105 protein-coding genes, 1 other RNA gene and 2 pseudogenes (2 of these 108 cut by a window edge) are annotated in these 113,514 nt (G+C 60.9%); 55 read left to right on the top strand and 53 right to left on the bottom strand.

Translation table 11 applies throughout. The annotated features are described in order from the left end of the window. Positions 1-251, bottom strand: a pseudogene (rlmE, locus tag ABVN19_RS26545) (23S rRNA (uridine(2552)-2'-O)-methyltransferase RlmE); it reaches 372 nt to the left of the window's first position. Between the two features lie 101 nt (positions 252-352). Between rlmE and yhbY the strand changes: the two are divergent. Next, entirely contained in the window at positions 353-661 is a 309-nt protein-coding gene (gene yhbY, locus ABVN19_RS26540; protein WP_010222973.1) for a ribosome assembly RNA-binding protein YhbY, read from the top strand. A gap of 12 nt (positions 662-673) precedes the next feature. On the opposite strand, the gene ABVN19_RS26535 is transcribed toward yhbY, so the two are convergent. From ABVN19_RS26535 to grpE, 8 genes are all read right to left on the bottom strand, one after another. Continuing rightward, entirely contained in the window at positions 674-1,069 is a 396-nt protein-coding gene (locus ABVN19_RS26535) for a hypothetical protein (RefSeq protein ID WP_028944532.1), read from the bottom strand. 28 nt (positions 1,070-1,097) lie between these two features. Next, on the bottom strand, positions 1,098-1,580 hold the full coding sequence (gene greA / locus ABVN19_RS26530) for a transcription elongation factor GreA (RefSeq protein ID WP_084167971.1): 483 nt from the start codon (positions 1,578-1,580) through the stop codon (positions 1,098-1,100). Next, positions 1,577-4,798 (bottom strand): carbamoyl-phosphate synthase large subunit, encoded by a 3,222-nt coding sequence (gene carB, locus ABVN19_RS26525; protein ID WP_028944534.1) that lies wholly within the window; start codon positions 4,796-4,798, stop codon positions 1,577-1,579. Before carB ends, greA begins: the two co-directional genes overlap by 4 nt. A 106-nt stretch (positions 4,799-4,904) precedes the next feature. After that, positions 4,905-6,041, bottom strand: a complete 1,137-nt coding sequence (gene carA / locus ABVN19_RS26520; protein WP_028944535.1) for a glutamine-hydrolyzing carbamoyl-phosphate synthase small subunit — start codon at positions 6,039-6,041, stop codon at positions 4,905-4,907. A gap of 203 nt (positions 6,042-6,244) precedes the next feature. After that, entirely contained in the window at positions 6,245-7,048 is an 804-nt protein-coding gene (gene dapB / locus ABVN19_RS26515; protein ID WP_028944536.1) for a 4-hydroxy-tetrahydrodipicolinate reductase, read from the bottom strand. A gap of 13 nt (positions 7,049-7,061) precedes the next feature. Beyond that, positions 7,062-8,186, bottom strand: coding sequence for a molecular chaperone DnaJ (gene dnaJ / locus ABVN19_RS26510; protein WP_028944537.1), 1,125 nt, complete (start codon positions 8,184-8,186; stop codon positions 7,062-7,064). 209 nt (positions 8,187-8,395) lie between these two features. Then, the gene (gene dnaK, locus ABVN19_RS26505; RefSeq protein WP_028944538.1) at positions 8,396-10,312 is read right to left on the bottom strand and encodes a molecular chaperone DnaK; all 1,917 of its coding nucleotides are present in this window, start codon (positions 10,310-10,312) and stop codon (positions 8,396-8,398) included. 101 nt (positions 10,313-10,413) lie between these two features. Then, entirely contained in the window at positions 10,414-10,968 is a 555-nt protein-coding gene (grpE, locus tag ABVN19_RS26500) for a nucleotide exchange factor GrpE (RefSeq protein ID WP_028944539.1), read from the bottom strand. A gap of 232 nt (positions 10,969-11,200) precedes the next feature. Between grpE and recN the strand changes: the two genes are divergently transcribed. After that, positions 11,201-12,874, top strand: coding sequence for a DNA repair protein RecN (recN, locus tag ABVN19_RS26495; RefSeq protein ID WP_105642711.1), 1,674 nt, complete (start codon positions 11,201-11,203; stop codon positions 12,872-12,874). 70 nt (positions 12,875-12,944) lie between these two features. Here the strand turns inward: recN and fur are convergent, their stop codons facing one another. After that, complete coding sequence (gene fur, locus ABVN19_RS26490; RefSeq protein WP_028944541.1) at positions 12,945-13,349, bottom strand: ferric iron uptake transcriptional regulator; 405 nt, start codon at positions 13,347-13,349, stop codon at positions 12,945-12,947. Positions 13,350-13,446: 97 nt separating this feature from the next. Here fur and ABVN19_RS26485 point away from each other — a divergent pair, with 97 nt between their 5' ends. Further along, positions 13,447-13,986, top strand: coding sequence for an outer membrane protein assembly factor BamE (locus tag ABVN19_RS26485; protein WP_028944542.1), 540 nt, complete (start codon positions 13,447-13,449; stop codon positions 13,984-13,986). A gap of 60 nt (positions 13,987-14,046) precedes the next feature. Here ABVN19_RS26485 and ABVN19_RS26480 read toward each other — a convergent pair whose 3' ends face one another. The 3 genes from ABVN19_RS26480 to ABVN19_RS26470 are packed head-to-tail and all read right to left on the bottom strand — an operon-like array spanning position 14,047 to position 16,199. Next, positions 14,047-14,352 (bottom strand): RnfH family protein, encoded by a 306-nt coding sequence (locus ABVN19_RS26480; RefSeq protein WP_028944543.1) that lies wholly within the window; start codon positions 14,350-14,352, stop codon positions 14,047-14,049. A 1-nt stretch (position 14,353) separates the two neighbouring features. Beyond that, a complete protein-coding gene (locus tag ABVN19_RS26475; RefSeq protein WP_028944544.1) occupies positions 14,354-14,788 on the bottom strand; it encodes a type II toxin-antitoxin system RatA family toxin in 435 nt (144 codons plus the stop codon). Between the two features lie 7 nt (positions 14,789-14,795). Then, positions 14,796-16,199 carry a sodium-dependent transporter gene (locus ABVN19_RS26470; RefSeq protein ID WP_028944545.1) on the bottom strand — a complete coding sequence of 468 codons (1,404 nt, stop codon included), beginning with the start codon at positions 16,197-16,199 and terminating at the stop codon, positions 14,796-14,798. Between the two features lie 116 nt (positions 16,200-16,315). Between ABVN19_RS26470 and smpB the strand changes: the two genes are divergently transcribed. Further along, positions 16,316-16,798: an SsrA-binding protein SmpB gene (smpB, locus tag ABVN19_RS26465; RefSeq protein ID WP_028944546.1), complete on the top strand. Its 483-nt coding sequence runs from the start codon at positions 16,316-16,318 to the stop codon at positions 16,796-16,798. Between the two features lie 75 nt (positions 16,799-16,873). Here smpB and ABVN19_RS26460 read toward each other — a convergent pair whose 3' ends face one another. Further along, a complete protein-coding gene (locus tag ABVN19_RS26460) occupies positions 16,874-17,641 on the bottom strand; it encodes an FCD domain-containing protein (RefSeq protein WP_028944547.1) in 768 nt (255 codons plus the stop codon). A gap of 252 nt (positions 17,642-17,893) precedes the next feature. Between ABVN19_RS26460 and ABVN19_RS26455 the strand changes: the two genes are divergently transcribed. The 5 genes from ABVN19_RS26455 to ssrA all read left to right on the top strand — a co-directional run bounded on the left by ABVN19_RS26455 (position 17,894) and on the right by ssrA (position 24,698). Next, positions 17,894-19,561 carry a lactate permease LctP family transporter gene (locus tag ABVN19_RS26455; protein ID WP_105642712.1) on the top strand — a complete coding sequence of 556 codons (1,668 nt, stop codon included), beginning with the start codon at positions 17,894-17,896 and terminating at the stop codon, positions 19,559-19,561. A 69-nt stretch (positions 19,562-19,630) separates the two neighbouring features. Further along, positions 19,631-20,776 (top strand): FMN-dependent L-lactate dehydrogenase LldD, encoded by a 1,146-nt coding sequence (lldD, locus tag ABVN19_RS26450; protein WP_105642713.1) that lies wholly within the window; start codon positions 19,631-19,633, stop codon positions 20,774-20,776. A gap of 80 nt (positions 20,777-20,856) precedes the next feature. Then, positions 20,857-23,667, top strand: a complete 2,811-nt coding sequence (locus ABVN19_RS26445) for an FAD-binding and (Fe-S)-binding domain-containing protein (protein ID WP_105642714.1) — start codon at positions 20,857-20,859, stop codon at positions 23,665-23,667. A 265-nt stretch (positions 23,668-23,932) separates the two neighbouring features. Beyond that, positions 23,933-24,211, top strand: a complete 279-nt coding sequence (locus ABVN19_RS26440) for a hypothetical protein (protein WP_028944551.1) — start codon at positions 23,933-23,935, stop codon at positions 24,209-24,211. Positions 24,212-24,306: 95 nt separating this feature from the next. Next, positions 24,307-24,698: a transfer-messenger RNA gene (gene ssrA / locus ABVN19_RS26435) on the top strand. A 127-nt stretch (positions 24,699-24,825) separates the two neighbouring features. On the opposite strand, the gene ABVN19_RS26430 is transcribed toward ssrA, so the two are convergent. Together ABVN19_RS26430 and ABVN19_RS26425 are read right to left on the bottom strand one after the other, a co-directional pair. Then, positions 24,826-25,431: a TetR/AcrR family transcriptional regulator gene (locus tag ABVN19_RS26430; protein WP_105642715.1), complete on the bottom strand. Its 606-nt coding sequence runs from the start codon at positions 25,429-25,431 to the stop codon at positions 24,826-24,828. 12 nt (positions 25,432-25,443) lie between these two features. Continuing rightward, a complete protein-coding gene (locus ABVN19_RS26425; RefSeq protein WP_105642716.1) occupies positions 25,444-26,664 on the bottom strand; it encodes a multidrug effflux MFS transporter in 1,221 nt (406 codons plus the stop codon). 197 nt (positions 26,665-26,861) lie between these two features. Here ABVN19_RS26425 and ABVN19_RS26420 point away from each other — a divergent pair, with 197 nt between their 5' ends. Further along, the gene (locus ABVN19_RS26420; RefSeq protein ID WP_105642717.1) at positions 26,862-28,121 is read left to right on the top strand and encodes a molybdopterin-dependent oxidoreductase; all 1,260 of its coding nucleotides are present in this window, start codon (positions 26,862-26,864) and stop codon (positions 28,119-28,121) included. Positions 28,122-28,131: 10 nt separating this feature from the next. After that, the gene (locus tag ABVN19_RS26415) at positions 28,132-28,758 is read left to right on the top strand and encodes a c-type cytochrome (RefSeq protein ID WP_028944565.1); all 627 of its coding nucleotides are present in this window, start codon (positions 28,132-28,134) and stop codon (positions 28,756-28,758) included. A gap of 19 nt (positions 28,759-28,777) precedes the next feature. On the opposite strand, the gene ABVN19_RS26410 is transcribed toward ABVN19_RS26415, so the two are convergent. The 8 genes from ABVN19_RS26410 to ABVN19_RS26375 form a co-directional block, all read right to left on the bottom strand. After that, complete coding sequence (locus tag ABVN19_RS26410; protein ID WP_028944566.1) at positions 28,778-29,551, bottom strand: TSUP family transporter; 774 nt, start codon at positions 29,549-29,551, stop codon at positions 28,778-28,780. Between the two features lie 104 nt (positions 29,552-29,655). Beyond that, on the bottom strand, positions 29,656-30,657 hold the full coding sequence (locus tag ABVN19_RS26405) for a putative sulfate exporter family transporter (protein ID WP_209420948.1): 1,002 nt from the start codon (positions 30,655-30,657) through the stop codon (positions 29,656-29,658). Between the two features lie 335 nt (positions 30,658-30,992). Beyond that, the gene (locus tag ABVN19_RS26400) at positions 30,993-31,292 is read right to left on the bottom strand and encodes a DUF6506 family protein (RefSeq protein ID WP_105642718.1); all 300 of its coding nucleotides are present in this window, start codon (positions 31,290-31,292) and stop codon (positions 30,993-30,995) included. 28 nt (positions 31,293-31,320) lie between these two features. Further along, on the bottom strand, positions 31,321-32,274 hold the full coding sequence (locus ABVN19_RS26395) for a bifunctional enoyl-CoA hydratase/phosphate acetyltransferase (protein ID WP_028944569.1): 954 nt from the start codon (positions 32,272-32,274) through the stop codon (positions 31,321-31,323). A 99-nt stretch (positions 32,275-32,373) separates the two neighbouring features. Further along, positions 32,374-34,134 carry a sulfoacetaldehyde acetyltransferase gene (gene xsc, locus ABVN19_RS26390; protein ID WP_051270569.1) on the bottom strand — a complete coding sequence of 587 codons (1,761 nt, stop codon included), beginning with the start codon at positions 34,132-34,134 and terminating at the stop codon, positions 32,374-32,376. A gap of 57 nt (positions 34,135-34,191) precedes the next feature. After that, positions 34,192-34,332: a hypothetical protein gene (locus tag ABVN19_RS26385; protein ID WP_156905617.1), complete on the bottom strand. Its 141-nt coding sequence runs from the start codon at positions 34,330-34,332 to the stop codon at positions 34,192-34,194. 280 nt (positions 34,333-34,612) lie between these two features. After that, positions 34,613-36,079, bottom strand: a complete 1,467-nt coding sequence (locus ABVN19_RS26380; protein ID WP_105642720.1) for a PLP-dependent aminotransferase family protein — start codon at positions 36,077-36,079, stop codon at positions 34,613-34,615. Positions 36,080-36,299: 220 nt separating this feature from the next. Beyond that, positions 36,300-37,688: an aminotransferase class III-fold pyridoxal phosphate-dependent enzyme gene (locus tag ABVN19_RS26375; RefSeq protein WP_028944573.1), complete on the bottom strand. Its 1,389-nt coding sequence runs from the start codon at positions 37,686-37,688 to the stop codon at positions 36,300-36,302. Positions 37,689-37,986: 298 nt separating this feature from the next. Here ABVN19_RS26375 and thiS point away from each other — a divergent pair, with 298 nt between their 5' ends. Continuing rightward, positions 37,987-38,187 (top strand): sulfur carrier protein ThiS, encoded by a 201-nt coding sequence (gene thiS, locus ABVN19_RS26370; protein WP_028944574.1) that lies wholly within the window; start codon positions 37,987-37,989, stop codon positions 38,185-38,187. Positions 38,188-38,228: 41 nt separating this feature from the next. Beyond that, positions 38,229-39,026: a thiazole synthase gene (locus tag ABVN19_RS26365; protein ID WP_028944575.1), complete on the top strand. Its 798-nt coding sequence runs from the start codon at positions 38,229-38,231 to the stop codon at positions 39,024-39,026. Between the two features lie 33 nt (positions 39,027-39,059). On the opposite strand, the gene ABVN19_RS26360 is transcribed toward ABVN19_RS26365, so the two are convergent. Then, positions 39,060-39,878 carry an IclR family transcriptional regulator gene (locus ABVN19_RS26360; protein ID WP_028944576.1) on the bottom strand — a complete coding sequence of 273 codons (819 nt, stop codon included), beginning with the start codon at positions 39,876-39,878 and terminating at the stop codon, positions 39,060-39,062. 188 nt (positions 39,879-40,066) lie between these two features. Between ABVN19_RS26360 and ABVN19_RS26355 the strand changes: the two genes are divergently transcribed. The 3 genes from ABVN19_RS26355 (at position 40,067) to ABVN19_RS26345 (ending at position 44,339) form a co-directional block, all read left to right on the top strand. Next, the gene (locus ABVN19_RS26355; RefSeq protein WP_028944577.1) at positions 40,067-41,731 is read left to right on the top strand and encodes a choline dehydrogenase; all 1,665 of its coding nucleotides are present in this window, start codon (positions 40,067-40,069) and stop codon (positions 41,729-41,731) included. Between the two features lie 67 nt (positions 41,732-41,798). Beyond that, a complete protein-coding gene (locus tag ABVN19_RS26350; protein ID WP_105642721.1) occupies positions 41,799-43,118 on the top strand; it encodes an MFS transporter in 1,320 nt (439 codons plus the stop codon). A gap of 87 nt (positions 43,119-43,205) precedes the next feature. Further along, positions 43,206-44,339, top strand: coding sequence for an aminotransferase class V-fold PLP-dependent enzyme (locus tag ABVN19_RS26345; RefSeq protein WP_028944579.1), 1,134 nt, complete (start codon positions 43,206-43,208; stop codon positions 44,337-44,339). Positions 44,340-44,430: 91 nt separating this feature from the next. Here the strand turns inward: ABVN19_RS26345 and ABVN19_RS26340 are convergent, their stop codons facing one another. Next, the gene (locus tag ABVN19_RS26340) at positions 44,431-44,739 is read right to left on the bottom strand and encodes a hypothetical protein (RefSeq protein ID WP_245219087.1); all 309 of its coding nucleotides are present in this window, start codon (positions 44,737-44,739) and stop codon (positions 44,431-44,433) included. 157 nt (positions 44,740-44,896) lie between these two features. Between ABVN19_RS26340 and ABVN19_RS26335 the strand changes: the two genes are divergently transcribed. Continuing rightward, positions 44,897-45,877, top strand: a complete 981-nt coding sequence (locus tag ABVN19_RS26335) for a MoxR family ATPase (protein WP_028944581.1) — start codon at positions 44,897-44,899, stop codon at positions 45,875-45,877. A 16-nt stretch (positions 45,878-45,893) separates the two neighbouring features. Further along, positions 45,894-47,621: a cobalamin biosynthesis protein CobT gene (locus tag ABVN19_RS26330; RefSeq protein WP_028944582.1), complete on the top strand. Its 1,728-nt coding sequence runs from the start codon at positions 45,894-45,896 to the stop codon at positions 47,619-47,621. A gap of 100 nt (positions 47,622-47,721) precedes the next feature. Here the strand turns inward: ABVN19_RS26330 and ABVN19_RS26325 are convergent, their stop codons facing one another. Continuing rightward, positions 47,722-49,152, bottom strand: coding sequence for an amino acid permease (locus ABVN19_RS26325; RefSeq protein WP_051270571.1), 1,431 nt, complete (start codon positions 49,150-49,152; stop codon positions 47,722-47,724). 376 nt (positions 49,153-49,528) lie between these two features. Here ABVN19_RS26325 and hutC point away from each other — a divergent pair, with 376 nt between their 5' ends. The 6 genes from hutC (at position 49,529) to ABVN19_RS26295 (ending at position 56,784) form a co-directional block, all read left to right on the top strand. Further along, positions 49,529-50,281, top strand: coding sequence for a histidine utilization repressor (gene hutC / locus ABVN19_RS26320; protein ID WP_028944584.1), 753 nt, complete (start codon positions 49,529-49,531; stop codon positions 50,279-50,281). Between the two features lie 388 nt (positions 50,282-50,669). After that, the gene (gene hutU, locus ABVN19_RS26315) at positions 50,670-52,346 is read left to right on the top strand and encodes a urocanate hydratase (RefSeq protein WP_264652471.1); all 1,677 of its coding nucleotides are present in this window, start codon (positions 50,670-50,672) and stop codon (positions 52,344-52,346) included. A 26-nt stretch (positions 52,347-52,372) separates the two neighbouring features. Further along, complete coding sequence (locus ABVN19_RS26310) at positions 52,373-53,539, top strand: CoA transferase (protein WP_028944350.1); 1,167 nt, start codon at positions 52,373-52,375, stop codon at positions 53,537-53,539. Then, positions 53,529-54,671, top strand: coding sequence for an acyl-CoA dehydrogenase family protein (locus tag ABVN19_RS26305; RefSeq protein ID WP_105642193.1), 1,143 nt, complete (start codon positions 53,529-53,531; stop codon positions 54,669-54,671). Before ABVN19_RS26310 ends, ABVN19_RS26305 begins: the two co-directional genes overlap by 11 nt. A 95-nt stretch (positions 54,672-54,766) precedes the next feature. Next, positions 54,767-56,179: a cytosine permease gene (locus ABVN19_RS26300; protein ID WP_028944352.1), complete on the top strand. Its 1,413-nt coding sequence runs from the start codon at positions 54,767-54,769 to the stop codon at positions 56,177-56,179. 11 nt (positions 56,180-56,190) lie between these two features. Continuing rightward, positions 56,191-56,784 (top strand): TetR/AcrR family transcriptional regulator, encoded by a 594-nt coding sequence (locus ABVN19_RS26295; RefSeq protein WP_105642192.1) that lies wholly within the window; start codon positions 56,191-56,193, stop codon positions 56,782-56,784. Between the two features lie 61 nt (positions 56,785-56,845). Here the strand turns inward: ABVN19_RS26295 and ABVN19_RS26290 are convergent, their stop codons facing one another. Further along, positions 56,846-58,099 carry an amino acid permease gene (locus ABVN19_RS26290; protein ID WP_051270555.1) on the bottom strand — a complete coding sequence of 418 codons (1,254 nt, stop codon included), beginning with the start codon at positions 58,097-58,099 and terminating at the stop codon, positions 56,846-56,848. A gap of 263 nt (positions 58,100-58,362) precedes the next feature. Further along, positions 58,363-59,373, bottom strand: coding sequence for an NAD(P)-dependent alcohol dehydrogenase (locus tag ABVN19_RS26285; RefSeq protein WP_028944355.1), 1,011 nt, complete (start codon positions 59,371-59,373; stop codon positions 58,363-58,365). 143 nt (positions 59,374-59,516) lie between these two features. Here ABVN19_RS26285 and ABVN19_RS26280 point away from each other — a divergent pair, with 143 nt between their 5' ends. The 3 genes from ABVN19_RS26280 (at position 59,517) to ABVN19_RS26270 (ending at position 63,543) form a co-directional block, all read left to right on the top strand. Continuing rightward, positions 59,517-60,017: a sigma-70 family RNA polymerase sigma factor gene (locus ABVN19_RS26280; RefSeq protein ID WP_028944356.1), complete on the top strand. Its 501-nt coding sequence runs from the start codon at positions 59,517-59,519 to the stop codon at positions 60,015-60,017. After that, a complete protein-coding gene (locus ABVN19_RS26275) occupies positions 60,018-60,965 on the top strand; it encodes a FecR domain-containing protein (RefSeq protein ID WP_028944357.1) in 948 nt (315 codons plus the stop codon). Positions 60,966-61,071: 106 nt separating this feature from the next. Further along, a complete protein-coding gene (locus ABVN19_RS26270; protein ID WP_105642191.1) occupies positions 61,072-63,543 on the top strand; it encodes a TonB-dependent receptor in 2,472 nt (823 codons plus the stop codon). An 84-nt stretch (positions 63,544-63,627) separates the two neighbouring features. On the opposite strand, the gene ABVN19_RS26265 is transcribed toward ABVN19_RS26270, so the two are convergent. From ABVN19_RS26265 to ABVN19_RS26250, 4 genes are all read right to left on the bottom strand, one after another. Beyond that, positions 63,628-64,221 (bottom strand): HAD family hydrolase, encoded by a 594-nt coding sequence (locus tag ABVN19_RS26265; protein ID WP_105642190.1) that lies wholly within the window; start codon positions 64,219-64,221, stop codon positions 63,628-63,630. Next, positions 64,218-65,087, bottom strand: coding sequence for an acyl-CoA thioesterase II (gene tesB / locus ABVN19_RS26260; protein WP_028944360.1), 870 nt, complete (start codon positions 65,085-65,087; stop codon positions 64,218-64,220). Before tesB ends, ABVN19_RS26265 begins: the two co-directional genes overlap by 4 nt. A gap of 77 nt (positions 65,088-65,164) precedes the next feature. Further along, complete coding sequence (locus ABVN19_RS26255) at positions 65,165-65,734, bottom strand: GNAT family N-acetyltransferase (protein ID WP_028944361.1); 570 nt, start codon at positions 65,732-65,734, stop codon at positions 65,165-65,167. Positions 65,735-65,792: 58 nt separating this feature from the next. Further along, a complete protein-coding gene (locus ABVN19_RS26250; protein WP_028944362.1) occupies positions 65,793-66,218 on the bottom strand; it encodes an EamA family transporter in 426 nt (141 codons plus the stop codon). Positions 66,219-66,446: 228 nt separating this feature from the next. On the opposite strand from ABVN19_RS26250, the gene ABVN19_RS26245 reads away from it, so the two are divergent. From ABVN19_RS26245 to ABVN19_RS26225, 5 genes are all read left to right on the top strand, one after another. Then, entirely contained in the window at positions 66,447-67,955 is a 1,509-nt protein-coding gene (locus tag ABVN19_RS26245; protein WP_105642189.1) for a recombinase family protein, read from the top strand. A gap of 671 nt (positions 67,956-68,626) precedes the next feature. Continuing rightward, positions 68,627-68,998: a hypothetical protein gene (locus ABVN19_RS26240; RefSeq protein WP_105642188.1), complete on the top strand. Its 372-nt coding sequence runs from the start codon at positions 68,627-68,629 to the stop codon at positions 68,996-68,998. Between the two features lie 13 nt (positions 68,999-69,011). After that, positions 69,012-69,533, top strand: coding sequence for a hypothetical protein (locus ABVN19_RS26235; protein ID WP_105642187.1), 522 nt, complete (start codon positions 69,012-69,014; stop codon positions 69,531-69,533). Positions 69,534-70,184: 651 nt separating this feature from the next. Next, a complete protein-coding gene (locus tag ABVN19_RS26230; protein WP_146117334.1) occupies positions 70,185-70,433 on the top strand; it encodes a hypothetical protein in 249 nt (82 codons plus the stop codon). A gap of 640 nt (positions 70,434-71,073) precedes the next feature. Then, positions 71,074-71,802 carry a recombinase family protein gene (locus ABVN19_RS26225; protein ID WP_105642184.1) on the top strand — a complete coding sequence of 243 codons (729 nt, stop codon included), beginning with the start codon at positions 71,074-71,076 and terminating at the stop codon, positions 71,800-71,802. 137 nt (positions 71,803-71,939) lie between these two features. On the opposite strand, the gene ABVN19_RS26220 is transcribed toward ABVN19_RS26225, so the two are convergent. Continuing rightward, a complete protein-coding gene (locus tag ABVN19_RS26220; RefSeq protein WP_105642183.1) occupies positions 71,940-73,274 on the bottom strand; it encodes a HEPN domain-containing protein in 1,335 nt (444 codons plus the stop codon). Positions 73,275-73,362: 88 nt separating this feature from the next. Here ABVN19_RS26220 and ABVN19_RS26215 point away from each other — a divergent pair. Then, positions 73,363-74,205: pseudogene (locus ABVN19_RS26215) on the top strand (histone deacetylase); the annotation flags it as partial. Between the two features lie 149 nt (positions 74,206-74,354). Then, positions 74,355-75,611 carry a TIGR03862 family flavoprotein gene (locus tag ABVN19_RS26210; protein ID WP_105642197.1) on the top strand — a complete coding sequence of 419 codons (1,257 nt, stop codon included), beginning with the start codon at positions 74,355-74,357 and terminating at the stop codon, positions 75,609-75,611. A gap of 112 nt (positions 75,612-75,723) precedes the next feature. Here the strand turns inward: ABVN19_RS26210 and ABVN19_RS26205 are convergent, their stop codons facing one another. Both ABVN19_RS26205 and yedA read right to left on the bottom strand, forming a co-directional pair. Beyond that, positions 75,724-77,055, bottom strand: a complete 1,332-nt coding sequence (locus ABVN19_RS26205; RefSeq protein ID WP_028944365.1) for a DEAD/DEAH box helicase — start codon at positions 77,053-77,055, stop codon at positions 75,724-75,726. A gap of 75 nt (positions 77,056-77,130) precedes the next feature. Beyond that, entirely contained in the window at positions 77,131-78,063 is a 933-nt protein-coding gene (gene yedA, locus ABVN19_RS26200; protein WP_028944366.1) for a drug/metabolite exporter YedA, read from the bottom strand. A 152-nt stretch (positions 78,064-78,215) separates the two neighbouring features. Between yedA and ABVN19_RS26195 the strand changes: the two genes are divergently transcribed. Next, a complete protein-coding gene (locus tag ABVN19_RS26195) occupies positions 78,216-78,674 on the top strand; it encodes an Lrp/AsnC family transcriptional regulator (protein WP_028944367.1) in 459 nt (152 codons plus the stop codon). Here ABVN19_RS26195 and ABVN19_RS26190 read toward each other — a convergent pair. The 3 genes from ABVN19_RS26190 to ABVN19_RS26180 form a co-directional block, all read right to left on the bottom strand. Continuing rightward, the gene (locus ABVN19_RS26190) at positions 78,671-79,273 is read right to left on the bottom strand and encodes a 3'-5' exonuclease (RefSeq protein ID WP_028944368.1); all 603 of its coding nucleotides are present in this window, start codon (positions 79,271-79,273) and stop codon (positions 78,671-78,673) included. The genes ABVN19_RS26195 and ABVN19_RS26190 overlap by 4 nt on opposite strands. A 21-nt stretch (positions 79,274-79,294) precedes the next feature. Further along, positions 79,295-79,774, bottom strand: a complete 480-nt coding sequence (locus ABVN19_RS26185; protein WP_028944369.1) for an NYN domain-containing protein — start codon at positions 79,772-79,774, stop codon at positions 79,295-79,297. 101 nt (positions 79,775-79,875) lie between these two features. Then, positions 79,876-80,607 (bottom strand): DUF2076 domain-containing protein, encoded by a 732-nt coding sequence (locus ABVN19_RS26180; protein WP_028944370.1) that lies wholly within the window; start codon positions 80,605-80,607, stop codon positions 79,876-79,878. A gap of 153 nt (positions 80,608-80,760) precedes the next feature. Here ABVN19_RS26180 and ABVN19_RS26175 point away from each other — a divergent pair, with 153 nt between their 5' ends. Together ABVN19_RS26175 and ABVN19_RS26170 are read left to right on the top strand one after the other, a co-directional pair. Beyond that, positions 80,761-81,417 carry a YciC family protein gene (locus tag ABVN19_RS26175; protein WP_028944371.1) on the top strand — a complete coding sequence of 219 codons (657 nt, stop codon included), beginning with the start codon at positions 80,761-80,763 and terminating at the stop codon, positions 81,415-81,417. A 135-nt stretch (positions 81,418-81,552) separates the two neighbouring features. Then, positions 81,553-82,056, top strand: a complete 504-nt coding sequence (locus ABVN19_RS26170) for a hypothetical protein (RefSeq protein ID WP_036989929.1) — start codon at positions 81,553-81,555, stop codon at positions 82,054-82,056. A gap of 57 nt (positions 82,057-82,113) precedes the next feature. Here the strand turns inward: ABVN19_RS26170 and hrpB are convergent, their stop codons facing one another. Next, positions 82,114-84,642: an ATP-dependent helicase HrpB gene (gene hrpB / locus ABVN19_RS26165; protein WP_105642182.1), complete on the bottom strand. Its 2,529-nt coding sequence runs from the start codon at positions 84,640-84,642 to the stop codon at positions 82,114-82,116. A gap of 118 nt (positions 84,643-84,760) precedes the next feature. Here hrpB and ABVN19_RS26160 point away from each other — a divergent pair, with 118 nt between their 5' ends. After that, complete coding sequence (locus ABVN19_RS26160; RefSeq protein ID WP_028944374.1) at positions 84,761-85,180, top strand: hypothetical protein; 420 nt, start codon at positions 84,761-84,763, stop codon at positions 85,178-85,180. Between the two features lie 25 nt (positions 85,181-85,205). Continuing rightward, complete coding sequence (locus ABVN19_RS26155) at positions 85,206-86,078, top strand: cation diffusion facilitator family transporter (RefSeq protein WP_105642181.1); 873 nt, start codon at positions 85,206-85,208, stop codon at positions 86,076-86,078. A 107-nt stretch (positions 86,079-86,185) separates the two neighbouring features. Here the strand turns inward: ABVN19_RS26155 and ABVN19_RS26150 are convergent, their stop codons facing one another. Then, complete coding sequence (locus ABVN19_RS26150) at positions 86,186-86,470, bottom strand: hypothetical protein (protein ID WP_105642180.1); 285 nt, start codon at positions 86,468-86,470, stop codon at positions 86,186-86,188. Positions 86,471-86,844: 374 nt separating this feature from the next. Here ABVN19_RS26150 and ABVN19_RS26145 point away from each other — a divergent pair, with 374 nt between their 5' ends. Together ABVN19_RS26145 and ABVN19_RS26140 are read left to right on the top strand one after the other, a co-directional pair. Beyond that, positions 86,845-87,321, top strand: a complete 477-nt coding sequence (locus ABVN19_RS26145) for an Lrp/AsnC family transcriptional regulator (protein WP_028944377.1) — start codon at positions 86,845-86,847, stop codon at positions 87,319-87,321. Between the two features lie 55 nt (positions 87,322-87,376). Beyond that, complete coding sequence (locus ABVN19_RS26140) at positions 87,377-87,580, top strand: DUF2788 domain-containing protein (RefSeq protein ID WP_010222926.1); 204 nt, start codon at positions 87,377-87,379, stop codon at positions 87,578-87,580. Here the strand turns inward: ABVN19_RS26140 and ABVN19_RS26135 are convergent. The 4 genes from ABVN19_RS26135 to ABVN19_RS26120 all read right to left on the bottom strand — a co-directional run bounded on the left by ABVN19_RS26135 (position 87,577) and on the right by ABVN19_RS26120 (position 93,471). After that, positions 87,577-88,206, bottom strand: a complete 630-nt coding sequence (locus tag ABVN19_RS26135) for a pseudouridine synthase (RefSeq protein ID WP_105642179.1) — start codon at positions 88,204-88,206, stop codon at positions 87,577-87,579. The genes ABVN19_RS26140 and ABVN19_RS26135 overlap by 4 nt on opposite strands. A gap of 6 nt (positions 88,207-88,212) precedes the next feature. Beyond that, positions 88,213-89,706 (bottom strand): AMP nucleosidase, encoded by a 1,494-nt coding sequence (gene amn, locus ABVN19_RS26130; protein WP_051270557.1) that lies wholly within the window; start codon positions 89,704-89,706, stop codon positions 88,213-88,215. A gap of 44 nt (positions 89,707-89,750) precedes the next feature. Beyond that, positions 89,751-91,403: an acyl-CoA dehydrogenase family protein gene (locus ABVN19_RS26125; protein WP_028944380.1), complete on the bottom strand. Its 1,653-nt coding sequence runs from the start codon at positions 91,401-91,403 to the stop codon at positions 89,751-89,753. A gap of 85 nt (positions 91,404-91,488) precedes the next feature. Then, positions 91,489-93,471, bottom strand: a complete 1,983-nt coding sequence (locus tag ABVN19_RS26120) for a hybrid sensor histidine kinase/response regulator (RefSeq protein WP_105642178.1) — start codon at positions 93,469-93,471, stop codon at positions 91,489-91,491. A gap of 265 nt (positions 93,472-93,736) precedes the next feature. Between ABVN19_RS26120 and ABVN19_RS26115 the strand changes: the two genes are divergently transcribed. The 4 genes from ABVN19_RS26115 (at position 93,737) to ABVN19_RS26100 (ending at position 97,203) form a co-directional block, all read left to right on the top strand. Then, positions 93,737-94,534, top strand: a complete 798-nt coding sequence (locus tag ABVN19_RS26115) for a hydroxymethylpyrimidine/phosphomethylpyrimidine kinase (protein ID WP_028944382.1) — start codon at positions 93,737-93,739, stop codon at positions 94,532-94,534. Positions 94,535-94,549: 15 nt separating this feature from the next. Beyond that, a complete protein-coding gene (thiE, locus tag ABVN19_RS26110; RefSeq protein ID WP_028944383.1) occupies positions 94,550-95,176 on the top strand; it encodes a thiamine phosphate synthase in 627 nt (208 codons plus the stop codon). Between the two features lie 15 nt (positions 95,177-95,191). Further along, positions 95,192-96,472: a glutamate-1-semialdehyde 2,1-aminomutase gene (gene hemL, locus ABVN19_RS26105; protein WP_028944384.1), complete on the top strand. Its 1,281-nt coding sequence runs from the start codon at positions 95,192-95,194 to the stop codon at positions 96,470-96,472. A 182-nt stretch (positions 96,473-96,654) separates the two neighbouring features. Beyond that, positions 96,655-97,203 carry an SEL1-like repeat protein gene (locus ABVN19_RS26100; protein WP_028944385.1) on the top strand — a complete coding sequence of 183 codons (549 nt, stop codon included), beginning with the start codon at positions 96,655-96,657 and terminating at the stop codon, positions 97,201-97,203. Positions 97,204-97,212: 9 nt separating this feature from the next. Here the strand turns inward: ABVN19_RS26100 and ABVN19_RS26095 are convergent, their stop codons facing one another. Then, complete coding sequence (locus ABVN19_RS26095; RefSeq protein WP_028944386.1) at positions 97,213-97,539, bottom strand: DUF1820 family protein; 327 nt, start codon at positions 97,537-97,539, stop codon at positions 97,213-97,215. A 128-nt stretch (positions 97,540-97,667) separates the two neighbouring features. Here ABVN19_RS26095 and miaB point away from each other — a divergent pair, with 128 nt between their 5' ends. From miaB to lnt, 5 genes are all read left to right on the top strand, one after another. Then, positions 97,668-98,996 carry a tRNA (N6-isopentenyl adenosine(37)-C2)-methylthiotransferase MiaB gene (gene miaB / locus ABVN19_RS26090; RefSeq protein WP_028944387.1) on the top strand — a complete coding sequence of 443 codons (1,329 nt, stop codon included), beginning with the start codon at positions 97,668-97,670 and terminating at the stop codon, positions 98,994-98,996. 123 nt (positions 98,997-99,119) lie between these two features. Continuing rightward, entirely contained in the window at positions 99,120-100,118 is a 999-nt protein-coding gene (locus ABVN19_RS26085; protein ID WP_028944388.1) for a PhoH family protein, read from the top strand. Further along, positions 100,111-100,605 (top strand): rRNA maturation RNase YbeY, encoded by a 495-nt coding sequence (gene ybeY, locus ABVN19_RS26080; protein ID WP_028944389.1) that lies wholly within the window; start codon positions 100,111-100,113, stop codon positions 100,603-100,605. Before ABVN19_RS26085 ends, ybeY begins: the two co-directional genes overlap by 8 nt. A 5-nt stretch (positions 100,606-100,610) precedes the next feature. Beyond that, the gene (locus ABVN19_RS26075; RefSeq protein ID WP_028944390.1) at positions 100,611-101,450 is read left to right on the top strand and encodes an HlyC/CorC family transporter; all 840 of its coding nucleotides are present in this window, start codon (positions 100,611-100,613) and stop codon (positions 101,448-101,450) included. Between the two features lie 8 nt (positions 101,451-101,458). Then, positions 101,459-102,976 (top strand): apolipoprotein N-acyltransferase, encoded by a 1,518-nt coding sequence (gene lnt, locus ABVN19_RS26070; RefSeq protein WP_028944391.1) that lies wholly within the window; start codon positions 101,459-101,461, stop codon positions 102,974-102,976. Here lnt and ABVN19_RS26065 read toward each other — a convergent pair. Together ABVN19_RS26065 and ABVN19_RS26060 are read right to left on the bottom strand one after the other, a co-directional pair. Continuing rightward, positions 102,973-103,734 (bottom strand): YdcF family protein, encoded by a 762-nt coding sequence (locus tag ABVN19_RS26065; protein WP_028944392.1) that lies wholly within the window; start codon positions 103,732-103,734, stop codon positions 102,973-102,975. The genes lnt and ABVN19_RS26065 overlap by 4 nt on opposite strands. Before the next feature lie 126 nt (positions 103,735-103,860). Beyond that, positions 103,861-104,178 (bottom strand): hypothetical protein, encoded by a 318-nt coding sequence (locus tag ABVN19_RS26060; RefSeq protein ID WP_028944393.1) that lies wholly within the window; start codon positions 104,176-104,178, stop codon positions 103,861-103,863. 238 nt (positions 104,179-104,416) lie between these two features. On the opposite strand from ABVN19_RS26060, the gene leuS reads away from it, so the two are divergent. The 5 genes from leuS (at position 104,417) to ABVN19_RS26035 (ending at position 110,420) form a co-directional block, all read left to right on the top strand. Next, the gene (gene leuS / locus ABVN19_RS26055; protein WP_105642177.1) at positions 104,417-107,023 is read left to right on the top strand and encodes a leucine--tRNA ligase; all 2,607 of its coding nucleotides are present in this window, start codon (positions 104,417-104,419) and stop codon (positions 107,021-107,023) included. A 65-nt stretch (positions 107,024-107,088) separates the two neighbouring features. After that, positions 107,089-107,697: an LPS assembly lipoprotein LptE gene (lptE, locus tag ABVN19_RS26050; protein WP_028944395.1), complete on the top strand. Its 609-nt coding sequence runs from the start codon at positions 107,089-107,091 to the stop codon at positions 107,695-107,697. 36 nt (positions 107,698-107,733) lie between these two features. Then, on the top strand, positions 107,734-108,771 hold the full coding sequence (holA, locus tag ABVN19_RS26045; protein WP_028944396.1) for a DNA polymerase III subunit delta: 1,038 nt from the start codon (positions 107,734-107,736) through the stop codon (positions 108,769-108,771). A 106-nt stretch (positions 108,772-108,877) separates the two neighbouring features. Beyond that, a complete protein-coding gene (arfA, locus tag ABVN19_RS26040) occupies positions 108,878-109,042 on the top strand; it encodes an alternative ribosome rescue factor ArfA (protein WP_028944397.1) in 165 nt (54 codons plus the stop codon). 61 nt (positions 109,043-109,103) lie between these two features. After that, entirely contained in the window at positions 109,104-110,420 is a 1,317-nt protein-coding gene (locus ABVN19_RS26035; RefSeq protein WP_028944398.1) for a lytic murein transglycosylase, read from the top strand. 30 nt (positions 110,421-110,450) lie between these two features. Here the strand turns inward: ABVN19_RS26035 and ABVN19_RS26030 are convergent, their stop codons facing one another. The 5 genes from ABVN19_RS26030 to ABVN19_RS26010 all read right to left on the bottom strand — a co-directional run. Next, positions 110,451-111,410 (bottom strand): LD-carboxypeptidase, encoded by a 960-nt coding sequence (locus ABVN19_RS26030; RefSeq protein ID WP_105642176.1) that lies wholly within the window; start codon positions 111,408-111,410, stop codon positions 110,451-110,453. An 86-nt stretch (positions 111,411-111,496) separates the two neighbouring features. Then, positions 111,497-112,495: a lipoyl synthase gene (gene lipA, locus ABVN19_RS26025; protein WP_028944400.1), complete on the bottom strand. Its 999-nt coding sequence runs from the start codon at positions 112,493-112,495 to the stop codon at positions 111,497-111,499. A gap of 2 nt (positions 112,496-112,497) precedes the next feature. Next, positions 112,498-113,145, bottom strand: a complete 648-nt coding sequence (gene lipB, locus ABVN19_RS26020) for a lipoyl(octanoyl) transferase LipB (protein ID WP_028944401.1) — start codon at positions 113,143-113,145, stop codon at positions 112,498-112,500. After that, positions 113,145-113,420: a DUF493 domain-containing protein gene (locus ABVN19_RS26015; RefSeq protein WP_028944402.1), complete on the bottom strand. Its 276-nt coding sequence runs from the start codon at positions 113,418-113,420 to the stop codon at positions 113,145-113,147. Before ABVN19_RS26015 ends, lipB begins: the two co-directional genes overlap by 1 nt. Positions 113,421-113,496: 76 nt before the next feature. Next, positions 113,497-113,514, bottom strand: the 3' end of a protein-coding gene (locus ABVN19_RS26010; protein ID WP_028944403.1) for a D-alanyl-D-alanine carboxypeptidase family protein. Its footprint extends 1,143 nt past the window's final position; 18 of the gene's 1,161 nt are visible here — the last part of the coding sequence; its start codon lies off the right edge, out of view; the stop codon is at positions 113,497-113,499.

Below are 113,514 nucleotides of genomic sequence, written 5' to 3'. Positions count from 1 at the left end.
CATCTCCAGGATGTCCGAAGCAATAAGCGGCCCTGGCCACCGATCAGCCGACTGGTCACCTGCGACCAACCACCCGGCGCCGCACCCAGGTCAACTACGCTCATGCCTGGGCGAATGATCCGATACTTTTCCTGGATTTCCAGCAATTTGTAGCTCGCACGCGAGCGATAACCATCCTTTTGCGCCTTTTTGACGTAAGGATCATTGAAATGTTCTTTCAGCCAGCCAAGGCTTGTCTTGGAACGCGCCATTGGGCACCTCGAATCATAAGGGTCGTGATTAACTGGGCGGATCCACGGGCCCTCGGGTAAAATGGCCGCCATTTTTACAGAATCAGACGAAGGGTCAGATTATGCCGCTCAATAACGAGCAGAAGAAACAGTACAAATCCATTGGCCACGATCTGAAACCAGTTCTCATTGTGGCAGGCAATGGCCTGACTGAAGGGGTTATCGCCGAACTCGAACGCGCCCTGGTCGATCATGAACTGATCAAGGTCGAGATTCGCTCGGAAGATCGTGAGGAACGCGCTGCCGCCATCGCCGCACTGTGCAAGGCCGGCCGCGCCGAACTGGTACAGACCATCGGGAAAAAGGCGTTGATCTATCGCCGCAACCCACAGCCGAACAAGCAACTCTCGAACATCCATCGCTACAAGTGATGTTCGCTGCGGTCAGTGGCGCGCCCTGCGCGCCCTGCCCGGCACCGGCTGCATGACCAGCAGCAAGCCGGTCAAACCCAATACCAGGTAACAGAACAACTGCCAGCGCAACTCTTGGGGCAATCCCACGTGCAAGGCGAAATACGCCACACACGCCAATATCGCCATCAACAGCAACTGCCCTCGCATGTCCCGCCACAGACTGGCCAGGCCCTGAGCCTGAACCAGCACCATTACCTGAACCCCTGCGCAAAATGCCGCAAAGGCTACCAGCAAAGATGCCATCAGGCTGCCGATGTCTTCGATCAGAAGCGGAGCCAGGCCAACCTTGCCCAGCGCCGGCAATAAACCGAAATGCAACATCCACAGGCCGCCAACCCAGAACACCTGGGTCAGCTGCCAGATCACCGTAGCCGCAGCAAAGCCGCGGCGCCGGTCAGATGTGTTTGACTTCGACAATCTCGTACTCGACCGTACCACTTGGTGTCTTGATCACCACGGTATCGCCCTCTTCCTTGCCGATGATGGCACGGGCGATCGGGGCACCGACCGAGAGCTTGCCCTGTTTGACGTCTGCCTCGTCTTCACCAACGATCTGGTAGGTCACCTGGTCGCCGGTTTCGGTGTTCTCCAGGTCCACGGTAGTACCGAAGATCACCTTGCCAGTGTGGGCAATGGTAGTGACGTCGATTACCACCGAGTTCTGCAGGCGGCCCTCGATATCGCGGATACGCGCCTCGACCATACCCTGCTCTTCACGGGCAGCGTGGTACTCGGCGTTTTCCTTGAGATCGCCCAGCTCACGGGCTTCACCAATGGCCTGACTCAGGCGCGGACGCTCGGTCTTGCTCAGAAAAAGGTGTTCTTCCTCCAGGGCGCGAGCGCCCTGGACAGTCATCGGGTACTTGGTAATGCTCATACATTCAGTCCTGCATGCAGATCCTGCAAGCGGCGCACGGTCTTTTCCGGACCGAACTTCAGCGCTTCGCAGATGGCTTCACCAGCCGCAATGGTCGTGGTGCAGTAGATCTTGTGCTGCAACGCATTGCGACGAATCGAGTAAGAGTCGGCGATCGACTGACGACCTTCGGTGGTGTTGATGATCAGCGACACTTCGTCGTTCTTGATCATGTCGACCACGTGCGGACGACCTTCAGTCACCTTGTTCACGCGACGCACTTTCAGGCCAGCCGCCTCGATGACCTTGGCGGTACCGACGGTAGCGACCACTTCGAAGCCCAGGGCGATCAGGTCACGGGCAACGCCAGCCACTTGTGGCTTATCGTCGTCACGAACGCTGATGAACGCAGTACCGCCGGTCGGCAACACTTCGCTGGCACCCATCTGGGCCTTGGCAAACGCTTCACCGAAGCTGTCGCCCACACCCATGACTTCACCGGTAGATTTCATCTCAGGGCCGAGGATCGGGTCAACGCCCGGGAACTTGGCAAACGGGAATACCGCTTCCTTGACGCTGTAGAAGTTCGGAATGATTTCCTTGGTGAAGCCGATTTCCTTCAGCGATTTGCCCGCCATTACACGAGCCGCAATCATCGCCAGGGAAGTACCGATGCACTTGGAGACGAACGGTACGGTACGCGAGGCGCGCGGATTGACTTCGATCACATAGATCTTGTCGCCCTGCAGGGCCAGTTGCACGTTCATCAGGCCGACAACGCCAAGCTCCAGGGCCATCTTCTTGACCTGCTCACGGACTTCATCCTGAACATGGGCCGGCAGCGAGTACGGCGGCAGCGAGCACGCCGAGTCACCGGAGTGAACACCGGCCTGTTCGATGTGCTGCATGATTGCGCCGATGACCACGTCGGTACCGTCGCACACCGCATCCACGTCCATCTCGATGGCGCAGTTGAGGAAGTGGTCCAGCAGCACCGGGCTGTCGTTGGACACCTGTACAGCTTCACGCAGGTAGCGCTTGAGCTCGTCCAGCTCGTAGACGATCTCCATCGCACGGCCGCCCAGTACGTAGGACGGGCGCACCACCAGCGGATAGCCGATGACACCGGCAGCACGGATGGCTTCGTCTTCGCTGCGCACGGTGGCGTTTGGCGGCTGCAGCAGGTTCAGGCGCTGAACCATCTGCTGGAAGCGCTCACGGTCTTCAGCACGGTCGATAGCGTCAGGGCTGGTACCGATGATCGGCACACCGGCTTCTTCCAGGGCGCGAGCCAATTTCAGCGGGGTCTGGCCGCCGTAGTGGACAATCACACCTTTCGGCTTCTCGACACGCACCACTTCCAGCACGTCTTCCAGGGTCAGCGGCTCGAAGTACAGGCGGTCGGACGTATCGTAATCGGTGGAGACGGTTTCCGGGTTGCAGTTGACCATGATGGTCTCGTAACCGTCTTCGCGCAGTGCCAGTGCGGCGTGTACGCAGCAGTAGTCGAACTCGATACCTTGGCCGATACGGTTCGGTCCGCCACCCAGGATCATGATCTTGTCGCGGGTCGACGGGTTGGCCTCGCACTCTTCCTCATAGGTCGAGTACAGGTAGGCGGTGTCGGTGGCGAACTCGGCAGCGCAGGTGTCGACGCGCTTGTAGACCGGGAACACTTCGAGCTTGTGACGATGACGACGCAAGTTCTTGTCGGTGATACCCAGCAGCTTGGCCAGACGCTGGTCGGAGAAGCCTTTGCGCTTCAGGCGCAGCATCAGGTCCTTGTCGATAGCCGACAGGGCCAGGGTCTTGACCTTCTCTTCTTCCTTGATCAGGTCTTCCATCTGCACCAGGAACCAGTGGTCGATACCGGTCAGGTCGAAGATTTCGTCGCAGGTCATGCCGGCGCGCATGGCATCGGCCACGTACCAGATACGCTCGGCGCCCGGCACGGTCAGCTCGCGCTTGAGGATGCTCGAGGCTTCAGGACTTGCCAGGTCGACTTTAGGATCCAGACCGCAAACGCCGACTTCCAGGCCCCGCAGAGCCTTCTGCAGGGACTCCTGGAAGGTGCGGCCGATGGCCATGACTTCACCCACGGATTTCATCTGGGTGGTCAGGCGGGCGTCGGCTTTCGGGAATTTTTCGAAGGCAAAGCGCGGCAGCTTGGTGACGACGTAGTCGATCGAAGGCTCGAACGAAGCTGGGGTACGGCCGCCGGTGATATCGTTCTGCAGCTCGTCGAGGGTGTAGCCGACCGCCAGCTTGGCAGCGATCTTGGCAATCGGGAAGCCAGTAGCCTTGGAAGCCAGCGCCGACGAACGCGATACACGCGGGTTCATCTCGATCACGACCATACGGCCAGTGTCCGGGCAAATACCGAACTGCACGTTGGAACCGCCGGTCTCGACACCGATTTCACGCAGCACCGCCAGCGAGGCGTTGCGCATGATCTGGTATTCCTTGTCGGTCAGGGTCTGTGCTGGAGCAACAGTGATCGAGTCACCGGTATGCACTCCCATCGGATCGAAGTTCTCGATCGAGCAGACGATGATGCAGTTGTCCTTTTTGTCGCGGACCACTTCCATCTCGTACTCTTTCCAGCCGATCAGCGATTCGTCGATCAGCAGTTCCTTGGTTGGCGACAGGTCCAGGCCACGGGCGCAGATTTCTTCGAACTCTTCACGGTTGTAGGCAATACCGCCACCGGTGCCGCCCATGGTGAAGGACGGACGGATGATGCACGGGAAGCCCAGCTTCTCGAGCACGGCGTTGGCTTCTTCCATGCTGTGCGCGATGCCGGAGCGCGGGCACTCAAGGCCGATGGCCTTCATGGCGGTATCGAAGCGCGAGCGGTCTTCGGCTTTGTCGATGGTGTCGGCGTTGGCGCCGATCATTTCCACGCCGAACTTTTCCAGGACGCCTTCGCGCTCCAGGTCCAGGGCGCAGTTCAGTGCAGTCTGGCCACCCATGGTTGGCAGCAGTGCATCCGGACGCTCTTTCTCGATGATCTTGGCCACTGTCTGCCATTTGATCGGCTCGATGTAAGTGGCATCGGCCATGGCCGGGTCGGTCATGATGGTGGCTGGGTTGGAGTTCACCAGGATGACGCGATAGCCTTCCTCGCGCAGGGCTTTGCAGGCCTGGGCGCCGGAGTAGTCGAATTCGCAGGCCTGGCCGATCACGATCGGGCCAGCGCCAAGAATCAGGATGCTTTTAATGTCTGTACGTTTTGGCATGGGTTGTCACTCAATTCCGCAGGTCAGTCGGCAAGCCGCATTGAACAATCGTGGGGGCGGCGCCTGAACGCGGCTTGCACCGGTCCAGGGCCTTCTCGCCAGGTGCTCAGCGGCGCTTGGCCATGGCATCGATGAAGCGGTCGAACAGAGGCGCGACATCAGTCGGGCCAGGGCTGGCTTCAGGGTGACCCTGGAAGCTGAAAGCGCTCTTGTCGGTGCGCTCGATACCCTGCAGGGTACCGTCGAACAGCGACTTGTGGATGGCGCGAACGTTGCCTGGCAGCGTCGCTTCGTCTACCGCAAAGCCGTGGTTCTGGCTGGTGATCATGACCACGCCGGTGTCCAGGTCCTGGACCGGGTGGTTGGCACCATGGTGACCATGGCCCATTTTCACGGTCTTGGCACCGGAGGCCAAAGCCAGCAGTTGGTGCCCCAGGCAAATACCGAACACCGGGATCTCGGTCTCGAGGATGTCCTTGATCGCCTGGATCGCGTAGTCGCAAGGCTCCGGATCACCTGGGCCGTTGGACAGGAACACACCATCAGGATTGAGTGCCAGGACTTCGTTGGCCGGGGTCTGCGCCGGCACGACAGTCAGGCGGCAGCCGCGGGCAACCAGCATGCGCAGGATGTTCAGCTTGACGCCGAAATCGTAGGCGACCACGTGGTACGGCAGCTCGGCGGCGTCGATGGTCGCGTGGCTGTCGGTTTTCAGTTCCCAGACGCTGGAGCGCCATTCGTAGCTGCTCTTGGTGCTGACGACTTTTGCCAGGTCCATGCCCTTCAGGCCCGGGAAACCGCGAGCAGCGGCGATTGCAGCCTCTTCGCTGATGTTGTCGCCGGCCAGGATGCAGCCGTTCTGCGCGCCCTTCTCACGCAGGATGCGCGTCAGGCGACGGGTGTCGATCCCGGCGATGGCAACCACGTTGTTGGCTTTGAGGTAATCAGGCAGCGACTGTTTGTTGCGCCAGTTGCTTGCGATCAGAGGCAGGTCACGAATGACCAGGCCGGCCGACCAGACACGGTCGGACTCGGCGTCTTCCGGCGTAGTGCCGGTGTTGCCGATGTGAGGGTAAGTCAGGGTAACGATTTGCTGCGCATAGGAAGGGTCAGTCAGGATTTCCTGATAGCCGGTCATTGCGGTGTTAAACACCACCTCACCAACGGTCTGACCGTCGGCTCCAATGGCTTCACCGCGAAAAATGCTGCCATCGGCAAGGGCGAGTATGGCTGGCTTAGTCAAGAAGACCTCCCGTAAATCAAGCCTGAAGGGGCGATCGCAGGTTGCAAAAAAGCGGAATGACGTATAGACACGTCACCCCGCTTTCTTCGTCGAATTATCTGCGCGCTTTTAGTGGACACACTAAAGCTGTAGCTTACAGAAAAACGCTTTTTTGGTCTACCGCTGAAGTGCCTAAAAACCGCAGGATAGCGACAGGAGGGCGCTTAACGCAGGTCGAGCACGTCTTGCATGTCGTAAAGGCCCGGCTCGCGACCGTCCAACCAGAGAGCAGCACGGACCGCCCCCTTGGCAAAGGTCATGCGACTGGAGGCCTTATGGGTGATCTCCAGGCGCTCACCTTCGGCAGCGAACAGAACGGTGTGATCACCAACCACGTCACCGGCACGCACAGTGGCAAAGCCGATGGTCTGACGATCACGGGTACCGGTCTGGCCTTCACGACCATAGACCGCCACTTCCTGCAGGTCGCGCCCCAGTGCCTGGGCAACCACCTCACCCATGCGCAACGCGGTACCCGACGGTGCATCGACCTTGTGACGATGGTGGGCTTCGATGATCTCGATGTCGACGTCATCACCCAGCACGCGCGCAGCCATGTCCAGCAGCTTCAGGCTGAGGTTCACCCCAACGCTGAAGTTGGCCGCGAAGACAATCGGGATTTCCTTGCCCGCCTCGGCCAGCAACTGCTTTTCTTCGACACTGAAACCGGTGGTCCCGATGATCATGGCCTTGCCTGCCTTGCGGCAGAACGCCAGGTTCTTCAGGGTCACCGACGGATGCGTGAAGTCGATCAGCACGTCGAATTCATCGACTACCTTGGCCAGGTCATCGGACAGCAGCACACCGATTCGACCCAGGGCCGCCAACTCGCCCGCATCCGCGCCAACCAGGGTGCTGTCAGGACGATCAATCGCAGCCGTCAGCCCTGCACCCGGGGTTTGCTGGATAGCTTCGATCAGGGTCTTGCCCATGCGCCCTGCCGCGCCCATTACCGCTATACGTCGCATGCCCTATTCCTTCTTACAAGTCGCCGAAGAAGCGCTTTACGCCTTCAAACCAGCCATTGGCCTTGGGCGAATGGGAACTGTCACCTTCCAGCGAATCGCGCAGCTCTTCGAGCAGCTCGCGCTGGCGACGACTGAGATTGACCGGGGTTTCAACCGCGACCCGACACATCAGGTCACCAGCACCACCACCGCGAACCGGGGCAACGCCCTTGCCACGCAGGCGGAACTGCTTGCCGGTCTGGGTGCCTTCCGGGATCTTCAGCTTTACCCGGCCATCCAGGGTCGGCACTTCAAGCTCGCCACCCAGGGCAGCATCGGTGTAGCTGATCGGTACTTCGCAGTACAGGTGCTTGCCGTCACGCTGGAAAATCGCGTGCTCACGCACATTGATCACGACGTACAGATCACCGGTCGGGCCGCCATGGGAACCCGCCTCGCCTTCGCCCGAAAGACGAATGCGATCACCGGTATCGACACCGGCCGGCACCTTGACCGAGAGGGTCTTGTACTCTTCGATACGGCCTTCGCCGTGGCAGGAGTTGCAAGGATCAGTAATGATCTTGCCCTGACCATGGCAACGCGGGCAGGTCTGCTGGACAGAGAAGAAGCCCTGCTGCATGCGCACCTGGCCAATACCACCACAGGTCGGACAGGTCGAAGGCGACGAGCCTTTCTTGGCACCGGAACCGTCGCACGGCTCGCAGTTGACCAGAGTCGGCACGCGAATGTTGACAGTGGTGCCGCGTACAGCCTCTTCCAGGTTCAGCTCGAGGGTATAACGCAGGTCGCTGCCGCGCTGGGCACCGCCACGCGAACCGCCACGGCCGCCGCCAAAGAAATCGCTGAACACATCACCGAAAATGTCGGAGAAGTTCGCGCCACCAAATCCGGCACCGCCGCCACCCATGCTAGGGTCGACGCCGGCATGACCATACTGGTCGTAGGCCGCGCGCTTGCTGGCGTCGGAGAGCACTTCATAAGCCTCGTTGGCTTCCTTGAATTTCTCTTCCGACTCTTTGTCATCAGGATTACGGTCCGGGTGATGCTTCATCGCCAGGCGGCGATACGCCTTCTTCAGGTCCGCTTCACTGGAGCCGCGCTCAACTCCCAGAACTTCGTAATAGTCACGCTTTGCCATAAGTCTTTGCACTCTTGAGGACGTTCGGCAAACCTCTGCGCATTTCGCGCTGTGCCGCCAGCACCTGCCTCATTCCCTCCAGGAGGCATGACAGATGCTGTAAAAATTCGGGTATTCCAGACACGCCAACGCGGGAGCAAGCCCCCGCGCGGCGACATCCTACCAGCCAACCACTAGAAAGCAGTCAACTGGCCGACAACATGCAGCAATTACTTGTTGTCTTTGACTTCTTCGAACTCAGCGTCGACGACGTCGTCGTGCTTGGGCTCTTCAGCCTGCTGCGCGCCAGCTTGTGGCTGCTCGGCCTGCTGCTCGGCGTACATCTTCTGAGCAACTGGAGCCGACACTTTCGACAGTTCTTCAACCTTGGCATCGATGGCAGCCTTGTCGTCGCCTTTGATAGCGGCTTCCAGGGCAACCACAGCGGCCTCGATCGCAGCCTTCTCTTCGGCAGTGACCTTGTCACCGGCATCAGCGACCATCTTGCGAGTCGAGTGAACCAGTGCATCGCCCTGGTTGCGGGCAGCGGCCAGCTCTTCGAACTTGCGGTCTTCTTCCGAGTTCGCTTCAGCGTCGCGGATCATCTGCTGAATTTCTTCATCAGACAGGCCGGAGTTGGCCTTGATCACGATCGACTGAGTCTTGCCAGTAGCCTTGTCCTTGGCGCCTACGTGCAGAATGCCGTTGGCGTCGATGTCGAAGGTTACTTCGATCTGTGGCACGCCACGTGGTGCAGGTGGGATCTCGGCCAGGTCGAACTTGCCCAGGGATTTGTTCTGAGCAGCCTGCTTACGCTCACCTTGCAGCACGTGAATGGTCACGGCGCTCTGGTTGTCGTCTGCGGTCGAGAACACTTGCGACTTTTTGGTCGGGATAGTGGTGTTCTTCTCGATCAGCGCAGTCATCACGCCACCCATGGTTTCGATACCCAGGGTCAGCGGGCTGACGTCCAGCAGCAGCACGTCTTTCACGTCACCAGCCAGTACCGCACCCTGGATGGCAGCACCCATGGCAACAGCTTCGTCCGGGTTGACGTCCTTGCGTGCTTCTTTACCGAAGAAATCGGTAACCGCTTTCTGTACCAGCGGCATACGGGTCTGACCGCCAACCAGGATCACGTCGTCGATCTTGCTGACGTCGATACCGGCATCCTTCATGGCGATACGGCATGGCTCGATGGTGCGCTGAACCAGGTCTTCCACCAGCGACTCCAGCTTGGCGCGGGAGATCTTCACGTTCAGGTGCTTAGGACCGGTGGCATCTGCAGTGATGTACGGCAGGTTGACGTCGGTCTGCTGGCTCGAGGACAGCTCGATCTTGGCTTTTTCAGCAGCTTCTTTCAGGCGCTGCATGGCCAGCGGGTCACCCTTGAGGTTCATGCCGCTTTCTTTCTTGAACTCGTCGACGAGGTAGTCGATCAGGCGAATGTCGAAGTCTTCACCACCGAGGAAAGTGTCACCGTTGGTGGCCAGAACTTCAAACTGATGCTCGCCATCGACTTCGGCAATTTCGATAACCGAAACGTCGAAGGTACCGCCACCCAGGTCATAAACGATCACGGTGTGATCGCCTTTGGCCTTGTCCATACCGTAAGCCAGCGCAGCTGCGGTTGGTTCGTTGATGATACGTTTTACGTCCAGGCCGGCGATGCGACCGGCATCCTTGGTGGCCTGACGCTGGCTGTCGTTGAAGTAGGCCGGAACGGTGATGACCGCTTCGGTGACAGGCTCGCCGAGGTAGTCTTCGGCGGTCTTCTTCATCTTCTTCAGAATTTCAGCCGAAATCTGAGGCGGTGCCATTTTCTGGCCGTTCACTTCGACCCAGGCGTCGTTGTTGTCAGCCTTGACGATTTTGTACGGAACCATCTGGATGTCTTTTTGCACGACATCTTCGTCAAAGCGACGACCGATCAGACGCTTTACTGCGTACAGGGTGTTGTGCGGATTGGTAACGGCCTGACGCTTGGCCGACTGGCCAACCAGGATTTCGCCGTCATTGGCGTACGCGATGATCGACGGCGTAGTACGCGCGCCTTCAGCGTTTTCAATAACCTTGACGTTGCCGTTTTCCAGAATGGAGACGCAGGAGTTGGTAGTCCCCAGGTCGATACCGATGATTTTGCCCATGTTCACTCTCCCGAAACTTGAATTTTGTTGCCGCAGCAGTGGTGGCTAACTGCGGTAATACTTGAATGCTTGACACCTAAATGGGGGCGCCCGGAACGATTTCAAGCCTGCTCGTCAATCGACGGCGAAACCGCAGCAGGGGCCTTGCTGACCACGACCATCGCAGGGCGCAGCAGGCGGCCATTGAGCTGGTAGCCCTTCTGGAACACCTTGAGCACGCTGTTCGGCTCGACCTCGGCACTTTCCTGCATGGCCATGGCTTGATGGTGCTCGGCGTTGAAGGGTTCGCCGTGCGGATCAATGGCCTCGAGGTTGTAGCGCTTGAGGGTGTCGTGGAACATCTTCAGGGTCAGTTCAATGCCTTCACGCATCGGACGAATGCTCTCGTCCTCGGCACTGGACAGCTCCAGGCCACGTTCCAGGCTGTCGATGACTGGCAGCAGGTCGCCAGCGAATTTCTCCAGGGCGAACTTGTGTGCCTTCTCGACATCCTGCTCGGCGCGACGGCGTACGTTCTGAAGGTCCGCAGCGGTGCGCAGGGATTGATCCTGGGCCGCCGCCAGCTGCTCTTCGAGCACCTGCACGCGGGCGTTCAGCTCTTGCGCGCCGGCTGCCTCGGCGTTCAGATTCTGTTCATCCAGCTGTTCGTCAGCCATAAAATCTCTCCTCTCGAATAGTGTCAGCGAGCTGTACTCGCGCTTCTGCCGGCTATATGGGGTCGTAAAACCCAGGTTCAAGGGGCAAAGGAATACAGCCGACCGTTTCCCTCATAACCCGACGCACTCAGAACGACACCCACGCAACCAAATCGAGCTAAGCACAGCCATTGTCAGCGGATCAAAAAACACTGTATAAATAACCAGACTTAACGCCTGGGAGCCGTCCCCAATGCTGGTGCACCTGTCCGTACACAACTATGCCATCGTCGAACACCTGGACCTCGAACTCGCCCGCGGGATGAGCGTCATCACCGGTGAAACCGGGGCCGGCAAATCGATCATGCTCGACGCCCTGGGCCTGACCCTGGGTGATCGTGCCGACAGCGGCGTGGTACGTCCCGGCGCCGACAAGGCCGACATCCTCGCCACCTTTGATCTCTCGGACATTCCCGAAGCCCGTGCCTGGCTTGCCGAACGCGACCTGGACAGCGACGGCCCGTGCATCCTGCGCCGGGTCATCACCGCCGAGGGCCGCAGCCGCGGCTACATCAATGGCACGCCCTGCCCGCTCGGCGACCTCAAGGCCCTGGGCGAGCTGCTCATCGACATCCATAGCCAGCATGAACACCAGTCGTTGCTGAAAGCCGACACCCATCGTCGCCTGCTCGACGAGTACGCAGGCGCCACCGACCTGGCGCGCCAGGTCCAGCTGGCCGCCCAGCGCTGGCGGCAAACGCGGCAAGAACTGGAGCGACTGTCCAACTCCGGCGACGAACAACGGGCGCAGCATCAGCTGCTCAGCTATCAACTCGAGGAACTCGACAACCTGGGCCTGGGTGAAAACGAGCTGGAGCAACTGGAGCAGGAGCACAAGAACCTGACCAACGCCGAAGCGCTGTTCGGCATCTGCCGCCAGGTCATCGATCATTGCAGCGAGAGCGATTCGGGCAACGTCCTCAATGCCCTCACTGCCAGTCTCAATCGATTGACTGCAGTGCAGAACGCACCCAGGGCACTGGGCGAGGCCGCCAACATGATCGCCAGCGCACAGATCCAGGTGGAGGAAGCCGTCGGCGAGCTCAATCGCTTCCTTGATAACTTCGACGCGGACCCGGCTCGCCTGCAGCAACTCGAAGAGCGCCTGGACAGCATCTATACCCTGGCTCGAAAGCACCGTGTACACCCAACCGAGTTGGCCAAGCTTCAGCAGCGCCTGATGGAAGAGCTCGAAAGCCTTAACGCCAACGACGAATCCATCGAGCGCCTGGGTGACGAACTGGCAGCCTTCGCCCGCCACTACCAGGACAAGGCAGGCGAGCTTAGCGCCCTGCGCCACCAGGCCGCCAACCAGTTGGCCGGCGCGGTCGAGCAAGAGATCCAGCGCCTGGGCATGCCCGGTGGTCGCTTCAGCATCGAGCTGCACAGCCACACCAGTGAAGACCTCTCCCCTCACGGCCGTGAGCATGTAGAGCTACTGGTCAGCGCCAACCCGGGCCAGCCTCTCAAGGCCCTGGCCAAGGTCGCCTCCGGGGGCGAGCTGTCGCGGATCAGCCTCGCAATCCAGGTGATCACTGCGCAAACCTCGCGCATTCCTACCCTGGTGTTCGACGAAGTGGACGTGGGTATCGGTGGCCCGACGGCAGAGATTGTCGGCCAGCTGCTGCGCCGCCTGGGCGAGCGCGGCCAGGTACTGACCGTGACCCACCTGCCGCAGGTTGCAGCGCAAGGCCATCACCATCTGTTTGTGCATAAAGTGCGCAACAGTGACGCTACCCATACTGCCGTTGCCAACCTGGGCAAGCGCGAGCGCATCGAAGAGGTCGCTCGGATGCTGGGCGGTATCGACCTGACCAAGGAGTCCCTGGCCCACGCCCGCAAGATGGTGGTTACCAGCAAGGCCTGATGCCTTATCCCAGAAAGCACAAAGGCGACCCCAGGGTCGCCTTTGATGCTGTGCAACAAGAAACTATTGCTTACTTTTTCTTGCGCACGTACAGGACCAGATTATGGTCAACCAGTTCGAAACCGTGCTCGGCAACGATTTCCTTCTGACGCTTTTCAATCTCGCTGTCGAAGAACTCGATAACCTCGCCCGACTCCACGTTGACCATATGGTCGTGGTGGCCACCGTCGGCCAATTCGAACACGGCGTGACCGCCGTCGAAGTTATGGCGCACAACCAGGCCAGCAGCTTCGAACTGGGTCAGAACACGGTAGACCGTGGCCAGACCGACGTCCTCACCTGCCTCCATCAGCGCCTTGTAAACATCTTCAGCACTCATGTGACGCTGCTCGGTAGAGTCGAGCATCTGTAGAATCTTCACTCGAGGCAGTGTCACCTTGAGACCGGCTTTGCGCAGTTCGCTATTTTCAACCATGGTCAGCTTTCTCGCCGATGCTGCTTCGCAGCTTCTCTGAATACGGGTATGATCGGGGTTTACGTTGTCCAGCCAAGATAGTGGAAGTCGCCCACCGATGCAAAACACCAAGCTCTTGCTAACCAGCCTCACCTTCGTGGGACTGCTCGCACTCGCCGGTTGCTCGTTCCCCGGGGTTTACAAAATCGACATCCAGCAGGGCAATGTCGTCACGCAAGACATGATAGACCAATTGCGCCCCGGAATGACCCGTCGGCAAGTAAGGTTTATCATGGGCAATCCGCTGATCCAGGACACCTTTCACACCAATCGCTGGGATTACCTGTACAGCCTGCAGCCTGGTGGCGGCCAACGCCAGCAAGAGCGCATGAGCATTTTCTTCAACGAAAGCGACCAACTGGTCAGCCTGTCTGGCGATTTCATGCCAGGCGTGAGCCGCGATCAGGAAATTCTCGGCGGCAGCGGCGACACCAGCGTCACGCCCGTCCAGCCAGGTACTACCACCGCGCCAGCTGAACAGGTCAAGGAAACCCCGGCCAAGCCAGGTTCCCTGGAAGAGAAGATCCAGCGCGAAGTCGATACCATCGAAACCATCCCGGTACCGACCCCTGCCCCACTGGAAACCTCGCCACAGTAACTACTGCTGGCAAACAAAAGCCCGGACATTCCGGGCTTTTTTGTGCCTGCGATTTGTGCGCTAGCGCTTGGCCTTCTTGAACACCCGCGCCACTTTGTCAGCGCGCTGCTTGCGGACCTCCTTGGGATCGATCAGCAACGGCCTGTACAACTCGATCCGATCCCCCTCGGCAACCGTCTGCTGCACAGCGTCACTGACAACCTTGCCAAAGATTCCAAGCGGGCAAGCCTCGACATCGAGCCCTGGTACTTGCTCAGCGATCCCTGACAGGCGCACGGCCTCGCGCAAGGTGGCGCCCAAGGGCACCTCGACGGCCAGCAGCCACTGCTGCTCAGCGGTGGCATAGACCACTTCAATCTGCAGCATGTCAGGCATTGAGTTGTTTTGCCCGCTGACAGAAGGCATCGACCAGGGTGTTGGCAGCCTGATTGAACAATGGCCCCAAGGTGGCCCGTACCAACGGCCCGGCATAGTCGAAGGACAAGTCCAGGCTGATCTTGCAGGCCTTCTCACCCAACGGCTTGAAGATCCACAAGCCGTGCAGTTGATTGAACGGCCCCTCCTCCAGGTTCATTTCGATGGACTGCCCGGGCACCAGCACATTACGGGTGACGAACTTCTGGCTCATACCGCCCTTGGCCACTTCCAGGCTGGCACGCATCAGCGTGTCACTGACCTCCAGCACAGTGCTGGATGAGCACCAGGGCAGGAACTCCGGATACCGTGCTACATCGTTGACCAGGTCGTACAGTGCCTGGGCGGGATAAGGCAGCAGGGCCGAACGTTGAATATGGGTAGTCATCCAGGTGTCACTTCCAAAGCTGAGCGGCAAACACAACCAGAATGCCGAGGGGCGCCACATAGCGCATCAAGAAGAAGGTCAGAGCAAACAGCAGCGGGCTGCGCATCGCTAGCTCGTCGCGCACCGCCTCACGCCCCATGATCCAACCTGCGAATATCACAAAGCACAAACCACCCAGCGGCAGCATGATCCGCGAAGTGAAAAAGTCGATCACTCCGAAGAAATCCAGACCGCCTGTTGCGCCCCACTGGTAGAGCTGAAAACCGCTCTCGTCGTTCACGAAAAAGCGTGCCTGCTGCCAGATATTGAACGAAAACACTGTGCCCAGCCCCACCAGCCAGCAACTGAAAGCCAGCCAGGTGGTGATCCAGCCACGCCGCACGCCCGTACGCTCCACCAGGTAAGCGACCATCGGCTCCAGCAAAGAAATCGCCGAACTCCAGGCCGCGACGGCCACTAGAACAAAGAATACGACGCCCATCAACTGGCCAAACGCCACATTGCCAAAAGCAAATGGCAAGGCCACGAACATCAGGCCCGGACCCTCGCTGGGGTTCAGGCCGGCGGCGAACACAATCGGGAACAGGGCCATGCCGGCCAGCAGCGAGACAAAGGTGTCGAGCAGGGCCACGGCGACAATCGTGCCGCCGATGGAGGATTGCTTGGGCATGTAGGCGCCATAGATCAGCAACGAACCCACGCCCACGCTCAGGGAGAAAAACGCATGCCCCATGGCCGGCAACAACCCGTCGAGCAGGCGCGAGGTGTCGAAGTCGAACATGAAATGCAGGCCCTGCATGAAGTGCCCGGTGGTCAGGCTGTAGCCCAACAGGATCACCAGCAGCAGGAACAGCAGCGGCATCATGATACGCAGGCTCTTCTCAAGCCCCGCCACCACGCCACGGGCAATCACCAATGCCGACAGCAGCATGAACAGGCTGTGCCACAGCACCAGGCGCCAGGGGTCGCTGATCACGCCATTGAAGTAGCCGCCGACCTGATCGGCTGTCACGCCCTGGAAGTCACCCTTGCCCATGTTGATGATGTAGTCGAACGACCAGCCGCCGACCACGCTGTAGAACGACAGGATCAACAGCGCCGTGATCATCCCGGCGAAGGCCCACCACGACCAGCGCGGCGAATGCCCCGCCTCCAGGGCGAGGTCGCGCAGGGCATTGGCCGGACTTTGCCGGGTGCGGCGGCCGATCAGCGTCTCGGCAAGCATCACCGGGATACCGATCAAGGCAATGCAGGCCAGGAACACCAGAACAAAGGCACCGCCGCCATAGACGCCGACCATGTAGGGGAATTTCCAGATACTTCCCAACCCCACCGCAGCACCGGTGGCCGCCAGTACGAATACCCAGCGACTGGCCCAGCCACCATGGACAGAAACCTTGTCCGTCGACATCAACACGCTCAACTGTGGAAAAAAAGAGCGCGCATTGTCCGGGATTCACTCCAAGGGCTCAAGCTCACTGCTACCCCGTAGCCGACAGCGCGACGACTGCCTATAATGCCGCCCCTATGGCTAAACAAAAGAAACATCCGACAGGGACAATCGCGCAGAACAAAAAGGCGCGTCACGATTACTTCATCGAACATAAGTTCGAGGCCGGATTGGTCCTGTCCGGTTGGGAAGTAAAAAGTCTGCGTGCCGGCAAGGCGCACCTGACCGACAGTTACGTGGTGCTCAAGGATGGCGAGGCCTGGCTGATGGGCAGCCATATCACGCCGCTGACCGCCGCCAGTACTCACGTCATCGCCGACCCGACACGTACCCGCAAACTGCTGCTCAACCGTCGAGAGTTGGAGCGCCTGCATGCGGCCGTCCAGCAGAAGGGCTACACCTGCGTGGCCTTGTCGATCTATTGGAGCAAGCACCTGATCAAGTGCGAGATCGCACTGGGCAAGGGCAAGAAGGAATACGACAAGCGCGATACCCAGCGCGAACGCGATTCCGATCGCGAGCTGCAGCGCGCAGTTCGCAACAAGGGCAAGGAAGACTGATTCAGTCCCAGAAAGCCTGATTGCGGGGCAAGCCCGCTCCTACGGTGGGAGCGGGCTTGCCCCGCGATTTGTATATCAGTGCCCGCTACGCCGCTCCGCACGCGCCATCCGCTGAACCTCCTGACGCACTTCATCGAGCACTTCCTGCACATACAGAATGTGCCGGCTGGAGACTTCGCGCGCGTCGTCGGCCCGCCCCTCGACAATCGCCAGGTACAGCTCGCGGTGCTGACTGATGAGCATGTCGCGGGTTTCGGAGCGCTGCTTGTACATGCCGCCGATATTGGTCACCACGTTGCGCTTGAGCAAATCGAACAGGCCGCGGATGGTATGGAGCAACACTGCATTGTGACTGGCCTCGGCGATGGCCAGGTGAAAACGCGCATCGGCAGCACCTTCCTCTGCCCGGCTGACTTCATCCTGACGGGTGTAACAGTCCTGCAGAGCATCGAACGCCTCTTTCAGGCGCTGGCGATCAGGCTCTGTCGCACGGGCCGCCGCGTAATAGGCGCAGGACGCCTCCAGCGTATGTCGGAACTCCAGCAGGTCGCGCTGGGCTTCAGGGTTACTTTCGAGCAGTTGCAGCAACGGATCGCTGAAGGTCGCGCCCAGTGACTCGGCCACGTAGTTGCCGCCCCCTTGGCGACTGACCAGCAAGCCCTTGGCCACCAACTTCTGGATCGCTTCACGCAGTGACGGTCGCGACACCCCGAACTGTTCCGACAATGTTCGTTCGGCAGGCAGCCGCTGACCGGCCGTCAAGGTGCCCTCAAGAATCATCCCCTCAAGCCGCTCGACGATATCGTCGGACAAACGGCGTTGGCGGACCTGATCAAAAACCATCACATGCTCTCCACATTCCCGAGTGCGTTCGGGGCTGTCTATTCTGGCGCATCCGCCGCCCGCCGACACCCATCAGTTGGGAAATTTCCTTGCCGCTCAGCCCCTCCTCCCGACTCCCATCCGACGAACGTTTTGCAGGGACAAATTGACACACCCTCAAAGAGGCTTTTAACCTAGCGCCTCGACATTGTAAATTGGTCTTACCAATTATCCAATGCCAGTGCCACCAACAACAATTAGGGGCCACCCCATATGCAAACCTGGCAACAGATCTACAGTCCGCTTGGTAGTCTTGGCCTGTCCGCGCTCGCGGCAGTCATCCCGATCGTATTCTTCTTCCTCGCGCTGGCGGTGTTCCGCCTCAAGGGTCATGTGGCCGGCAGCATCACGCTGGGCCTGTCGATCCTGGTCGCGATCTTCGCCTTCCAGATGCCTGCCGACATGGCGATTGCCGCCGCCGGCTACGGTTTTGCCTACGGCCTGTGGCCTATCGCCTGGATCATCGTTGCCGCGGTGTTCCTCTACAAACTGACGGTCAAGAGCGGCCAGTTCGAAGTCATCCGCAGCTCCGTGCTGTCAATCACCGATGACCAGCGCCTGCAGGTGCTGCTGATCGGTTTCTGCTTCGGTGCGTTCCTCGAAGGTGCAGCCGGTTTCGGCGCCCCCGTGGCCATCACCGCCGCGCTGCTGGTGGGCCTGGGCTTCAATCCGCTGTACGCCGCCGGCCTGTGCCTGATTGCCAACACTGCACCTGTGGCCTTCGGTGCCCTGGGCATCCCGATCATCGTTGCCGGCCAGGTAACCGGCATCGACGCGTTCAAGATCGGCGCCATGACCGGTCGCCAACTGCCGCTGCTGTCGCTGTTCGTGCCGTTCTGGCTGGTGTTCATGATGGACGGCCTGCGCGGCGTCAAAGAGACCTGGCCAGCCGCACTGGTTGCCGGCCTGAGCTTCGCCGTGACCCAGTACTTCACCTCGAACTTCATCGGCCCGGAACTGCCGGACATCACCTCGGCCCTGGCCAGCCTGATTTCCCTGACCCTGTTCCTCAAGGTCTGGCAGCCCAAGCGCTCGTTCACCACCGCCACCGGCAGCGTCGGTGCCGCCGTGGTCAATGCCGGTGGCAGCCAGCCTTCGCCCTACAGCCTCGGCGAGATCTTCAAGGCCTGGTCGCCGTTCCTGATCCTCACCGTGCTGGTCACCATCTGGACCCTCAAGCCATTCAAGGCCGCGTTTGCCGCGGGCGGTTCGATGTACAACTGGGTGTTCAACTTCGCCATCCCGCACCTTGACCAACTGGTGATCAAGACCGCCCCGATCGTTGCCACCCCGACCGCACTGCCGGCCGTGTTCAAGCTCGATCCGATTTCCGCGACCGGTACCGCGATTTTCTTCTCGGCACTGATCTCGATGCTGGTCCTGAAGATCAATTTCAAAACTGGTCTGACCACTTTGAAAGAAACCTTCTTCGAGCTGCGCTGGCCGATCCTGTCCATCGGCATGGTGCTAGCCTTCGCCTTCGTCACCAACTACTCGGGCATGTCCTCGACCATGGCCCTGGTATTGGCCGGCACTGGCGCCGCGTTCCCGTTCTTCTCGCCGTTCCTCGGCTGGCTGGGCGTTTTCCTGACCGGTTCAGACACCTCGTCCAACGCCCTGTTCAGCTCGCTGCAGGCCACCACCGCCCACCAGATCGGGGTCAACGACACCCTGCTGGTCGCGGCCAACACCAGCGGCGGCGTTACCGGCAAAATGATTTCGCCGCAGTCCATCGCCGTTGCCTGTGCGGCCACCGGCCTGGTCGGCAAGGAATCGGACCTGTTCCGCTTCACCCTCAAGCACAGCCTGTTCTTCGCCACCATCGTCGGCCTGATCACCCTGGTCCAGGCTTACTGGCTGACCGGCATGCTGGTTCACTAAAGTGACAGAGGCCGGGCGCGCTGCAACGCGCCCGGCAACCGCCTCTTTCAACTTACGCTGCGAGATCACATGATCATTTCTGCCTCTACCGACTACCGCGCAGCAGCACAACGTAAGCTGCCGCCGTTCCTGTTCCACTATGCCGACGGTGGCGCCTACGCCGAATACACGCTGCGCCGCAACGTCGAAGACCTGGCCGGTATCGCCCTGCGCCAGCGGGTGCTGAAGAACATGTCCGAGCTGAGCCTCGAGACCCGCCTGTTCAATGAAACCTTGAGCATGCCGGTGGCACTGGCCCCGGTAGGCCTGACCGGTATGTACGCGCGGCGCGGCGAAGTGCAGGCAGCCCGTGCGGCAGCCGCCAAAGGCATTCCGTTCACTATGTCGACCGTGTCGGTGTGCCCGATCGAAGAAGTGGCGCCGGCCATCAACCGCCCCATGTGGTTCCAGCTCTACGTGCTCAAGGACCGCGGCTTCATGCGCAACGCCCTGGAGCGCGCCAAGGCCGCCGGCGTCACCACCCTGGTGTTCACCGTGGACATGCCGGTGCCGGGCGCCCGCTACCGTGATGCCCACTCCGGCATGAGCGGCCCGAATGCACCCCTGCGCCGAGTGTGGCAGGCCATGACCCACCCGCAGTGGGCCCTGGATGTCGGTTTGCTGGGCAAGCCCCACGACTTGGGCAACATCTCCACCTACCGTGGCAGCCCCACCGGCCTTGCCGACTACATCGGCTGGCTGGGCAACAACTTCGACCCTTCGATTTCCTGGAAAGACCTGGAGTGGATCCGCGAGTTCTGGGATGGCCCGATGGTGATCAAGGGCATTCTCGACCCCGAGGACGCCAAGGACGCGGTGAAATTCGGTGCCGACGGCATCGTCGTTTCCAACCATGGTGGCCGTCAGCTTGACGGCGTGCTGTCCAGCGCTCGCGCCCTGCCGGCGATTGCCGATGCGGTCAAAGGCGACCTGAAGATCCTCGCCGACTCCGGCATTCGCAGCGGCCTGGACGTGGTGCGCATGATCGCCCTGGGCGCCGACACCGTGCTGATTGGCCGCGCGTTCCTGTATGCCCTGGCCACCGCAGGCGAAGCCGGGGTGAAGAACCTGCTGGACCTGTTCGAGAAAGAAATGCGCGTAGCCATGGTGCTCACCGGCGCCAAGTCCATCAGCGAAATCACCCGCGACTCGCTGGTACGCGAACTGGGCGCCTGATTACCGCGCCCTCACGAATCACCGCCTGATTGACCGGGGCACGTGGCGCAACAGATGCCACGGTCCCGCGAGGAGTTTGCATGAGTCTGCCCGCCGCGTTCCTCGACACGGTTGAACACCTGATCCCTCGCGAGCGGCGCTTCGACGACCCGCTCTCGACCCTGGCCTTCGGTACCGATGCCAGCTTCTACCGCCTGATTCCCAAACTCGTGATCCGCGTCGAGAGCGAAGACGAGGTCGCCACCCTGCTCAAGGCCGCACACGCCCAGCAGGTTGCGGTCACCTTCCGCGCTGCCGGTACCAGTTTGTCTGGCCAGGCCGTGAGCGACTCGGTGCTGTTGGTGCTGGGGGACAACTGGAACGGTCGAGAGATACGCGACGGCGGCACCCAGATCCGCCTGCAACCCGGCGTGATCGGTGCCCAGGCCAACGCCTGGCTTGCCCCCTTCGGCCGCAAGATCGGCCCCGACCCGGCCTCGATCAACGCCTGCAAGATCGGCGGTATCGTTGCCAACAACGCCAGCGGCATGTGCTGCGGTACGGCGCAGAACAGTTACCACACCCTCGCCGGCATGCGCCTGCTGCTGGCCGACGGCACCCTGCTCGACAGCGAAAGCCCGGCGAGCATTGCCGCCTTCCGTGAACATCACGACGCACTGCTCGCAGGCCTTGGCGAACTGGGTCGGCAGACCCGCGCCAATACCGATCTGGCCGCGAAAATCCGCCACAAGTACCGCCTGAAGAACACCACCGGGCTGTCCCTCAATGCGCTCGTCGACTATGACGAGCCGCTGGATATCCTCACCCACCTGATGGTCGGTTCCGAAGGTACCCTGGGCTTTATCAGCGCGGTCACCTACAACACCGTGCCAGACCACCCGCACAAGGCCAGTGCGCTGATCGTCTTCCCGGACGTCGAGACCTGCTGCAACGCCGTACCGGTGCTCAAGCAGCAACCGGTGTCGGCGGTAGAACTGCTCGACCGCCGCAGCCTGCGCTCGGTAGAAAACATGAAAGGCATGCCGGAATGGGTGAAAAGCCTGTCCGACAGTGCCTGTGCGCTACTGATCGAATCCCGCGCGGCCACCCAGTCGCTGCTGCACGAACAACTGGCGCACATCAGTGCCTCCATTGCCGGATTCCCAGTAGAAAAGCAGGTCGACTTCAGCGAAGACCCGGTGGTCTACAACCAGCTCTGGCGCATTCGCAAAGACACCTTCCCCGCCGTCGGTGCCGTGCGCGAGACTGGCACCACGGTGATCATCGAAGACGTCACCTTTCCCGTCGAGAAACTGGCCGAAGGCGTCAATCGCCTGATCGCTCTGTTCGACAAGCACGGCTACGACGAAGCGATCCTGTTCGGCCATGCCCTGGAGGGCAACCTGCACTTCGTCTTCACCCAGGGCTTCGACTCACCGGAACAAGTGGCGCGTTACTCCGCCTTCATGGACGACGTGGCACACCTGGTTGCCGTGGAATACGGCGGCTCGCTCAAGGCCGAACATGGCACGGGCCGCAACATGGCCCCCTTTGTGGAACTGGAATGGGGTCACGACGCCTATCAGCTGATGTGGCAACTCAAGCGCCTGCTCGACCCTGCCGGCATCCTCAATCCCGGGGTGGTGCTGACGGACGATCCACAGCTGCACCTGAAGAACCTCAAGCCGCTGCCAGCCGCCGACGAGATCGTCGACAAATGCATCGAGTGCGGCTTCTGCGAGCCGGTCTGCCCGTCCAAGGGACTGACCCTCAGCCCGCGCCAGCGCATCGTCATGTGGCGCGATATCCAGGCGAAAAAGCGCGCCGGCATTGATACCCGCGAGCTGGAGCGCGACTACCAGTACCAGGGCATCGACACCTGCGCAGCCACCGGCTTGTGCGCCCAGCGCTGCCCGGTGGGCATCAACACCGGCGAACTGGTGAAGAAGCTGCGCGGCCAGGGCGCCGACCACGTGAAAACAGCCGACTGGCTGGCAGACAACTTCCATACCGCACTCAGTGGCGCACGCTTTACCCTGCAAGCGGCCAATGGCGCGCGCCGATTGCTTGGGGCACCGCGCTTGAGCCGCTTCAGCGCCCACCTGTCGAAACTCAGCCACGGCCGGCTGCCGCAGTGGACACCGGCCATGCCGCAACCGCTCAAGGCCATCCAGTTCAACCCGGCGAGCCAGGATGCGCGACCACGGGTGGTGTACCTGGCGGCATGCGTTTCGCGGGTGATGGGCCCAGCTGCGGCCGACCGCGAACAAACGTCATTGCTCGACAAAACCCGCGCCCTGCTGGAAAAGGCCGGTTACCAGGTGGTGTTCCCCGACAACCAGGACAACTTGTGCTGCGGCCAGCCCTTCGCCTCCAAGGGCTACGCCGAACAGGCCGAACACAAGCGCCAGGAACTGATCAACGCCCTGCTTCACGCCAGCCGCGGCGGCCTGGACCCGATCTACTGCGACACCAGCCCCTGCACCCTGCGCCTGGTCCAGGACCTGGCCGAAACCCGCCTGGACCTCTACGACCCGGTGCGCTTCATCCGCACCCACCTGCTCGACAAACTGGAGTTCACCCCCCAGGACGAACCGATCGCCGTACACGTGACCTGCAGTACCCAGCACCTGGGTGAAAGCCAGGCGCTGATCGACGTGGCCCGACTGTGCAGCAAGCAGGTGGTGATTCCCGAGGGCATCCATTGCTGTGGCTTTGCCGGCGACAAGGGCTTCACCACACCGGAGCTCAACGCCCACTCGCTGCGCAGCCTCAAGGAGGCGGTGCAGTACTGCAGCGAAGGGATATCCACCAGCCGCACCTGCGAGATCGGCCTGTCCAACCATGGCGGAATTGACTATCACGGCCTGGTCTACCTGGTCGACCGTGTGACTCGGCCCCGAGTAATCTGAGCCTGCTACAGGGGGTGACGCACGTACACCCCCGTAGCCGCTGGCGCCAGCCTACGATCGACCGCACAAGGGTCGTAACCCAGAAACCCGCGAAGGCATAGATTGCCCTGGCCGTATCGCCAGCAACACCGCGCCACACACATGCAAACGGACTTGCACCCGCCACAAGGCCACCAGCCATCACATCCATCTGAACCCCTGCAAACCCGTACAGTCCATCCAGATAAGCGCCTCATTCGAGGCCTTACCTGCCAAGGAGACTCACATGAAGCGTACTGCGATTTCCGGACTGTTCATTGCCGCCGCACTGCTTGCCTCACCTGTGTTCGCGGCCGACGACCTGTGCAATGCCAACCTGCAGAAAATCAGCGACAACATGGCTACGGCAGGCGCCACCTCCGAAGGCATGGACGATGCCATCGCCAAACATGTCGAAGAAGCCAAGAAAGCCCAGGCGGCGGGCAACGACAAGGAATGCATCGCCATCACCAGCAAAGTGGTCGAACGCATGGAAAAAGCGGAAAAAGGTGGCAACGGCCAGTAATGGCGAATCGGGCGACAGGAACCGTAGTCGACGTCGCCCGACCATTGGCGTATACTCCGACCCAAGCGTTGAAAAACGCTTCTAGAGCTGAAAATGGGGCCGATTAGGATTCGACGCCGGTAGTGAAACTCTAGGTGCATGCCGAGTTGGTAACAGAACTCGTAAATCCACTGTTGCAACTTTCTATAGTTGCCAATGACGAAAACTACGAGGGTTACGCTCTCGCTGCGTAAGCAGCTGAGCCCGCTCTCCTGGTAGCTTCGGCTCCAGCAATCACTAGGGGATGCCTGTAAACCCGAAGTGATTGTCATACAGAACAGGATCGCTGCGTAGTACGTTGTGGACGAAGCAGCTAAAACTTACACAACTCGTCCAAAGCACCCTGCCCGTCGGGCGGCTGCGGATTAACTCAATAGACACGGCTAAGCATGTAGTACCGAAAGCGGAGCACTGGCGGACGGGGGTTCAAATCCCCCCGGTTCCACCAATTCCACACAAAGCCTCGATAATTCGGGGCTTTGTGCTTTCTAGCATTCACAAAAAATCGCCAACAATCGCGACATGCCTGCAAACCGCCCACACCGCGCACGCTCACACTCGATCAGCCAACCTGATTACCCACGGGACACCCCCGTAAGCAAAGGCACTCCCACAACCTTGATCAATTGCCGTAGCGCATCAAGACGACGCAAATACCCCTCATCATTCCCATAGATCAGCTCAACATGCAGGCTGTCAATCAAAGCCAAGTACGCCTCTGCAAGTAGATCGACATTCTGCCCCACAACCGGATAAGCACTCTCAAGCGACGTCTGAAAGCGCGCGCGAATACCCGCCAAATATTCCTCAAAACCCGATTTGACGCTCTGCTCGATCGTCGCCGGTGGATAAAACGCCGCGCGCAGTAAAAAGCGCAACGCGCAACTGTCGCTGTAGCGACGCTGCAGGTTGTCGATGTACCGCTCGCCCGGCGCCTGGCCGTTTGGTGGCACAGCAAATTGTGCGCTTACATAGTCCTGCTCGCTTTTCAACGCATGATTCAGTACAGCGGTGTACAGGTCATCTTTGCTTGCGAAATGCGCGTACAGCGAGGCTTTTTTGATTCCAGCGCTGACGGCGATGTCGTTCAGCGAGGCTGCGTCGTAGCCGCGATCGGCAAAGTGTTGCAGGGCAAGTTGAACGATGCGTCCAGCTGCTGGTGTCAGGGTTGTCGTGGTCATCAATGGCTCTTGTCAGTGGCCGGCAAGGCTGAATGTGGCGTTCCTGCCCTTGGGAAGGCTTATCCAGGTCAGCAGGCACACAAGCAGTGCACTTAGTACCAGGAAGCTCGTCCAGGCAAGTGGTCCGTAGTTTAGAACGACTGCCGATAGGGGGGTGGCACCCGAGGAGATGGACAGTTGAATGGCGCCCAACAAGGCGGCAGTGGAGCCCAGCGCACGTTCCTGGGAGGACATTACCAGCGACATCAGCGTCGATTCGGCGATGCCCAAGCCAAACAGCGCCAAGGCCATGCCCACCGCAATGCCGGGTAACCCGATGTCCGTGGCGGTTGCCAGCAGAGTGATGAGGGCGCCGCTCGCCATGCAGCCGACACCCAGTAAGGTCAGCCGGTTCATGCCCAAGGTGGTGATGAGTCTGCCGGCAAGCATGGCGCCAAACAAGATGGCAAAGCCTGTCACGCCAAACAGGATGCCAAACGACTGCGCGCTCAGCCCATAGGTTTCTTGATAAACCAGCGTTGCGCCGCCGATGTAGGCGAACAGGAAAAAGAACACTGCGGCGACCGCAAGTGCAGGTAACAGGAAGTGCTGATCCTTGGCGATTTTCAGGTAAATACGGCACGCCGAAGTCAGTTTCAGCGGCTCACGCTTTTCCATTGCCAGTGTTTCGGGAAGGTTCAGCCAGCTGTTCAGCAGTACCGCTGTGCCCAGGATTGCAAGGGTCAGCATGACTGCGCGCCAGCCAAACCAGGTGTCGATAAAGCCACCCAGCGCCGGGGCAAGAATGGGTGCCACGCCCTCGATGGTCATCAACAACGCAAACAGTTTGGTCGCTGTCGCTCCCTGGCTAACATCTCGAACCATGCTCATGATCACGACCAATGTCAGCGCAGAGCCCAGGCCTTGTACAAAGCGAAAGCCAATCAAGGTGTGGAGTGTCGGTGCCCACGCCGAGCCAAGTGAGCACAGGATAAACAGCGCAAGGCCAATCAGTAGGGGCCGTCTGCGCCCGTAGGCATCTACGAACGGCCCAAACAACAGCTGTCCTGCGCCCATGGCAAGCAGGAAAAACGTCAGGGTGAGCTGGGCGCCAGCAAAGCTTGCGTGGTAGTCACGGGCAATTTCGGGAAGGCTTGAAAGGTACATGTCGACAGCCGAAGGGCCCAAGGCGCCCACTACTCCCAAGCCAATCGCCAACTTCATTGGCACCTGTTCAGATTGCACGGTGTTCATCAATTTCAATCCGCAAATCAATTGCTACCTACCGGTCGGTAGGTTTCGCGCATCATAGTCGCGCTCACTTCACGGGTCAATGAACGCCGAGGCCCAACAGCCAACCACGAATTGGACCTACCCCTCCCCGCATGGGCGCCTGACCATAGCCTTGCGAGCCATTACTCCTGAACCCAACTTGGCCCAGAGCGTGCAGAATGAAGTTCAGCTTTATAGACAACACCAAGCCAAGCCGTCGACGCGTGTTGCGCGACGCCATCACCCTGGCGTTGGCGGCCTCGCCGTTGGCGAGTCTGGTCAACGCAGCCGGCAAAGCCGGATCAGCCGCCCCCAGTACCGAAGAGGTGACCTTCGCCGCCGGCCCGCGGCCGCTGGTGCAATACCCGCAGAAACGGCCGTTGACCTTGGTGACCACGCGTCCGCCGCATCTGGAAACGCCGTTCGGGGTGTTCAGCGAAGGCCCCATCACGCCCAATGATGCGTTTTTTGTGCGCTATCACTTGGCCAACTTCCCTACCAGCATCGATCCAGACACCTACCGCCTGACGATCAAGGGCTCGGTGGAAACGCCGCTGTCGCTATCTCTCGCTGAGCTCAAATCACTCGCCGAGCCGGTGGAGGTGATAGCCGTTAATCAGTGTTCGGGAAACAGCCGTGGTTTCTCGATGCCTCGTGTGTTCGGCGCGCAGTTGGGTAATGGCTCAATGGGTAATGCCCGTTGGCTGGGAGTTCCACTCAAGGCGGTGCTGGAAAAGGCAGGTGTCAAGGCCGGCGCCAGGCAGGTGACCTTTCGCGGGCTGGATAAACCCGTGCTTGCGAGCACCCCGGAGTTCATCAAGGCCCTGGATATCAGTCATGCCCTGGGCGGTGAGCCGATGATCGCCTGGTCAATGAACGGCACCGACCTGCCCTTCCTCAACGGTTACCCGATCCGTCTGGTGGTGCCCGGCTATTTCGGTACCTACTGGGTCAAGCACCTGAGCGAGATCGAAGTGGTCGATCACACCTATGACGGATTCTTTATGGCCAAAGGTTACCGCGTGCCGGACAACGACTGTTTGTGTATCGCCCCCGGGACCACGGCGGCGCAAACCAAGCCGATTTCGAAGATGCCGGTCCGTAGTTTCATTACCAGCGTAAAGCAAGGCGATGTGTTGCCGCTCAATACAAGCGTGGTGCTCAAGGGCCTCGCCTTTGATGGTGGCGACGGGATCAACAAGGTGCAGCTCTCTGTCGACGGTGGCGAAAGCTGGCGTGAAGCTCAGCTTGGCCAGGACCTGGGCCGTTTTTCCTTTCGTGAATGGACGCTGCCCGTCACCTTCCCCCACAAGGGCGCCACACAGTTGATGGTGCGCGCCACTAACCGGGCAGGCGAGGTGCAGCCGCTGCGAGCCGACTGGAACCCCGGTGGCTACCGCCGCCACGTAGTCGAAACCAGCTACGTCACTGTCGCCTGAAGGAGCTTGCATGAAACGTCTGATCACTTTGCTGTGTACGGCGCAGGCCTGTCTGGCTGCCATTGCCAGCGCGGCGCCGCTGTCGATCACCTTGCCGCCCGAAACCGCTGCGCTCAAGCCCAGCACCCTGCCCGGTTATCAGTTGGCCCAGCAAAAATGCTCGACCTGCCATTCCGCCGATTACATCAGTTTCCAGCCTCCCGGAATGACGTTGGCGCAGTGGACTGCAGAAGCCAGCAAGATGCAGCACGTGTACGGTGCTCCCATCAGCGATCAGGATGTGAGCATTATCGGAGCCTACCTGGCTGTGACCTACGGCAGTGCCCAGGCAAGCGATGCCGAGGTGCAGGCTGCCAGTTCGCCGAAGGTCCAGGCGACTGTCGCGAAAGTCGATGCAACAGCGCTGCTACAGAACAATGCATGCCTGTCCTGCCACGCAATCGATCACAAGGTCGTAGGCCCGGCGTATCACGAGGTCGCTGCAAAGTATGCAAATGATCCGCAGGCAATGACCAAGGTAGCCGCCAGTATTCAGCAGGGAGGTACCGGGAAATGGGGGCAAACGCCTATGCCGCCTTACCCGCAGTTGAGCGCGCAGCACCTGCAGACCCTTTCCGCTTTCATACTGGATCAGTAAGCCGTGTCGGGGTCAGTGTTCATGCCGATGTTTGCGCCAGAAGCCCCGGCAACGAACCCCAGATCAAACTGATGCCTGCTAGCGCCATCAGCACAAAGACTATCCAGCGCACCGTCCGCGGCGACAACTTCGGCGGATAGCGCCGCACCAGCCAACTGACCAGCAGCACCAACGGCAATGCTTCGGCGCTCAATAGCAGCGTGGACATGTGCATCTGTCCTTGGGCGACAACCAGGCCCAGACGCGCCGCCGCATTGGCGGCGAACACGGTGACCAGGGTATTGCGGATAATTTCGTAACCCAGGGGCTGGCGATACAGGTGGAAAACAATCGGCGGCCCGCCACTGGAAAACAAACCATTGAGCAGGCCACATAGCCCCCCGGCCAGCCAGAACGAAGGCTGTTGTGACAGTCGTGCCCTGGGCTTGTTCTGCACCACCAGCATGAAGCTGGCCGCGACGATCAGTACGCCGAGCAGAACCCGCAGCCAGGTTATCTGACTGCCGCTCAACGCACCGAGCCCCCATATCCCCAGGCTGACGCCAAGCAGGCTGCTGATCAGTACCGGCATCAGTACCGCCCGGTCCAGCTGCGGCTTCGGCCCGCCAAGCGTGGCCATGGCATTGCCCAGGGTGAGGATGCTGATCACCACCGCCACTTCAGTCAGCGGCACCATGTGCAAAGAGGCAATCAACCCCATCAGAATCAGGCCAAAGGCAAAACCGGTCAGGCTCTGGGCAACAGTTGCCAGGGCCACACAACACAGAAAAATCAGATGCACTTGCAGGCTCATACCGCCTCCATTGCTGGTTAAGCCAGACTGCCGCCGCACAGTTTCTGTGGCGGCGGCAGTCGGGAGATCAGGCGGGGGTGATGGGCATCACCCATGGTGCAGGCTCATGCCAGCCATTTGACCGCAATCAGAATCAAGGCCGCGAGAAATAGCGTTTCACTGACCAGTAGGGTCGCTGGACGCCAACCGACTTCCAGCAGTGCCTTCAATGAGGTTTTCATGCCCAGCGCGGCGATGGCGGTCACCAGGCACCAACGCGACACATCGCCGGCAAAGGCCTGAATCTGCGTCGAGGCGATGCCGCTGCTGTTGATAGCCACAAATACGACAAAGAAGATGATGAACAAGGGCAGCGGCAAGGCCGGGCGCGGCCCGCCATCGCCGCGCTTGCGCAACAGCAGGGACAGGCTGAAAACGATGGGTACCAGCATGGCCACGCGCAACAGCTTGACCACGGTTGCGGTATCGCCGGTCTCCTCCGACATGCTGTAGCCAGCGCCCACTACCTGGGCCACGTCATGAATAGTTGCGCCAAGAAATATCCCGGCCTGATGGGCGTCCAGGCCGATCCATTGAGCAATCGGTGGGTAGGCAATCATGGCGATGGTGCTCAGTGCAGTCACACTGATCACCGTGAAAATGATGTTGCGCTCGCTATTCTTGTCCTGCGGCAGGACCGCAGAAATGGCCAACGCCGCCGACGCGCCACAGATACCCACACTGCCACCGCTGAGAATACCGAAGTCACGCGACTGGCCAAGCAGTCGAGACAAGAGGATGCCGAAACTGATGGTCAGGAACACGGCACCAATCACCACCGCCATCAACGTACCGCCCAGCGAGAGGATCTGCTCCACGGTAATGCGCATGCCCAGCAGCGCCACGCCACAGCGCAGGATGGTGCTGGAGGTGAAGCGAATACCGGCGACCGCCCGCCCCTCCTCGGAGAGAAACCCCAATGCCATGCCCAGCAGCAGGGCCATCAACATCACCGGCGCACCGTAATGTTCAGAAAGGAAAGTGGCGCTGGCGGCAACGACAACCGAGGCAAGAATACCCGGCAACAACAGGCTGAGTTTCTGCTGCCGACGTGCCAACCACGACATCGAGGGCTGGGCCGTGTCGAACGACTGGCTGGGCATAGGGGGAATTGTGTGATGCTGTTTTGTTTTCATTGTGTCAGCTACACCCTGTGGTTGTGGAATCACTGGGTTTTGATGCTAGAGAAATCAACTTCCTCTCATTAGGACCACGTCGACACCGTCTTAGGGGCCAGTCGGCAGCTGCACGCAAAGCCTCGCGCCGCCTGGCTTTGCGTTACTCATGGCCGCAGTTACCACGCCTGCCATGCCTGATGCAGGCACGGTCAGTGGTGGGTAACCGGGGGACGTTCTTGTGATGCGTCAGGTTGAGGCCTGCGGCGCATTGGGGGGTGTACAACTCAATTGGATAACTGCTGCAGGCGCTGGCGTGTTTCGGCACTGTATTGCACCGCGGCCACGGGAATCCGATCATCAATGGCACTGCGGATCTGCTCGACGTCGGCCTCGGTGAATGCGCCGCACACTTCGATCAATTGAACATGCCGGGTCAATAACTCCTGGGCCACCAGTACCGCTTCCTCGATGCTGGCAACACCACACACGGTCGCCGCGAAGGCATCGGATTCCAGTCGCCCGTTGTGGGTGAGGAACTGCATGCCGGGTGCCTTGAAGATAAAACCATAACGTTGCACAGCCATCATCGATCTCCTGGTGTCTTGAAGTTGCTTAGCTGGCAGCCTGCAGGTGGTTGCGCATCTGACGACGATAGTCGATAAAAATGGACGACAGCGCACACGACGCCAGGCGCGCCTCCAACGGGTCGGCTCGCGAGGTGAGAATGATCGGCACCCGCGCGCCCAGCACCAGGCCGGCGGCCGTGGCGCTCATGAAGTAGACCATCTGTTTGAACAGAAAATTGCCGGCTTCCAGGTTCGGTACCAACAAGATATCGGCATTACCCGCGACCTCACCGCCGATCCCCTTGATTCGCGCAGCTTCCAGCGATACCGCGTTGTCGAAGGCCAGAGGACCTTCGACGCAGGCGTCGCCCAAGGCACCGATCGCCGCCAGTTTGGCAAGCTCCGCGGCATCCTTGCTGGACGGCATGCTAGGCACCACTTCTTCGGTACCCGACAACACCGCCATGCGCGGCTTTTCATAACCTAAGGCATGCATCAGCTCGATGGCATTGCGTGCGATATGAATCTTGTCGACGATCGTTGGCTGTACGTTGATCACCGCATCGGTGATCGACAATGCCTTGTCGCTGCCCGGCAACGTCATATGGAACACATGACTGAGACGGCTGGCCGAACGCAGCCCGAACTCTCGTTTCAGCACTGCACGCAGCAATTCATCGGTGTGCAGATGCCCCTTCATCAGTGCCTGCGCAGTACCCGATCCAGCCAGCATGCTGGCGGCTTCAGCGCACTGCGCCTCGTCACTGACATGCTGTATGCGCAGGTCATGCAGATCCCAGCCCAGGACATCGGCCAAGGCACGAATGCGCCCCTGATCCCCGACCAGCACGGGCTCGATAAGCCCTTCATCGCACGCCCGCTTGGCACCGCTGAGGCTGAGCAGGTTGACGGGATTGACCACCGCAGTGACCACGCGCGGCAGCGCCTTGGCGCGGTCAAGCAGGAATGCCGGGCATTCCGGAGGAATAGTGCTCAACATGCTTGGATTCCTGATTGTTCACAGTCGAAGATGCAACAGCGCCCGAAGGCGCCGCGGCAGTGTTTCAGGTGTCCGGTATCAACCGGTCACTTCGGCGACTTAGACGTAGTCTTTGTACTTCTCAAGGAAACGCACCGGCTTGGACAACGCATCGCGGCGGAACGGATCGCCCAGTTCACGTGTGCACATGATTTCGATAACTGTGGTCTTGCCAGCCTTCTGTGCCTCACAGGCTGCCTGCAGCGCCGGGCCAACGTCTTCGAGGCGGTCGACAGTGACGCCTTCGGCGCCCATCGAGCGCGCAATGCCGGCGAAGCTCTGGTTTTCCAGCTCGCCCGCGACGAAGCGACGGTTGTAGAAGTCCACCTGGTTCTTCTTCTCCGCGCCCCACTGACGGTTGTGGAAGACAATCGAGGTGACCGGGATGTTCTCGCGAACGCAGGTCATGATTTCCATCATCGACATGCCCCAGGCACCGTCACCGGCGTAGGAGATGGCGGTGCGGTGAGGTGCCGCGACCTTGGCGCCGATGATGGTCGGCAGTGCATAACCGCAGTTGCCAAAGCTCATGGCGGCGAAGAATGAACGAGGCTTCTCGAAACGCAGGTAGCTGTTGGAGACCGAATTGATGTTGCCAATGTCCGTGGAAACCATGGCATCGGCCGGCATGGCTTTTTCCAGTTCGCGCAGCACTTGGCGCGGGTGCAGGTAATTGCCTTCCTCACCGCTTTGCTCCTTGATCATGTCCAGCGAGAACTCGTCCTTCTCGTGGATCCAGGCGCTCAGCTCGGTTTCCCAATCATATTTTTCCTTGGCGATTTCCTCGGCGCGCGCACCTTTGTTTTCCAGGCACAGCACGTCGAGGCTCTCCAGGCGACCGAGCAGATTGACCGCCGCAGCCTTGGCGTCGCCGCAGATTCCGACGTTGATTTTTTTCACCAGGCCGAGCATTTTCGAGTCGCAGTCGATCTGAATGACTTTCGCCTGCTTTGGCCAGTAATCCAGGCCGTGCTGCGGCAAGGTCCCGAATGGGCCCAGACGGGTACCCAGGGCCAGTACCACGTCGGCGCGCGACAGTAATTTCATTGCCGCCTTGGAGCCCTGGTAGCCCAACGGGCCGCACCACAGCTGGTGACTGGCCGGGAAGGAGTCATTGTGCAGGTAGCTGTTGACCACCGGCGCACCGAGGTATTCGGCGAGCGCCTGGCAGGCTTCGACTGCATCGCCCATGACCACGCCGCCACCAGAGATGATCACCGGGAATTTTGCCGATGCCAGCAGTTGGGCGGCTTCGGCCAGGCTTTGTTCGCCACCGGCGCTACGCTCGATACGAATCGGCGTAGGGATTTCAACGTTGATATCGCCGTAGAAGAAGTCACGTGGAATGTTCAGCTGGGTCGGACCATTTTCCTGCATCGCTCGATCGAAGCAGCGGCCGGTCAATTCAGCCATGCGCGCAGGGTTAGGCACATGGGCCTGGTACTTGGTGATGGTCTCGAAGAACGGCAGTTGCTGGGCTTCCTGGAAGCCACCCAGGCCCTGACTCATGGAGCCAGTTTCCGGCGTAATGACGACTACCGGGCTGTGCGCCCAGTAGGCGGCGGCGATAGCGGTGACAAAGTTGGTGATACCAGGACCGTTCTGCGCAATGCACACACCATGACGCCCACTGACCCGCGAGAAGCCGTCAGCCATGTGCCCGGCACCTTGTTCGTGGACCACCGGGATAAAACGGATACCGGCGGGTGCGAAGATATCCATCGCATCCATGAAGGCCGAACCCATGATGCCAAAGATGTCGGTGACGCCATTGGCAACCAGTGTTTCTACCATTGCTTCGCTAGGGGTCATGCGTGGCATATCGATCTTCCTCTCGTTACTTAAGGTACGGCGGCTGCGCCGCCAATGACTCGGGGCTCAGCCTTTCAGCGCGACGGCTGCATAGGAATGGGTTTCAAGACAGGTGCGCTGTGCAGCCGGAATGCTCAGGCCGATGGCCAGGTACGAGGGGGCGGCGCGTAATGCGCGGGGCTTGAGGTGGTTAGCTCCGTTAAGCATGCCGATCTCTCCGATTGTTGTTGTGATGGAGTTTTGGGGCAGGTCGAGCGAGCCGCCTGTGCTTTGCGTTGAGGCGAGGACTGGCTGGCTTGGCGCTAGAGTAGGAGTCGAAAGGAAGCGGCAGATAGGACCAGTTGAGGGCCACCTGTTAAGCCAGTGGGTCCAGATGCGTGAGCACGCAAAGCCAGCCCTGGCAGGGGCACAAAAAAACCGGGCACGCCACGCCGCCGCCGGACGGCGTTCGACGTGACGTGACCAAGGACAGTGGTTGGGTTAGCGCCTAGCTGATCTGCTGTATGAGCTCGGCAAGCAGTTTGATCCCCGGACGGATGCGCTCGGCTGGTATCGACGAGTATCCGAGACGGAAGTAGTTGAGAGGCGGTTGCTCGCCGAAGAAGTGAATATCGCCGGGCTCGATCAAGATGTCATGTTCAGCGGCGACTTTCTGCAGGCGTCGTGCGTCGAGGTTTTCGGGGCCCTTGACCCAGTAGCAGGAGCCGCCGAAGCTCGGCTCCTTGGACGACTCTGGCAGGTACTCTCGCAAGGCCGCGCCCATCTGCTCATGACGCTCCTCGTACGCGCGCATCAGGCTCATGATCAACGCATCGTGGTAGCCGCGCTCCAGGAACAGCGCCACCGAGCGCTGATTGTTCGCCGCCGGATGGCGCACCATCAACCGCCGCAACGCCCGTGCCTCACGGATCAGCGCTTCGGGCCCGACCAGATAGCCAACCCGCAAACCCGGCGCCAGGGTTTTGGACAGGCTGCCGACGTAAAGCACCCGATCATTCTTGTCCAGGCTCTTGAGTGCCGGGATCGGGCTGCCCTTGAAGTTGGTCTCGCTTTCGTAGTCGTCTTCAATGATCAGAAAATCGTGTTCATTGGCCCGCTGCAACAACTCGTAGCGACGCTCCAGGGGCATGGTCACGGTGCTCGGGCACTGATGGCTGGGCGTGGTGTAGATAAGGTCGCAGTCATTGAGCTCATCGCTGAGCATCAGCCCCTGGTTGTCCACCGCCAGCGCCTGAACCCGCGAAGGGTTGAGCATGGCGATATTACGCACGTCTACATAACCCGGCTCTTCAATGCCCATCAAACTGTCGGGGCGCAACAGAAGACGCGCCAACATATACAGCGCGTGCTGGGCGCCAACCGTGACCAAGATCTGCTCAGGCGAAGCCCAGACACCACGTCGCGGCAACAGGCGAGTTCTGATCTGCTCCATCAGCAAGGGATCATCGTTATCGAAGCGATCCGAGGCCCAATCACGAATCGCCGGGATGCTGACCGCATCACGATTGCACTCACGCCAGTTGGCGGTCGGAAACAGCGTCGGGTCGAACTGGCCGTAGATAAACGGGTATTTGTAATTCTGCCAATCCCGTGGCTTGCTCATATTGCGTTGCTGCGACGGCTGCATCACCAGCCGCTGTGACCAGTCCTGCTTGGTGGTCACCGACTCATCCTGGTGAACACGCGGCGTCTCCACCTTGCGCGCCAGAATGTCCGGATTCACATAGTAGCCACTGCGCTCACGGGCCAGCAGGTAGCCATCGTCGAGCAAGTGTTCGTAGGCAAGCACTACCGTGTTGCGCGCGATGTTCAACTGTTTGGCCAGCTTGCGACTTGAAGGTAAGGGACTGTCGAGCGGAATATTGCCGTTGAGAATGACTTGAGCGATCTGCTCGCGCAGTTGCTGCTGCAAGTTGGTGGATTTATCGGCGGACAAATGGAACAACTGGAACATAGCGGCCTCGACTGAACGGACGACAAGCACTGGTACCGCACACCACTCGGCCAGTCACTTCAGAATGCTCTTGCCAGCAAACCGCTGACGCAGCGATCGCCAAGCAGACTAGCAACAACATCTCGACAAGACTATTCGGCGCGCCGCTATTAGCGCCGCAGACACGCCAAAACCGGCCCGTCAATGTAACTCGGGGCCGGTCTGCTCATGGTTCGAAACGTTATGGATTAGCTGCAAGACGGCCAAAGGCAGCGTCGAGGGCGACGATAATCACGTCCAGGTCCTGCTGTGTCGCGATCAATGCCGGGCTAAAACACAGGGTATTGTTAAATTGTTCAAAGCTTCGGTTGGTACGCCCGATCATCACGCCCTGACGCATGCAGTCAGCAACGATGGCGATGGCTACGCTTTCGGCCACCGGCTCCTTGGTCTTGCGGTCCTTGACCAGCTCCATGCCACAGAACAGGCCCTTGCCGCGCACATCACCAATGATCGAATACTTATCCTGCAGTTCGCGCAGGCGCCCCATGAAGTACTCGCCCATGTGGGTGACATTCTCCAGCAGGCCTTCGTCTTCGATGATCCGCATGTTCTCCAGCGCCGCCGCCGGGCCTGCAGTGCAGCCACCAAAGGTGCTGATGTCACGGAAGTAGCCCATGCGGTCGTCAGCTTCACCCTTGAATGCGTCGAACACTTCCTCGGTGGTCACCGTGCAGGAGATCGCCGCGTAACCGCTGGCCACACCCTTGGCCATGGTGACGATGTCGGGCTTGATGCCGTAGTGCTGATAACCGAACCATTTGCCGGTACGGCCCAGACCACAAACCACTTCGTCGATGTGCAGGAGGATGTCGTACTTTTTACAGATCGCCTGAATGGCCTCCCAGTAGCCTTCCGGCGGCGTGATGACGCCGCCCCCCGCGGTGATCGGTTCGAGTACCACGGCACCCACGGTATCCGGCCCTTCGGCGAGAATCACGCGCTCCATTTCCTTGGCTGCGCGTATGCCATAGTCAGCCACATCACCGAACTGCGAGCGGTATTCGCAGCAATGTGGAAACTCGACGAAACCGGGGGTGAAGGGACCGTACTGGTTCTTGCGCTCAAACTGACCGGTAGAACTCAGCGCTGTGATGGTGGTGCCATGGTAGTCACGTTCGCGGAACAGAATCTTGTGCTTTTTGCCGCCGTACTTTTTGTGCGCAATCTGCCGGACGATCTTGTAGGCCTTCTCGTTGGCCTCGGAACCTGAGTTGGAGTAGTACACCCTGCTCAGGCCCGGCATCTTCTCGATCAGTTTCTTGGCGAACAAGGCGCCTGGAACACTGCCTGCGGAGCCTGCGAAGAAATTCATCTTCGCCAACTGATCGCGCACTGCGTCAGCGATGCTCTCACGGCCATAACCAACGTTGACGGTCCACACGCCCCCAGACACCGCATCCAGGTATTCGTTGCCCTTGATGTCGCGGACCCGCATGCCTTTGCCTTCAACGATCATCAGCGGATCGTTCTGTTCCAGCGGTTTGTGCTGGGACAGGTGATGCCAGACGTGAGCGCGGTCACTGGCCAGTGCTTCGACTGCATCGAACTCGTGCGCTGTTGTTTTCATGCTTACCTCTCGACTGGTGCATTTTTATTGTTGCTCACCGGGCAGCAGACACGCTCCAGGTAGTCGCATACGCAGGAGCAGTACTCGGCATCGCAACGCAGCACTGCCCGATCCACCCCTGGAGAAGAAACTAAGAACAAGCAGCGCGCGCAGTTAGATCCAGTTGTTGTCCATTCGTGATGCCAGCCCTCAATCACCGCACTGGACTAGCGCAGCAGCCGTGACTGGCTCTAAAAGCGGCGTGTCGATCCCCTCACCCTGCGAGCACCAGAACCCTCATCTCAAGAGAACCTGAATGATTGAAGTGGAGATCAACGGGGTGGCCCAGTGGTTGCCCGCGGACATCAATCTGGCGCAACTGCTCATCCGCCTGCAGTTGCAGGAGCGGCGCCTGGCCATTGAGTACAACCTCGATGTGGTACCACGCAGCGAGTACGCCGAACTGCGCCTGAAACAGGGCGACCGCGTGGAAATCGTCCACGCCATCGGCGGCGGTTGATTGCGCCTCAACCCGCCATCCCTCTCCCAACTGGAGCCTCTATGACAAGCACTGGCACAGCCCCCGACCCACTGATCATTGCCGGCCAGCCCTACGCCTCACGCTTGCTGGTGGGCACAGGCCACTACGCAGACCTGACCGAGACTGGCGCAGCAATCGAGACCAGCGCAGCGCAGATCGTTACCTTTGCAGTGCGCCGCAGCAACCTTGGCCAGGAGGCCGATCAACCCAATCTACTCGACGTGGTCTCCCCGCAACGCTACACCCTGCTGCCCAATACCGCCGGCTGCTACACGGCCAAGGATGCTGTACGCACCTGTTTGCTGGCACGTGAACTGCTGGACGGCCACAACCTGGTCAAACTGGAAGTGCTCGGCGACAGCCAGACCCTGTACCCCGATATCGGTGAAACCCTGATCGCCGCTCAACAGTTGGTCGACCTGGGCTTCAAGGTGATGGTCTACACCAGCGACGACCCGCTGGTAGCCCGGCGCCTCGAGGAAATTGGCTGCGTAGCGGTAATGCCCCTGGGCGCGCCGATCGGTTCCGGTCTGGGTATTCGTAATCCCTACAACATCCGCTTGATCGTGGAAAACGCCAAGGTCCCGGTGATCGTCGATGCCGGTGTCGGCACCGCCTCGGATGCCGCCATTGCCATGGAGCTGGGCTGCGACGGCGTACTGATGAATACCGCGATTGCCCGCGCGCGCGCGCCAATCCGCATGGCCTCGGCGATGCGCAAGGCGGTCGAAGCCGGCCGCGAAGCTTACCTGGCGGGACGGATGCCGCGCCGGCTCAGTGGGGACGCTTCCTCGCCCTTGAGCGGCCTGTTTCTATAAGTGCTCGAAGGCGCGGCTGAGCGCACTGAAGGCTCAGCCGCGAGAGGAATCCAAGGCCAGTGACAGCGCCAATTGCGCGGCGGCTGCCTGCAATTGCGGAATGTATTCGATCAGCTCGTTGAGACTTTTGCGTGCCGTGGGCGCATGGCAGGCCAATGCTGCCAGGCACTGGCCATCGGCACCTCTGATTGGCACCGCGACCGCCACCATGCCTCTGACAAACTCCTCACTGTCGATCCCTACACCCCGGGCGCGGATACGCTCCAGCTCGGATTCCAGCAAATCGCAATCGGTGATGCTGCGATCGGAGCTCGGCGTAAGCTCAAGCTGCTTGAGTATGTCTCTGCGCCTGTGCGCAGGCATTTCGGCGAGGAACAACTTGCCGCTGGCAGTGCAATGCAACGGCACATGGGTCCCGGGCTCGACATGCAGGCGCAAGGGCTCGTGGGTTTCCACGCGGTCGACGTAAATCACACTGTCGCCATCCAATGCCGTCAGGTTGCAGGTTTCACCCAACTGCCGCACCAGTGCCTGCAAAACGAGCCGACTGCGTTGCAGCACCACTTGGTTACGCAACAGCGCCAGCCCCAGGCGGCTGGCGCGCGGACCGAGCAGGTAGGTCTTGTCGTCCACTTCGCGTAGCAGAAAACCCAGTCGCTCCAACGCGACCAGCATACGCAGCAGCGTGGCCTTGGGCGCTGCAAGCCGGTCGCACAACTGTGCAAGCGACAACGGCGCATCCGCGTTGGCCAGCACTTCCAGTAACAGCAAGGCGCGCAGGCTGCGATCGGGGTTCTCGCCGCTGACCGGCTCGGGCTGGTCCTCTGCAAATTTCGGTTTGATATGTTCCATTATCAAGCACCCGATGAAATGTCATGGCGAATTAATTCATTAATTATTAATGAATTAAGCCGACGTTGCGTGCAAAAAAGCCAGTGGACTTATCAACGCGTTAAATCTGGCCCCATATAAATGGAATGTATTGTTCTAGTTTGCAAGTGCAATTCGGGTTCACAACTATAAAAAGAAGAGGATTTCGGATGTCACGTGCCTATGACTTCGTCATTGTCGGTGCCGGCTCAGCCGGCTGTGTTCTAGCCAATAGACTCAGCGAGAATGGACGATACAGCGTTTGCCTGCTCGAGGCGGGGCCTGCGGATCGCTATCCGTGGATCCACATCCCGATAGGCTATGCCAAGACCATGTTCCACCCGGTGTACAACTGGGGCTTCTACACCGATCCTGATCCCGGCATGAACGACCGGCGCATCTACTGGCCGCGCGGCAAGGTGTTCGGCGGCTGCAGTTCAATCAACGGGCTCATTTTCATTCGTGGCCAGCGCGCCGACTACGATGCCTGGGCCAGCGCCGGCAATGTGGGTTGGGGCTGGGACGATGTATTGCCGTACTTCCGTCGTGCCGAGTGCAACGACCTTGGCCCGGGTCCCACACGCGGCACAGACGGGCCCTTGTCGGCATCCAGCATCAAGGCGCGCCATCCCCTCACCGAAGGCTTTATCGGCGCGGCCAAAGAACTCGGCGTGCCCCATGTAGAGGATTTCAACAGCGGTGACCAGGAGGGCGTCGGTTACTACCAACTGACCACCCGCAAGGGTTTGCGCTGCAGCACCGCGGTGGCTTATCTGCACCCCGCCAAGCGGCGTGCAAACCTGACCATAGCGTCGCTTGCCCACGCCGAGAAGATACTCTTTGACGGCACCCGTGCAGTTGGCGTTCAGTACCGTCAGAACGGCCAGTCGCTGAGCGTCAAGGCTAGACGCGAAGTGATCCTCAGTGCCGGTGCGCTGCAATCACCGCAGCTCTTGCAACTCTCCGGTGTCGGTCCTTCGCAACTGTTGAAAAAATTCAATATCGCCGCAGTGCATGCGCTGCCGGGCGTGGGTGAAAACCTGCAGGACCATCTGCAGATTCGCTTGATCTACGAGTGCACAAGGCCGATCACCACCAACGATGACCTGCGTTCACCCTTGCGTAAACTGCGCATGGGCCTGCAGTGGTTATTGACCCGCAGCGGGCCACTGGCCATCGGTATCAACCAGGGCGGATTGTTCACACGGGTGCTGGAGCAAAGCGCCACCCCCGACATCCAGTACCACTTCGGTACGCTCAGTGCCGACTCTGCCGGCGGCAGTGTGCACCCCTTCTCCGGCTTCACCATGTCGGTTTGCCAATTGCGCCCCGAAAGCCGTGGCTATGTACGCATTACCTCCACCGATCCTATGCAACCCCCGTCGATGCAGCCCAATTACCTGTCGACCGAACTGGATCGCAAAACGGTAATCGCCGCCGTGCGCTACACCCGCAAGCTGGCCGAGACCGGGCCGCTCAAGCAGCTGATTTGCCGTGAGTTCCGCCCCGGCAGCGAAACCCAGAGCGATGAGCAGATTCTCGAGTTCTGCCGTCAGTACGGGGCGACCATCTTTCATCCCTCCGGGACCTGCAAGATGGGTAACGATCCGCTCGCAGTGGTGGATTCACGCCTGCGTGTTCATGGCGTGCAGGGGCTGCGAGTGGTCGACTGCTCGATCATGCCGACCCTGGTCTCGGGCAACACCAACGTGCCGGTGGTAATGATCGCCGAAAAGGCCTCGACAATGATTCTTGAAGATTGTCAGCGGCCCAGCGTTCGCACGCCGCATTGCGTCGCGCCAGCGATGCCGGAACTGAGCACCTACGCATCCTGATGGAACATTCAAGGCAGCGCGCAAATGCGCTCACCTTCCTTATAAATACAACAATAGGAACAATGACATGTCCACGGCCAGCCCTGTGCGCAAGGTGGTTATTGCCAGTGTTATAGGCGCTACCATCGAATGGTACGACTTCTTCCTTTACGGCGTCGTCGCCGGCGTTGTGTTCAACCAGTTGTACTTTCCAAGCGATGACCCCCTGGTATCGACCATGTTGGCCTACGGCACCTTCGCTGTCGGCTTTCTCAGCCGCCCGATCGGCGGAGTGATTTTCGGTCACTTCGGCGACAAGATCGGGCGAAAAAGCATGCTGATCATGACCATGATGATCATGGGCGTGGCCACCTTCCTCATTGGTCTGGTACCCAGTTACAACACTATCGGCATCTGGGCGCCGATCCTGCTGCTACTGCTGCGCGTCGTACAGGGCATCGGCCTGGGAGGGGAATGGGGAGGCGCGGTGCTGATGGCCTTCGAGTACGCGCCAAAACACAAGCGCGGCTTCTACGCCAGCTTGCCACAGATTGGCCTGGCCATCGGTTTGTGCCTGGCCTCCGGGGTGGTAGGGCTGCTGTCCTATGTCCTGAGCGACACTCAGTTTCTCGATTGGGGCTGGCGTATCGCATTTCTGCTCAGCGCCTTGCTGGTGTTCGTCGGCACCTGGATCCGTCTGAATGTGATGGAAAGCCCCGAATTCGCCAAAGTCAAAACAGCCAATGCCGAAGCCGCCATCCCGTTCGTGGACATGATGAAGCGTTACCCGAAAAACGTCCTGGCCGGTATGGGCGCACGTTACATCGATGGCGTATTTTTCAATGTTTTCGGGGTTTTTTCACTCAGCTACCTGACCCAGACGCTCAACCTGCCACGCTCCCAGGCATTGATCGGGGTAATGGTGGCGGCGGTGGTGATGTGCTTCACCATCCCGATGTTCGGCGCCTTGTCCGATCGTATCGGCCGGACTCGCGTGTACTTCTGGGGATCACTGATTACCGCTCTGTCTGCCTTTCCAGCCTTCTGGATGATGTTGGTCAGCAATGGCGACATGTTCATGGTGTGGATTGCGATCGTAGTGCCCTTCGGCATTCTCTATGCGGCGGTCTACGGCCCTGAGGCGGCAATGTTCTGTGAGCTGTTCGACGCCAAAGTGCGCTATACCGGCATCTCGTTCGTCTATCAATTCTCCGGCATCTTCGCCAGCGGCCTGACCCCGATGATCGCCACCGCATTGATGCGCAGCAGCGATGGGCAGCCATGGACGACCTGTTTGTATGTGCTGTTCGCCGGCGCGGTCAGTGCTTACTGCGCCTGGTGGATCGGCGCGCGCAAAGGTGAACAGATGAAGGGCGAATTCAGTCCTGCGCCGACCCCCACCTCCTGAATACACGCTGAGCCGCTACACTCGGCGCATCGCCCGACCCATTGCGGGAAGGGCTTTACACTGACTTATCTGCCGCAGGAGTCATCCATGTCAAAGCTTTATCCCAGCATCGACCCCGAGGGGCTGGTCGAGTACTCGGTGGTCTACACCGACCGCTCGCTCAACCACATGTCGCAGATGTTCCAAGGGGTGATGAACAACATTTCCACTACCTTGAAGCAGGTGTACAACGCCCAGGCTGTTGCCGTGGTTCCCGGCAGCGGCACCTTCGGCATGGAAGCAGTGGCGCGGCAGTTTGCCAGCGGCCAGCAATGCCTGGTGATACGCAACGGCTGGTTCAGTTATCGCTGGAGCCAAATTCTTGAGATGGGAAACATCCCGGCGGCTACCACGGTGCTCAAGGCCCGACCGGTCGAATCCGGCCGCCAGGCCGCCTTCGCCCCGCCACCGCTCGAGGAAGTACTGGCAGCCATCGAGGCGCAGAAACCGCAGATTGTCTTCGCGCCTCACGTCGAGACGTCCTCGGGGATCATCCTGCCCGATGACTACTTGCGCGCCGTCGGTGACGCAGTCCATGCCGTGGGGGGATTGTTCGTGGTGGACTGCATCGCCTCGGGCGCGCTCTGGCTCGATATGCACAAGTGCGCGATCGACCTGCTGATCAGTGCGCCGCAAAAAGGCTGGAGTGCATCGCCTTGCTGCGCCTTGGTGATGTTCAGCCCCCTGGCCCTCGAACGCATCGAGCATACCCAGAGCAGCAGCTTTGCCTGCGACCTGAAAAAATGGCTGCAGATCATGCAGGCCTACGAACAGGGCGGGCATGCCTACCACGCAACCATGCCCAGCGATGCCCTGGCGCATTTCAACGAAGTGATGAAAGAAACCCAAGCCTACGGCTTCGACAAGGTCCGCGACGAACAGCAGGCACTGGGTGACCGAGTTCGCGCCTTGTTGACCAGCAAGGGTATCAAGAGTGTCGCTGCAGACGGCTTCCAGGCCCCCGGCGTGGTGGTCAGCTATACCGACGATGCCGAGATAAAAAGCGGCAAGAAGTTTGCCTCGCACAACCTGCAGGTTGCTGCCGGCGTGCCGCTGCAATGCGACGAACCTGTCGACTTCCAGACCTTTCGCATTGGGTTGTTCGGGCTCGAAAAGCTGCACAACATCGAGCGCACGGTCAGCACGCTTGAACAGGCGTTGAACGAGATCATCGACAACTGACCCCTCACGTTCGCTGAGGCTCGCAGAAGCTAGCAACTTCTGACGAGCCCAGGCTTTGCTACCCCTTCAAGCAGGCGTCGGCTATTGGCTTTCAGGCACTGGCCTGATCACTCGACGGCTGCATCAAGTTGGCCATCCTGCGACCAAACAGCTGGGCCAACGCCTCGGGATCTCCAGCGGCTTCGTCCAGTGCCTCGACCACCGCCTGCAGGGTTGGCCGGGTCCGGGCCAGCAATTCGTCGATGTAATACGCCGGGGTGACCTGGGTGTGCACCTGATAACGGCGAAACAGTTCAAGAAGTTGCGGATCCAGGGTGATCGTCAGGGTATCGGCGGACATCAGGTAGACCTCTCGAAGTTGTTTGGCGGCAACCGCCAGGCGATTGACTAACGGGACCATCCTTGGCCGCCTTGTTCCTGGACCATAGGGCCAGCCTTCACCTGAACATGGTGCCAGCCACGCCTGGCCGCATTGAGTTGCGCTAACTGGCCCCTCCCCCGCCCCAGAGCCCCTCCTAGAATCAAGACTTCCTTTCCGGCCCTCAAAGGCGATATTCATGACCGACCTGAACTTCGAACCTGCCAGCCGCCTGGTCCCTGTCCGGGAGTTGTTCGGTATCGACTCCAACATGCGCGTACCGACGTTCCTCACGCCAAACGAACATGTGCCGGAGATCGACACGGCCTATCGTTTCAATCCGGAGGTCACCCTGGCGATTCTCGCGGGTTTTACCCGTAATCGCCGGGTAATGCTTCAAGGCCTGCACGGCAGCGGCAAGTCGACGCATATCGAACAGGTCGCGGCAAGGCTCAACTGGCCGTGCACGCGAGTCAACCTGGACGGACACATCAGCCGCCTGGACCTGATCGGCAAAGACGGCATCGTTCTTCGCGACGGCAAGCAAGTCACCGAGTTCCAGGAAGGCATTTTGCCCTGGGCACTGCGCCGGCCCATGGCGCTGATCTTCGACGAATACGACGCTGGCCGCCCGGATGTCATGTTTGTCATTCAGCGCATTCTCGAACGCGACGGAAAGCTCAATCTGCTCGACCAGAATCTGGTGATCCATCCGCACCCCTCGTTCCGCTTGTTCGCCACCGCCAACACCGTTGGCCTGGGCAACTTGAATGGGCTTTACAACGGCACTCAGGTCCTCAATCAGGCGCAGCTGGATCGCTGGAACATCGTCGCCACCCTGAACTACCTTCCGCAGGCCGAAGAAGTGGCCATTGTCGCTGCGCGGGTGCCGCATTTGCTCGCCCGCCATGGCGAAGGTTTGCTGACGCAAATGGTGGCAGTCGCCGACCTGACCCGCCAAGGCTTCGCCAGCGGCGACCTGTCGACCCTGATGTCGCCGCGCTGCGTTATTTCCTGGGCTGAGAACATGGAAATTTTCAGCGACCCTGCGCTGGCCTTCCGCCTGTCGTTCCTCAACAAATGCGATGAAGTAGAGCGGCCACTCGTTGCCGAATACTACCAACGCTGCTTCGACCATGAGTTGGCCGAATCGGCGTTCCCCTTGCTGGCACTGGCCTGACCACAGGAAGACCACCATGACCTCACCGCTACGCCGCGAGAAACGTCAACAACAACTCGAGGAACTTTGCGCGGCGACGCTGCGGGCACTGTCCGGTGAGCGGCGCGTGCGCTATCGCGGCGGCCGGCTGGAAGTACAGGAGCAGCACTTTCCAGTCCACGCCCCGCACTTGCGCCCCAACCCGGAACACGATGAAAGCCTCGCCTGGCGCGGCGTGGCAGATAGCCTGGCGCTGCGCCTGAAACACAGTGATCAGGCGCTGGTGCGCCAGGTTCTTCCAGCGCAGCCCATCGCCCGCCTGGTGTTTGAGTTACTTGAGCAACTGCGCGTCGAGTCGTTGGTAGCCGACTGTCATCCCGGTGCACGGCGAAATATGCTGCGGCGCTTCGAGCAGTGGAGCCAGCAGTTTCTCGATGCCGGACACACCGAAGGACACATTGGACTGCTGCTGTTCACCCTGGCGCAAATGAGCTGGATTCTGCTGTGTGGCGGCCGCGCCGGTGAACAAACGGAGATGCTCATTGAAGCGCCTCGCTTGAGCCTGCTCGGCCACTTCGGCGCAGCCTTCGGTCTGATGCGCCGCTGTCGTCATGATCAACCGGCGTTCACTGAGCATGCCTTGCTGATTGCCGCCAAGGCACAGGAGCTGATCGAGCAACTGGACGCCGAACTGCTCGGCGACGACGAGAGCAACGTTTCTGGGGTCGGCGAAAAGGCCCACCTGGCCTTCGCGCTGTTATTGGATGTGGATCAGGATGGCGAGGGAGAGATCAGCAGCAGCGGCGAAACCCACGGCAATCCACGCGGCAGCAACGACACCTTTTCCTATCAGGTATTCAGCCGCGAGCATGATTGCGAGCGCGAGGCCAGCAGCCTGGTGCGCATCGAACTGTTGCGCGAGTTGCGCCAGCGCCTGGACCGACGCCTGGCGGCCCAGGGCCTCAATCTGCCACGCCTGGCCAAGCGCCTGGGCGCCCTGCTGGCTGCGCCACGTCGCGATGGCTGGGCGTTTGCCCAGACCGAAGGGCAGATCGATGCCGGCCGACTCAGTCGCCTGATCATCAGCCCTGAACAACGCGAGATTTTTCGCCACGAGCTGGAGCGCCCGCACAGTGATTGCCTGGTCACCCTGTTGATCGATAATTCCGGTTCCATGCGCAACCATATCGAAAGCATCGCCTTGCTGGCTGACGCCTTTTGTCGAGCATTGGAACTGGCGGGTGCTCGCAGTGAAATCCTTGGCTTCACCACTGGCCAATGGAACGGCGGGCGTCCTTTGAAGCGCTGGCGCGCCCTGGGCCAGCCAGCCAATCCGGGCAGGCTCAACGAGCTTAGTCATGTGGTCTACAAGAATGCCGAAACGTCATGGCGTCGCGCCCGGCCGAGCATTGCCGCGCTGCTCAAGTCTGATCTTTTTCGCGAGGGCATCGATGGTGAAGCGCTACTCTGGGCACGTCAGCGGTTGCTGCAGCGCGACGCTCGGCGACGCATCCTGATCGTCATGTCCGACGGCTGCCCGATGGACAGCGCCACCCACCAAACCAATCAGCAAGACATCCTCGACCTGCACCTCAAACAAGTGACGCGACAAATCGAACAAGAAGGAACTATTGAGTTGCACGCCCTTGGCGTGGGCCTGGACCTGAGCGCTTACTATCGCCGCAGCCTTGAGCTGGATTTGTCGCGTAGCCTGGACAACGCGGTATTCGATGAGGTCCTGCGTCTGCTCAACGGCCGCCCGTAACGTCCCATAACGAAACAGCGCACCACTGCTCTCGTGGGTTCGGTCAAACCGTTCAATGACTGTACGGTTCGGCCGAACACACTCGAGCGGAATGTAACGTCTAGCTGCTCACCGGAACAACTGTCGGCAGGCCTTTGAGCCGCCGCCAGATGCTGCGACTGAGGAATGCCAACAACAGAATCGCCAAACTGACCACGCCCAGTGCCAGCGGCATGCGTTGCTCGGGTATGAACGCCATGCCGGTGACGATACCGAGCATGCCAATGATGGCAACGTAGGTCAGGTAGGGATAACACCACATCCGCACTTTGAGTTTCTCCGGCGCCTCACGCTCCAGCTTGGCCCGCAAGCGCAGCTGGGAGAGGGCGATCAGCACGTAGACGAAGATCGCCACGGTGCCGTAGGAGTTGACCAGAAAGGCGAAGATGGTGTCCGGCGATACGTACGACATGACCACCGATAAATAGCCGAACAGCGTACCGAACAAGATCGCCCGACGCGGTACGCCCTTCGAAGACAGCTTGGCCAAGCCCCGCGGTGCATCACCTCGTTTAGTCAACGCGAAGAGCATGCGCGAAGACGCGTAGATGCCCGAATTGAGGCAAGACAGCACTGCCGTCAGCACGATGGCGTTCATAACGTGTGCGGTCCAACCGAAGCCCATGGCTGCAAGCGCACTGGAGTACGGCGTGAGCATTGCAGGTGAGTTCCAGGGAACCAGCGTGACCACCAGCAGGATCGACCCGACGTAGAAGAACAGCACGCGGGTGATCACCGAATTGGTCGCCCGCGCGACCGAGCGAACCGGATCGGAGGACTCTGCGGCAGCCACGGTGACGATCTCGGCCCCGAAATAAAATCCGGTCGCGGCCACTGCACCCGTCAGCACCGGCCCGATACCGTTGGGCATGAAGCCGCCGTTGCTTAACATCGAACTCAACCCGTGGTGGGTTTCGGTCGGCCACATACCGAGCAGATACAACCCACCCAGCAGTAGAAAGACCAGGATTGCTGCAACCTTGATCGAGGAAAACCAGAACTCGAATTCACCGAAGGACGCGACCGAGCACAAGTTAGTGAATGTCAGAATTATCATCAGCACTAAGCTGATGGCCCAGGCCGGAACATCCGGCAACCAAAACTGAATGAGTGAAGCGCCTGCCACCGCTTCGACGGCGACGACAATCACCCAGAAATACCAATACATCCAACCGGTGAGAAAACCGGCCAATTGGCTTGTCTGTGGACTGTCGGCCCAGGCCATGCGTGCATATTCGTAAAAGGACCCAACCGCCGGTAAAGCACAGGCCATTTCGCCGAGCATGCGCATGATCAGGATGACCAGTACGCCGGTGACCATGAATGAAATCAGAGCTGCAGGCCCTGCCGACTGGATGACCACACCGCTGCCGACAAACAGACCGGCACCAATGACACCACCCAACGCGATCATGGCCATGTGACGTTGCTTGAGCCCGGATTGCAGGCCGCCGTTGGAACTTTCTGATTGGGTTTGTTGAGGTACGGACATGCTGCTCACCCCATCGTTATTATTTTAGGTTGAAAGGCATTTTTTGAAGCAGTCGGTCCTCGACCCCCTCAGGTTGTGGGGGTCGAATTTGGCTGCTCACGCAGTGTCTTCCGGGTGTGCATAACTTTTTAGGGCCAATTACGACGCGCGGCTGGAGCCACGGCGATACATTCAGAACCAGGCGGAAAATTCGTTGAAACCCTGACAACTCGTTAAGTTAAGAAAGTTTTGACGTCAGCTAGAGGAAGTTCATGGATCGAAAATGCGGGTTTACCTGCAGTGCGTCCCCCTCCTGCACGCATAGGCGTATTGGCGACAGCAGAGTAAACTCCGCTCCACGTTTGTCGGAGCAATTTTTTCTACATCAGGAAACAACGTGCCTAAATCCAACGAGGAAAATGCGTCCCTCGAGTCGTTCTCGCTCGAAAGCCCCTCGCCGCTGTACGCGCGGGTCAAGCAAATCATCATGCAGAAGATTCGCTCCGGCGTATGGCTGCCCAACTCCAAGCTGCCTTCGGAAAGCGAACTGCTGAATGTGCTGGGCGTGAGCCGCATGACCATCAATCGGGCACTGCGCGAGTTGACCATCGAGGGCGCATTGGTACGCATGCAGGGTGTCGGCACTTTCGTCGCTGAACCCAAGGGTCGTGCGGCGCTGTTTGAGATTCACAATATTGCCGATGAAATTGCTGCCCGCGGCCATCAGCATCGCAGCGAAGTGATCGTGCTCGAAGAAATGCCCGAGCGCGCCCGTGCTTCGATGCCCTTCCCGCTTGAAGGGGTCAAGCGCGTGTTCCACTCGGTGCTGGTGCATTACGAAAACGAAGTGCCCGTACAGATAGAAGAACGCTTCGTGAATGCCGAGGTAGCGCCGGCTTATCTAGAGCAGGACTTTACCCAGGTCACCCCTTACGCCTACCTGATCCAATTGGCACCGCTGACTGAAGGCGAACACATGGTCGAATCCATCCACGCCAGGTCCGCCGAATGCAAGTTGCTGCAAATCAAGCGCTACGAGCCGTGCCTGTTGATTCGTCGACGCACCTGGGCGGCGAAGGGCCAGGTTGGCTGTGCACGCCTGGTTTATCCAGGTTCGCGCTATCGCCTGGAAGGCAAGGTCGGCAACTGAAGCAAGGTTCGAGCGCCCCCCGCCTGTCGCTCGATGACCCTCCTCAGGTTGCAAGCGCTCGCGCTGTTACTGGCGCAGCCTGGAATGGCAGAAAAGTGACATTTCGCTTTTCAGCCCACAAAAAATGTTACGAAATCTCCCTCGCCTCTCTCAGACCATGCTGAAGTTGCAACAATTTTTTCAGCATCGCTTCGTACACCGCTCACGTTTTAAAAAATCTATCCGTTTGTTTTATAACTAATTTTTACTTTTTAATGTTTTTAGACTCCCGACAAAACCTGATTTTGGCCTCTTGCTTGCACCTACTTGTACATACAGGTTGGTATAAGCTCATATGTACATCATGAGACTTACCAACATTCACCTACCACTGAATGAGGCAATGACCATGACCACCAGTACTCGCAAGCGTGACGTCGAAATCCGCGCAGCCCGCGGCAACAAGCTCACCGCCAAAAGCTGGCTGACTGAAGCCCCGCTGCGCATGCTGATGAACAACCTCGACCCGGAAGTGGCAGAGAACCCCAAGGAGCTGGTGGTTTATGGCGGCATCGGCCGCGCTGCACGCAACTGGGAGTGCTACGACAAGATCGTCGAGAGCCTCACCAACCTGAACGACGACGAAACCCTGCTGGTGCAGTCGGGCAAGCCGGTCGGCGTGTTCAAGACCCACAGCAACGCCCCGCGCGTGCTGATCGCCAACTCCAACCTGGTGCCGCACTGGGCCAACTGGGAACACTTCAACGAACTGGATGCCAAGGGCCTGGCCATGTACGGCCAGATGACCGCCGGCAGCTGGATCTACATCGGCAGCCAGGGCATCGTCCAGGGCACCTACGAAACCTTCGTCGAAGCCGGTCGCCAGCACTACAACGGCAGCCTCAAGGGCAAGTGGGTACTGACCGCAGGCCTGGGCGGCATGGGCGGTGCCCAGCCACTGGCCGCGACCCTGGCCGGTGCCTGCTCGCTGAACATCGAATGCCAGCAGAGCCGCATCGACTTCCGCCTGAGCAGCCGCTATGTCGACGAGCAAGCCAAGGACCTGGACGACGCCCTGGCCCGTATCGCCAAGTACACCGCCGAAGGCAAGGCCATCTCCATCGCCCTGCTGGGCAACGCCGCCGAAATCCTGCCGGAACTGGTCAAGCGTGGCGTGCGTCCCGACATGGTCACCGACCAGACCAGCGCCCACGACCCACTGAACGGCTACCTGCCAGCCGGCTGGACCTGGGAACAGTACCGCGACCGCGCCCAGACCGACCCGGCTGCCGTGGTCAAGGCTGCCAAGCAATCGATGGCCGTACACGTCCAGGCCATGCTCGATTTCCAGAAGCAGGGCATCCCGACCTTCGACTATGGCAACAACATTCGCCAGATGGCCAAGGAAGAAGGCGTCAGCAATGCCTTTGACTTCCCGGGTTTCGTACCGGCCTACATCCGTCCGCTGTTCTGCCGCGGTATCGGTCCGTTCCGCTGGGCGGCACTGTCGGGCAACGCTGAAGACATCTACAAGACCGACGCCAAGGTCAAGGAACTGATCGCCGACGACGCCCACCTGCACAACTGGCTGGACATGGCGCGCGAGCGCATCAGCTTCCAGGGCCTGCCGGCACGTATCTGCTGGGTTGGCCTGGGCCTGCGCGCCAAACTGGGCCTGGCCTTCAACGAAATGGTCCGCAGCGGCGAGCTGTCGGCGCCGATCGTCATCGGCCGCGACCACCTGGACTCGGGCTCGGTGTCCAGCCCCAACCGCGAGACCGAGTCGATGCAGGATGGCTCCGACGCCGTCTCCGACTGGCCACTGCTCAACGCCCTGCTCAATACCGCCAGCGGCGCGACCTGGGTTTCGCTGCACCACGGTGGCGGCGTCGGCATGGGCTTCTCCCAGCACTCGGGCATGGTGATCGTCTGCGACGGTACCGATGAAGCGGCCGAGCGTATCGCTCGCGTACTGCACAACGACCCGGCCACCGGCGTCATGCGTCACGCCGATGCCGGCTACCAGATCGCCATCGACTGCGCCAAGGAACAAGGCCTCAATCTGCCAATGATCGGCAAGGCTTGACCCCTAACCATCGAGGAGCCTGCACCATGACCAGCAGCCCGTTTACCCAACAACTCAAAGGCGTTCGCGTACTGGACCTGAGCCGGGTCCTGGCCGGGCCGCATTGCACCGCAATGCTCGCCGACCTGGGCGCCGACGTCATCAAGTTCGAGGTACCCGAGCACGGTGACGACAGCCGCCACCTGGGCCCGTTCAAAGAGGGTGAGAGTGTCTATTTCGGCTTGATCAATCGCGGCAAGCGCAGTGTCGAGATCGACTTCAAGGACACTGCCGAGCGTGCCCGCCTGTATGAACTGGTCCGCGAAGCGGACGTGGTCGTCGAGAACTTCCGCCCAGGTGTCACTCAACGCCTGGGTATCGATTTCGACACACTCAAACAACACAATCCGCGGCTGATCTACGCAAGCATTTCCGGCTTCGGCCAGCACGGTCCGCTGTCACGCAATCCGGCCTATGACATCGTCGCCCAGGCGATGTCCGGGCTGATGAGTGTCACCGGATTTGCCCAGACCGGCCCGACCCGCAGTGGCGAATCCATTGGCGACCTGTGCGCCGGCGTCTATGCAGCGTGGGCGATCAGTTCGGCGTTGTTCGCCCGCGAGCGGCATGCACCCGGAGCGCAGTACATCGACGTCGCCATGTTCGATGTGCTGTTCAGCCTGCAAATGACTGGCCTGTCGGGCTTGTTCGCCACTGGCGTGACGCCGGGGCTGGTAGGTAACCGACATCCGATTTCGACACCGTTCGATACCTATCGCGCAGCCGATGGCCTGGTGGTGATCGCGGTCGCGAGCGACAAACTGTTCCAGCGCTTGTGTGAATGCATGAGCAAGCCCGCACTGGCCCGCGACCCACGCTTTGCCGAAGACCCGCAACGCACCTTGAACGAGCCTGCGCTACGCGCAGAAATCGAAGACTGGACCCGCGCGCTCACCGTCGAGCAGGCCTGCGACCTGCTGCTCGATGCGGGTGTGCCCTCATCCCCTGTCTGGACCCTCGCCCAGGCCGCCGAAAGCGAACAGGCCAACGTTCGCCAACTATTGATTCGACCCGAGGGCAGCGCACTGCCACTGGTGCCGCAACCGGTTTTCTTCAATGGCCATAAACCCCACGCCACCACCCTTGCCCCTCGTCTGGGTGCGGACAACCAGGCATTCGGACTGCGCAAACAGGAGCTTTCCCATGAACTTTGAACTCGACCAGGTTGAACTCGCCATTGTCGAAACGGCGGAAAAACTTGCCCGCGAAGTCATCCAGCCACGTGCCCAGCATTACGATGAAAGCGAAACGTTCTGCGCCGAAAGCCTGCAAGCATTGGCCGAATTGGGCGGCATGGGTATCAACCTGCCGGAAGCGTACGGTGGCCTGGGCATTGGCAGCCTGGCCATGAGCCGCGTAGTGGAGGCGGTGGCAGGCGCTTGCGCCTCGACCGCGTCGGCCTTGACCGCACACTTCCTGGCGACCGACTCGATTCTGATTGGTGGTACTGAGGCGCAGAAACAGGAATGGCTGCCGCGTGCTGCCAGCGGCGAACTGCTCGGCGCCTTTGCCCTGACGGAGCCGGCAGCCGGCTCCAACCCGGCTGACATGCGTTGCAGGGCACAGCGCGAAGACGGCGGCTGGCGTGTACGCGGCAGCAAGCACTACATCACCAATGCCCGCGAAGCAGGTTTTATCGTGCTCTATGCCAAGACCGATGCCGATGCCGGGCACAAGGGCATCAGCGCCTTCCTCATTCCACAGGGCACCGCCGGCATCAGTTTTTCCAGCCCGGAAAAAACCATGGGCTTGCGCGGCAGCACCATCTACGAACTGTCCCTGGACTGCTGGTTGCCCCAGTCAGCGTTGCTCGGTAACGAAGGCGCTGGCTTCAGCACTGCCATGGAGGTACTCGACCGTGGTCGTGTCGAGGTTGCAGCCATGTCGCTCGGCATCGCCAATGCCGCCCTGCAAGCAAGCCTGAGCTGGGTTCGCGAGCGCCAGATCGGGCCCAAGCCGCTGGCTGCCTACCAAGGCACGCAATGGCGCCTTGCCGATATGTACGCCCACCTGGAAAGCGCCCGCATGCTCACCTGGAAGGCTGCGGCCCGACGCGACAGTGGTGAGCGATTCAGCCTGGACTCGGCCACCGCCAAGCTGGTTGCCGCCGAATGCGCAGGCTTTGTTACCGACGCGGCCCTGCAGTTGCATGGCGGCTATGGCTACATTCGCGACCTGCCGCTGGAGCGCTATGTGCGTGACGCGCGAATCCTGCGGATTTTCGAAGGCACCTCGGAAGTGCAGAAAATCATCATCTCGCGCAGCTTGCTCGACGCCCACCGCTGATCCAGTGAAAACCGGGGCCTGTTCTTCAGGCCCCCTCCTTAGTGTTTCAACCACGAGACGGCGCTCGTATCGAACGACGCCTGAGAGGAACCGCCATGTCCGCCTCCAAAGAAAGTGCGCAGCGCAAGACGTATATAGAACGGCGTTCCATCGACTACATCCCCGAATCAGAGCGACATGGACGACTGCTCAGCCAGTTCACCTTGTGGTTCGGCGCCAACCTGCAAGTGACCGCCATCGTCACCGGCGCCCTGGCGGTTGTTTTGGGTGGGGATGTGTTCTGGTCACTGATCGGCCTGCTTATCGGGCAACTGCTGGGCGGCGCGATCATGGCGCTGCACGCAGCGCAAGGCCCGCAACTGGGCTTGCCACAGATGATTTCCAGCCGCGTGCAGTTTGGTGTTTTTGGTGCGGTGATCCCCATCGTTCTGGTGTGCATGATGTATGTGGGGTTTTCCGCCAGTGGCTCGGTGCTGGCAGGCCAAGCGATCGGCCAGTTGATCAATGTCAGTGACGCTAGTGGCATCCTCATTTTTGCGGCACTGATTGTCGTGCTCACCGTGTTGGGCTACCGGACCATCCATTGGATCGGCCGGCTGTCGAGCGTCATTGGTGTAGTTGCGTTCTTCTATCTGTTCTATCGCTTGCTGTCTGCTCATGACATCGGTGAACTGCTGGACAACCGGCACTTTTCCTTGAGCAGCTTTTTGCTGGCAATCTCACTTTCGGCCTCCTGGCAGATCGCCTTCGGCCCTTACGTAGCGGACTATTCACGTTATCTGCCAAGAAACACTTCAGCCTTGAAAACCTTTCTGGCCGTGGGCCTGGGCTCGGTCATCGGCACGCAGATTTCAATGGTCTTCGGTGTATTTGTCGCGGCCCTCGCCGGCGATCAGTTTGCGGGCCATGAGGTGGCTTACATCGTCGGTATGGGTGCCAGTGGCGCAGTCGCTTCGCTACTTTTTTTCAGCATCGTATTCGGCAAGGTGACCATCACCACGCTCAACGCTTATGGCAGCTTCATGTCATTGGCGACGATCGTCAGCGGCTTTCGCGGGCACCAGGAAATCTCCCGAAGCCTGCGCCTGGTCTACATCATGTTCATGGTCGGCCTGGCCACCGCGCTGGCACTGCTAGGACGGCATTCGTTCCTGCATGATTTTTCAGCCTTCATCCTGTTCCTGCTAGCTTTCTTCACCCCCTGGAGCGCCATCAACCTGGTCGATTTCTACCTGGTGACCAAAGAGCGCTACGACATTCCCGCACTTTCTGATCCAGATGGACGATACGGCCGCTGGAACATTCCCGGTATCGTCATCTACGCCTTGGGCGTGGTGATCCAGCTGCCCTTCATTGCGACCAGCTTCTACACCGGGCCACTGGTCGAGGTGCTGGGTGGAACCGACATCTCGTGGCTGATCGGGCTGACCGTGCCAGCCCTTGTCTACTACCTGGTGGCCCGTAACTCGGTGCAACGGATTCCCGCACAGCTGATTCTTCCTGATTGACGGAGCCCTTCATGCTTGCAGCCATCACGACTACTCCCAGCGCCCGCGACCGACTGGTTGACGCTGCCCTGGAGCTCTTTGCAACTCACGGCTTCCAGGCCATCGGCCTGCGTGACCTGGCCGCGCACGTAGGGCTGCAGGCGGGCTCTTTGTACCATCACATTGAAAACAAACAGTGCCTGCTGTTCGAGCTGATCGAGTCCGCCCTGGCAGACCTGCTCGCCGATACCAAACGTCGGATCAAAGGCGCCAGCACGACAGGCGAACGGGTACGTCGCTTCGTTCAGGCATTCGTCGCCTTCAGCCTGAATGAGCAGCACAAGCTGGTGCTGATCACCCGGGAATTGGTCAATCTCGATGAAGAAAACAAGCAACAGGCGAACACGCTCAAAGCAGCTTATTGCGCACAGCTCCAGCTCATCATCAGCGATGAACTTCAGAACAGTGCCCACCCTCAAGCAGAAATCACGCTGCTCACTCATGCCGTGATCGGGATGCTGTACGGTCAGGCACAGTGGAGTGACGAACAGCTAAACGAGCAGCAGCTCACAGATGTCCTCACACGCTGCGCCCTGCGCATGATCTCCAGCGACAAGCGTGTGTGAGGCAATAAAAAAGGCCGGTGCATCACTGCACCGGCCTTTCCACAACAACTGCCCCGAAGCCTTACCAGCCGCCAGGCAACCAGCCAAACGCACTGGCAATCGCATACATCATGCTGCACAGGTACAGGATCACCACCAGCACCTGGATCAGCGGATGGGCAATCCAGCCACACTGCCAGGCAGGGACGATGTCGCCGTTCTTGCGGGCCGAGCGCAGCATCAGGATCGGCATGATCGACAGGATCACGCCGCTGAACACGCCGGCAAAATACAGCGCGTTAACAAAGCCGACCATGCCGCTGTAGGCCAGGATGAACGGCGGAACGCAGACGATCGCCAGTACCAGCAGGCGGTTCTTGGGGTTGCTTTCCGATCCCAGGCTCTTGAACTTGTCGAAGATGTTGGTCAGGAAGCTGCCGCCCAGGCCCCAGTACGAGGTCATCATGGCGCACAGGGCGAAGGTGTTGGCGGTGTAGAACGCCCACTGTCCCAGGGCCTGGCCCCAGGCCAGGGTGGCGACTTCGGTCTGGTTTTCCAGGCCGTTGAGTGCAATCACCGACATCGGCACGATGGCCAGCAGGATGAAGGTGATGACCATGCCGGTGATCACCGCAATCGGCAGGCGCTTGGGCGCATGGCTGAAGCCGCGGGCCATTTCCGGTACGACGTACTGCGCCGAGAAGCAGAATACGGCGATGTTGAACACTGGGATCATGTAGATCCAGCTACCGTCGAACAGGTTGCCGAAGTCGGTTTTTTCGTTGATCAGAGTCGCAATCACCAACACCAGGGTCATCGAGACCATGCCGATACTGATGAACTTCTCGCCCTTGCCGATGGCCTTCAGGCCCAGGTACAGCACGAAGGCTGCAGGCAGGAAGAACAGCAGGCTGCCGATGGCCGGGCTGATGCCAAAGAACTCGCTGAGGATCTTGCCGCTGCCGCTCATGTACGCGGTGAGGGCGCCAATGCTGTTGACCGCTACCGACAGGAAGATCGCCCAGGCTCCGAACGAGCCGACATAGCGCTGCGCCAGGCCACTCAGTTGGTGGTGGCTGCGAGTACGCAGGGTCGTTTCCGAGACATAGAGCATCGAGATGGTGGTGAAGACACCGGCCACGGCCAGCCACAGCAGCAATGGCATGTAGCCGGCCAGGCGGCTGGCATAGGCCATCGACAATACGCCGGCACCGATGTTGGTACCCACGATCATTGCCACCGCCTCGACGAACGTCAGGCGTTTGACCTCAAGGCCCGAAGATTCAACCACGGACGGGTCAGCACCGCCCACGGCGGTGTTGGGGGTTGCACTCATGATCACACTCACTACGTATTTGTATTTATTACCGGATGCACCTGAAGCGATGCGTCACAGGCCCAATGGGCGCTGTGCCATGGATTTCTCGAGCGGCGGGCAAAATATCACACAAGGTGTTTGAAATAACACCCAGACAAGGCGAAAGAGTGTGATTCGGAAATTTCTGAAAAATTCTTGAAAAGCAGAGGGTTAGTGAATTTCGAGGAAGCAGATCGGGGTCAAGCCCGACTAATGTCGGGCTGACTCAAGGGGAAGGTTGATCAGAATTCCAGGCAGATCTTGCCGAAGTGCTGGTTGCTTTCCTGGTAGCGGAACGCCTCGACGATCTCTTCCAGGGCGAACGACTTGTCGATGACCGGACGCATGCCATTGGCGTCGATGGCACGCACCATCGCCTGCTGTTGCTCCCGGCTGCCGACCAGCACACCCTGCAGGCGAATCTGGCGTACCAGTGCTTGGATCAGCGGCAACTGCCCTGCTACACCGGTGAGAATGCCGATCAGCGAGATGTGGCCACCGATGGCCGCCGCGATCATCGACTGCTCCAACGTGGCCGGGCCGCCCACTTCGATCACATGGTCGACACCGCGGTTGTTGGTCAGCTTGCGCACGGTTTCGCCCCAGGTTGGGGTCTTGCGGTAGTTGATCAGGTGATCGGCGCCCAGGGCCTTGAGGCGTTCGAGTTTTTCGTCGCTGGACGAGGTGGCAATCACCGTGGCACCGGCCAGCTTGGCGAACTGCAGGGCGAAAATCGAAACACCACCGGTGCCCTGTACCAGCACGGTGTCACCAGGCTTGAGCGAGCCGTCTGCCATCAATGTGCGCCAGGCCGTGAGGCCGGCAGTGGTCAGGGTGGCGGCCTCGGCATGGCTGTAGCCTTTGGGCGCATGGGTGAATGAGGTGGCGCGGGCCGTCACCTGCTCGCGGGCATAACCGTCGATGCCGTCACCGGGCACCGTGGCGAAGCCCTCCACCTGCGGGTGGCCGCCCTGCCAATCGGGGAAGAAGGTGCTGACCACCGCATCGCCTACCGCAAACTCGCTAACCCCTTCACCGACCGCTGTCACCACGCCCGCGCCATCGGCCATGGGAATGCGCGGCTCGGCGGGGCCCCACATGCCGCTGACCACGGCAAAGTCGTGATAGTTGAGCGAGTTGGCATGCAGGCGCACGGTAATCTCGCCAGCCTTGGGTGCGGCTGCCTCGCTGGTACCGACCTGAACCTTGTCGTAACCGCCGCCCGCCTGGACGTAAATGGCCTTGCTGGTCATGGGTAGCTCCTGAGTGATCGGGTAAATAGCTGTTCAGTCTTTGCCCGCGTTTTACCCAGGTCAAGCGCCCCCTCTTGCGAAACATCCTGACAAACTACAATAATGCGAGTAATTATCAATTACTCGCATGGGTTGTGCCGTTCATGCCTGCTCCCGATCACGCTGCCCTGCATACGCTCTACAGCGAACACAACGGTTGGTTGAAGAACTGGCTGCGTGCCCGCCTGGGTAATGCCAGCGATGCCGCGGACCTCGCCCAGGACACCTTCATCCGGGTGATGACCGCACGCAATGTTCACGCCATTCGCGAACCGCGCAGTTACCTGGGCGCCATCGCCCATGCGCTGATGGTCGACAAGTTCCGCCGCAAGGCGCTTGAGCAGGCCTACCTTGCCGAACTGGCCAGCCGCCCCGAGCGGCTGGCCGACTCCCCGGAAACCCGCTTGCTGATCCTCGAAACCCTGGTGGCCGTCGATACCCTGCTCGATGGCCTGGGCGAACGTACCCGGCAAATCTTTCTGGCCGTTCAGTTGGAGGGCCTGAACTATGTCGCCACCGCCGAGCGCATGGGCGTATCGGTCACCACGGTGAAGAAACACCTGATCCGTGCCATGACCCACTGCCTGCTGCTGACGGACGACTGAATGGCCCAGCCCCTGGATTACCGCACCCTGGAAGCCGCCGCAACCTGGTACGTGCAACTCAATGCCAAACAACCCAGCGAAGCGCAGCTCAACGCCTGGCAAGACTGGCTAGGCAAGAACCAGGCCCACGCCCAGGCCTGGGCCCGGGTAGAGAAGCTGCAACGACAGCTGGGCAACCTGCCTGCCGACGTTGCCTTGCCGACCCTGGCCGGGGTTCGTGCGCGTCGGCGCGCCGTGCTCAAGACCCTGGCCATGCTCATGGCCGTCGGTGCCACCGGCTGGGCCGTGCGTGAAAGTACCCCGGGCCAGGCAATGATGGCCGAGCTGCGTACCGGCAAGGGTGAGCGTCGGCACATCAGCCTCAGCGACGGCAGCCTGCTTGAACTCAACACTGACAGCGCCGTGGATATCCACTTTGACGACGAGTATCGCCAGGTGCGCCTGTACCGTGGCGAAATCATGGTGCAGACCGCCAGCGATCCTGCCGCCCGCCCCTTCGAGGTGCAGACCGCCGAAGGCCGCGTGCGCGCCTTGGGTACGCGCTTCAGCGTGCGCAGCGATGCTGGCCAGAGCCAGGTCAGCGTGCTGCAACACGCCGTGGAAATCCGCCCTGTGGAAAACCCGCTGCTGATGCTGCGCCTGGAGGCCGGTCAGTCCGCCAACTTCGACAAACAACGCATCGGCCCTGCCCGCTCCGCCGCGCCCGGTACCGGAGCCTGGACCCAGGGCATGCTGACGGTGATCGAATGGCGCCTGGCCGACTTCGTCAGCGAACTGAACCGCTACCGCCCTGGGGTGCTGCGCTGCGCGAGCGAGGTTGCCGACCTGCGCCTGTCGGGTGCCTTTCGCATCGACGACACCGACACCATTCTGGAAAACCTCAGCGCCTCGCTGCCCGTCAAAGTGCGCTACCTGACCCGCTACTGGACCCGCATCGAACCTGCCTGAACAATTTTCACCAAAGGGGTTGCCGATTTTCATTCTCATTCGGCTACGCAGGTAAAGCAGCATTTTCAAGCTGCCCCTCTGCCCAGCCAATCGAAGGAAAACCTGCATGACCCGCACTTGCCCACGGGCGCCCCGCCCTCTGGTTCGCGCCGTTCACCTGGCGCTGTTTGGTCTGACCCTGACCCCGCTGCCGATGCTGGCGATGCTGCCGGCCCAGGCGCAGGCGCAAAGCGCCAGTACCGCATTCCAGATTGCGCCGGGCCCGCTGGGTACCACCCTGAGCCTGTTCGCCACCCGCGCCAACATTACCCTGTCGTTCGACGCCCGCCAGACCCAGGGCCGCCAGTCGGCCGGGCTGCAAGGCAACTATTCGGTGGAAGAAGGACTGGTGCGCCTGCTGCAGGGCAGCGGCTTGCAGGCCCAGCGCCAGAGCAACGGCGGTTATGTACTGGTCCCTGTGAACAGCAGCGGTGCGCTGGAGCTGGGGGCGACCAGTATCAACGGCCAAGTGCTGGGTGAAACCACCGAGAACACCGGCTCCTACACCACGGCAGCGACCCGCACGGCAACCAAACTGCCGCTGTCGATCCGTGAAACACCGCAGTCGATCACCGTGGTCACCCGCCAGTTGATGGACGACAAGGGTGCCCAGAGCATCTCCGACGTACTGCGCAGCACCCCGGGTGTCTCCGGGCAGACCTATGACAGCGACCGGGTCGACTTTTCCAGCCGCGGCCAGGTGATCACCAACTACCAGTACGACGGCGTGAATACCATTTATGACGGCGTGTACGGCGAAGGCACCGCCCATGTCGACATGGCCATCTATGACCGGGTCGAAGTGCTCAAGGGCGCGACCGGCCTGATGACCGGCTCTGGCGACCCCTCCGCCACGGTCAACCTCATCCGCAAGAAACCCACCGCCCAGTTCCAGGCCTCGCTTGCCGGCAGCGCCGGCAGCTGGGACAACTACCGCGGCGAGGGTGATGTGTCCGGCCCGCTCAATGACAGCGGCACCGTGCGTGGCCGCTTTGTCGGCGCGCAGCAAGACAAGCAGGGTTACCAGGACCACTACCAGCAGAAAAAAGAGGTGTACTACGGCATCCTCGAAGCCGACATCACCCCCGATACCCTGCTCACCGTCGGTATCGACCAGCAGACCACCACCCCGCGCGGCTCCTCCTGGACCGGCAACCCGGTGTACTACACCGACGGCGGCCGCACCGACTTCTCGCGCTCGTTCAACCCGGGTGCCGACTGGAGTCGCCGCGACTTCCAGAACCGTACCTACTTCGCCTCCCTGGAGCAGGCGCTGGTCAACGATTGGTCGCTCAAGCTCAGCGTCAACCAACTGCAGAGCGATCACGACACCCGCCTGGCCTCGGCCAGTGGCGGCAGCCCGGACCGCGACGGCAATGGCATGTTTTTCTTCTGGGGGCGCTGGGAAGGCCATCGGGTGCAGAACAGCGCCGACCTGAACCTCTCCGGCCCCTTCAGCCTGTTCGGTCGCCAGCATGACCTGGTGGTTGGTTTCAGCACCTCCCACTCACGCCAGACCGGCAGCACCTGGGACACCAGCGAATTCGCCATGGTGCCGGGCAGCATCTTCGACTGGAAAGGCGATATCGGCGTGCCCGACTTCCCGAAGAACGGCAAGTACGAGCAGCAGAAGAGCCAGAACGGCGCCTACATCGCCACCCGCCTGCGTCCGACCGATGAGCTCTCGTTGATCCTCGGCACCCGGGTCAGCACCTTCAAGTACCACGACGACTACAACTACGACGGCCTCAACCCGATCTTCCAGGACAACTCGGCCAGCTACAAACAACATGGCGTGGTCACCCCCTACGCCGGCGCCGTGTATGACCTCGACGACACCTACTCGGTGTATGCCAGCTACACCTCGATCTACCAGCCACAGACCAACAAGGACAGCAACGGTTCGACCCTGGACCCGGTCGAAGGCGACAGCTACGAAGCCGGCTTGAAAGCGGCGTACTTCGACGGCCGGCTCAACGCCAGCCTGGCGGTCTTCCGCATCGAGCAGGACAACGTTGCCGAGTCGATCGGCTCCAATCCGTTCACCAACGAAGGCATCTACAAGGCAACCGACGGTGCGACGACCAAAGGCGTGGAACTGGAGCTCGCCGGTGAACTGATGGAGGGCTGGAACCTGTCGGCCGGCTACACCTATGCCCGCACCCGCGACGCCGACGAGCAGCGCATCTATGGCTTCCCGATGAGCACCAGCAAGCCTGAGCATCTGGTGCGGATGTTCACCACCTATCGCCTGCCGGGGGTGATGGACAAGGTAACCGTCGGTGGCGGGGTAAACTGGCAGAGCGCGTTCTACGGCAAGATCTACAGCGGTGCGGTGAACGACTACACCTACATCAAGCAAGGCGGCTACACCCTGGTCGACCTGATGACTCGCTACCAGTACGACGAGCACCTGAGCTTCACGCTCAACGCCAACAACGTGTTCGACAAGCGCTACCTGAGCGGGCTGGGCAACTTCGACACCACCTACTACGGTGAAGCCCGCAACGTGATGCTCACCACGCGCTGGGATTTCTGATGCATTTCGCGGGGCAAGTCCGCCCCCACCAGGCGACGACACAATTGCCCGGTGGGAGCGGGCTTGCCCCGCGATTGAATCGCATCAGCCGCGCAGCAACCCCTGCAAGGCCCGGCAATCCGCCGCGTGCCAGTCAGTCAACTCCGGCCAGGGATTGTCCGGTAGGTTGACCAGGATGGTCCTGGCGCCCGCCGCTCGACCGCAATCGAGGTCGAAGCGGTAGTCGCCCACCATGACCATCTCGGTCGGCGGCACATCCCAGGCCTGGGCCAATTTCAGCAAGCCACCCGGATGCGGCTTGGGCGGTGCTTCATCGCGTCCCAGCACGTACTGCTCGGCAAAGCAGTCGGCCAGGCCGATGGCCTCGAGCGTCACGTGGGCCAGCTCGCGGGCGTTGCGGGTCAGGATGCCCAGCTGGCAACCGCGCCCAGCCAGCTCACGCACAAGCTCCACAGCGCCCGCAGCGGCCTGCGAACCGATCGCCAGGTCGCGCTCATGCTCCAGCAACCAGGCGTGCTTGGCCGCAGCCTCTGCTGCAGGCAAGGCGGCCAGGTGGGTGAGGATATCGTCGGCAGGTGGAATCTCCAGCGCCTCGCGAATGGCGGCAAAATCATGCACCGCCACGGTCAAGGTGCCATCCATGTCGAAGACCCAATGACGGATATCGTTCAGGCTCATGCCCAGTCCTTGCGATGACGGATCAGGCCTTCCTGGCACGACGACGCCACCAGTTGCCCGGCCTGGTTGTAGATATTGCCGCGGGAAAAGCCACGGGCGTTTCCAGCCCAGGGGCTGTCCATCGCGTACAGCAGCCACTCGTCTGCGCGCAGGTTGCCGTGGAACCACAGCGCGTGATCGAGGCTGGCGATCTGCATGTCCTTCTGCCACACCGATTTGCTGTGGGGCAGCAGCGAGGTGGTCAGCAGGCCGAAGTCCGAGGCATAGGCCAGCATGTATTTGTGCAATGCAGGTATGTCCGGCAAGGTGCCGTCGGCACGGAACCAGATGTACTTCACCGGATCACCCGGCTTGGGGTCGAACGGGTCTTCTTCAGTGACCGGGCGCATCTCGATCGGCTTGGCACAGAGCATCTTGTCGCGGATCGACTCGGGCAGGCGGTCGGCGATGCGCTGGAACAGCTCCACTTCCGACGGCAGGTTTTCCGGGCCGACCACGGTCGGCATCTGCGTCTGGTGATCGAAGCCCTCTTCGTCGTACTGGAACGACGCACTGCAGGTAAAAATCGGCTGGCCCTTCTGGATCGCCGTCACGCGCCGGGTGCTGAAGCTGCCGCCATCGCGCACGCGGTCAACCGAGTAGACCACCGGCATCGCCGCATCGCCCGGACGCAGGAAGTAGCCGTGCAGCGAATGCACATGACGCGCCTCTTCGACTGTCTGGCTGGCAGCGGACAACGACTGGCCCAGCACCTGGCCACCGTACAGCTGGCGAAAGCCCAGGTCCTGACTACGTCCGCGGAACAGGTTTTCCTCGATGGCTTCCAGACTCAGCAGGTCGACCAGATCGTCCAACACGTGGCTCATTCACAATTCTCCAAAGCTATGCGCAACTGCGACAAATGATACAGGGTTTGTCATTACCCACCCGTATGTTGTGCGATTCAGCCGCGCAGCGTTTGCTGCCATTGGGCCCGGTTGATGCGATACAGCACATGCGGGCGCAGGGGATGGAACTCGGGCAGTTTCGGGTGCAGGAAACTGCCGCCCAGGTCCTGCTGCATGCCGATGGCCTGCATCACCTTCTGTGACGGCAGGTTGCTCTCGGTGGTGAACGACACCACTTGCTCGAGGCCCAGTTGGGCAAAGGCACAACGCAGGCTGGTCCAGGCCGCCTCACTGGCAAAACCCAGGCCCCAATGACGACGCGCCAGGCGCCAGCCGATTTCCACGGCAGGCGTGAAGTCGGCCTGGAAGTTGACGTTGAGCAAACCGGTCATGCCGATGAAGGCACCCGTGTCCTTGCGTTCCAGGGCCCAGAGGCCGTAACCGTATTCATTGAAGTGACCACGAACGCGGCCGATCAGGGCGGCGCTTTCAAGGCGTGTCAGCGGGGCGGGGAAATAGCGCATTACCTGCAGGTCGGCGCACATGGCGGAGAACTCGGCAAGGTCGTCATCCTGCCATTGGCGCAGCACCAGGCGTGCGCTTTCCAGTTCGAGTATCGGGGTCATGCTCGGCTCGCTCCGTATCCACAGCCTGCAGTTTACAGCGTAGGTCCAATCACGGTCGCTAGCGCCATGCCAGCATCACGACGCCTACCGTTACCAGGCTGATCCCCGCCCACTGGCGCAGGTCGAGCCGTTCGCCGAGCAGGGTGACCCCGAGCACGGCGACCAGCACCACGCTGAGTTTATCCACAGGGGCAACTTGCGACGCCTGGCCCAGTTGCAAGGCGCGGAAGTAGCAAATCCAGGAAGCCCCCGTGGCAAGCCCCGACAGCACGAGGAACAGGTAGCCGCGCGGCGAGATCGAGCTCAACGACTGGTACTGGCCGGTGGCGTAGAGAATCAGCGCCAGGCTGATCAGCACCACCACGGTACGCAGCAAGGTGGCGAAGTCGGCGTTGATGCCAGTGATGCCCACCTTGGCAAAGATGGCTGTCAGTGCCGCAAACACGGCCGACAACACAGCCCAGAACGTCCAGGAAGCCAGCATCTTGAGTCCGCCTGTGGAAAAGTCGTTGGTCTGCTTACAAAGTAGCGCAAGGGCACCGGCTGCTGGCAAGATCGGCACCTGACCTGCTCAAGTACCTGCCATGCCCCTGCCGCTGATCTACCACGACGACTACAGCCCGGACTTTCCAGCCGACCACCGCTTTCCGATGGACAAGTTCCGCCTGTGGAAGTGTAAGCTATGCAGTGATAACAATTCGAGCCTACCCCCATGCCCATAGCAGTGCCATATGTCCGTTTCTCCAGCGAACGCCAGAGCTACGGCAGCAGCCTTGATCGCCAAGAAACCCTCGTCGCCAACTGGCTGGCCCATCATCCTGACTACACCCGCTACGAGCGGAAGTTTGAGGACTTGGGGGTAAGCGGCTCCAGCGGCAAACACGTTGAAGCAGGCGAGATGGGTAAGCTGCTGACTGCAATCGATGACGGCCACTTCCCTGCTGGCACGGTCGTACTGGTCGAAGCAATGGACCGCTTCAGCCGGTTGCCACCGATGGACACTCTGAACCATCTTCGTTCAATCGTAGAGGCGGGGATTGACCTCGTGACTCTGGACGATGGTCAACGGTACGACGCGAAGTCTCTGACAAGTAACAGCCTGTTGTATCTGGCGATGAAAGCCCAAGCAGCACACGAATTTGCCACTAGGTTGTCCGACTTCACTGTCGGCTCCTACGCTGAACGGGCCAAGGAAGCAAAAGCTGGAAACTCTATTAAACGACGTAACCCGTTCTGGCTCACCAGTGATGGCGAATTGAAGCAGGATGGGTCCCCAGAAGCACTTGAACAAGTTTTCACAGCCTTCTCTAACGGCACTCCACTGCGCGCCCTCGCAGTCCAGTACGCCCAGTACTTCGGCAACCGCCAGAGCCTCAAGCACGCCTTGAGAAATCCGGCTGCCATAGGCCACTGGCAGCGTACCCTCACTGTCGAGGTAGATGGCAAGAAGAAGCGGATTCTAGGTGAATTAATCCCTAGCGTGTTCAAGCCCGCCGTCTCTGAAGAACTGTTTTACCAAGTACAGAAGCTGCTGGACAACCTAGCCGACCAGCCCCCTACCGTTGCGCGTAAGTTCCCACTGGCTGGTCTGCTGCAATGTGCCGAGTGCGGCGCCAACATGGTGCTTCTTCGCCAGAATGCGCGGCAACAGACAGATGCCGTCCGTTGCTATCGTCGGATGCAGAGCAACGACAAATGTACGAACCAGAAGACTATCCCCGTGCCTGTGGTTGGCTGGTTCTACTGGGAAACTCGCAAACCTCACGCTTTGCGTGCATATCAACGCACCAAGCTGCCCGAGAACACACGCCAGAGGATCAAACTTGAAGGCCACATAGCCCTGCTGGAGAAGCGACAGTCCGCCTTGTGGCAACTGGTGAGCATGGACCCAGATAACAAAGATGCCGTGGCAAGCTACGGTGCCTTGACGGCTGAAAAGAACGGATGCAAGGCAGAGCTGGCATCCCTGCCCATCGTGGGAGATACGCCCGTGGTTAGTATGTTGGCCTTCTACCGTTTCCTGAATGGCGACGCTTTCGCAATCGCCAACCTGCTCCAGCAGGACGGCTATCGGATCATCTGCCACCGGGACGGCACCCTTGAAGTTAACCGCAGTGCAGACGACAACCCAGCAGGCAAAGTGAAGTACGTTGGGTACGCCCGTAAGTACAAGAAATGGACAATCGAGCACCCCGAGGGAGGAACATCGTTAGTTCCGTAACCCTCACTCATAAAGTTGCAGAATGTGCAACTATTTTATGCCGAGCCTATTGACAAAAACGCGTTATGAATGTATTATGGAGACAACTGGTAGAAACAGCTACGCCAGTCCTACGCAATACTCATCGAAGCACTTCCCCTACTGACACGTTTGTAGCCCAGAGCATATTACTGGTGGCTACGACGTACTCCCGTTATCGATCCGGCATCAGAACGATCGGTGATTTGAAGATGCAGACAGTTGTACAGGATGATTCTGGCTTGAAAGGCTCTTGAATCTCAATGTCGCGCCTTGGCCATAGGCTGCAACGAACTTGGCCACCTATTCAAAGATTTGCCCCTGCAACAGGGGTGATAGCCTGTACTTGCCCATAACAAGTACAACTCTGTAATGCCAACCGCCCGCAACCTCATAACCAGAGGCCGGGCTTTTATTGCCCTAAACAAACCGACACATACATACGAGGTAGTTATCATGACAAAGCAACGCCCACTTCGCAAACACACCTGTGAATCTTGCAGCAGGAACTTCTTCAGCCGCTCACCGCTATCAAAGTATTGCTCCGTGCAATGCCAAGTACGTGAATGGCGAGCCCGCAATAAGGCGTCTCAAGAGCAACTTGAAGTAGAGTTCAACGCCCAACAAACCGAGCAACACGGAGGGGTAGCCTGATGATCGAACGCAGCATCTGGCTGGAAGTAAAACGGGACAATGGTGCGATTCTATCGTACTTCCTGGAGCAACCTGGGCTACCGCCCGAATCGGTCTTCTACGTCCCAGCGACGAAGGCAGAACTGGCCTATCTGAACGGGCTCGAAGACGCGATCTTGCCAGCGGGCATGGTGGCCACGCTTTCCGATCTGGAAGCCCACAGGGCAAGGGTTGACCCCAAGGCGACCACATCCACGAAGGCGCCCGCAACAGCCCCAACGAAGGCCGTACAGAGCGCCAGCAAGAGCAGCAACACCCAACCATCAATCGATAGCCAACGAGCCAAGGCGAGCTTTATCGCGGCTCTCAAACAACACCGTTCAAACAAGTAATAAGGAAACTAATATGACCAATGTAACCAACACTTACGGCACAACCGTTGTCGAATTCTTCAAGTACTCTGATGCCGAGTTCCAGCAATTGCTGGACAAACGCACCGAACAGTATCACAAGAGTTCGGAAGGTCTGCATTACAAGGGCTTGTCCGCCAACGTAGACTGGGTTCGTGATACACCACTTGAGGTGGCGTTGATCGAACTACAACACATTCTTAAAGATGGCTTTACTATCGTGAAGGTCGTCACCCAACCATTGTGGTTCAAGGCAATTCTACGCAAGCCGGAAGACGTTATTGCGATCGAACTTCCCAAGTTGGCAGAGCTGGCCCTGGGCGAGTACGAGCAGGAACGCTACCAGCGGAACGTGGCTGAGACTGCCCGCCAAGTGGCCATCAGCGTAGAACGAAGCGAACGACAAGCGGCAGCAGCTGCTGCCAAGGCAGCGGATAAGAAGCGAGCCAGCGACGAGCAGAAAGCCTTGGCAGACCTGCTTAGCGCCTACGCCGAACCAACCGAGGTGGCGGCATGACGCTGCCCACCAAGGCCCTTGGCGTCTCTTTCACAGCGGATGAGTTCCATGGGCTATGCCACTACGCCCGGCGCCACGCGATGCCTGTACCTGACTTCATCGAGTACATGGTCCGGTGCTACATCAACGCGATGCGGGCCGATGAACAGGCCACAGCGAGCAAGAATCGGGGTCGGTGACGGCCCTTGATTTCACCGCACTAAAAAAGCAGAATCGCCCACTTGAAGCGCCCCGCAACCCACGGTGACAAACCTGCCATACAACCCCCGTATTTAAAGGGCCAAACGGCACCAACGCCTACCCACGCCAGTGCGTGCAATCGGTACGGCTAACCGTGCTGGTATAGGAGGTGTAAATGAAGACTCTATGGGCCATCCCCTTCACCGGGTAAGTCATTGCCAGTGAGAACAACAAGTGGAAACATCTGAAGACAAGACTAAGCGGAAGTTTGCTAACTACCTGCTTGCCCCGATATGGAACTACCAGTACTCGGTATTCTACGAAACTCCCGAGGAGAGTAAGAATCTACTGAATGACCAGAAGACATTCCGGCAAGAGATAGGGCGTAAGTTCCCAGACCAACCGTTCTTGGTTCGGGTTCAGAGTTTGCAGAGTCCTAGGCGGGGGAATGTCCGGCAGGCGTACTTGACCATGTACACCACTGATAAGGTGACGGGTCTTCAAGAGCTGGCTGATAAGTGCTTCCCGGTAGCAGTGAATGTTGTCTATCGGCGAGTCACACCAGACTGGTGTGAAGTTAAAGCGAACAAGATTCTGAGCCAGCGGCCCCATGACCTAACCAAGTTGTTCGGTGATGTACGGGTACGCCGGTACGGGGTCATCAATAAGCGTCTGCTGGAAGACATTGAAACCGAAGTTCAAGAACTGGTCATTAATTGACCAGTAACTAATGTGGTTCTGGCGTTGGCCGCGACCACCTGTAGCAGTCGATCCGCTACAGGCGCCCATCCACGCGGCCTGCACTACAGGTGGGTTAAAAGAATTGCCCCACACGCGCTATTCCGCTCGATCACCTCGCAATGCCAGCCGCAAAGCGATGCGAATAGCCTCGGTGCAGATCGTTTTCAGCAGCCACAACACAGCGGGCAGTAGGTACTTCATGGTGTATCTCCTTGGTTGGGTTCGCCCCGAAGTCGGTCGTCACGACCGCTTGCCTGCAACATTGTCACGTGGCTAAAGCCCCTTACCGGCCGAAGTCAAAGGTTTGCAGGCGCCAACGTAAGCGACTCAACCTGGGCGACTTGGCCCGACTTTCCGAAACGGGGTCGAGGCGGCTGCACCATGCCCGTACACCACCTTCTGGGGTGAGACTCAACCTTCTGGGGCGTATTCAAAACCACCCGTTGAGGCGACACACAACCTGTAGGGGCGTTTCCACCCGCAGAGGCGTCCCGCTGCTCAATTACCACTGCCCAGCTCGATCAACCGAGCGGGTTTTACATCATTACAATGGTTGATCGGTCGTTCTAACAGTTGTAAAATGACACCATCAGCAACCCGCAAGGAAGGAATCACCATCATGGAAGTTGTCGCCTACTACCGCGTATCGACCAAAGGTCAGGGCGAATCCGGCCTCGGCCTCGATGCCCAGCGTGAGTACGTGAAGTTCGCCGCCGAGCAGCAAGGGTGGGTGGTGGTGGCTGAGTTTGAAGACGTGGGTATCTCTGGCTCGGTCCACCCGCTGGAGCGCCCAGCAGCCGCCAAAGCGTTCGCAACCGGGCACCCAGTGGTGGTGGCCAAGCTCGACCGGCTGAGCCGCGACGTTGAACACATCGCTGGCCTGATGAAACGCAGCCAGTTCATGGTGGCAACCATGCCCAAGGCTGACACGATGCAACTGCACTTGTTCGCAATGCTCGCTGAACAAGAACGCCGCTTCATCAGCGAACGCACCAAGGCCGCGTTGAAGTCGCTGGAAGCTCGGGCCGCTGGTGGCGATGCAGAGGCCGTCCAGAAGATCAGCAATCGCTCTCAGGCGCTCGCCAAGGGCCGCAGCATGCTGAACAGAACCAAGGGCCACGCCACCCAGCGGCAGCAGGCAGACGACCGTGCAGCACTGGTTAAGGACGCCATCGAGCTATGCGTACTCAAGGGCGCCAGCAGCCTACAGGCAGTGGCTGATTGCCTGATCGAACGCAACATCCCCACCGCCCGTGGTGGTCAATGGTCCCCAACGGCAGTAATGCGTGTGATGCAGCGTCTGGGGCTGGAACTGAACAAGGTCGCCAATGGCCCTGAAGGTGCGTAGGAAGCGATTACAGCGACGTTAGCGGGCGGGACGGCCACCCCCTCAATATTCGCCGATTTTGATCATATGGCGCCGTAGGCGTTCGTAAAGGCGCTTGAGATCGAGCCACACTCAGCTGCATTCCGCCCCTTTTGATATTATATTCTGGCCTCACTGAAGCGGGCATAGAAGTGCGAATAGTTCGTTTTAAATTTTGGAGAACAATGGTACTCCTGAATGCACTCTACCTCTTCTTTAAGTTGAGTACGATTCTGCATTCCCCGGGCCACCATCATTGCGACTTCCATAAGAATGAAAGCAGCCCACTTACTGACATCTACTACATCCGAAAACTCCACGTGCCCGTGCTGAGCATCGTGGACGGCTATACTTCTTAGATCGTAAAGCTCAACCACCCTGCGATCAATAGACTTCCACCCTTCAGGACTAGAGTAACCATAACGACCATAGCACAGCAATGACGTTAGCCCCCTTCTAATTTGGTCGACCACCTTAATCTTGCTCTTCGAGAACATGCACTCAATGCAGCTCCAGTACTTTACAAACTTCATATCAAGACTGGTATCTGCCTGAGCATCAAAGAACCAGTGCAATGCTCGACGCAACGAACACTCAGCATCATTACCGCTACCAGACTGGCTAACTCGAACAAGTTCCTGAAACCACTCGCACTCCAGTAAAGAGGTCGCGTGCTCGGGAGTGAAATCCAGTCGCTGCAAACCATCGAAGCTTGTTTTGAGATTGAGCGTGCGTGAGTCAGCGTCTAGCGAGAACCATGTTACCGCGCCGGGCTTGTAGCTTCCTTCATGGGCTGGAATCAAACGGACTGCCGCTCCACCCCGCTCCAAGCAAGTAGTAAAGGAGAGTGCCAGCATCCCGCATGTGACTTTAACTAAGTCGAAGAAGCGACGCTCTGCGTAATCGGCACTTCCCTTGATCTTAGCAGTTAACCACAGGCCGTGATTCGTCTGTTGCCAAGCGCTACTGATCACAGCATCTAGCCCAACGCTTGATTTCAGCACTTCAAGGCGAGGCTTATGAATAGCCACATTACCAAACTCAAACTTCTCAAGCTCCAGAAGCTCAAGACCGCTTAGAGGCGAGTAGTATTCGTGCACTCTTACAGATTGTGAAACGAGCGACTCGACATCTCTTATATAGTGTGCAAGATCGCCGTTTACATCATCCTCGTACCAACGACCTAGTACAGATTTGCAAGCACTATTGATATCACCCCGCTCAACAAACTCACGACTTGGCAACTCTGCAGCAAGAACTCTCGAAAGCCGGTTGTAACTTTCTACAGCTCTGTCACCGAAGCAAACCTTTGAACCATTTGGTGTTCGAACTTCTCTTCGCAAGCTCTCTATGAAGCCGAACTTCTTGAAGGACGTAACCTCACTCAACAGGTTCGCAGGCTTTAACAACACTTGTAAGTCCGCTTGAGCCGAACGTAACTGCTTTGGCGTCATGGGCTTCGTTCTTGATAGGGTCAGGAACGTCATTATAGTCGGTGGCAAATGGACAGCACCACCGCACCAAGCTTCACTGCACAAGTTGAAATTCAGCCTGCTGCGCGACCACCTTATCGACAGCGGCCTGACCACCGATCAAGCGTTGCTGCGCCCGGACATCTGCCCCAACGACATCCTCGCCCTGGCCCATGACCGCGACTATATCGAGCGCTACATGCACGGCGAACTGTCGCGCGAAGACCAGCGCCGCCTGGGCCTGCCCTGGAGTGAAGCCCTGGCCCGGCGTACCGTGCGGGCCGTCGGTGGTTCGTTGCTGGCGGCCGAGCAGGCCCTGGAGCAGGGCATCGCCTGTCACCTGGCCGGTGGCACCCACCACGCCCACTACGACCACCCGGCAGGCTTTTGCATCTTCAACGACCTGGCCGTGATCAGCCACTACCTGCTCGAAGCCGGACGCGTACACAAGGTGCTGATCTTCGACTGCGATGTGCATCAGGGCGACGGCACCGCGCGCATCCTTCACGACACCCCGGATGCCATTACCGTGTCACTGCACTGCGAGCAGAATTTCCCGGCGCGCAAGGCCCAGAGCGACTGGGACATCCCTTTGCCCCGGGGTATGGGCGACCACGCCTACCTGAAAGTGGTCGAAGACGCCCTGAACTACCTGCTGCCGCTGTACCGCCCGGACCTTGTGCTCTACGACGCCGGCGTCGATGTACACAAGGACGATGCTCTGGGCTACCTGCAACTGACCGATGAAGGTGTCGCCGCCCGCGACGAGCACGTACTGCGCCAGTGCCTGGGCCGGGACATTCCGGTGGTCGGGGTGATCGGCGGTGGGTATAGCAAGGACCGCCAGGCCCTGGCCCGACGCCACGGCATCCTTCACCACAGCGCCAACCGAGTGCTGGGTTACTCACAATGACTGTGGAACCGCCTGTGGATAACCTGAGCGAAAGCCGCCCGAGCCCTTTAACCGCCTGGGCTTGAGTAGGCTGTACGTTTTTTGATCAGTGTTTCCTGGCGATGGGCTGGGGTAGAATGCCGGCTCTTTTTCCCAGCCTGCAGCCGACCATGACCGACACCCGCTCCGCCGACCGCCCACACGTTGCCATTATCGGAGGCGGGCCTGCCGGGCTGATGGCCGCCGAAGTGCTCAGCCAGGCCGGGGTTGCAGTGGATCTGTACGACGCCATGCCGTCGGTTGGACGCAAGTTCCTGCTGGCCGGGGTCGGCGGCATGAACATCACCCATTCCGAACCCTACCCTGCCTTCGTAGCGCGCTATGCCGAGCGCGCCGATTCCATCGCTGAACTGCTGGAAGGCTTCGATGCCGACGTTTTGCGTCAGTGGATTCATGACCTCGGCATCGAGACCTTTGTCGGCAGCTCCGGCCGGGTATTTCCTCGCGACATGAAAGCGGCGCCCCTGCTGCGTGCCTGGCTCAAGCGCCTGCGCGACGCCGGAGTAGTTATCCACACCCGTCACCGTTGGCTTGGCTGGAACGCCGAAGGGGCCTTGCGGATCGGTTATCCACAGGGCGAGTTGACCCGGAGCCCCGCAGCCACGGTGCTGGCCCTGGGTGGCGGCAGCTGGGCACGACTTGGCTCCGACGCTGCCTGGTTGCCGTGGCTTGTGGATAAAGGCGTGCAGGTTGCGCCACTGCAGGCCGCCAACAGTGGATTCGAGGTGCAGGCCTGGAGTGATCTGCTGAAAAGCAAATTCGCCGGGGCCCCGCTGAAGAACATTGCCCTGAGCCTGGCCGGGCAAACGCCACGCCTGGGTGAATGCATCGTTACCGCCCAAGGCCTGGAAGGCAGCCTGGTGTATGCCTGGTCGGCGAAGATCCGCGAGGCCATCAATGCTGGCGGTAGCGCCACAGTACTGCTCGACCTGCTGCCCAACCGCGCTGTGGATAACATTCAGAAGGCCCTGGAAAAGCCCCGGGGCTCACGCTCGATGGCCAAGCACCTGCACAGCCAGCTCGGCCTGGATGGCGTCAAAGCGGCGTTGCTGCGTGAGCTGACCGATGCCTCGACCTTTGCCGACCCGCACTTGCTGGCTCGGGCGATCAAGGCGCTGCCGATCGTGCTGGTGCGCCCTCGCCCGCTGGATGAGGCCATCAGCACGGCGGGTGGGGTTGTGTTCGAGGCGATGGACAAGCGTTTGATGCTCACGCAAGTGCCGGGTGTGTTCTGCGCAGGCGAGATGCTCGATTGGGAAGCGCCGACTGGCGGGTACCTGCTGACGGCTTGTTTTGCCAGTGGGCGTAAAGCGGGGCTTGGGGTGCTGGACTGGATCGCCTCGCAGGGCACACAACTGTCTTCGTAGCCGCTGCCGCCAGGCTGCGATCGATTGCATCGCAGTCACCTTTGAAATTCTACGACCGCTTCGCGGCCGATCGTAGCCTGGCAGCAGCGGCTACGACCCTCCGTGAATAATCTTACGGCTTACGCTTGCGCGGCCCGGTGTTAAAAGTCGGCACCTTGCGTACCGGCTTGGCCGCAGGCGTTGCCGCCGGCGCATCGCCGCTGTCCATCCAGCGGCCCAGGCTGCGCTTGCTGCTGCTTTCCTTGGGCTTTTTCGGTTTCTTCGGTTTCTTCAGCACCTGGCCGCTGGCATCGGTCATCGGCACCTTGTGATCAGGGATGAAATCCGGCTCTTCATGACGCGGCAAGGTCTTGCGGGTCAGGGTCTCGATTGCCGAAAGCAACTGCACTTCATCGGCGCACACCAGCGATATTGCCTCACCCGTGTTACCGGCGCGACCCGTACGGCCGATGCGGTGGATGTAGTCTTCAGCCACGATCGGCAGATCGAAGTTGACCACCAAGGGCAGGTCGTCGATATCCAGGCCGCGGGCTGCCACATCGGTAGCCACCAGGATCTGGATCTCACGGGCCTTGAAGCTGTCCAGCGCACGCTGGCGGGTAGCCTGGGGCTTGTCACCATGAATGCCATCGGCATTGACACCCTGGCCACGCAGGCGCTCGACCAGTTGATCGACGCCGTTACGGGTCTTGGCGAACACCAGCACCTGCTTCCAGCGCTGCTTGCGCAGCAGGTGGCTGAACAGCTCCGGCTTGCGCTTCTTGTCCACCGGTACGATCCACTGCTTGACGGTGCTGGCGGTAACGTTGCGCGGGCTGACTTCGATGCTCAGCGGATCGTTGAGCGTCTGCCCGGCCAGTTGGCGAATTTCGTCGGAGAAGGTCGCCGAGAACAGCAAGGTCTGGCGACGAACCGGCAGTGCGGCATACACCGCGCGCAGTTCTTCGGCAAAGCCCAGGTCGAGCATGCGGTCGGCTTCGTCGAGCACCAGGGCCTGCAGCTGGTTGAACTTCACGGCGTTCTGGCGGAACAGGTCGAGCAGGCGGCCCGGGGTGGCCACCAGCAGGTCGATACCCTTGCGCAGTTTCATCATCTGCGGGTTGATGCTGACCCCGCCATACACGGCGTAGGTGGTCAGTGGCAGGTGCTCGGCGTATTCGCGGATGTTGCTGTGGACCTGCTCGGCCAGCTCGCGGGTTGGCACCAGCACCAGGGCACGCACCGAGTTGCTGGCGACCTTGGCGCCTTCCAGGGTCAGGCGCTGCAGCAACGGCAAGGCGAAACCTGCGGTCTTGCCGGTGCCGGTCTGGGCGGCGGCCATCAGGTCGCGGCCGGCCAATACGGCAGGAATGGCCTGGGCCTGGACCGGCGTCGGGGTGTTGTAGTCCAGGCGCTCGAGCGCGCGCAGCAAGGGTTCAATCAGGCCGAGTTTGGCGAATGTCATAGCGGTACCGTCAGGGGAGTTCAGCAATGGCGGCAGTTTACCTTGTTCGGCCACCGCCTTCCTGACAAACCTCGATCACTTGCACAGCTCGCCTTGCACCTGGGGTTGCGGCTTGGCTGCTTCGGCAGCCGGCTTGCGCCACTGCGGCAGACCAATCAACACCACTGCACCGATGATCACCGCCATCGCCACGCACTCTTCAAAACCGATTTGCTCGCCGGCAAACACGATGCCGAGCATCACCGCCACCGCCGGGTTGACGTAGGCATAGCTGGTGGCCGCCGCCGGACGCACGTGCTTGAGCAGGTACATGTAGGCGCTGAAGGCCAGGATCGAACCAAAGAACACCAGGTAGGCCAGCGCGCCCCAACCGGCGGCTGTCGGCATCTGGGTCATGCGCTCACCGCTCAGGGCACTGCCCAGCAACAGCACGACACCGCCCACGAGCATTTCTGCGGCACTGGCCATCGGGCCCTGTGGCAGCGGCAAGGTTTTGCTCCAGACCGAACCGAAAGCCCAGGACGCGGCGGCAAACAGGATCAATGCAGCGCCTGCGGGGCTGGCTTGCAGGTTCGACCCAAGGTTGAGCATGGCAATGCCCACCAGGCCAAGGATGATCCCGGCCCATTCGAGGCGAGTGTTGCGATGGCCCCAGAACAAGCCGAACAGCAAGGTGAACAGCGGCACGGTTGCCACCGCCAGGGCCGCGACACCCGAGGCCACGCCGGCATGTTCGGCCAGGGTCACACCACCATTGCCACAGCTGAGCAACAGCACCCCGATGATGCCGGCGGCGCGCCATTGCGGCCAGGTGGGTGCCGGCACACCGCGCCAGCGCAGAAAACCGTACAGCAAGCTACCTGCGATGACGAAGCGCACCCCCGCCATCAGCAGCGGTGGCCAGGACTCGACACCAATTCGAATGACCAGGTAGGTCGAACCCCACACCAGGTACAAGGCGAGAAAGGCGCCGATCAGCACCAATGGAAAACGACGAGAGGCAGGCATGGGGGCTCGAGTTTTAATTGTCGGGGGATTAGTTTAGAAAGGCGTGACCGCAAACTTAAGTTACAAAACCTGTTTAAACGGGCAGTACACTTTCGAAAGCACGTTTCTTCAGGCCCATCACCATTGAATCCAAACCCACTCCCCGGACGCTCATGGACAAGTACGATCGAATGCTGCTTAGCGCCCTTCTGGAAAATGGCCGCGCCTCTTTTGCCGAGCTTGCGCGCAAGGTCAATCTGTCGGCCCCGGCCGTTGCCGAGCGGGTGGCCAAGCTTGAGGCCAGCGGGGTGATCACCGGCTACCAGGCCAAGGTCGACCTGGAGAAAATCGGCCTGCCGATCCAGTGCGTGATCGAGCTGCGTCTGGCCAGCCACGGTAACCAGCAGACCTACGAAGAACTCACCCAGATCCCGCAATTGACCGAGTGTCATAGGGTAACGGGTGACCCCTGCGTGATCATGCAGGCTGCCGTGGGCTCAATGCCGGAGCTGGAAGAGTTGATCAACCGGGTTGCCCAGTTCGGTTTCAGCAAGACCTCGATCATCCTCTCCAGCGCGGTAGAGCGGCGCTTGCCGCTGGGCCACCTGGAGCACAACGGCAAGAAGGCCTAGCGGTAGGCCTTCAGGGCTTCGCCAATTTTCGCCGCCGGGACTTTCTGCAGGCTGCAGAACAGCGTGTGGGAAGGCGCACCGATACCCTGCTCGCGCAGTTGGCCGGCCAGGTGCTGGGCCAGGTTGGCGGCCATTTCGGCATCGGCCATCGCCCGGTGGGCCGTGCCGGTGTCTGGCAGCCCGGCCCAGCGGGTCAGGGTGCCGAGCTTGTGATTGGGTGCCGACGGCATCAGCCGCCGGGCCAACAGCATCGAGCAGGCAAACCGCTGGCTGCGGCTGCGACCGATCTGCGCCAGCTCGTAGTCCCAGAACTTCTGGTCGAACGAGGCGTTGTGCGCGAGCATTGGCGTATCGCCGACGAACTCGGCCACCTCGTTCATCACCCGGGCAATGGGTGGTGCGCTGCGCAGCATGGCGGTGGTGATGCCGGTCAGGCCGGCGACGAAGGCCGGCACCGCTACGCCTGCATTCATCAGGCTCTGGTACCGCTCGACAATGCGCCCGCGTTCGAGCATGACCACGGCCACTTCGGTCGCCCGGCAGCCTGCGCCCGGCGAGATGCCGGTGGTTTCAAAGTCGATGACAGCTATACGTTCCAAAAAAAGCGACCTCTGTAGAACCTAGTGCTTGAGCAGCAAGGCGCCCTCGATGGGCACATAGCGGCTGGCGGCGCGAATCAATGAATTGGCAGTCAACCCCGGCACGCCGTAGGCCACCGCTTCGATGCCGTGGCGGCTGATGACGCGCTCGAGCAACAAGTCGAAGTCACCATCACCGGATGCCAGGACTACTTCGTCGACCCGGGCAGCGGCATCGATCACATCCAGGGTGATCCCCACGTCCCAGTCGCCCTTGGCCGAGCCGTCGCTGCGCTGGATGTAGGGTTTGAGTTTGACCGTGAAGCCCAGGTTGCGCAGGATCTGCTGAAACTGCTGCTGCTTGCTGTCACCCCGGTCAATGGCATAGGCGACCGCCTCGACGATCTGCCCGTGCTGGCTGATGTCGGCCCACAGCGCGGCATAGTTGAAATGACAGCCGTAGGCCTGGCGCACGGTGTAATAGAGGTTTTGTACATCGGCGAATACCGCGATCTTCTTCACCGCTTATCCTCTTGGCGCCACGGCGCTGGTGCCGGCCGCCGCACACCGGGGCCGTTTCGGCGCCCAGTATGCCAGCCTGGAAGCAGTGCGGGTATGCACGGTCAGACGAAGCTGTCGTCACCGTCGAAGAATCCACCGTCGTCGTTGCCGTAATCGGTCTCCATCAGGTCTCCCTGGCCATTGCCATAGCCGTTGTCGGCGGTCACGCGCTGATCATCATTACTGCCCCAGCCACCACTGTCGCTGGCAGGAGCCGGTTCTTCCTTGATCACTTCGACCACCTCTTGAGGTTGCGAATGATGGTTGAACAGGCTGCTGATGCCTTGGGCCAGCATGACGCCGCCAGCCACTCCAGCCGCTGTCTGCAATGCGCCCCCCAGGAAGCTGCTGGCGCCACCGCGTGCCGAGGAAGCGGGTGCCGCGTTGAAGCCTTGCTGCGGTGCAGAGCCGGCGGGGCTGGATGACCGCGCGGGCTCGCGCCAGCCACCGCCCGATGCGGGCTGGACCTGGGGCCGAGCCGCTTGCGGATCGCGGACGCTGCTGCCAAAGATGCTGGAAAGAAAACCACCGCCGCTGTTCGGTGCAGGGGCCGATGACTGCGCCCTGGCCTGCTGCAGTTCAGCCTGAAGCTGCTTGTTCTGTTCATCCAGACGCTTGAGGGCAGCCTCCTGAACCAGGATTGCCTGGGCCATGTAGTACGGCGCCGCCGGTTGTTGCTGGAGGTGCTCGGCAATTCGCGCCTGGGCCTGGGCGTCGCGAGGCACGGCCGGGTCTTCGGCTTGCTTGAGTCGGCCGAACAGGCCATCGATCAGGGTTTGTTCTTCGCTGTTCATGGGCAACCTCATACACGCCGGGAAATTCGAGTGCTTTGAAAATGGGGCGTCTGGGACGCGGATTCAACACAACTCGGGATGAAACTTTCTTCAGCTTGGAGAGCGGCTGGGCTACAGTTACGCCCTGCTTTTTCTGCCATGCGATGTTGACCGATGAATCCGCTGAGCGTTTTGCGCGACTCCCTGTATTTTTTCCGCCGCCACCTGACCAGCATCGTGCAGCTGTGCCTGCCGCTGGTGGTGCTCGAAACCCTGTGTACCCAACTGCTCTACAGCCAGTTGGGCGATAAGCCCTCGCCGGCCTACGGCATGTTGGTCAGCCTGCTGTTCTACCCGATCTACAGCGCTGCGCTGATCCTCTACCTCGACACCCGCAGCAACGGCGAAGCACCGCCCAAGCGCGACCTGTTCGCCAGGGCCTTGCAACTGTGGCCGACCCTGGCGTTGCTGATCATGATCAGCTCGCTGCTGATCATGGCCGGCGTCGCCCTGTTCGTGCTGCCGGGCATCTGGGTGATGATCAACCTGGTGTTCGCCGAATACCTGCTGGTACTGCGTGGCCTGCCGGTGATTGCCGCCATGCGCGAGAGTGCGCGCATGACCACGGGTAACTTCTGGCGCATCCTGGTGTGCGTGCTCGCGGTTCTCGCTCCGCTGTGGCTGATCGACGGCCTGCTGATGATGGCATTCCCCGAACCGCAGGCTGGCGTGCAGTTTGCCCTCGACAGCCTCAACAGCTTCCTGCAGTTGTTCAGCACCGTGGTGCTGTACCGCTTGTTCATGTTAATCGAGGCCAACGCGACCGCCTGATCCGCCGCCAGGCAACGATCACTCACCAAGAAAGCCTTCGACCTCCAATACCGACTGTCAGGTGCTTATGGTGCGTTTGTGCAGCAAGGCGCTGCTCACCTCGAACCTGACACTCAACGGACAAGGAGTTTCCCCATGGGTGACTTTCAAGAAACAACGCTGCGGTCTGATGCGATCGAGTCGTTTCTCGGCAGGATCTACATGCTCGACAAGGGCCGCGAAATCCCCCTGCGCCTCAGCCAGACCCGCGATAAGTTCACCTGGGGTTTGACCCCGGAATACGACTGGCTTCAGGCCGGCGGAGCCGAGCCCCCCCCTGTGTTCAATTTCGTCTTTCATTCACAGAGCGAAAGCCGACTGCACTTCAACATCTTGGGTACCGGTCAGTCTGCTGCCAAGAGACTCGGCAGCAGCCGCAATGGCTACCTGGGCCTGTACGAGCATGCCGAGGTCAAGGACTACTGGAAGCTCGAACCGCTGGACTGGCGCGAAAACGATCTGGTTTGCCACTGGCGCGACCACCGGGGACATCGCGTCAATGCCATCCCCGACACTCCCCATTACCAGCCTGGCGCCTTTTACCAGTTGAATGTCGAACAAGGCCGGAACTGCGAGTTTCTGGTCAGGCGCATCGGCTGAAGGCATTGATCGGCACGCGACCACCAGGCTTGACCCCTGGTGGCTGCACTGCAGTTTTCAGGTTTTGCGCGGCTTCGCGCGTGCAGTCGCCTCTGCCACCAGCGGATCATCCGGCCAGTAGTGCTTTGGATACCGCCCTTTCAAATCCTTCTTCACTTCGGTGTAGGTACTGCGCCAGAAGTTGGCCAGGTCCTGGGTGACCTGCACCGGACGACGCGCCGGAGACAACACGTGCAGCAGCACCTGTTGGCGGCCCTGGGCAATACGCGGGGTATCGGCCAGGCCAAACAGCTCCTGCAGACGCACGGCCAGAATCGGTGGCGTTTCACTGTAGTCCAGGCGAATGTTTGAACCCGATGGCACACTCAGGTGCGTCGGCGCCCATTCGTCCAGGCGTTGAGGCAGGGGCCAGGGCAGCAGATTGCGCAAGATCGACGACAGGTCGAGGTGGGCGAAGTGGCTCAAGCGGGTGACTTTGCCCAGGTACGGCTGCAGCCAGTGCGGCAGTGAAACCAGCAATGCGGCGTCACTCAGGTCGGGCCATTGCGTGCTGTTGCCTGCTTCGAGGTCCAGTTGGCGCAGCAAGGCCACTCGGGCCTGCCATTGGCGTAGCTCAGGGGTCCACGACAGCAACTCCAGCCCCTTGCGCCGCACCAGCTCCAGCAAGGCCCGGGCGCGGGCATCTTCGTCCAGACCGGTCAATGGCTCACGGCTGAGCACCAACTCACCGACCTTGCGCTGGCGCTCGGCACGCAGCACATTCTCGCGCTCGTCCCAATCCAGAATGTCGAGGGTGCGCACTTGTTCGGCCAGCACCCCGTCGAACAACGCCGGGTCGAAGTCAGCGGCGAGATAAATCCGTTCTTCACGCTGCCCTTGGCGGCTGCCCAGGTCGGCAACCACCAACCAGGGATGCTTCATCAATGCATCGGGCTCACCAAACTGTGCTGCACGGCCATTGGCCAGACGATATTCACCGCCCCCGGCGCGCCGCTGCTGGGCGACCCGGTCGGGGTAGGCAAGCGCCAGCAAAGCGCCCAACCAGCGCGAATGCTCGGGGTCTGCGACCGCTGACCCCGGCTTGCCACGCAGATAGCCGCGATACTGCCTGGCCAGTTGCCGGGCACGCTGCACGCCACCCTGCCCGCCCCTTGCCGCACGGGCTTCACCGCTGAGCAGCGCCAGGCGACTGTGCAGATCGGCGCCGCCACCGCGCAATAAGTCGCGCTCACCGAGCAACGCGGCCACATCACAGGCCATGTTCGCCAGCCCCAGGTCCTGGCCACGCAACAACAAATGGGCGATACGCGGATGGGCCGGCAGTTCGGCCATGGCCTGACCGTGGGTACTCAGGCTGTACTGGCCGTCGGCCTTGAAGGCACCCAGGCGCTGCAACAGATCCAGTGCCTGGGTATAGGCGGCTGCAGGCGGCTGATCGAGCCAACGCAACTGCTCTGGCGTCACGCCCCAGCGGGCCAGTTGCAAGGCCAATCCGGCAAGGTCGGCCTGGAGAATTTCAGCGCTGCCGTAAGCGGCCAGTTGCTCATGCTGGGCCTCGGACCACAACCGGTAGCACACACCCGGCTCCAGACGTCCCGCCCGCCCAGCCCGCTGGGTGGCGCTGGCCCGGGAAATCCGCTGGGTGTCGAGCCGGGTCATGCCGCTGCCCGGGTCGAATCGCGGCACTCGCGCCAACCCCGCGTCCACTACGACACGAACGCCATTGATGGTCAGGCTGGTCTCGGCGATGTTGGTGGCCAGCACCACCTTGCGTTTACCCGGTGGCGCGGCATCGATGGCGGCGCGCTGGACGTTGAGGTCCAGCTCGCCATGCAAGGGGCACAACAGAATGTCGGGGCGCTCGCCCAGGGCATCCTGCAGCTGCTGATGCACTCGCCGGATTTCCGCCTGCCCCGGGAGAAACACCAGCAGGCTGCCGCTTTCGTCGACAACAGCCTGCAACACGGTGTCGACCACCCGTGGCTCGATGAACTCGCCCGGCTGGAACGGCCGCCCCCAGCGCACATCGACCGGGTACATGCGCCCTTCACTGCTGATCACCGGCGCTGCATCCAGCAGGCTCGACAGGCGTTCGCCTTCGAGAGTCGCCGACATCAGCAGAATTTTCAGCGGTGGCTCGTCGCGCAGCAATTCACGGCCATTGAGGCTCAGGGCCAGGGCCAGGTCGGCATCCAGGCTGCGCTCGTGATATTCATCGAAGATCAGCAGGCCGACGCCTTCCAGTGCCGGGTCTGCCTGCAGGCGGCGGGTGAGAATGCCCTCGGTGACCACTTCGATACGGGTCGTGGGGCCAACCTTGCTGTCCAGCCGGATCCGGTAACCGACGGTCTGCCCGACCTGCTCGCCCAGCTCACTGGCCAACCGCTCGGCCGCCGCGCGAGCCGCCAGTCGACGTGGTTCGAGCATCAGAATGGTCTGGTCGCCCAGCCACGGCTCGTTGAGCAGTGCCAATGGCACGCGGGTTGTCTTGCCGGCGCCGGGTGGCGCTTCGAGCACGGCTTCGTGGCGCAGGCGCAAGGCATCACGTAAGGCTGGCAGTACGGCATCGATCGGTAATGAATTCATGGTGGCCCTCAAACAATGCGCCGAGTATAACGGCGAACCGAGCCTGCCTTATCATGGTCTTAGCTGTAGATACCGGCTCTTTGCCTGTATCTTTGAGGCCTTCATTCCGGAGATTTCCATGCGTATTCCCTCCCGCGTCATCGGCGGCGTTCTGGTCGCCACCCTGCTGACTCAACTGACGGCCTGCGGCACGATTTTCTTCCCTGACCGACGCGGCCAGATCGAAGGCAAGATCGACCCGGTAGTCGCCGCCCTCGATGCCATCGGCATCTTGTTCTATGTGCTCCCGGGCCTGATTGCCTTCGGTGTCGACTTCGCCACCGGCGCCATCTATCTGCCGGGTGGCACCACCGCGCAAGTGGCCCCGGAAAAACTCAACCAGGCCATCGGCGCCGACGGCAAGGTCGACAACAGCAAGCTGCAGGCTATCCTCGAAAGCGAACTGGGCCAGCGCCTGCCGCTGAACGACCCGCGCCTGATCCAGCACAAGGGCAGCGTCGAGCAACTGGCGATGTACGGCCTCAAGCCCGCCGCCTGAGCACTGAAAGGAAGCCCCCTGCAGCATGACCCCTTCGGCTGAGCATCAACGCCTGCTGCGCCTGGCCACCCGCGCCTCTTTGGCGGTGGCCAGTATTCTGATCCTCACCAAGGCAGTGGCCTGGTGGCTCAGCGGGTCGGTGAGCCTGTTGGCGGGCCTGACCGACTCGGCACTTGATGGCGTCGCCTCGTTCCTCAACCTGCTGGCCGTGCACTACGCCTTGCGCCCGGCCGATGACGATCACCGCTATGGCCACGGCAAGGCCGAAGCCATGGCCGGCATGGCTCAGGCGTTGTTCATCGGGGTCAGTGCCGTGCTGATCGGCGTACAGGCCGTGGAGCGCTTGCAAAATCCCCAACCCTTGGGCGACACCGCCATTGGTATTGCCGTGATGCTGCTGTCACTCGGATTGACCGTGGCCTTGCTGATGCTCCAGGCCAAGGTGATCCGCATTACCGGCTCCACCGCCGTGCGCGCCGACTCGCTGCACTACCGCTCCGACCTGCTGCTCAACGGCAGCATCCTCATTGCCCTGGTGCTGGCACGCCTGGGCTGGCCACAACTGGATGCCTTCTTCGGCCTTGGCATTGCGATGTATATTCTCTGGAGCGCTGTGCAGATTGCCCGGGAGAGCACCGCGATCCTGATGGACAAGGAGTTGCCCGGCGACATCAGCGAGCAGATGCTGGCGCTGGCCTGCAGCGTGCCGGGTGTACGCGGCGCCCACGACCTGCGCACCCGGGTGTCGGGGAGCCACTGGTTCGTGCAACTGCACCTGGAGCTACCGGGTGAATTGCCACTCACCCAGGCCCATGCCCTGTGCGACCAGGCGGCTGCCGCGATCCATCGCAAATACCCCAGGGCAGAGGTGCTGGTACACGCCGACCCTGTACCGTAGTCCGGCAGCCTTTGTAGCCGCTGCCGTCAGCCTGCGATCGTCGGCGTAGCAATCGCCACTGACGTCCCACGGCCGCTTCGCGGCCGATCACAGCCTTGCGGTAGCGGCTACCAACGCAGTTGCTCCTGCCTGATGCCGCGCCTGGCCAGGCACTTCTCCAGTGCTCGCCGGTAATCCAGCTGCTGCTCTGCCCAACGACCGCACGCGTAGCGATCCCGCTCCCAACGGCTCGGGTAGCGCCGGGGAACGTCCTCGTAGTATCCGATCCTAGGGGGCTGGGTCTGGCGCACCTGGTCGGGCCGCGGCTGCAACGGCGACCCTTCCTGAGCCCAGCCCTGCAGACAGCTGCACAACAAACCAACACCAGCCAGCGGCCAGATTCGCGACTTCATGCTCTTTCTCCCGAGGGGCTATGCATCGCTATCGGCCGCAACCGGAAAAATCGCAGGCAATAAAAAAGGGAGACCAAACGGTCTCCCTTCGAGAATTTTGTCCGTGCTCGACGCTTGTGACGTCGGCTCACCTCACGCTGTCTTGTGAACAGTGTGTAGCCCGGGGGCCGAGCACAACCCCTTAGGTTGCTGGCCGCAGCTGCCCCGATAAGGCCAGCTGCACTGGACTGATGTCCGGGCAGTGATTCTGGGTATAAGCATAAGGCTGCAGCGCCGGCAGCGGATTGCGAAGATTGCTCATTAAAATAGCACTTGCGCAATTTTTAGCTACGGATTGATAATTCGCCGCAATTGAAATAGAAAAGGCATGTTCCATGAGCAAACTGGACCGCTACGACCTGAGCATTCTTGCCGAATTGCAGCGCGATGCGCGCATCTCCAACCAGGAACTGGCCGAACGCATCGGCCTTTCGCCCTCGCCCTGCTCGCGACGGGTCAAGCAACTGGAAGACGACGGCTACATTTCGCGCCAGGTTGCCCTGCTCGACCGCAAGAAGCTGGGCCTGAGCCTCACCGCCTACGTGCTGATCGGCATGGACCGACACACCCCGGAACGCTTCGAGGCCTTTGAAACGGCGATTCGCAACCTGCCCCAGGTGCTTGAATGCAGCCTGGTCACCGGGATGGACGCCGACTACCAGCTCAAGGTGGTGGTGCCCGACATGGACCACTACCAGAAGCTGCTGCTGGGCCACTTGACCCGAATCGAAGGGGTGACCAGCGTGCGTTCGAGCTTTGTGCTCAACCAGGTGCTGGCCAGCACCGAACTACCGCTGACGCACCTGCGTTAGTCAGAGCGGCAAGCGGGGCGTATAATCGCGCGCCTCAACCTGCCGGAGAGTATCGATGGATCCTGCGTTGTTCGAAGAATGGATGATGACCATCCTGGTCACCATCCTGATTGGTTTCATGGGTTTTATCGTCTGGGACCTGGCGAAAAAATCCAAGGCCGGCAAGTTCGGCACCTTCATCCTGTTTTTCGTGCTGGGCCTGGGCATCCTCGCCTTCATCATCAAAAGCGTGGTGATCGGCTTTATCGAAGGCGTCTAGCGCTTGACCGGTACTTCCCGCCACTGCCCCTGATCCAGCCCCTCCAGCGTCCAGTCGCCGATCCGCACCCGTACCAGGCGCAGGGTCGGCAGGCCGACGGCTGCCGTCATGCGCCGCACCTGGCGGTTGCGCCCTTCCTTGATCACCAGTTCCAGCCACCGGGTGGGCACGCTTTTACGAAAGCGCACCGGCGGATTGCGCGGCCATAGTTGCGGCTCTTCAAGCTGCCGGGCCTGGGCAGGCAAGGTGGGGCCGTCATTGAGTTCGACGCCGTCGCGCAGCCGTTGCAATTGCTCCTCGGTCGGCTCGCCTTCCACCTGTACCCAATAGGTTTTCGCCAGCTTGTGCTTGGGGTCGGCGATGCGCGCCTGCAACTGGCCGTCGTTGGTCAACAACAAGAGCCCTTCGCTGTCGCGGTCCAGACGCCCGGCCGGATAGACACCGGGGATGTCGATGTAGTCCTTGAGGGTCGCACGCCCTTCACCGTCACTGAACTGGGTCAGTACGTCAAAAGGCTTGTTGAACAGGATCAACCGCGGCTCGGCCGGCGGCGCCTTGGCTTGGCGACGCGGACCGGCGGGTTTGGCCGCGGGACGACGCGGCGTGGAACGTGGGGGTAACGGCATGGGGCCTCAGCGGAACGGCGGCTCATCGAAACTGCGCAGTTTACGCGAGTGCAGCGAATGGAGTTCGGTGCGCAGCAGGTCCAATGCCGCAATACCGATCTTCAAGTGCTGGCTGACCGCCCGATTGTAGAAGGCGTTGGCCGCTCCCGGCAGCTTGATTTCGCTGTGCAGCGGCTTGTCCGAGACGCAGAGCAAGGTGCCATATGGCACCCGCAGGCGATAACCCTGGGCGGCAATGGTGCCGCTCTCCATGTCGACCGCCACGGCACGCGACAGGTTGATCAATGGTCGTTCCTGAGCCCAGCGCAGCTCCCAGTTGCGGTCGTCGTAGGTCAGCACGGTGCCGGTACGCAGGCGCTTTTTCAGCTCATCGCCACGTTCGCCGGTCACCTGGGCAGCAGCTTCCTGCAGCGCCAGCTGCACCTCGGCGAGGGCCGGGATCGGAATATGCGGCGGTACCACCCGGTCCAGAATGCCGTCACGGCGCATGTAGGCGTGCGCCAGTACATAGTCACCGATGGTCTGCGACTGCCGCAGCCCACCACAGTGACCGATCATCAGCCAGCAATGCGGGCGCAGCACCGCGAGGTGGTCGGTGATGTTCTTGGCGTTGGAAGGCCCCACACCAATGTTGACCAGCGTGATGCCATCGCCGTCGGCAGCAATCAGGTGGTAGGCCGGCATCTGGTAGCGGTGCCAGACCACCCCTGCCACCAAGGCCTGGGCTTCACCGTTGTCCATGCTCTTTTCAATGACCACGTTGCCTGGCAAGACCATGCGCACAAAGCGTGGGTCATCGCGCAACTGCTCAAGGCCATGACTGACGAACTGATCGACATAGCGGTGGTAGTTGGTCAGCAGGATCCACGGTTGCACGTGGCGCCAGTCGCTGCCGGTGTAGTGCACCAGGCGACGCAGCGAGAAATCCACCCGCGCCGCATCGAACAGCGCCAGCGGCAAGGGGTCGACGTTGGCCCAGTCGTAGAGGCCATCGGCGATGCCATCGGTGGCCGCCGACAGGTCGGTGCTGGGGAACACCCGTGCAAGTGCTGCCGCGGTGATCCCGGTACCGGCCAGCTCGTCGCCCTGCTCGACCACATAGGGATAGGGGATGTTCTGCTCGCTGACGCCGACTTCAACCTTTACGGTGAAGTCGCGCATCAGTGGCTTCAATTGCTCCAGCAGATAGTTACGAAAAGATGCGGGCTGGGTCACGGTGACGCTGTAAGTACCAGGCAGTTGCACCTTGGCGTAGGCCCGGGTGATGGCCGGTACTTCGCCGTGGTACTCGTAGGTCAGGCGCAGCTCCGGGTAACGGAACTGCGCACGTTCTTCGGCGTTGGGCTCGGTGCGGTCCTTGAGGTAGCGCTTGAGCGCCAGGCTCAGGGCCGCGGTGGCTTGCTCGTGCAGGCTCGCCAGACGATCGACGGCCTGCTCGGCGGTTTCTACGACAACGAAGGCTTCATCAGTACGGCTCACAATGTACTTCCTGTCTGACATGCATGCCTCCATCTTGCCTACTTATTCAGGCAAAGGCACGCACGTTAGAGCGGCCAGTTCGGGGTCGCGCGTGCCACCAGTTCGCCAACATCCACCCCTCGCGGCAACACCCCGTAGACCCGGCCACTGCCGCCCAGTCGGCTGCCAATGAAGGCGTCGCTGACCGTGGCGTTACCGGCCTCGAGCAACAGCTTGGCCTGCAGGCCCAGGGCGATGTCTTCAGTGAGCTGGCGGGCGCGGTACTGGATATCGCCGGTGTCGGCGAATGCCGCCTTGAGGTTGCCGATATGCGCCGCCAACCGCGGGTCGCCATGGCCGTCGCCCAATTCGTCGAACAGGGTGTCGAGGACACCCGGCTCCTTGGACAGCGCACGCAGTACATCCAGGCACTGAACGTTGCCTGAACCTTCCCAGGTCGAGTTGACCGGTGCCTCGCGGTACAGCCTTGGCAGGATGCTTTCTTCGACATACCCGGCGCCGCCCATGCACTCGGCGGCCTCGTTGATCATGGCCGGGGCACGCTTGCAGATCCAATACTTGCCTACCGCCGTCACCAGCCGAGCAAAGCGGGCCTGGTGGGCATCGTCGGGTTGATCCAGGGCGTGCCCCATGCGCAGGCTCAGCGCCAGCGCGGCTTCGCTTTCCAGGGCCAGGTCAGCCAGCACGTTCTGCATCAGTGGCTGCTCGGCCAGCAGGCGGCCACCTACCTTTCGATGGGCACAATGGTGCGCGGCCTGGGTCAGGGCCTGGCGCATCAAGGCGCTGGAGCCAACCATGCAGTCGAAGCGGGTCATGGCGACCATCTCGATAATGGTCGGTACGCCGCGCCCCTCTTCGCCAATCATCCAGGCCAGGGCACCGCGAAACTCCACTTCACTGGAGGCGTTGGAGCAATTGCCCAACTTGTTCTTCAGGCGCTGGATGTAGAACTGGTTGCGACTGTCATCCGGGCGGTGACGCGGCAGCAGGAAGCAGCTCAGGCCCTTTTCAGTCTGGGCCAGGGTCAGGAAGGCATCGCACATCGGTGCCGAGCAGAACCATTTGTGCCCGACCAGTTCGTAAGCCTGGCCCGGCCCCGGCGCGCCCACCGGATACGCCCGCGTGGTGTTGGCCCGCACATCGGTACCACCCTGCTTCTCGGTCATGGCCATGCCCAGGGTCACACCGACCTTGTGCCGGTCACCGATATTGCGCGGGTCGTATTCGCTGGCGAGGACCTTCGGCAGCCAGTATTCCGCGAGTTCCGGCTGCAGTTTGAGCGCCGGCACGGCGGCAAAGGTCATGGTCAACGGACAGCCGCTACCGGCTTCGGCCTGGCTGTGCAGGTACGTCATCGAGGCACGGGCAACATGGGCGCCGTCGCGAGGGTTGGTCCAGGGCAGCGAGGGCAGGCCATGCTCAATGGCCGTGCGCATCAGCTCATGGTAGGCCGGATGAAACTCCACCAGATCGACACGGTGACCATAGCGATCATGGCTGCTGAACTGGGGCTTGTTCTGGTTGGCCAGAAACCCCGCCGCCATCAATGGGCCACCGGCCAACGCCCCGTACGCATCGATCCGCGCCTCGGCCCAGCCAGCCCCATAACGCCGTGACCATTGCTGCAGGGGCACGTCGATGCGGTAGAGATTGGCACCCTCCAGCGATGGCGGCTGGTTGGTAACCTCATGGGTTTCAGCGTACTGGTGCAGGTTCATCGGGGAGGGCCTCCTGGATCCGGACGTGTCTGAAATTTCAGTGAATCACGCCCTGCCCCCCGCTCAAAGTGACAAAAATGCCTAACTAGCTGCGATTTAACCCCTGGCGGCTCATCGCCTGCGGCTGGCTCAAGGCCAGGCTCAGACCCAGCTCGAATCGACTGCCAAGGCCCGGGTTGGACTCATGCTGCAAGCGTGCGCCCATCAGTTCGGCCAACTGCCGGCAAATCGCCAGACCAATGCCCAGGCCGCCGTACTGCCTGGTCATCGAGCCATCGACCTGGAAGAAGCGCTGGTACAAGTTGGAATCGTCGAGGCTGTCGAAACCGATGCCACTGTCACTGACACTGATCGACAAGCCGATCAGGTGCGGCTCCTGCAATTGCCCCCTGACCTGCAGCATCACGCCACCCTGGTGGGTGAACTTGATACCGTTGTCGAGCAGGTAGCTGATGCACAGCGCCAGCTTGTGCCGGTCGCCAACCACCATCTCGGGCAGGTCGGCCGGAGTATCCAGGCTCAGGTACAAGCCCTTGGCCAGGGCCGACCCTGCGTATTTGGCGCGCAGTTCCTGCACCAGCGCGCGCAAGCCGAAGGGGGCGTTCTGTGCGCTCAACCGCCCGGCCTGAAGCTCGGTAAGAATCAGGATGTCGTCGACCATGCCCATCATGTCCTGGGCCGCGGCACTGGCGGTACGCTGATACTGGGCCAGCTCGGGGTCCAGCGGCAGCGTCTGCATCAATTCCAGCGAGCCGATCACCCCATTCATCGGCGTGCGCAGCTCGTGGGTCACCGTGGCCAGGAACTCGTCTTTGAGCCGGTTGCTATTGGCCAACTGCTGGTTCAGGCGTTCCAGGGTCTGGCCGGTCTCACGCAGGGCCTGGGCCTGCTGGTCACGCATGCTGTTGATCCGGTCGGCCAGGGCCAGCGACAGCAGGCCGACTTCCAGGGCCGAGCCGATCTGGCTGGCGTACATGGTCAGGAATACATTGGGCAGGTAGCCCAGGACCATCAGCGTGTTGACCAGCCCACCGAGCAGGAAAGCCGACCAGGCAATGATGAAGTAACGCGCCACTCGCAGGCCGCGGCGCCAGGCGAATACCCCGGCGGCAAAAATACTCACGGTAAACAGCAGGGCCAGCGCCGTGGCCAGGCGCAAGGCAATGGCATAGCTGCTGGTCAGCGACAACAGCATGACCAGTACGCCACCGGCCATCAGCACCTTGAGCAGGTTATCGAATACTCGGCTGTGCTGGCCTAGCTGCAGGAAGCTGCGGGCGAACTGACAGCCGAACAATCCGGCGGCCCCGATGAACATCGGCGTGGCCGCGTTCGCCCACCAGGGGTTGTCGGGCCAGAAGTACGCCACGCCGGCACCGTTGACCGATACCTGGTAAAGGCCGAACGAGGCGATATAGAGGATGTAGTAGAGGTAGCTGGTGTCACGCACGCTGAGGTAGATGAACAGGTTGTACACCAGCATGCCCAGCAGTACGCCGTAGATCAGGCCAAGCACATAGAGGCGGGTGGGTTGCTCTTCCAGGTAAGCCTTGGCAGACCACAACGTCAAGGGTGCCTGTACCGAGCCCTGGCTGTGCAGACGCAAGTAGGCGGTGGTGGTTTGCCCGGGGACAAAGGGCAGCTCGAACAGGTAGTTGTTCTGCTCGATCTGGCGGCTGGAATAGGGCAAGGCATCACCGGTGCGCTGCGCAAGGCGGAACGTACCGGCAGCGTCCGGCAGGTAGAGTTCCAGGTGATCCAGCGGCGGGTAGGCCAGCTCCAGCAACCAACTGCGCGGGGCGGCCGAAGACAGGGCGGTGTAGTGCAGATCGAGCCGGATCCAGAACACCGACGTTGAATAACCGGCGTTGAGTACATCGGCGTGGTGCCGGCGAAAATGCTCGCTGAACGCCGGAGCACTCACCTGCGCAATGCTGGAATTGCCCTCGCGATCCTCGAACACGTGCATTACCCGCCCCAGGGGCAGGCTGCGCGTTGAGTCGTCGAAATCGACCGCCCCGGCCAGCAGTGGCAACCAGCCCAGCACAACAATCAGCAAATAGCGCATACAGCCCCAGCATGGTCTGTCCCGGTCGTGTCGCAATGGCCTCCCATCCGTTTGAGGCGACGCAATCCGGCAGTAACCGTTATCGGTAGATTCGAGCACTCTAGCATAGCTTTTCAAGGCCGCCAGAGGCTACTTAAAACTTTGTACGAGAGGCTCTAGAACGGCACTTTCAGAGCTTTACACAAGCACTTCCTGACCACTTGATCAAAAAACCTCACTGCAGGGGCAGACCCGACAAAAGCGATTGGTGTTAAGCTCGCGCACCATGAATACCTACAGCTCCCGCCCCGTTGTCCTCTGTCTCTCCGGCCACGACCCCAGTGGCGGCGCCGGCTTGCAGGCAGATATCGAAGCCCTGATCGCTCAAGGTTGCCACGCCGCTCCCGCCGTGACCGCCCTGACCGTGCAGGATACCGTCAATGTCAGTGACTTTCGCGTGCTCGACCGCGAGTGGGTACTGGCCCAGGCTAACGCCGTGCTCGCCGACTCGACGGTAGCGGCGGTAAAGCTGGGCATGCTTGGCTCGCTGGACATGGTCGACACCGTCGTCGAACTGCTCAGTGCCCACCCGCACCTGCCGCTGGTCTGCGACCCGGTACTGCGCGCTGGCGGCGGTGGCCGCCTGGGCAAGGATGAGGTTGGCTACGCCATGCGCGAGCGACTGTTGCCGCTGGCGACCATTGCCACGCCGAACCTTCCTGAAGCCCGCATTCTGGCCGAACTGCCGGAAGGCACCGCCGACGAATGCGCAGAAAAACTGCTGCCCTTCGTCAGACACCTGTTGATCACCGGCGGTCACGGTGACGAGCATGAAATCCACAACCGCCTGTACAGCCGCGATGGCCAGCGTCATACCTGGACCTGCCAACGCCTGCCCGGCAGCTACCACGGCTCGGGTTGCACCCTGGCCAGCGCCCTGGCCGGCCGCCTGGCACTGGGCGAGCACTTGCAAAGCGCCGTCCGCTCGGCCCTGGACTACACCTGGCGCACCCTGCGCGATGCCGAACAACTGGGCAAGGGCCAATATGTGCCGCGTCGCCTTCCCCTGGATTTCTGCTCCTGAACCCGAGGCCCCGAGATGAAGCTACGCGGTCTGTATGCCATCACCGACAGCCAGCTGTTGGCCGGCAAGTTTCTGCCCTACGTCGAAGCGGCCCTCGACGGTGGCGTGACCTTGCTGCAATACCGTGACAAAAGCCAGGATGAAGCCCGCCGCCTGCGCGAGGCCGAAGCCCTGGTCGAGCTGTGCAGCCGCTACAAGACCCGCCTGATCGTCAACGACGATGCCGAGTTGGCCGCACGCCTGGGTGTCGGCGTCCATCTGGGCCAGACCGACGGCCCGTTGACCCCGGCCCGTACCTTGCTCGGACGCGAGGCGATCATCGGTTCTACCTGCCACGCGCAGTTGGAGCTGGCGGAACAAGCCGCCCGCGAAGGTGCCAGCTATGTGGCCTTCGGCCGCTTCTTCAATTCCGTTACCAAACCGGGTGCGCCAGCCGCCGATACGGCCCTGCTGGAGCAAGCCCGCGCCCGGCTCAAATTGCCGATCTGCGTGATCGGCGGCATCACCCTGGACAACGCTGCCCCGCTGGTCGCCCACGGCGCCGACCTGCTGGCGGTGATTCACGGCCTGTTCGGCGCCGACAGCACGCAGGAAGTCACCCGCCGTGCCCGCGCCTTCAACGCCCTGTTCGCATCTGCCTGATTGAGAGAGCCCATCATGTCTCGTTCCGAAACCCTGTTTGCCAACGCCCAGAAGCACATCCCCGGTGGCGTCAACTCGCCGGTGCGGGCGTTCAAGAGCGTTGGCGGCACCCCGCTGTTCTTCAAGCATGCCGAAGGTGCCTACGTCACCGACGAAGACGACAAGCGCTATGTCGACTACGTGGGTTCCTGGGGGCCGATGATCCTCGGCCACAGCCACCCGGACGTCCTCGACTCGGTGCGCAAGCAGCTTGAACACGGCCTGTCCTATGGCGCACCAACCGCCATGGAAACCGAAATGGCCGACCTGGTCTGCTCCATCGTGCCGTCGATGGAAATGGTGCGCATGGTCAGCTCCGGCACCGAAGCGACCATGAGTGCCATTCGCCTGGCCCGCGGCTATACCGGTCGCGACAGCATCATCAAGTTCGAGGGCTGCTACCACGGTCACTCCGACAGCCTGCTGGTCAAGGCCGGCTCCGGCTTGCTGACCCAGGGCGTGCCAAGCTCCGCAGGCGTACCGGCAGCCTTTGCCAAACACACCCTGACCCTGCCGTTCAACGACATCGACGCCGTCGAGAAAATGCTGGCCGACGTGGGTCAGGAAGTGGCCTGCATCATCGTCGAGCCTGTGGCCGGCAACATGAACTGCGTGCCGCCCGCACCGGGCTTCCTCGAAGGCCTGCGCACCCTGTGCGACAAGCACGGCGTGGTGCTGATCTTCGATGAAGTGATGACCGGCTTTCGCGTTGCCCTGGGCGGCGCCCAGGCGCACTACGGCGTCACACCGGACCTGTCGACCTTCGGCAAGATCGTCGGCGGCGGCATGCCGGTTGGCTGCTTCGGCGGCAAGCGCAAGATCATGGAGCAGATCGCACCACTGGGCCCGGTCTACCAGGCAGGCACCCTGTCGGGCAACCCGCTGGCCATGGCCGCGGGCCTGACCACCCTCAAGCTGATCAGCCGCCCAGGCTTCCACGACGAGCTCAGTGCCTACACCAGCAAATTGCTCGACGGCCTGCAGCAGCGCGCCGATGCAGCCGGCATTCCGTTCGTCACCACCCAGGCGGGCGGCATGTTCGGCCTGTACTTCAGCGGTGCCGACGACATCGTCACCTTCGATGACGTGATGGCCAGCGATGCCGAGCGTTTCAAGCGCTTCTTCCACCTGATGCTCGAAGGTGGCGTATACCTGGCGCCAAGCGCCTTCGAGGCCGGTTTTACCTCGATCGCCCATGGCGAGGCCGAGCTCAAGATCACCCTGGATGCTGCCGAGAAGGCGTTCGCCAAGCTCTGATTGCATGAACCATCGCGGGGCAAGCCCGCTCCTACACTGTACGGTGCAGGAGCGGGCTTGCCCCGCGATAATGCCTCTCATCACAGAAAATCGAGTAAAGACTTTGTAAGGTAGGCGCTGCTTATCCCATAATGTGCCACCAGACACTTTGGCCGCAGCTTTGCAGAGGTAAGTCGATCCCCATGAACCGCACCGGCCGCGCCCTCGCCCTGGGCTGCCTGTTGCTTCTTCAGCCCCTGCTGGCCTCGGCAGGCGGTAACTCGTTGCTGATTCCAGCAACGGGCCGCTGCACCCTCGATTCCCAACCTGAAGACCTGCCCCAGGCCCTGGCAGCGTGCCAGCAAGCAGCGCAGGCGGGCGACGCCCAGGCTCAATACGAATTGGGCGAGTTCTATTATCAGGGCACCTACACCCCGCGCGATCTCAATCAGGCGCTGAGCTATTTCGAGCAGGCATCGCTGCAAGGCCACGCCGAAGCGCAATATCGCCTGGGAACCATGTTCTACAAGGGCGAAGGCGTTGCCGCCAACAATGTACAGGCGTACATCGTGTTGAAAATGGCGGCGGTCAACGGCGCAGAGGACGCCCTGGACCTGGCCGACGAAGTGTCGGAAAAAATGCCGCGCGACGAACTGGAAATGGCGACCCAGGTACTGGGACAGATTTTCCGCAAATACCTGCTTGAGCTGCAGACCGCCGAAGGGCGCACCCCTTTCTCGCCACTCCCCTGAACAACCGGCCTACTTCTCCGGCATCGGCATCGGAAACGGCATCACGTTGCCCACGCCTCGGGCCTCGCTGATTTTCGGCGTTCCCAAGCGTTCGACCTCATCGATGCGCACGATCGAATGCATCGGCACGAAGCTGCGCACCACGCCCTCGAACTGGGCCTTGAGTTTTTCTTCACTCGGATCGACCACGACCTGGGTGCGCTCTCCGAAGACAAACTCTTCTATTTCCAGAAAGCCCCACAGATCGCTTTGGTAGATCTGCTTGGCATACATCTCGAATACCTGGCCCTGGTTGAGAAAGATCACTTTGTAGATAGGCGCTTCACGTTTGGTCATTTCGAAGGGGCAGTCACAGGTTGTAAAGAAAGCGCAAACTATAACATAGGGCCCAGACCGACAACGCTAGGAACCGCCGGCCCACCCCCCTATAATGCGCGGTTCTTCGAATTACCTGATGATCTCCCATGGCCAAAAAGCTTTATATCGAAACCCACGGTTGCCAAATGAACGAGTACGACAGCTCGCGCATGGTCGATCTGCTGGGCGAACATCAAGCCCTGGAGGTCACTGCGCGTGCCGAAGACGCCGACGTGATCCTGCTCAACACCTGCTCGATCCGCGAGCGCGCCCAGGACCGGGTCTACTCCCAACTGGGCCGCTGGCGTGAACTCAAGGACATGAACCCGGACATGGTCATCGCCGTCGGCGGTTGCGTGGCCAGTCAGGAAGGCGAGTCGATCCGCAAGCGCGCGCCCTATGTCGACGTGGTATTCGGCCCGCAAACCCTGCACCGCCTGCCAGAAATGATCGACGCGGCGCGCACCACGCGCCTGCCTCAGGTCGATGTGTCATTCCCCGAAATCGAGAAGTTCGACCACCTGCCCGAACCGCGCATCGACGGCCCGACCGCTTATGTCTCGGTCATGGAAGGCTGCAGCAAGTACTGCACTTTCTGCGTGGTGCCCTACACCCGTGGCGAAGAAGTCAGCCGGCCGTTCGACGACGTGCTGGCCGAGGTGATCCACCTGGCCGAAAACGGTGTGCGCGAAATCACCCTGCTGGGGCAGAACGTCAACGGCTACCGCGGCCAGACCCACGATGGCCGCCTGGCAGACCTTGCCGAACTGATCCGCGTGGTCGCCGCCGTCGATGGCATCGACCGGATCCGCTACACCACCTCGCATCCGCTGGAGTTCTCCGACAGCCTGATCCAGGCCCACGCCGAAGTGCCGGAGCTGGTCAAGCACCTGCACCTGCCCGTGCAGTCGGGCTCTGACCGCGTGCTGGCGGCGATGAAGCGCAACCACACCGTCCTCGAATACAAATCCAAGCTGCGCAAGCTCAAGGCCGCGGTGCCGGGTATCTGCATCAGCTCGGACTTCATCGTCGGCTTCCCGGGCGAAACCGAGAAAGACTTCGAGCAGACCATGAAGCTGGTGGCCGACGTCGGTTTCGACTTCTCCTACTCCTTCGTCTACAGCCAGCGCCCGGGAACGCCGGCGTCCGACCTGCCCGACGAGACATCGGAAGACGTGAAAAAGGAGCGGCTCAAGGCCCTGCAGCACCGCCTGGATACCCAAGGCTTCGAAATCAGCCGACAAATGGTTGGCACCATCCAGCGCATCCTCGTCACCGACTACTCGCGCCGCGACCCCGGCCAGTTGCAGGGGCGCACCGAGAATAACCGTATCGTCAACTTCCGCTGCGACAATCCGAAGCTGATCGGCCAGTTCGTCGACATCCATATCGACGACGCACGCCCTCACTCGCTGTTCGGTTCGCTGGCCCATTGACCTGTCCAGCCGGGCCGCAACACTGGCCCGGCGACCCTTGATCGTTTCAGCGCTTTCGCCCTGCAGCGGCTAGGGTTATCCTTGAGTCCATATCCATTGCCGTCGGGCGGCTGAAAAACAACCTTGAACGCACCCATAGAACCTCATCGTTTCATCCTCGAACCCTTCGAGGCCCATCGCTTCGCCAATCTGTGCGGGCAATTCGACGAGCATTTGCGCCTGATCGAACAACGCCTGGCCATCGAAATCCGCAACCGCGGCAATCAGTTCGAACTGATCGGCGAACCCAAGCACACCTCCTCTGCCGAGCAACTGCTGCGTCGCCTCTATCGCGAGACCAAGGCCACTGAGCTGTCGCCGGAAATGGTCCACCTGTTCCTGCAGGAATCTGCAGTCCAGGCCCTGGAGAACCCGGCGGTGAACGAAGTCAGTGTTTCCTTGCGCACGCGCAAGGGCATGATTCGTCCTCGCGGGCTGAACCAGCAGCGCTACGTCAAGGAAATCCTTGGCAACGACATCAACTTCGGCATCGGCCCGGCCGGTACCGGCAAGACCTACCTGGCCGTGGCCTGCGCAGTCGATGCGCTGGAGCGCGAACAGGTACGCCGTATCCTGCTGGTGCGCCCAGCGGTCGAAGCCGGCGAGAAGCTCGGCTTCCTGCCCGGCGACCTGGCCCAGAAGATCGACCCGTACCTGCGCCCCCTGTACGACGCCCTGTATGAAATGCTCGGCTTCGAACACGTGGCCAAGCTGATCGAGCGCCAGGTGATCGAGATCGCCCCGCTGGCCTACATGCGTGGCCGGACCCTGAACAACAGCTTCATCATCCTCGACGAAAGCCAGAACACCACGGTCGAGCAGATGAAGATGTTCCTGACCCGTATCGGTTTCGGCTCCACGGCAGTGATCACCGGTGACATCACCCAGGTCGACCTGCCGCGCGGCACCAAGTCGGGCCTGGCCCATGTGATCGAAGTGCTCAAGGACGTGCCGGGTATCAGCTTTACCCACTTCCAACCCAAAGACGTGGTTCGCCACCCACTGGTGCAGCGTATCGTCGAAGCCTACGAGCGCTTTGAAAACCAGCAGCCAGACCGAGAAGGCACCCGTCGCGATGCTTGAACTCGACCTGCAACGGGCCACGGATGCCGCTGCCCCTGATGACACCCTGTTCCGCCGCTGGTGCGAACTGGCGTTGCGCCAGCGCACTGCCGACTCGGAAATGACCATCCGCCTGGTGGACGAAGCCGAAGGCCGTGAGCTCAATCACACCTACCGGCACAAGGACTACGCCACCAACGTGCTGTCCTTCCCCGCCGATGTTCCCGACGACTTGCTCGACATCCCCCTGCTCGGCGATCTGGTGATCTGCGTCGCGGTGGTCGAGCGCGAAGCCGCCGAACAGGGCAAGTCTCTCGAAGCCCACTGGGCACACCTGGTGATCCACGGCTGCCTGCACCTGCTGGGCTATGACCACATCGAAGACGATGAGGCCGAGGAAATGGAAGCACTGGAACAAGAGTTGCTTGCCGAACTGGGTCACCCGGACCCTTACGCCGACGACGAGCACGACGTACCCCACACTGATATCAGCAAGGAACACGAGTAACCGCCATGAGCGAAGATCGATCGAGCAACGGGCAAAAGTCCTGGTTGGGCAAACTGACCCAGGCTTTTGCCCATGAGCCGAAAAACCGCCAGGAGCTGCTTGAGCTGCTGCGCGAAGCCCACCAGAACAAGCTGCTGGACAGCGAGGCGCTGACCATTGTCGAAGGCGCCATCCAGGTGGCCGACCTGCAAGTACGCGACATCATGGTGCCGCGCTCGCAGATGATCAGCATCAAGGCCACGCAGTCGCCACGCGAGTTCCTGCCGGCGGTGATCGACGCTGCGCACTCGCGCTACCCGGTGGTCGGCGAAAGCCATGACGACGTGCTCGGTGTCCTGCTGGCCAAAGACCTGCTGCCACTGATCCTCAAGGAGAATGGCGACAGCTTCAACATCAAGGACCTGCTGCGACCGGCCACCTTCGTGCCCGAGTCCAAGCGCCTGAACGTACTGCTGCGCGAGTTCCGTGCCAACCACAACCACATGGCCATCGTCATCGACGAGTACGGCGGCGTGGCCGGCCTGGTCACCATTGAAGACGTGCTCGAGCAGATCGTCGGCGATATCGAAGACGAACATGACGTCGAGGAAGACAGCTACATCAAGCCACTGCCAAGCGGCGACTTCCTGATCAAGGCCCTGACCCCGATCGAGAACTTCAACGAGTTCTTCGACAGCCAATTCTCCGACGATGAATTCGATACTGTCGGTGGCCTGGTGATGAGCGCCTTCGGCCACTTGCCCAAGCGTAACGAGACCACTGAAATAGGCCCGTATCGCTTCCGCATTCTCAACGCCGACAGCCGCCGGATACACCTGCTGCGTCTGACCCCTATCACCCGTTAAGGACAACCATGCGCTGGATCACCCGCCCCGGCTGGCCCGGTAACCTGCTGGCCGTGGCGGCTGGCGCAATCACCACCCTGGCCCTGGCGCCGTTCGACATCTGGCCGCTGGCGTTGCTGGCGGCCGGCCTGTTCTACCTTGGCCTGCGCGAGCTGAGCCCGCGCCAGGCCCTAGGCCGCGGCTGGTGCTTCGGCTTCGGCTTGTACGCGGCTGGCACCAGCTGGATCTACGTCAGCATCAACACCTACGGCGGCGCGACACCGCTACTGGCAACCGGCCTGCTGGTGGCGTTCTTTGCCGCCATCGCCTGGTTCTTCGCCCTGCCCGCCTGGGTCTGGGCACGCTGGCTGCGCCGCAACGAAGCCCCCCTGGCCGACGCCCTGTGCTTCGCGGCCTTGTGGGTGGGCCAGGAAGCCTTCCGTGGCTGGTTCCTCACCGGGTTTCCCTGGCTGTACTCCGGCTACAGCCAGCTTGACGGACCGCTGTCCGCCCTGGCCCCAATCGGCGGCATGTGGCTGATCTCCTTCTGCCTGGCCCTGTGTGCCGCCCTGCTGTGCAACGTGCCGCGCCTGCGTGAGCGCAAGTCGTTCCTGGCGGTGGCCATTGTGTTGTTGCTGGCACCCTGGGCCGTGGGGTTGGCACTGAAGAATCACGCCTGGACCACGCCAGCCGGCAAGCCCCTGACCGTTGCGGCCCTGCAAGGCAACGTCGAACAGGAAATGAAGTGGAACCCCGAACACGTCAATGCCCAACTGGCCTTGTACCGGGACATGAGCTTCAGCTCCAAGCCTGTCGATCTGCTGATCTGGCCGGAGACCGCGGTGCCGATCCTCAAGGACCAGGCCCAGGGTTACCTGGACATGATGGGCAATTTCGCTGCCGAACGTCATTCGGCGCTGATCACCGGCCTGCCGGTCCGCGAAATCGTCCACCAGCAACGCCGCTACTACAACGGCATCACCGTGACCGGCGAAGGCGATGGCACCTACCTCAAGCAGAAGCTGGTGCCGTTCGGTGAGTACGTGCCCTTGCAGGACATGCTTCGCGGCCTGATCGCTTTCTTCGACCTGCCAATGTCGGACTTTGCCCGTGGCCCCTCGGATCAACCATTGCTGCAGGCCAAGGGTTATCAGATTGCCCCGTACATCTGCTACGAAGTGGTCTACCCGGAGTTCGCTGCAAGCCTGGCAGCGCGCAGCGACATTCTCCTGACCATCAGCAACGACACCTGGTTCGGCACCTCGATCGGTCCGCTCCAGCACCTGCAGATGGCGCAGATGCGTGCCTTGGAGGCGGGTCGCTGGATGATCCGAGCCACCAACAATGGCGTGACCGGTCTGATTGACCCGTTCGGCCGGATCACCGCGCAGATCCCGCAGTTCGAGCGCGGGGTCCTGTACGGCGAAGTGGTGCCGATGCAGCAGCTCACACCGTACCTGCAGTATCGCTCCTGGCCCCTGGTGATCCTCTGCGCGCTGTTGCTGGGCTGGGCCCTGCTCGCCAGCCGCATTGCCAAGACCGTCTAGTAGAACACCCGGTAGCCGAGCAGGCCGACTGCCTCGTTGAGCAGTTGGCCGCTCTGCCAGATCGACTTACTTTCTGGCAGCCAGCCTCCGAACGGCCGGGCATGATCGCGCCCGAGAAAGCCGACCGGCGCCGGCACCACCTCAAACCCCGCCTGTTCGAAGCTCCAGCGCGAGCGCTGCATGTGCCAGGCCTGGGTCACTACCACCACACGCTTGATGCCCAGGGGCTGAAGCATTTCAGCAGTCATCCGAGCATTTTCCCAGGTCGTGCGGCTGCGCCCTTCCTGCCAGCGCACCGTGACACCCAAGTCACGCTGCAGGGCATCGGCCATCAACTGTGCTTCACTGGGTGGCGTACCAAAATGCAGGCCACCACTGGTCAGCAGCGGCAAGCCTGAAGCCTTGGCCAACTGCGCCGCATAGCGCATGCGCTCCATGGCCACGCCGGTAGGCTGGTCGACATCAGCCCAGGCCGGATCACCCCGCTCTCGCCCGGCCCCCAGAATGACAATGGCATCGGCCCGTTCGGCCAGTTGCGCCCAGTGCGCCTGGCTCAGCGCCGGCTCGGTTTCCAACAAACGCGCCGAACGCTCGACAACAACCGGCAAGCTCATCAACCACAGCCCACCCAGGCCCAGCACAAAGCACAAGGCAGAGACCCGCGGCCACGACCGGCGCAGCCACCAGGCCACCAGCAGCAACAGGAATAGAATGCCAGGCGGCAGGATCAGTTGTTTGATCAGGTAGCGGATCGGCACAGGACACCTCCAGGGAGGTGCGCAGCCTAAAAGGATCGGCACCTGGCAACAAGCGTAGTCAGGCGCCGATCCTCATAGATTTTTCAATATTGGCGCACTCCGCATTGCGCCTGGGAATCCGAACGGCTATTTGAATTGCAGCGTCCTGGATTTTGCCGTGGTAGTGGAGCGCGTCTTGTCTTTGAGCCAGACGACTCTGGCCGAAGCAGGCGGCTCCGGTGATAGCTGTGCGCCAGCGCATCCATGCCTACCTTCTGGAAGGGAGTCCAGATAGGCTTTGATAACATCGAATTCAGCGCGGCTAAGACCACGCAACTCCAATTCAGCAGGCACTTCATCGCGTAACCGAACGGCCGTTCTGGCAACCTCCAGGGCCAACCCCAGACGGTCGATCAACCGTTCGTAAAGCTCCGGTTTTGTTGCTTGTAGCTGCGACTCTCCCATCCGTTCACCTCATTGAAGATAAATATATCTCCCCCACTCCTGAGCTTAGCGTCACTCGCAAAAGCAGCAGGGCGCCGCGACCAACGGCCCGCAGCGCCGCAGGCTGTGCAATCAGGGTTTCCCTCGGTGGACAGCGGTCATGTATGCTAGGGCGTTCACCCTTTTGACACCGGATTGCCGATGCAGCGTTTTTTTCGCTGCCTGGATAAGGTCTCCCATTTCTCAGCGCAAAGTAGCCATGCACGAACTCTATCAGCCCCGCGAAATCGAAGCCGCCGCCCAATCGTTTTGGGACGAGCGAAAGTCTTTTGAAGTCAGTGAACAGGAAGGCAAGGACACGTTCTACTGCCTATCGATGTTCCCGTACCCAAGCGGCAAGCTACATATGGGCCACGTGCGCAACTACACCATCGGCGACGTGATTGCCCGCTACCAGCGCATGCTGGGCAAGAATGTCATGCAGCCAATGGGTTGGGACGCCTTCGGCATGCCGGCCGAAAACGCCGCGATGAAGAACAACGTCGCGCCGGCCAAGTGGACCTACGAAAACATCGACTACATGAAGACCCAGCTCAAGAGCCTGGGCCTTGCCTTCGACTGGTCCCGCGAAGTCACCACCTGCAAGCCGGACTACTACCGCTGGGAACAGTGGCTGTTCACCCGCCTGTTCGAAAAAGGCGTGATCTACCGCAAGAACGGTACCGTGAACTGGGACCCGGCCGACCAGACTGTATTGGCCAACGAGCAGGTCATCGATGGACGTGGCTGGCGTTCGGGCGCGCTGATCGAGAAGCGCGAAATCCCGATGTACTACTTCAAGATCACCGACTATGCCGACGAGCTGCTGGAAAGCCTCGACGAGCTGCCGGGCTGGCCCGAACAGGTCAAGACCATGCAGCGCAACTGGATCGGCAAGTCGCGTGGCATGGAAGTTCAGTTCCCCTACGACCTGGCCAGCATCGGCCACGCCGGGGCACTGAAAGTCTTCACCACCCGTCCCGACACCCTGATGGGCGCCACCTACGTGGCCGTTGCCGCCGAGCACCCGCTGGCCACCCAGGCAGCCCAGGGCAACCCAGCGCTGCAGGCGTTCATCGACGAATGCAAGAGCGGCAGCGTCGCCGAAGCCGACGTCGCCACCCAGGAGAAAAAAGGCCTGGCCACCTCGCTGTTCGTCGAGCACCCGCTGACCGGTGAAAAACTGCCGGTGTGGGTCGCCAACTATGTGCTGATGCACTACGGCGACGGTGCGGTAATGGCCGTTCCGGCCCATGACGAACGCGACTTCGAGTTCGCCAAAAAGTACAACCTGCCGTTCAAGGCCGTGATTCGCACCAGCCTGGGCGACGACGTTGCCGCCGAGTGGGATGCTGCCTGTGGCGAACACGGCACGCTGATCAACTCCGGCGAATTCGATGGCCTGGACTTCCCGGGCGCCTTCGATGCCATTGAAGTGGCACTGATCAAGAAAGAACTCGGCAAATCGCGCACCCAGTTCCGCCTGCGCGACTGGGGTATCAGCCGCCAGCGCTACTGGGGCTGCCCGATCCCGATCATCCATTGTCCGTCCTGCGGCGACGTGCCGGTCCCTGAAGACCAGTTGCCCGTCACCCTGCCTGAAGACGTTGTACCGGATGGCGCAGGCTCGCCACTGGCTCGCATGCCTGAGTTCTACGCCTGCACCTGCCCTAAATGCGGCACCGCGGCCAAGCGCGAAACCGACACCATGGACACCTTCGTCGAGTCGTCCTGGTACTTCGCCCGCTACGCCTCGCCAAACTACGAAGGCGGCATGGTCGATCCAAAGGCTGCCAACCACTGGCTGCCGGTAGACCAGTACATTGGCGGTATCGAACACGCCATCTTGCACCTGCTGTACGCGCGCTTCTTCCACAAGCTGATGCGTGACGAAGGCCTGGTCACCTCCAACGAGCCGTTCAAGAACCTGCTGACCCAGGGCATGGTCGTTGCCGAAACCTACTACCGCGTTGCCAGCAACGGCGGCAAGGACTGGTTCAACCCGGCCGACGTTGAAATCGAGCGTGATGCCAAGGCCAAGATCATCGGCGCCCGCCTGAAAACCGACGGCCTGCCGGTCGAGATCGGTGGCACCGAGAAGATGTCCAAGTCCAAGAACAACGGCGTTGACCCGCAGGCGATGATCGATGCCTATGGCGCCGACACCTGCCGTCTGTTCATGATGTTCGCATCGCCGCCCGACATGAGCCTGGAGTGGTCCGACTCCGGCGTTGAAGGCGCCAACCGCTTCCTGCGCCGTGTCTGGCGCCTGGCCCAGGCCCACGTGACCCAGGGCTTGCCGGGCAAGCTCGACGTCGCGGCCCTGGACGACGCTCAGAAGGTAATCCGCCGCGCCATCCACGCGGCCATCAAACAGGCCAGCATCGATGTCGGCCAGCACCACAAGTTCAACACCGCCATCGCCCAGGTGATGACCGTGATGAACGTGCTGGAAAAAGCCCCGCAGGCTACCGAGCAAGACCGCGCCCTGCTGCAGGAAGGCCTGGAAACCGTCGCCCTGCTGCTGGCCCCGATCACCCCGCACATCAGCCATGAGCTGTGGCAGCGCCTGGGTCACCAGGATGCCGTGATCGATGCCGCCTGGCCGACGCTGGACGAAAGCGCCCTGGTCCAGGACAGCATCGTTCTGGTCATCCAGGTCAATGGCAAGCTGCGCGGGCAGATCGAAATGCCGGCCGGCGCCAGCCGTGAAGACATCGAAGCCGCTGCCCGCAGCAACGAGAACGTCCTGCGCTTCACCGAAGGCCTGAGCATCCGCAAGGTCATCGTGGTACCGGGCAAGCTGGTCAACATCGTCGCCAACTGACAGGACTACGGGCCCGCATGAACGGCGGGCCCGTATACAGAATCGGCCCAAGAGGGAGCTACAAGATGATCAAACGCAATCTGCTGGTGATCGGCCTGGCCGTCATGCTCAGTGCCTGCGGTTTCCAGCTGCGCGGCACCGGCCAGACCGAACTCGCTATCAAGGAACTGGACCTGAGCGCACGTAACGCCTACGGCGAGACCGTGACCCAGCTGCGCCAGGCCCTGCAGACCAGCGGCGTCAACGTCCACGCTGGCGCACCGTACAAACTGATCCTGACCAACGAACAAGAATCTCAACGCGCAGCCTCCTACGCTGGTGGATCCGGCCGCTCGGCCGAATACGAGCTGACCACCGTGCTGAGCTACACCATCGACGGTCACAACGACACCAACCTGCTGAACGACAAGCTCGAAGTACGCAAGATCTACGTGCACGACGGCAATAACATCACCGGCTCCCAGCAGGAAGCCACCCAGGCTCGCAAGGAAATGCGCCGCGAACTGGTGCAAAACATGCTGGTTCGCCTGCAACTGCTGACCCCGACTCAACTCGAGGTGCTGCAGCAAAAAGCCGACGAACGTGCCAAGGCCGAAGCCGACGCCATGGAAGCGGCCCGCCGCGCCCAGGACGAGACGCCTCAGCAGTCGCCCCTGCAACTGCCGATGAACTGAGCCTGAACGGGGCACTTCGGTGCCCCGCCTGCGACCATGAAACTCTCCCCCGCCCAGCTCAACAAGCACCTGCAAGGCCCTCTCGCACCGGTCTACGTGATCAGTGGCGACGACCCGTTGCTGTGCCAGGAAGCTGCCGACGCCATACGTGGCGCGGCACGCCAGCAAGGGTTCGACGAGCGCCAGGTATTCAGTGCCGACGCCAACTTCGACTGGGGCACCCTGCTCCAGGCCGGCGCCAGCCTCTCACTGTTCGCCCAGCGCCGCCTGCTGGAACTGCGCCTGCCCTCTGGCAAGCCTGGCGACAAGGGTGCGGCAGCCCTGATCGAGTACTGCTCCCGGCCTGCCGAGGACACCCTGCTGCTGATCAGCCTGCCCAAGCTGGACGGCAGCGCGCAGAAGACCAAATGGGGCAAGGCACTGATTGAAGGCCAACAGGTCCAGTTCATACAGATCTGGCCGGTCGATGCCCAGCAACTGCCGCAATGGATCAACCAGCGCCTGTCCCAGGCAGGGTTGTCGGCACAGCGTGATGCCGTGGATCTGATCGCTGCCCGGGTCGAGGGCAACCTGCTTGCCGCCGCCCAGGAAATCGAAAAGCTCAAGCTGCTGGCGGAAGGCAATCAAATTACTGTCGAGACCGTGCAAGCTGCCGTGGCCGACAGCGCCCGCTTCGATGTCTTTGGCTTGGTCGATGCGATACTCAATGGCGAGGCGGCTCATGCCCTGCGCATGCTCGAAGGCCTGCGCGGCGAAGGCGTCGAACCGCCGGTGATTCTCTGGGCGCTGGCCCGTGAGTTACGCCTGCTGGCGAGCCTGGCTCAGCAATTCAGCCAGGGCGTGCCGCTGGACAAAGCGTTCAGCCAGGCGCGGCCACCGGTCTGGGATAAACGCAAGCCGCTGATGAGCAAAGCCCTGCAGCGCCTTTCGGCGCAACGCTGGAGCCAGTTGTTGCAAGATGCCCAGCGCATCGATGCGCAGATCAAGGGCCAGGCCCAGGGCTCTCCCTGGACCAGCCTGGCACGGCTTTCGTTGTTGATGGCAGGGCAGCGGCTGGCCTTGCCGGCTGAGTGACGCCCATTACCCGACAAGTCCACCCTGGAGATTGAAGGCGTGGGCTTGCCCCGCGATGCTTTCAGTCCTATATTCGCGCCACACCCCACCCAGAGGTCATCCTCCCATGAGCAAAAAGCCGACAAAAGCCCGGCCCAACAAGGCCAAATCACTCATCGCCCAACCGCTGTTCCGCTGCCGCCAGGAACAACCCGGCAAAGGCAAAGGCAGCTACCGCCGCGAAGCCTTCCAATCGAGAGATTGGGAGGCTTCTTACTTTTTGGCCGCATAAAGGCAAGATTTCAGCAGGCATGATATGGTCGGCACCTGACCTGAAATACCTGGACCTGTGCATGCCCCTTTGTCTTTCCCGTCGTTGGCAACCTCGCCAACTGATTGCCGCCTCCAGCCTCATCTTCCTTGTCGCCTGCGCGGAAAAGCCCACCGCCGCCGATGCGCTGCCGCTGGCGCCCGCCCAGCCTGCTCCGGTCGTGACCGTGCCCAACCCGGCTGTCGACACCAGCAGCGAAATCCAACCGCTGCAAACCTTTGCCCAATGGCAGGCAGGCTTCCGTCAGCAAGCCCTGCAAGCCGGCATCAAGCCCACCACCTTCGATAGCGCTTTCCTTGGTGTCACGCCCGATATGGACGTCGTCAAGGCCGACCGTAGCCAGCCGGAATTCACTCGCCCGGTGTGGGAGTACCTCGACGGCGCCCTGTCGCCGCTGCGCGTACGCAACGGTAAAGCCCTGCTGGAGAAACATTCCGTGCTGCTCGGCCAGATCGAACAACGCTACGGCGTCGACCGCGATGTACTGGTCTCGGTCTGGGGCATGGAAAGCAACTTCGGCCAGTTCCAGGGCAATAAGTCGGTGATCCGCTCCCTGGCTACCCTGGCCTACGAAGGCCGTCGTCCGGCCTTTGCCCAGGCGCAATTGATCGCCGCCCTGCAGATTCTGCAAAATGGCGATATACAGCCTGATGCCATGCGCGGTTCGTGGGCTGGCGCCATGGGCCAGACTCAGTTCATCCCCACCACCTACAACACCCATGCGGTGGATTTCGACGGCGATGGCCGCCGGGATATCTGGAACAGCTCCGCGGATGCGCTGGCGTCTACCGCCCATTACCTGCAGAGCTCCGGCTGGAAGCGCGGGGAGCCCTGGGGCTTTGAGGTGCAACTGCCCGCCAGCTTCGATTACTGGCTGGCCGATGGCGCCCAGCGCAAGAGCGTCACTGAATGGATGCAACTGGGCCTGAAACTGCCGGTCGGTGTACGCCTGCCTGCGGGCAGCGAGCAGCTCTCCGCCGCCCTGCTGCTGCCTGCAGGCTACCGCGGTCCGGCATTCCTGGTGCTGGACAACTTCCGCGCCATTCTCAAGTACAACAACTCCTCCTCCTACGCGATGGCGGTCGGCCTGCTGAGCCAACGCTTCACTGGCTCGGGTTATATCGCCGGCAGCTGGCCGAAGGACGATCTGCCCCTCAGCCGCAGTGAGCGTGTCGAGTTGCAGACCCTGCTCAGCGCCAGGAATTACGACGCCGGTGCCGCCGACGGTATTATTGGCGCCAATACCCGCAAGGCGATTCGTAGCGCACAACAGGCACTGGGGTGGCCCGCCGATGGCTACCCGACCCACAAGTTGCTGGAAAACCTGCGTCAGCGCTGAATAAAAAACGCCCCGTTCAAGGGGCGTTTTTCATTGCGCGAACAAATCCTGTTGCAACTGCAGTCGATGGCGGTCGGCATCCAGGAGCACCTGAGCGCCGAAGGGCAAGGTCAGGTTGGGGTCACAGTGCCCACTGCGCCATCCAGCCAGCACCGGAATACGCAGGGGCTCGAACATCTGCCTCAAAATCGGCGCGAGTTGCGCCTGCTCCAGGCCTGCAAAATCACCGACCAGCACACCACGAACCCCCTCGAACTTGCCGGCCAGGCGCAACTGGGTCAGCAGGCGGTCGATGCGGTACAGCGGTTCGTTGACGTCCTCGATGAACAGGATGCTGCCCTGGCTGAGTATTTCTGCCGGTGTGTTCAAGGTTGCGCAGATCATTGCCAGGTTACCGCCGCGCAAGCGGCCTGAGGCGGCACCAGGAACGATTGTGCTCAGCGGGTAGGCTTGCGGGTGCTCCAAAGTGTCACCACGTCCGAGGCGGCCACTGAGCAGCTCGAACAGCGACGCGACCGTGGGCTCCTGCTTGTTGGCCAACAGCTCGGACTTGAGCATCGCGCCATGGAAGGTCACGAAACCGGCATGCCGGGCAATGGCGTTGTGCAAGGCAGTGATATCGCTGTAGCCCACCAACGGCTTGGGATGTTGGCGCAGCAACGCATAGTCGATGCCATCGAGCAGGCGCATGCTGCCGTATCCCCCGCGCAGGCAGATGATGGCGTCGACATCCGTGGCGGCAAATGCGGCATGCAGGTCTGCCAGACGTCGCGCATCGCACCCGGCCAGGTATCCCTCGGCTTCGGCCACTCCTGGATAGATCCGGCACTGGTAGCCGCGATCATTGAACCACTGCACAGCCTCGAGCGTATCCAGCTGGGCAGGTCCGGCCGGGGCGATGATGGCGATACACCCATTGTCGGGCAGTGCTTTGGGCAACAGGGGGCTACAGGCCGCTGCTTCTTGCTGATAACCGACCGGAAGATTCATCCAGACGTCTCCTTGTATGGACCGGACAAATAAAAATGCCGATGTCGCTGGTCAGCAGACATCGGCATTGAAGTGCCAGCATTCGATCAAAGCTTGATCTTGGCCTCATGCGCCTGCTGGTCGGCGTGGTACGACGAACGCACCAACGGACCGGAAGCGACGTTCTTGAAGCCCATCTTGTAGCCTTCCTCGGCGAACCAGGCGAAGGTGTCCGGGTGTACGAATCGCTGCACCGGCAAGTGGCTGCGCGATGGCTGCAGGTACTGGCCAAGGGTCAGCATGTCGATGTTGTGCTCGCGCATGCGATGCATCACTTCGATCACTTCTTCGTCGGTCTCGCCCAGGCCCAGCATCAGACCGGACTTGGTCGGTACGTGCGGCACCAGTTCCTTGAACTTCTGCAGCAGGGTCAGCGACCACTGGTAGTCGGAGCCCGGACGCGCAGCCTTGTACAGGCGCGGGACGGTTTCAAGGTTGTGGTTGAACACATCCGGTGGCGTTTCGGCGGTGATCGCCAAAGCGACGTCCATGCGACCACGGTAGTCCGGTACCAGAGTCTCGAGCTGAACGCCCGGCGACAAGGCACGGATCTCGCGGATGCAATCGGCAAAGTGCTGGGCGCCACCGTCACGCAGGTCGTCGCGGTCTACCGAGGTGATCACCACGTACTTCAAGCGCAGGTCGGCAATGGCCACCGCCAGGTTCTTCGGTTCATCGACGTCCAAGGGCTTGGGGCGGCCATGACCGACGTCACAGAACGGGCAACGACGGGTGCAGATGTCACCCATGATCATGAAGGTCGCGGTGCCGCCAGAGAAGCACTCACCCAGGTTCGGGCAGGACGCCTCTTCACACACACTGTGCAGCTTGTGCTTGCGCAGCAATTGCTTAATGCGGTCGACTTCCGGCGAAACCGGAATACGTACGCGGATCCAGTCAGGCTTTTTCGGCAACTCGTCGGTGGGGATGATCTTTACCGGGATACGCGCAACTTTCTCTGCGCCACGCAGTTTGACGCCCGCCTCGACCTTTGGGCGAGGCGCCGGTGTCACGGTTTGCACTGGTTCTTGCACAACAGTAGTCATATTCAGAAGATTCCGCCCGTAAGGGTCGCCTGCTCAGCATAGTCGAGGTGCTTGACCAGCTGCCCGCGCAGCCTTGCCCTTACCTCAGAGAGTTCGATCGGGCCTGCCTGGTCGCTCAGCTGGGTCATGGCCAGCCCCGCATACCCGCAGGGGTTAATCCGGCGGAATGGCGCGAGGTCCATGTCCACGTTCAGAGCAAGGCCATGGAAAGAACAGCCATTGCGAATCCGCAAGCCGAGGGAGGCGATCTTCGCCCCATCGACATAGACGCCAGGTGCATCGGCCTTGGCCGCCGCCTCGACGTTGTAACTGGCGAGCAATTCGATCAGGCAGCGCTCCATGCGACTGACCAGATCGCGCACACCGAACCCGAGTCGGCGCACGTCCAGCAACAGGTAGGCCACCAACTGGCCCGGACCGTGATAGGTCACCTGGCCTCCGCGATCGGTCTGCACCACCGGGATGTCTCCCGGTATCAGCAGGTGCTCGGCCTTGCCCGCCTGGCCCTGGGTGAACACCGAAGGGTGCTCCACCAGCCAGACTTCGTCACCGGTTTCGGGGCCGCGCTGGTCGGTGAACCGACGCATGGCCTCGAGTACAGGCTCGTAAGGCAGTAATCCGAGTTCACGAAAGCCGAGGCTCGCCGGCATCACAGCACCATTTTCACGATTCCGGTAGCACGCAGGGCACTGTTGATGTTGTGCAACTGGTCTTCGCCGGTGGCGACAATGTGCAATTGCACAGTGGTGTACTTGCCTTCCTTGCTCTGGCGCTCGGCCAGGGTCTTGAGGTCGACTTCAGCGTACTTCTTGAGGATCTCGATCACCGTGTCCTTGAAATTGACCACGGTGTCGCCGATTACCTTGATCGGATAATCAGCGCAGGGGAATTCGATTTTGTGCGACTTGACGTCTGGTTCGGTCATGGCGGTAACGGCCTCGTAAGCCGTGGCAACAACAACGCCCCCGCATGTGCAGGCGGGGGCGTGGCAGGTCACGATATCAGTTGAACAACCCGTA

This window comes from Pseudomonas vranovensis (genome assembly GCF_040438935.1).
GTDB classification, from domain to species: domain Bacteria; phylum Pseudomonadota; class Gammaproteobacteria; order Pseudomonadales; family Pseudomonadaceae; genus Aquipseudomonas; species Aquipseudomonas vranovensis.
Note: the sequence above shows the minus strand (reverse complement) of the source record. Positions and strands in the feature narration are given on the sequence as shown.

What these genes read in the sequence shown, in the direction of transcription:
- yhbY (WP_010222973.1), top strand. Translation starts at nt 353, where the DNA reads ATGCCGCTCAATAACGAGCAGAAGAAACAGTACAAATCCATTGGCCAC.
- greA (WP_084167971.1), bottom strand. Translation starts at nt 1,580, where the DNA reads ATGAGCATTACCAAGTACCCGATGACTGTCCAGGGCGCTCGCGCCCTG.
- carB (WP_028944534.1), bottom strand. Translation starts at nt 4,798, where the DNA reads ATGCCAAAACGTACAGACATTAAAAGCATCCTGATTCTTGGCGCTGGC.
- dapB (WP_028944536.1), bottom strand. Translation starts at nt 7,048, where the DNA reads ATGCGACGTATAGCGGTAATGGGCGCGGCAGGGCGCATGGGCAAGACC.
- dnaJ (WP_028944537.1), bottom strand. Translation starts at nt 8,186, where the DNA reads ATGGCAAAGCGTGACTATTACGAAGTTCTGGGAGTTGAGCGCGGCTCC.
- dnaK (WP_028944538.1), bottom strand. Translation starts at nt 10,312, where the DNA reads ATGGGCAAAATCATCGGTATCGACCTGGGGACTACCAACTCCTGCGTC.
- grpE (WP_028944539.1), bottom strand. Translation starts at nt 10,968, where the DNA reads ATGGCTGACGAACAGCTGGATGAACAGAATCTGAACGCCGAGGCAGCC.
- recN (WP_105642711.1), top strand. Translation starts at nt 11,201, where the DNA reads ATGCTGGTGCACCTGTCCGTACACAACTATGCCATCGTCGAACACCTG.
- fur (WP_028944541.1), bottom strand. Translation starts at nt 13,349, where the DNA reads ATGGTTGAAAATAGCGAACTGCGCAAAGCCGGTCTCAAGGTGACACTG.
- ABVN19_RS26485 (WP_028944542.1), top strand. Translation starts at nt 13,447, where the DNA reads ATGCAAAACACCAAGCTCTTGCTAACCAGCCTCACCTTCGTGGGACTG.
- ABVN19_RS26480 (WP_028944543.1), bottom strand. Translation starts at nt 14,352, where the DNA reads ATGCTGCAGATTGAAGTGGTCTATGCCACCGCTGAGCAGCAGTGGCTG.
- ABVN19_RS26475 (WP_028944544.1), bottom strand. Translation starts at nt 14,788, where the DNA reads ATGACTACCCATATTCAACGTTCGGCCCTGCTGCCTTATCCCGCCCAG.
- ABVN19_RS26470 (WP_028944545.1), bottom strand. Translation starts at nt 16,199, where the DNA reads ATGTCGACGGACAAGGTTTCTGTCCATGGTGGCTGGGCCAGTCGCTGG.
- smpB (WP_028944546.1), top strand. Translation starts at nt 16,316, where the DNA reads ATGGCTAAACAAAAGAAACATCCGACAGGGACAATCGCGCAGAACAAA.
- ABVN19_RS26460 (WP_028944547.1), bottom strand. Translation starts at nt 17,641, where the DNA reads ATGGTTTTTGATCAGGTCCGCCAACGCCGTTTGTCCGACGATATCGTC.
- ABVN19_RS26455 (WP_105642712.1), top strand. Translation starts at nt 17,894, where the DNA reads ATGCAAACCTGGCAACAGATCTACAGTCCGCTTGGTAGTCTTGGCCTG.
- lldD (WP_105642713.1), top strand. Translation starts at nt 19,631, where the DNA reads ATGATCATTTCTGCCTCTACCGACTACCGCGCAGCAGCACAACGTAAG.
- ABVN19_RS26445 (WP_105642714.1), top strand. Translation starts at nt 20,857, where the DNA reads ATGAGTCTGCCCGCCGCGTTCCTCGACACGGTTGAACACCTGATCCCT.
- ABVN19_RS26440 (WP_028944551.1), top strand. Translation starts at nt 23,933, where the DNA reads ATGAAGCGTACTGCGATTTCCGGACTGTTCATTGCCGCCGCACTGCTT.
- ABVN19_RS26430 (WP_105642715.1), bottom strand. Translation starts at nt 25,431, where the DNA reads ATGACCACGACAACCCTGACACCAGCAGCTGGACGCATCGTTCAACTT.
- ABVN19_RS26425 (WP_105642716.1), bottom strand. Translation starts at nt 26,664, where the DNA reads ATGAACACCGTGCAATCTGAACAGGTGCCAATGAAGTTGGCGATTGGC.
- ABVN19_RS26420 (WP_105642717.1), top strand. Translation starts at nt 26,862, where the DNA reads ATGAAGTTCAGCTTTATAGACAACACCAAGCCAAGCCGTCGACGCGTG.
- ABVN19_RS26415 (WP_028944565.1), top strand. Translation starts at nt 28,132, where the DNA reads ATGAAACGTCTGATCACTTTGCTGTGTACGGCGCAGGCCTGTCTGGCT.
- ABVN19_RS26410 (WP_028944566.1), bottom strand. Translation starts at nt 29,551, where the DNA reads ATGAGCCTGCAAGTGCATCTGATTTTTCTGTGTTGTGTGGCCCTGGCA.
- ABVN19_RS26405 (WP_209420948.1), bottom strand. Translation starts at nt 30,657, where the DNA reads ATGTCGTGGTTGGCACGTCGGCAGCAGAAACTCAGCCTGTTGTTGCCG.
- ABVN19_RS26400 (WP_105642718.1), bottom strand. Translation starts at nt 31,292, where the DNA reads ATGGCTGTGCAACGTTATGGTTTTATCTTCAAGGCACCCGGCATGCAG.
- ABVN19_RS26395 (WP_028944569.1), bottom strand. Translation starts at nt 32,274, where the DNA reads ATGTTGAGCACTATTCCTCCGGAATGCCCGGCATTCCTGCTTGACCGC.
- xsc (WP_051270569.1), bottom strand. Translation starts at nt 34,134, where the DNA reads ATGCCACGCATGACCCCTAGCGAAGCAATGGTAGAAACACTGGTTGCC.
- ABVN19_RS26385 (WP_156905617.1), bottom strand. Translation starts at nt 34,332, where the DNA reads ATGCTTAACGGAGCTAACCACCTCAAGCCCCGCGCATTACGCGCCGCC.
- ABVN19_RS26380 (WP_105642720.1), bottom strand. Translation starts at nt 36,079, where the DNA reads ATGTTCCAGTTGTTCCATTTGTCCGCCGATAAATCCACCAACTTGCAG.
- ABVN19_RS26375 (WP_028944573.1), bottom strand. Translation starts at nt 37,688, where the DNA reads ATGAAAACAACAGCGCACGAGTTCGATGCAGTCGAAGCACTGGCCAGT.
- ABVN19_RS26365 (WP_028944575.1), top strand. Translation starts at nt 38,229, where the DNA reads ATGACAAGCACTGGCACAGCCCCCGACCCACTGATCATTGCCGGCCAG.
- ABVN19_RS26360 (WP_028944576.1), bottom strand. Translation starts at nt 39,878, where the DNA reads ATGGAACATATCAAACCGAAATTTGCAGAGGACCAGCCCGAGCCGGTC.
- ABVN19_RS26355 (WP_028944577.1), top strand. Translation starts at nt 40,067, where the DNA reads ATGTCACGTGCCTATGACTTCGTCATTGTCGGTGCCGGCTCAGCCGGC.
- ABVN19_RS26350 (WP_105642721.1), top strand. Translation starts at nt 41,799, where the DNA reads ATGTCCACGGCCAGCCCTGTGCGCAAGGTGGTTATTGCCAGTGTTATA.
- ABVN19_RS26345 (WP_028944579.1), top strand. Translation starts at nt 43,206, where the DNA reads ATGTCAAAGCTTTATCCCAGCATCGACCCCGAGGGGCTGGTCGAGTAC.
- ABVN19_RS26340 (WP_245219087.1), bottom strand. Translation starts at nt 44,739, where the DNA reads ATGGTCCCGTTAGTCAATCGCCTGGCGGTTGCCGCCAAACAACTTCGA.
- ABVN19_RS26335 (WP_028944581.1), top strand. Translation starts at nt 44,897, where the DNA reads ATGACCGACCTGAACTTCGAACCTGCCAGCCGCCTGGTCCCTGTCCGG.
- ABVN19_RS26330 (WP_028944582.1), top strand. Translation starts at nt 45,894, where the DNA reads ATGACCTCACCGCTACGCCGCGAGAAACGTCAACAACAACTCGAGGAA.
- ABVN19_RS26325 (WP_051270571.1), bottom strand. Translation starts at nt 49,152, where the DNA reads ATGTCCGTACCTCAACAAACCCAATCAGAAAGTTCCAACGGCGGCCTG.
- hutU (WP_264652471.1), top strand. Translation starts at nt 50,670, where the DNA reads ATGACCACCAGTACTCGCAAGCGTGACGTCGAAATCCGCGCAGCCCGC.
- ABVN19_RS26310 (WP_028944350.1), top strand. Translation starts at nt 52,373, where the DNA reads ATGACCAGCAGCCCGTTTACCCAACAACTCAAAGGCGTTCGCGTACTG.
- ABVN19_RS26305 (WP_105642193.1), top strand. Translation starts at nt 53,529, where the DNA reads ATGAACTTTGAACTCGACCAGGTTGAACTCGCCATTGTCGAAACGGCG.
- ABVN19_RS26300 (WP_028944352.1), top strand. Translation starts at nt 54,767, where the DNA reads ATGTCCGCCTCCAAAGAAAGTGCGCAGCGCAAGACGTATATAGAACGG.
- ABVN19_RS26295 (WP_105642192.1), top strand. Translation starts at nt 56,191, where the DNA reads ATGCTTGCAGCCATCACGACTACTCCCAGCGCCCGCGACCGACTGGTT.
- ABVN19_RS26290 (WP_051270555.1), bottom strand. Translation starts at nt 58,099, where the DNA reads ATGAGTGCAACCCCCAACACCGCCGTGGGCGGTGCTGACCCGTCCGTG.
- ABVN19_RS26285 (WP_028944355.1), bottom strand. Translation starts at nt 59,373, where the DNA reads ATGACCAGCAAGGCCATTTACGTCCAGGCGGGCGGCGGTTACGACAAG.
- ABVN19_RS26280 (WP_028944356.1), top strand. Translation starts at nt 59,517, where the DNA reads ATGCCTGCTCCCGATCACGCTGCCCTGCATACGCTCTACAGCGAACAC.
- ABVN19_RS26275 (WP_028944357.1), top strand. Translation starts at nt 60,018, where the DNA reads ATGGCCCAGCCCCTGGATTACCGCACCCTGGAAGCCGCCGCAACCTGG.
- ABVN19_RS26270 (WP_105642191.1), top strand. Translation starts at nt 61,072, where the DNA reads ATGACCCGCACTTGCCCACGGGCGCCCCGCCCTCTGGTTCGCGCCGTT.
- ABVN19_RS26265 (WP_105642190.1), bottom strand. Translation starts at nt 64,221, where the DNA reads ATGAGCCTGAACGATATCCGTCATTGGGTCTTCGACATGGATGGCACC.
- tesB (WP_028944360.1), bottom strand. Translation starts at nt 65,087, where the DNA reads ATGAGCCACGTGTTGGACGATCTGGTCGACCTGCTGAGTCTGGAAGCC.
- ABVN19_RS26255 (WP_028944361.1), bottom strand. Translation starts at nt 65,734, where the DNA reads ATGACCCCGATACTCGAACTGGAAAGCGCACGCCTGGTGCTGCGCCAA.
- ABVN19_RS26250 (WP_028944362.1), bottom strand. Translation starts at nt 66,218, where the DNA reads ATGCTGGCTTCCTGGACGTTCTGGGCTGTGTTGTCGGCCGTGTTTGCG.
- ABVN19_RS26245 (WP_105642189.1), top strand. Translation starts at nt 66,447, where the DNA reads ATGCCCATAGCAGTGCCATATGTCCGTTTCTCCAGCGAACGCCAGAGC.
- ABVN19_RS26240 (WP_105642188.1), top strand. Translation starts at nt 68,627, where the DNA reads ATGATCGAACGCAGCATCTGGCTGGAAGTAAAACGGGACAATGGTGCG.
- ABVN19_RS26235 (WP_105642187.1), top strand. Translation starts at nt 69,012, where the DNA reads ATGACCAATGTAACCAACACTTACGGCACAACCGTTGTCGAATTCTTC.
- ABVN19_RS26230 (WP_146117334.1), top strand. Translation starts at nt 70,185, where the DNA reads ATGTACACCACTGATAAGGTGACGGGTCTTCAAGAGCTGGCTGATAAG.
- ABVN19_RS26225 (WP_105642184.1), top strand. Translation starts at nt 71,074, where the DNA reads ATGGAAGTTGTCGCCTACTACCGCGTATCGACCAAAGGTCAGGGCGAA.
- ABVN19_RS26220 (WP_105642183.1), bottom strand. Translation starts at nt 73,274, where the DNA reads ATGACGCCAAAGCAGTTACGTTCGGCTCAAGCGGACTTACAAGTGTTG.
- ABVN19_RS26210 (WP_105642197.1), top strand. Translation starts at nt 74,355, where the DNA reads ATGACCGACACCCGCTCCGCCGACCGCCCACACGTTGCCATTATCGGA.
- ABVN19_RS26205 (WP_028944365.1), bottom strand. Translation starts at nt 77,055, where the DNA reads ATGACATTCGCCAAACTCGGCCTGATTGAACCCTTGCTGCGCGCGCTC.
- yedA (WP_028944366.1), bottom strand. Translation starts at nt 78,063, where the DNA reads ATGCCTGCCTCTCGTCGTTTTCCATTGGTGCTGATCGGCGCCTTTCTC.
- ABVN19_RS26195 (WP_028944367.1), top strand. Translation starts at nt 78,216, where the DNA reads ATGGACAAGTACGATCGAATGCTGCTTAGCGCCCTTCTGGAAAATGGC.
- ABVN19_RS26180 (WP_028944370.1), bottom strand. Translation starts at nt 80,607, where the DNA reads ATGAACAGCGAAGAACAAACCCTGATCGATGGCCTGTTCGGCCGACTC.
- ABVN19_RS26175 (WP_028944371.1), top strand. Translation starts at nt 80,761, where the DNA reads ATGAATCCGCTGAGCGTTTTGCGCGACTCCCTGTATTTTTTCCGCCGC.
- ABVN19_RS26170 (WP_036989929.1), top strand. Translation starts at nt 81,553, where the DNA reads ATGGGTGACTTTCAAGAAACAACGCTGCGGTCTGATGCGATCGAGTCG.
- hrpB (WP_105642182.1), bottom strand. Translation starts at nt 84,642, where the DNA reads ATGAATTCATTACCGATCGATGCCGTACTGCCAGCCTTACGTGATGCC.
- ABVN19_RS26160 (WP_028944374.1), top strand. Translation starts at nt 84,761, where the DNA reads ATGCGTATTCCCTCCCGCGTCATCGGCGGCGTTCTGGTCGCCACCCTG.
- ABVN19_RS26155 (WP_105642181.1), top strand. Translation starts at nt 85,206, where the DNA reads ATGACCCCTTCGGCTGAGCATCAACGCCTGCTGCGCCTGGCCACCCGC.
- ABVN19_RS26150 (WP_105642180.1), bottom strand. Translation starts at nt 86,470, where the DNA reads ATGAAGTCGCGAATCTGGCCGCTGGCTGGTGTTGGTTTGTTGTGCAGC.
- ABVN19_RS26145 (WP_028944377.1), top strand. Translation starts at nt 86,845, where the DNA reads ATGAGCAAACTGGACCGCTACGACCTGAGCATTCTTGCCGAATTGCAG.
- ABVN19_RS26140 (WP_010222926.1), top strand. Translation starts at nt 87,377, where the DNA reads ATGGATCCTGCGTTGTTCGAAGAATGGATGATGACCATCCTGGTCACC.
- ABVN19_RS26135 (WP_105642179.1), bottom strand. Translation starts at nt 88,206, where the DNA reads ATGCCGTTACCCCCACGTTCCACGCCGCGTCGTCCCGCGGCCAAACCC.
- amn (WP_051270557.1), bottom strand. Translation starts at nt 89,706, where the DNA reads ATGTCAGACAGGAAGTACATTGTGAGCCGTACTGATGAAGCCTTCGTT.
- ABVN19_RS26125 (WP_028944380.1), bottom strand. Translation starts at nt 91,403, where the DNA reads ATGAACCTGCACCAGTACGCTGAAACCCATGAGGTTACCAACCAGCCG.
- ABVN19_RS26120 (WP_105642178.1), bottom strand. Translation starts at nt 93,471, where the DNA reads ATGCGCTATTTGCTGATTGTTGTGCTGGGCTGGTTGCCACTGCTGGCC.
- ABVN19_RS26115 (WP_028944382.1), top strand. Translation starts at nt 93,737, where the DNA reads ATGAATACCTACAGCTCCCGCCCCGTTGTCCTCTGTCTCTCCGGCCAC.
- thiE (WP_028944383.1), top strand. Translation starts at nt 94,550, where the DNA reads ATGAAGCTACGCGGTCTGTATGCCATCACCGACAGCCAGCTGTTGGCC.
- hemL (WP_028944384.1), top strand. Translation starts at nt 95,192, where the DNA reads ATGTCTCGTTCCGAAACCCTGTTTGCCAACGCCCAGAAGCACATCCCC.
- ABVN19_RS26100 (WP_028944385.1), top strand. Translation starts at nt 96,655, where the DNA reads ATGAACCGCACCGGCCGCGCCCTCGCCCTGGGCTGCCTGTTGCTTCTT.
- ABVN19_RS26095 (WP_028944386.1), bottom strand. Translation starts at nt 97,539, where the DNA reads ATGACCAAACGTGAAGCGCCTATCTACAAAGTGATCTTTCTCAACCAG.
- miaB (WP_028944387.1), top strand. Translation starts at nt 97,668, where the DNA reads ATGGCCAAAAAGCTTTATATCGAAACCCACGGTTGCCAAATGAACGAG.
- ybeY (WP_028944389.1), top strand. Translation starts at nt 100,111, where the DNA reads ATGCTTGAACTCGACCTGCAACGGGCCACGGATGCCGCTGCCCCTGAT.
- ABVN19_RS26075 (WP_028944390.1), top strand. Translation starts at nt 100,611, where the DNA reads ATGAGCGAAGATCGATCGAGCAACGGGCAAAAGTCCTGGTTGGGCAAA.
- lnt (WP_028944391.1), top strand. Translation starts at nt 101,459, where the DNA reads ATGCGCTGGATCACCCGCCCCGGCTGGCCCGGTAACCTGCTGGCCGTG.
- ABVN19_RS26060 (WP_028944393.1), bottom strand. Translation starts at nt 104,178, where the DNA reads ATGGGAGAGTCGCAGCTACAAGCAACAAAACCGGAGCTTTACGAACGG.
- leuS (WP_105642177.1), top strand. Translation starts at nt 104,417, where the DNA reads ATGCACGAACTCTATCAGCCCCGCGAAATCGAAGCCGCCGCCCAATCG.
- lptE (WP_028944395.1), top strand. Translation starts at nt 107,089, where the DNA reads ATGATCAAACGCAATCTGCTGGTGATCGGCCTGGCCGTCATGCTCAGT.
- holA (WP_028944396.1), top strand. Translation starts at nt 107,734, where the DNA reads ATGAAACTCTCCCCCGCCCAGCTCAACAAGCACCTGCAAGGCCCTCTC.
- arfA (WP_028944397.1), top strand. Translation starts at nt 108,878, where the DNA reads ATGAGCAAAAAGCCGACAAAAGCCCGGCCCAACAAGGCCAAATCACTC.
- ABVN19_RS26035 (WP_028944398.1), top strand. Translation starts at nt 109,104, where the DNA reads ATGCCCCTTTGTCTTTCCCGTCGTTGGCAACCTCGCCAACTGATTGCC.
- ABVN19_RS26030 (WP_105642176.1), bottom strand. Translation starts at nt 111,410, where the DNA reads ATGAATCTTCCGGTCGGTTATCAGCAAGAAGCAGCGGCCTGTAGCCCC.
- lipA (WP_028944400.1), bottom strand. Translation starts at nt 112,495, where the DNA reads ATGACTACTGTTGTGCAAGAACCAGTGCAAACCGTGACACCGGCGCCT.
- lipB (WP_028944401.1), bottom strand. Translation starts at nt 113,145, where the DNA reads ATGCCGGCGAGCCTCGGCTTTCGTGAACTCGGATTACTGCCTTACGAG.
- ABVN19_RS26015 (WP_028944402.1), bottom strand. Translation starts at nt 113,420, where the DNA reads ATGACCGAACCAGACGTCAAGTCGCACAAAATCGAATTCCCCTGCGCT.